This window comes from Streptomyces sp. NPDC002643 (assembly GCF_053592555.1).
The window spans coordinates 57167-172509 of record NZ_JBSFVY010000014.1; the positions used below are offsets into that span (position 1 = coordinate 57167).

96 protein-coding genes, 7 pseudogenes and 1 riboswitch (1 of these 104 cut by a window edge) are annotated in these 115343 nt (G+C 69.7%); of the genes and pseudogenes, 64 read left to right on the top strand and 39 right to left on the bottom strand.

The window, feature by feature from the left end; all coding sequences use genetic code 11:
• Nucleotides 1-329 carry the 3' end of a serine hydrolase domain-containing protein gene (locus tag ACWD4G_RS22050; protein WP_451296225.1) on the top strand. The gene continues 721 nt to the left of window position 1, outside the view, so the window shows 329 of its 1050 coding nt (coding positions 722-1050); its start codon lies beyond the left edge, outside the window; its stop codon occupies nt 327-329.
• 132 nt (nt 330-461) lie between these two features.
• Here ACWD4G_RS22050 and ACWD4G_RS22055 read toward each other — a convergent pair whose 3' ends face one another.
• A complete protein-coding gene (locus tag ACWD4G_RS22055) occupies nt 462-896 on the bottom strand; it encodes an ester cyclase (RefSeq protein WP_451295919.1) in 435 nt (144 codons plus the stop codon).
• 135 nt (nt 897-1031) lie between these two features.
• Here ACWD4G_RS22055 and ACWD4G_RS22060 point away from each other — a divergent pair, with 135 nt between their 5' ends.
• Together ACWD4G_RS22060 and ACWD4G_RS22065 are read left to right on the top strand one after the other, a co-directional pair.
• The gene (locus ACWD4G_RS22060) at nt 1032-1808 is read left to right on the top strand and encodes an SDR family NAD(P)-dependent oxidoreductase (protein WP_451296227.1); all 777 of its coding nucleotides are present in this window, start codon (nt 1032-1034) and stop codon (nt 1806-1808) included.
• The gene (locus tag ACWD4G_RS22065; RefSeq protein ID WP_451295921.1) at nt 1808-1993 is read left to right on the top strand and encodes a hypothetical protein; all 186 of its coding nucleotides are present in this window, start codon (nt 1808-1810) and stop codon (nt 1991-1993) included. The genes ACWD4G_RS22060 and ACWD4G_RS22065 overlap by 1 nt, the downstream gene beginning before the upstream one ends.
• Here the strand turns inward: ACWD4G_RS22065 and ACWD4G_RS22070 are convergent.
• Nucleotides 1977-2837: an AraC family transcriptional regulator gene (locus tag ACWD4G_RS22070; RefSeq protein ID WP_451295923.1), complete on the bottom strand. Its 861-nt coding sequence runs from the start codon at nt 2835-2837 to the stop codon at nt 1977-1979. The two genes, ACWD4G_RS22065 and ACWD4G_RS22070, sit on opposite strands and share 17 nt — an antisense overlap.
• Nucleotides 2838-3136: 299 nt before the next feature.
• Complete coding sequence (locus ACWD4G_RS22075) at nt 3137-4375, bottom strand: glycosyltransferase family 4 protein (protein WP_451296229.1); 1239 nt, start codon at nt 4373-4375, stop codon at nt 3137-3139.
• A 353-nt stretch (nt 4376-4728) separates the two neighbouring features.
• Here ACWD4G_RS22075 and ACWD4G_RS22080 point away from each other — a divergent pair, with 353 nt between their 5' ends.
• The 3 genes from ACWD4G_RS22080 to ACWD4G_RS22090 all read left to right on the top strand — a co-directional run bounded on the left by ACWD4G_RS22080 (nt 4729) and on the right by ACWD4G_RS22090 (nt 8020).
• Nucleotides 4729-5457 carry a response regulator transcription factor gene (locus ACWD4G_RS22080; protein ID WP_451295925.1) on the top strand — a complete coding sequence of 243 codons (729 nt, stop codon included), beginning with the start codon at nt 4729-4731 and terminating at the stop codon, nt 5455-5457.
• 13 nt (nt 5458-5470) lie between these two features.
• Nucleotides 5471-7126, top strand: coding sequence for a HAMP domain-containing sensor histidine kinase (locus ACWD4G_RS22085; RefSeq protein WP_451295926.1), 1656 nt, complete (start codon nt 5471-5473; stop codon nt 7124-7126).
• A gap of 309 nt (nt 7127-7435) precedes the next feature.
• A complete protein-coding gene (locus ACWD4G_RS22090) occupies nt 7436-8020 on the top strand; it encodes an ATP-binding protein (protein ID WP_451295928.1) in 585 nt (194 codons plus the stop codon).
• 32 nt (nt 8021-8052) lie between these two features.
• Here the strand turns inward: ACWD4G_RS22090 and ACWD4G_RS22095 are convergent, their stop codons facing one another.
• The 10 genes from ACWD4G_RS22095 to ACWD4G_RS22140 all read right to left on the bottom strand — a co-directional run bounded on the left by ACWD4G_RS22095 (nt 8053) and on the right by ACWD4G_RS22140 (nt 20622).
• The gene (locus ACWD4G_RS22095) at nt 8053-9240 is read right to left on the bottom strand and encodes a S8 family peptidase (protein ID WP_451295930.1); all 1188 of its coding nucleotides are present in this window, start codon (nt 9238-9240) and stop codon (nt 8053-8055) included.
• On the bottom strand, nt 9237-10247 hold the full coding sequence (locus ACWD4G_RS22100; protein ID WP_451295932.1) for a hypothetical protein: 1011 nt from the start codon (nt 10245-10247) through the stop codon (nt 9237-9239). The genes ACWD4G_RS22095 and ACWD4G_RS22100 overlap by 4 nt, the downstream gene beginning before the upstream one ends.
• 307 nt (nt 10248-10554) lie before the next feature.
• Complete coding sequence (locus tag ACWD4G_RS22105; protein ID WP_451295934.1) at nt 10555-10743, bottom strand: lasso peptide biosynthesis B2 protein; 189 nt, start codon at nt 10741-10743, stop codon at nt 10555-10557.
• A 98-nt stretch (nt 10744-10841) separates the two neighbouring features.
• Nucleotides 10842-11006, bottom strand: coding sequence for a hypothetical protein (locus ACWD4G_RS22110; protein WP_451295936.1), 165 nt, complete (start codon nt 11004-11006; stop codon nt 10842-10844).
• A complete protein-coding gene (locus ACWD4G_RS22115; RefSeq protein WP_451295938.1) occupies nt 11003-11338 on the bottom strand; it encodes a lasso peptide biosynthesis PqqD family chaperone in 336 nt (111 codons plus the stop codon). The genes ACWD4G_RS22110 and ACWD4G_RS22115 overlap by 4 nt, the downstream gene beginning before the upstream one ends.
• Nucleotides 11335-13092, bottom strand: a complete 1758-nt coding sequence (locus tag ACWD4G_RS22120; protein WP_451295940.1) for an asparagine synthase-related protein — start codon at nt 13090-13092, stop codon at nt 11335-11337. The genes ACWD4G_RS22115 and ACWD4G_RS22120 overlap by 4 nt, the downstream gene beginning before the upstream one ends.
• Nucleotides 13093-13702: 610 nt before the next feature.
• Nucleotides 13703-14437, bottom strand: a complete 735-nt coding sequence (locus ACWD4G_RS22125; protein ID WP_451295942.1) for a hypothetical protein — start codon at nt 14435-14437, stop codon at nt 13703-13705.
• On the bottom strand, nt 14437-14754 hold the full coding sequence (locus ACWD4G_RS22130) for a hypothetical protein (protein ID WP_451295944.1): 318 nt from the start codon (nt 14752-14754) through the stop codon (nt 14437-14439). Before ACWD4G_RS22130 ends, ACWD4G_RS22125 begins: the two co-directional genes overlap by 1 nt.
• Complete coding sequence (locus ACWD4G_RS22135; RefSeq protein ID WP_451295946.1) at nt 14747-19870, bottom strand: HD domain-containing protein; 5124 nt, start codon at nt 19868-19870, stop codon at nt 14747-14749. The genes ACWD4G_RS22130 and ACWD4G_RS22135 overlap by 8 nt, the downstream gene beginning before the upstream one ends.
• Nucleotides 19871-20010: 140 nt before the next feature.
• Nucleotides 20011-20622, bottom strand: coding sequence for a hypothetical protein (locus ACWD4G_RS22140; protein WP_451296231.1), 612 nt, complete (start codon nt 20620-20622; stop codon nt 20011-20013).
• Nucleotides 20623-21325: 703 nt separating this feature from the next.
• Between ACWD4G_RS22140 and ACWD4G_RS22145 the strand changes: the two genes are divergently transcribed.
• The 9 genes from ACWD4G_RS22145 to ACWD4G_RS22185 all read left to right on the top strand — a co-directional run bounded on the left by ACWD4G_RS22145 (nt 21326) and on the right by ACWD4G_RS22185 (nt 31010).
• Nucleotides 21326-21520, top strand: coding sequence for a hypothetical protein (locus ACWD4G_RS22145; protein WP_451295948.1), 195 nt, complete (start codon nt 21326-21328; stop codon nt 21518-21520).
• Nucleotides 21521-22310: 790 nt separating this feature from the next.
• Complete coding sequence (gene hemL / locus ACWD4G_RS22150) at nt 22311-23630, top strand: glutamate-1-semialdehyde 2,1-aminomutase (protein WP_451295950.1); 1320 nt, start codon at nt 22311-22313, stop codon at nt 23628-23630.
• Nucleotides 23627-24301, top strand: coding sequence for a histidine phosphatase family protein (locus ACWD4G_RS22155; protein ID WP_451295952.1), 675 nt, complete (start codon nt 23627-23629; stop codon nt 24299-24301). The genes hemL and ACWD4G_RS22155 overlap by 4 nt, the downstream gene beginning before the upstream one ends.
• Before the next feature lie 221 nt (nt 24302-24522).
• On the top strand, nt 24523-25863 hold the full coding sequence (locus ACWD4G_RS22160) for a hypothetical protein (RefSeq protein WP_451295954.1): 1341 nt from the start codon (nt 24523-24525) through the stop codon (nt 25861-25863).
• Between the two features lie 89 nt (nt 25864-25952).
• Nucleotides 25953-26552, top strand: a complete 600-nt coding sequence (locus ACWD4G_RS22165) for a TlpA family protein disulfide reductase (protein WP_451295956.1) — start codon at nt 25953-25955, stop codon at nt 26550-26552.
• Nucleotides 26553-26610: 58 nt separating this feature from the next.
• The gene (locus ACWD4G_RS22170) at nt 26611-27360 is read left to right on the top strand and encodes a cytochrome c biogenesis CcdA family protein (protein ID WP_451296233.1); all 750 of its coding nucleotides are present in this window, start codon (nt 26611-26613) and stop codon (nt 27358-27360) included.
• 3 nt (nt 27361-27363) lie between these two features.
• Nucleotides 27364-29184, top strand: coding sequence for a cytochrome c biogenesis protein ResB (gene resB / locus ACWD4G_RS22175; RefSeq protein ID WP_451295958.1), 1821 nt, complete (start codon nt 27364-27366; stop codon nt 29182-29184).
• Entirely contained in the window at nt 29181-30269 is a 1089-nt protein-coding gene (ccsB, locus tag ACWD4G_RS22180; RefSeq protein ID WP_451295960.1) for a c-type cytochrome biogenesis protein CcsB, read from the top strand. The genes resB and ccsB overlap by 4 nt, the downstream gene beginning before the upstream one ends.
• Nucleotides 30270-30359: 90 nt before the next feature.
• A complete protein-coding gene (locus ACWD4G_RS22185; RefSeq protein WP_451295962.1) occupies nt 30360-31010 on the top strand; it encodes a dihydrofolate reductase family protein in 651 nt (216 codons plus the stop codon).
• Between the two features lie 583 nt (nt 31011-31593).
• On the opposite strand, the gene ACWD4G_RS22190 is transcribed toward ACWD4G_RS22185, so the two are convergent.
• Nucleotides 31594-31728: a DUF397 domain-containing protein gene (locus tag ACWD4G_RS22190; protein ID WP_451296235.1), complete on the bottom strand. Its 135-nt coding sequence runs from the start codon at nt 31726-31728 to the stop codon at nt 31594-31596.
• Complete coding sequence (locus ACWD4G_RS22195) at nt 31664-32584, bottom strand: helix-turn-helix domain-containing protein (RefSeq protein WP_451295964.1); 921 nt, start codon at nt 32582-32584, stop codon at nt 31664-31666. Before ACWD4G_RS22195 ends, ACWD4G_RS22190 begins: the two co-directional genes overlap by 65 nt.
• 372 nt (nt 32585-32956) lie before the next feature.
• Between ACWD4G_RS22195 and ACWD4G_RS22200 the strand changes: the two genes are divergently transcribed.
• Complete coding sequence (locus ACWD4G_RS22200; RefSeq protein ID WP_451295966.1) at nt 32957-33424, top strand: DUF7848 domain-containing protein; 468 nt, start codon at nt 32957-32959, stop codon at nt 33422-33424.
• Between the two features lie 7 nt (nt 33425-33431).
• Here ACWD4G_RS22200 and ACWD4G_RS22205 read toward each other — a convergent pair whose 3' ends face one another.
• The 5 genes and pseudogenes from ACWD4G_RS22205 to ACWD4G_RS22225 all read right to left on the bottom strand — a co-directional run bounded on the left by ACWD4G_RS22205 (nt 33432) and on the right by ACWD4G_RS22225 (nt 37244).
• Nucleotides 33432-33827 (bottom strand): GntR family transcriptional regulator, encoded by a 396-nt coding sequence (locus ACWD4G_RS22205; RefSeq protein ID WP_451295968.1) that lies wholly within the window; start codon nt 33825-33827, stop codon nt 33432-33434.
• Entirely contained in the window at nt 33820-34986 is a 1167-nt protein-coding gene (locus ACWD4G_RS22210) for a hypothetical protein (RefSeq protein ID WP_451295969.1), read from the bottom strand. Before ACWD4G_RS22210 ends, ACWD4G_RS22205 begins: the two co-directional genes overlap by 8 nt.
• Before the next feature lie 148 nt (nt 34987-35134).
• A pseudogene (locus ACWD4G_RS22215) lies at nt 35135-35374 on the bottom strand (isopenicillin N synthase family dioxygenase); the annotation flags it as partial.
• A gap of 143 nt (nt 35375-35517) precedes the next feature.
• A complete protein-coding gene (locus tag ACWD4G_RS22220) occupies nt 35518-36804 on the bottom strand; it encodes an RNA-guided endonuclease InsQ/TnpB family protein (RefSeq protein ID WP_451295971.1) in 1287 nt (428 codons plus the stop codon).
• A gap of 191 nt (nt 36805-36995) precedes the next feature.
• The gene (locus ACWD4G_RS22225; RefSeq protein ID WP_451295973.1) at nt 36996-37244 is read right to left on the bottom strand and encodes a hypothetical protein; all 249 of its coding nucleotides are present in this window, start codon (nt 37242-37244) and stop codon (nt 36996-36998) included.
• Between the two features lie 110 nt (nt 37245-37354).
• Between ACWD4G_RS22225 and ACWD4G_RS22230 the strand changes: the two genes are divergently transcribed.
• Both ACWD4G_RS22230 and ACWD4G_RS22235 read left to right on the top strand, forming a co-directional pair.
• Complete coding sequence (locus tag ACWD4G_RS22230) at nt 37355-38236, top strand: RNA polymerase sigma factor (protein ID WP_451295975.1); 882 nt, start codon at nt 37355-37357, stop codon at nt 38234-38236.
• Nucleotides 38233-39327: a CU044_5270 family protein gene (locus ACWD4G_RS22235; protein WP_451295977.1), complete on the top strand. Its 1095-nt coding sequence runs from the start codon at nt 38233-38235 to the stop codon at nt 39325-39327. The genes ACWD4G_RS22230 and ACWD4G_RS22235 overlap by 4 nt, the downstream gene beginning before the upstream one ends.
• Nucleotides 39328-39475: 148 nt before the next feature.
• On the opposite strand, the gene ACWD4G_RS22240 is transcribed toward ACWD4G_RS22235, so the two are convergent.
• Nucleotides 39476-39865, bottom strand: coding sequence for a PLD nuclease N-terminal domain-containing protein (locus ACWD4G_RS22240; protein WP_451295979.1), 390 nt, complete (start codon nt 39863-39865; stop codon nt 39476-39478).
• An 87-nt stretch (nt 39866-39952) separates the two neighbouring features.
• Here ACWD4G_RS22240 and ACWD4G_RS22245 point away from each other — a divergent pair, with 87 nt between their 5' ends.
• Complete coding sequence (locus ACWD4G_RS22245) at nt 39953-41410, top strand: menaquinone biosynthesis decarboxylase (RefSeq protein WP_451295981.1); 1458 nt, start codon at nt 39953-39955, stop codon at nt 41408-41410.
• Complete coding sequence (mqnP, locus tag ACWD4G_RS22250; RefSeq protein WP_451295983.1) at nt 41407-42309, top strand: menaquinone biosynthesis prenyltransferase MqnP; 903 nt, start codon at nt 41407-41409, stop codon at nt 42307-42309. The genes ACWD4G_RS22245 and mqnP overlap by 4 nt, the downstream gene beginning before the upstream one ends.
• A 37-nt stretch (nt 42310-42346) precedes the next feature.
• Here the strand turns inward: mqnP and ACWD4G_RS22255 are convergent, their stop codons facing one another.
• Nucleotides 42347-42973 (bottom strand): rhomboid family intramembrane serine protease, encoded by a 627-nt coding sequence (locus ACWD4G_RS22255; protein ID WP_451295984.1) that lies wholly within the window; start codon nt 42971-42973, stop codon nt 42347-42349.
• Nucleotides 42974-43068: 95 nt separating this feature from the next.
• Here ACWD4G_RS22255 and ACWD4G_RS22260 point away from each other — a divergent pair, with 95 nt between their 5' ends.
• From ACWD4G_RS22260 to ACWD4G_RS22285, 6 genes are all read left to right on the top strand, one after another.
• Nucleotides 43069-43764: a UbiX family flavin prenyltransferase gene (locus tag ACWD4G_RS22260; protein WP_451295986.1), complete on the top strand. Its 696-nt coding sequence runs from the start codon at nt 43069-43071 to the stop codon at nt 43762-43764.
• A gap of 94 nt (nt 43765-43858) precedes the next feature.
• A complete protein-coding gene (locus ACWD4G_RS22265; RefSeq protein WP_451295988.1) occupies nt 43859-44314 on the top strand; it encodes an Lrp/AsnC family transcriptional regulator in 456 nt (151 codons plus the stop codon).
• 101 nt (nt 44315-44415) lie between these two features.
• Nucleotides 44416-45579 (top strand): aminofutalosine synthase MqnE, encoded by a 1164-nt coding sequence (mqnE, locus tag ACWD4G_RS22270; RefSeq protein ID WP_451295990.1) that lies wholly within the window; start codon nt 44416-44418, stop codon nt 45577-45579.
• 314 nt (nt 45580-45893) lie between these two features.
• The gene (locus tag ACWD4G_RS22275; RefSeq protein ID WP_451295992.1) at nt 45894-46418 is read left to right on the top strand and encodes an N-acetyltransferase family protein; all 525 of its coding nucleotides are present in this window, start codon (nt 45894-45896) and stop codon (nt 46416-46418) included.
• Between the two features lie 121 nt (nt 46419-46539).
• Nucleotides 46540-46950, top strand: coding sequence for a DUF4229 domain-containing protein (locus ACWD4G_RS22280; protein WP_451295993.1), 411 nt, complete (start codon nt 46540-46542; stop codon nt 46948-46950).
• 72 nt (nt 46951-47022) lie between these two features.
• Complete coding sequence (locus tag ACWD4G_RS22285; RefSeq protein WP_451295995.1) at nt 47023-47688, top strand: TetR/AcrR family transcriptional regulator; 666 nt, start codon at nt 47023-47025, stop codon at nt 47686-47688.
• Nucleotides 47689-47735: 47 nt separating this feature from the next.
• Here the strand turns inward: ACWD4G_RS22285 and ACWD4G_RS22290 are convergent, their stop codons facing one another.
• Nucleotides 47736-48785: a MaoC family dehydratase gene (locus ACWD4G_RS22290; protein ID WP_451295997.1), complete on the bottom strand. Its 1050-nt coding sequence runs from the start codon at nt 48783-48785 to the stop codon at nt 47736-47738.
• 296 nt (nt 48786-49081) lie between these two features.
• On the opposite strand from ACWD4G_RS22290, the gene ACWD4G_RS22295 reads away from it, so the two are divergent.
• On the top strand, nt 49082-50998 hold the full coding sequence (locus tag ACWD4G_RS22295; RefSeq protein ID WP_451295999.1) for an AMP-dependent synthetase/ligase: 1917 nt from the start codon (nt 49082-49084) through the stop codon (nt 50996-50998).
• Between the two features lie 21 nt (nt 50999-51019).
• Here ACWD4G_RS22295 and ACWD4G_RS22300 read toward each other — a convergent pair whose 3' ends face one another.
• Nucleotides 51020-52096 (bottom strand): phage baseplate protein, encoded by a 1077-nt coding sequence (locus ACWD4G_RS22300; RefSeq protein WP_451296001.1) that lies wholly within the window; start codon nt 52094-52096, stop codon nt 51020-51022.
• A 331-nt stretch (nt 52097-52427) separates the two neighbouring features.
• Here ACWD4G_RS22300 and ACWD4G_RS22305 point away from each other — a divergent pair, with 331 nt between their 5' ends.
• From ACWD4G_RS22305 to ACWD4G_RS22315, 3 genes are all read left to right on the top strand, one after another.
• Complete coding sequence (locus ACWD4G_RS22305; protein ID WP_451296003.1) at nt 52428-59372, top strand: polymorphic toxin-type HINT domain-containing protein; 6945 nt, start codon at nt 52428-52430, stop codon at nt 59370-59372.
• A gap of 2 nt (nt 59373-59374) precedes the next feature.
• Nucleotides 59375-59620, top strand: coding sequence for a hypothetical protein (locus ACWD4G_RS22310; RefSeq protein ID WP_451296005.1), 246 nt, complete (start codon nt 59375-59377; stop codon nt 59618-59620).
• Between the two features lie 111 nt (nt 59621-59731).
• The gene (locus ACWD4G_RS22315; RefSeq protein ID WP_451296007.1) at nt 59732-60115 is read left to right on the top strand and encodes a VOC family protein; all 384 of its coding nucleotides are present in this window, start codon (nt 59732-59734) and stop codon (nt 60113-60115) included.
• A gap of 276 nt (nt 60116-60391) precedes the next feature.
• Here ACWD4G_RS22315 and ACWD4G_RS22320 read toward each other — a convergent pair whose 3' ends face one another.
• Entirely contained in the window at nt 60392-60589 is a 198-nt protein-coding gene (locus ACWD4G_RS22320; RefSeq protein ID WP_451296009.1) for a hypothetical protein, read from the bottom strand.
• Between ACWD4G_RS22320 and ACWD4G_RS22325 the strand changes: the two genes are divergently transcribed.
• Nucleotides 60573-60734 carry a hypothetical protein gene (locus tag ACWD4G_RS22325; RefSeq protein WP_451296011.1) on the top strand — a complete coding sequence of 54 codons (162 nt, stop codon included), beginning with the start codon at nt 60573-60575 and terminating at the stop codon, nt 60732-60734. The two genes, ACWD4G_RS22320 and ACWD4G_RS22325, sit on opposite strands and share 17 nt — an antisense overlap.
• 14 nt (nt 60735-60748) lie before the next feature.
• Here the strand turns inward: ACWD4G_RS22325 and ACWD4G_RS22330 are convergent.
• Nucleotides 60749-60835: pseudogene (locus ACWD4G_RS22330) on the bottom strand (hypothetical protein); the annotation flags it as partial.
• A 220-nt stretch (nt 60836-61055) separates the two neighbouring features.
• Nucleotides 61056-64073, bottom strand: a complete 3018-nt coding sequence (locus tag ACWD4G_RS22335) for an AAA family ATPase (RefSeq protein WP_451296237.1) — start codon at nt 64071-64073, stop codon at nt 61056-61058.
• Between the two features lie 466 nt (nt 64074-64539).
• Between ACWD4G_RS22335 and ACWD4G_RS22340 the strand changes: the two genes are divergently transcribed.
• On the top strand, nt 64540-65334 hold the full coding sequence (locus ACWD4G_RS22340; protein ID WP_451296013.1) for a hypothetical protein: 795 nt from the start codon (nt 64540-64542) through the stop codon (nt 65332-65334).
• Nucleotides 65335-65477: 143 nt separating this feature from the next.
• Here ACWD4G_RS22340 and ACWD4G_RS22345 read toward each other — a convergent pair whose 3' ends face one another.
• Both ACWD4G_RS22345 and ACWD4G_RS22350 read right to left on the bottom strand, forming a co-directional pair.
• On the bottom strand, nt 65478-65789 hold the full coding sequence (locus ACWD4G_RS22345) for an AzlD domain-containing protein (RefSeq protein ID WP_451296015.1): 312 nt from the start codon (nt 65787-65789) through the stop codon (nt 65478-65480).
• Nucleotides 65786-66529 (bottom strand): AzlC family ABC transporter permease, encoded by a 744-nt coding sequence (locus tag ACWD4G_RS22350; RefSeq protein WP_451296017.1) that lies wholly within the window; start codon nt 66527-66529, stop codon nt 65786-65788. The genes ACWD4G_RS22345 and ACWD4G_RS22350 overlap by 4 nt, the downstream gene beginning before the upstream one ends.
• A 68-nt stretch (nt 66530-66597) precedes the next feature.
• Between ACWD4G_RS22350 and ACWD4G_RS22355 the strand changes: the two genes are divergently transcribed.
• The gene (locus tag ACWD4G_RS22355; protein ID WP_451296019.1) at nt 66598-67221 is read left to right on the top strand and encodes a helix-turn-helix domain-containing protein; all 624 of its coding nucleotides are present in this window, start codon (nt 66598-66600) and stop codon (nt 67219-67221) included.
• 97 nt (nt 67222-67318) lie between these two features.
• On the opposite strand, the gene ACWD4G_RS22360 is transcribed toward ACWD4G_RS22355, so the two are convergent.
• On the bottom strand, nt 67319-67522 hold the full coding sequence (locus ACWD4G_RS22360) for a cold-shock protein (protein ID WP_003992177.1): 204 nt from the start codon (nt 67520-67522) through the stop codon (nt 67319-67321).
• 361 nt (nt 67523-67883) lie between these two features.
• On the opposite strand from ACWD4G_RS22360, the gene ACWD4G_RS22365 reads away from it, so the two are divergent.
• The 5 genes from ACWD4G_RS22365 (at nt 67884) to ACWD4G_RS22385 (ending at nt 73302) form a co-directional block, all read left to right on the top strand.
• Nucleotides 67884-68729 carry a menaquinone biosynthetic enzyme MqnA/MqnD family protein gene (locus ACWD4G_RS22365; RefSeq protein ID WP_451296021.1) on the top strand — a complete coding sequence of 282 codons (846 nt, stop codon included), beginning with the start codon at nt 67884-67886 and terminating at the stop codon, nt 68727-68729.
• Between the two features lie 172 nt (nt 68730-68901).
• On the top strand, nt 68902-70689 hold the full coding sequence (locus tag ACWD4G_RS22370) for a protein kinase domain-containing protein (RefSeq protein ID WP_451296023.1): 1788 nt from the start codon (nt 68902-68904) through the stop codon (nt 70687-70689).
• A 2-nt stretch (nt 70690-70691) separates the two neighbouring features.
• A complete protein-coding gene (locus ACWD4G_RS22375) occupies nt 70692-71447 on the top strand; it encodes a prepilin peptidase (protein ID WP_451296025.1) in 756 nt (251 codons plus the stop codon).
• A gap of 198 nt (nt 71448-71645) precedes the next feature.
• Nucleotides 71646-72845: a cyclic dehypoxanthinyl futalosine synthase gene (mqnC, locus tag ACWD4G_RS22380; protein ID WP_451296027.1), complete on the top strand. Its 1200-nt coding sequence runs from the start codon at nt 71646-71648 to the stop codon at nt 72843-72845.
• A gap of 7 nt (nt 72846-72852) precedes the next feature.
• Nucleotides 72853-73302 (top strand): imidazolonepropionase-like domain-containing protein, encoded by a 450-nt coding sequence (locus tag ACWD4G_RS22385; protein WP_451296029.1) that lies wholly within the window; start codon nt 72853-72855, stop codon nt 73300-73302.
• Between the two features lie 94 nt (nt 73303-73396).
• Here ACWD4G_RS22385 and ACWD4G_RS22390 read toward each other — a convergent pair whose 3' ends face one another.
• Entirely contained in the window at nt 73397-74431 is a 1035-nt protein-coding gene (locus tag ACWD4G_RS22390; RefSeq protein ID WP_451296031.1) for a chitinase, read from the bottom strand.
• Nucleotides 74432-74715: 284 nt separating this feature from the next.
• On the opposite strand from ACWD4G_RS22390, the gene ACWD4G_RS22395 reads away from it, so the two are divergent.
• The 6 genes and pseudogenes from ACWD4G_RS22395 to ACWD4G_RS22420 all read left to right on the top strand — a co-directional run bounded on the left by ACWD4G_RS22395 (nt 74716) and on the right by ACWD4G_RS22420 (nt 81877).
• Nucleotides 74716-75165: a hypothetical protein gene (locus ACWD4G_RS22395; protein ID WP_451296033.1), complete on the top strand. Its 450-nt coding sequence runs from the start codon at nt 74716-74718 to the stop codon at nt 75163-75165.
• 17 nt (nt 75166-75182) lie between these two features.
• Nucleotides 75183-77531: a bifunctional polysaccharide deacetylase/glycosyltransferase family 2 protein gene (locus ACWD4G_RS22400; RefSeq protein WP_451296035.1), complete on the top strand. Its 2349-nt coding sequence runs from the start codon at nt 75183-75185 to the stop codon at nt 77529-77531.
• Entirely contained in the window at nt 77531-78925 is a 1395-nt protein-coding gene (locus ACWD4G_RS22405; protein ID WP_451296037.1) for an acyltransferase family protein, read from the top strand. The genes ACWD4G_RS22400 and ACWD4G_RS22405 overlap by 1 nt, the downstream gene beginning before the upstream one ends.
• Before the next feature lie 95 nt (nt 78926-79020).
• Complete coding sequence (locus tag ACWD4G_RS22410) at nt 79021-79719, top strand: demethylmenaquinone methyltransferase (RefSeq protein ID WP_451296038.1); 699 nt, start codon at nt 79021-79023, stop codon at nt 79717-79719.
• Between the two features lie 139 nt (nt 79720-79858).
• Nucleotides 79859-79927: pseudogene (locus ACWD4G_RS22415) on the top strand (zinc-ribbon domain-containing protein); the annotation flags it as partial.
• Nucleotides 79928-80308: 381 nt separating this feature from the next.
• Nucleotides 80309-81877 carry a zinc ribbon domain-containing protein gene (locus tag ACWD4G_RS22420; RefSeq protein ID WP_451296239.1) on the top strand — a complete coding sequence of 523 codons (1569 nt, stop codon included), beginning with the start codon at nt 80309-80311 and terminating at the stop codon, nt 81875-81877.
• A 49-nt stretch (nt 81878-81926) separates the two neighbouring features.
• Here ACWD4G_RS22420 and ACWD4G_RS22425 read toward each other — a convergent pair whose 3' ends face one another.
• A complete protein-coding gene (locus ACWD4G_RS22425; protein WP_451296040.1) occupies nt 81927-82256 on the bottom strand; it encodes a PASTA domain-containing protein in 330 nt (109 codons plus the stop codon).
• Nucleotides 82257-82420: 164 nt separating this feature from the next.
• Complete coding sequence (locus ACWD4G_RS22430; protein WP_451296042.1) at nt 82421-82927, bottom strand: GNAT family N-acetyltransferase; 507 nt, start codon at nt 82925-82927, stop codon at nt 82421-82423.
• Nucleotides 82928-83088: 161 nt separating this feature from the next.
• Here ACWD4G_RS22430 and ACWD4G_RS22435 point away from each other — a divergent pair, with 161 nt between their 5' ends.
• Nucleotides 83089-84381 (top strand): geranylgeranyl reductase family protein, encoded by a 1293-nt coding sequence (locus tag ACWD4G_RS22435; protein WP_451296044.1) that lies wholly within the window; start codon nt 83089-83091, stop codon nt 84379-84381.
• A gap of 162 nt (nt 84382-84543) precedes the next feature.
• A pseudogene (locus tag ACWD4G_RS22440) lies at nt 84544-86255 on the top strand (hydroxysqualene dehydroxylase).
• 104 nt (nt 86256-86359) lie between these two features.
• Here ACWD4G_RS22440 and ACWD4G_RS22445 read toward each other — a convergent pair.
• On the bottom strand, nt 86360-87196 hold the full coding sequence (locus ACWD4G_RS22445; protein ID WP_451296046.1) for a C40 family peptidase: 837 nt from the start codon (nt 87194-87196) through the stop codon (nt 86360-86362).
• Nucleotides 87197-87900: 704 nt separating this feature from the next.
• On the opposite strand from ACWD4G_RS22445, the gene ACWD4G_RS22450 reads away from it, so the two are divergent.
• The 15 genes from ACWD4G_RS22450 (at nt 87901) to recQ (ending at nt 106339) form a co-directional block, all read left to right on the top strand.
• Nucleotides 87901-88260, top strand: coding sequence for an NADH-quinone oxidoreductase subunit A (locus ACWD4G_RS22450; protein ID WP_009310323.1), 360 nt, complete (start codon nt 87901-87903; stop codon nt 88258-88260).
• A 13-nt stretch (nt 88261-88273) separates the two neighbouring features.
• The gene (locus ACWD4G_RS22455; RefSeq protein ID WP_003998928.1) at nt 88274-88828 is read left to right on the top strand and encodes a NuoB/complex I 20 kDa subunit family protein; all 555 of its coding nucleotides are present in this window, start codon (nt 88274-88276) and stop codon (nt 88826-88828) included.
• On the top strand, nt 88825-89568 hold the full coding sequence (locus ACWD4G_RS22460; RefSeq protein ID WP_451296048.1) for an NADH-quinone oxidoreductase subunit C: 744 nt from the start codon (nt 88825-88827) through the stop codon (nt 89566-89568). The genes ACWD4G_RS22455 and ACWD4G_RS22460 overlap by 4 nt, the downstream gene beginning before the upstream one ends.
• Before the next feature lie 55 nt (nt 89569-89623).
• The gene (locus tag ACWD4G_RS22465) at nt 89624-90940 is read left to right on the top strand and encodes an NADH-quinone oxidoreductase subunit D (RefSeq protein WP_451296050.1); all 1317 of its coding nucleotides are present in this window, start codon (nt 89624-89626) and stop codon (nt 90938-90940) included.
• Between the two features lie 29 nt (nt 90941-90969).
• Complete coding sequence (nuoE, locus tag ACWD4G_RS22470) at nt 90970-91848, top strand: NADH-quinone oxidoreductase subunit NuoE (protein ID WP_451296241.1); 879 nt, start codon at nt 90970-90972, stop codon at nt 91846-91848.
• Nucleotides 91845-93197: an NADH-quinone oxidoreductase subunit NuoF gene (gene nuoF / locus ACWD4G_RS22475; RefSeq protein WP_451296052.1), complete on the top strand. Its 1353-nt coding sequence runs from the start codon at nt 91845-91847 to the stop codon at nt 93195-93197. The genes nuoE and nuoF overlap by 4 nt, the downstream gene beginning before the upstream one ends.
• A complete protein-coding gene (locus tag ACWD4G_RS22480; protein ID WP_451296054.1) occupies nt 93194-95698 on the top strand; it encodes an NADH-quinone oxidoreductase subunit G in 2505 nt (834 codons plus the stop codon). The genes nuoF and ACWD4G_RS22480 overlap by 4 nt, the downstream gene beginning before the upstream one ends.
• Complete coding sequence (gene nuoH, locus ACWD4G_RS22485) at nt 95695-97056, top strand: NADH-quinone oxidoreductase subunit NuoH (RefSeq protein ID WP_451296056.1); 1362 nt, start codon at nt 95695-95697, stop codon at nt 97054-97056. Before ACWD4G_RS22480 ends, nuoH begins: the two co-directional genes overlap by 4 nt.
• Nucleotides 97049-97651 carry an NADH-quinone oxidoreductase subunit NuoI gene (gene nuoI, locus ACWD4G_RS22490; protein WP_451296058.1) on the top strand — a complete coding sequence of 201 codons (603 nt, stop codon included), beginning with the start codon at nt 97049-97051 and terminating at the stop codon, nt 97649-97651. The genes nuoH and nuoI overlap by 8 nt, the downstream gene beginning before the upstream one ends.
• Nucleotides 97648-98508, top strand: a complete 861-nt coding sequence (locus ACWD4G_RS22495; protein WP_451296060.1) for an NADH-quinone oxidoreductase subunit J — start codon at nt 97648-97650, stop codon at nt 98506-98508. Before nuoI ends, ACWD4G_RS22495 begins: the two co-directional genes overlap by 4 nt.
• A complete protein-coding gene (nuoK, locus tag ACWD4G_RS22500; RefSeq protein WP_009310327.1) occupies nt 98505-98804 on the top strand; it encodes an NADH-quinone oxidoreductase subunit NuoK in 300 nt (99 codons plus the stop codon). Before ACWD4G_RS22495 ends, nuoK begins: the two co-directional genes overlap by 4 nt.
• Nucleotides 98805-98819: 15 nt before the next feature.
• Entirely contained in the window at nt 98820-100760 is a 1941-nt protein-coding gene (nuoL, locus tag ACWD4G_RS22505) for an NADH-quinone oxidoreductase subunit L (protein WP_451296062.1), read from the top strand.
• A 5-nt stretch (nt 100761-100765) separates the two neighbouring features.
• Nucleotides 100766-102337 (top strand): NADH-quinone oxidoreductase subunit M, encoded by a 1572-nt coding sequence (locus ACWD4G_RS22510; protein WP_451296064.1) that lies wholly within the window; start codon nt 100766-100768, stop codon nt 102335-102337.
• A complete protein-coding gene (gene nuoN / locus ACWD4G_RS22515) occupies nt 102334-103983 on the top strand; it encodes an NADH-quinone oxidoreductase subunit NuoN (protein ID WP_451296066.1) in 1650 nt (549 codons plus the stop codon). Before ACWD4G_RS22510 ends, nuoN begins: the two co-directional genes overlap by 4 nt.
• A 241-nt stretch (nt 103984-104224) precedes the next feature.
• The gene (recQ, locus tag ACWD4G_RS22520; protein WP_451296068.1) at nt 104225-106339 is read left to right on the top strand and encodes a DNA helicase RecQ; all 2115 of its coding nucleotides are present in this window, start codon (nt 104225-104227) and stop codon (nt 106337-106339) included.
• Nucleotides 106340-106496: 157 nt separating this feature from the next.
• On the opposite strand, the pseudogene ACWD4G_RS22525 reads toward recQ, so the two are convergent.
• The 4 genes and pseudogenes from ACWD4G_RS22525 to fahA all read right to left on the bottom strand — a co-directional run.
• A pseudogene (locus ACWD4G_RS22525) lies at nt 106497-106904 on the bottom strand (HEAT repeat domain-containing protein); the annotation flags it as partial.
• Nucleotides 106905-107037: 133 nt separating this feature from the next.
• Nucleotides 107038-107985 (bottom strand): annotated as a pseudogene (locus ACWD4G_RS22530) (ABC transporter permease).
• Nucleotides 107982-109001: pseudogene (locus ACWD4G_RS22535) on the bottom strand (ABC transporter substrate-binding protein); the annotation flags it as partial. The pseudogenes ACWD4G_RS22535 and ACWD4G_RS22530, both read right to left, overlap by 4 nt.
• A gap of 7 nt (nt 109002-109008) precedes the next feature.
• Nucleotides 109009-110223 carry a fumarylacetoacetase gene (fahA, locus tag ACWD4G_RS22540; protein ID WP_451296243.1) on the bottom strand — a complete coding sequence of 405 codons (1215 nt, stop codon included), beginning with the start codon at nt 110221-110223 and terminating at the stop codon, nt 109009-109011.
• Between the two features lie 231 nt (nt 110224-110454).
• Here fahA and ACWD4G_RS22545 point away from each other — a divergent pair, with 231 nt between their 5' ends.
• From ACWD4G_RS22545 to ACWD4G_RS22555, 3 genes are all read left to right on the top strand, one after another.
• On the top strand, nt 110455-111726 hold the full coding sequence (locus ACWD4G_RS22545; protein ID WP_451296070.1) for a carboxylate--amine ligase: 1272 nt from the start codon (nt 110455-110457) through the stop codon (nt 111724-111726).
• Between the two features lie 117 nt (nt 111727-111843).
• Complete coding sequence (locus ACWD4G_RS22550; protein ID WP_451296072.1) at nt 111844-113046, top strand: NAD(P)-binding domain-containing protein; 1203 nt, start codon at nt 111844-111846, stop codon at nt 113044-113046.
• Between the two features lie 267 nt (nt 113047-113313).
• Nucleotides 113314-114120: an HAD family hydrolase gene (locus ACWD4G_RS22555; protein WP_451296074.1), complete on the top strand. Its 807-nt coding sequence runs from the start codon at nt 113314-113316 to the stop codon at nt 114118-114120.
• 57 nt (nt 114121-114177) lie between these two features.
• Here ACWD4G_RS22555 and ACWD4G_RS22560 read toward each other — a convergent pair whose 3' ends face one another.
• Nucleotides 114178-114975, bottom strand: coding sequence for a transglycosylase SLT domain-containing protein (locus tag ACWD4G_RS22560; RefSeq protein WP_451296075.1), 798 nt, complete (start codon nt 114973-114975; stop codon nt 114178-114180).
• A 4-nt stretch (nt 114976-114979) separates the two neighbouring features.
• Nucleotides 114980-115156: riboswitch (cyclic di-AMP (ydaO/yuaA leader) on the bottom strand.
• Nucleotides 115157-115343: the final 187 nt, after the last annotated feature.

Below are 115343 nucleotides of genomic sequence, written 5' to 3' on the forward strand. Positions count from 1 at the left end.
ACCTGGGCCGCTTCTTGGGGTATGTCCTCTCTCCGGCGGCCGAGGGCCCGTCAGGCCCCGGTTTCGGGATCGAGTGGGTGCGTGCGTCGCTGCGTGTGCACACGGGCATGCTGGAACCCCACTGGGGACTGCTGTGGTTCCCGCCTCTCACCACCTCGCCCGCCGACGACCTCTGGGTGCACTACGGCTTCACCGGTACGGCGATGTGGGTGTCCCCGAAGCGGGGGCAGTGGGCCGTGCTCCTCACCAACAAGGTCTACTTCTCACGGGAGCGGGAACCGCTGATGGCGGTGAGGGACGGGTTCCAGGAGATCGTGTTCGGCTGTTGAGCGGAGCCAAGGTTGCCGAAGCGCAGACGGGAAGAGGCGGTAAACAGTGACTCCACCTGTTGCCGAGAGGGTCTGCGGCGGCAAGGCGTGTTCCGGTCGCGGCACCGGCGGATGCGGCAACCCGTGGGTGGCTTACGTCGGCTCTTCCGGGAGTAGGCCCAGTTGGTCCAGGAAGTCCGCCTGGTCGAAGTACAGGCGGTATTCGACTATGCGGCCGTCTTTCACTGTGGCGAAGTCCACGCCCCTGATCTTGATTTCCTTGTTGGTCGGGGGGAGGGAATCGCCGTTGGGGAGTTGGATGGGGCCCGTGTTCCGGCCGGTGAAGAAGCCCTCGTCTATGGCTGTGTCGCCCACCTCGTAGGCGTGGAGGGGCTCGTACCTTCCCTCGGGGATCGCGTCCGTCATCTGGCGCCAGTAGTCGATGATGGCGTCGCGGCCGTGGAGCTCGCCTCCGTCGGGGGTGATGGCGACCGCGTCCTCCGCGTACAGCGCGGTGAGGGCCTTCAGATCGGGGTGTGTGGTGACCGCGTCCGTGAGTCGGTCCATGAGCTCGCGTGCCTGTCCCATGATCCACCTCCAGTACCAGGGGATCACCCGTCTCATTGTCTCACCGGTCGCCCCGCCTATCCTGGCCGGGAACGTTTCGACAAAGCCGATGTCAGTCGATCTCGGCAGATGACCGCCGATGACCAGGAGCAGAACATGGCCCCCGCCGTACCGTCCGTCGCCTCCCGTATCGCCGTTGTGACGGGGGCGAGCAGCGGGATCGGCGCCGCCACGGCTCGGCGGCTGGCCGCCGCCGGGTACCGGGTGGTGCTGACCGCGCGCCGCAAGGACCGGATCGAGGCGTTGGCCGAGGAGATCGTCGAGGCGGGCGGTCAGGCCGTCGCGTACGCCCTCGATGTGACCGATCGCGCGGCCGTGGACGAGTTCGCGACCGCCTTCAAGACCATCGGGGTGCTCGTCAACAACGCCGGGGGCGCGCTCGGTGCCGATCCCGTCGCCAGCGGTGACCCCGACGACTGGCGGCAGATGTACGAGACGAACGTCATCGGCACCCTCCATGTCACCCAGGCGCTGCTGCCGGCGCTCACCGCGAGCGGGGACGGGACCGTCGTCGTGGTGTCGTCGACCGCCGGGCACGGGACGTACGAGGGGGGTGCCGGCTATGTCGCCGCCAAGCACGGGGCGCATGTGCTTGCCGAGACGCTGCGGCTGGAGATCGTCGGGACGCCGGTGCGGGTGATCGAGATCGCGCCCGGGATGGTGAAGACCGACGAGTTCGCGCTGACCCGCTTCGGGGGCGACGCCGAGAAGGCGGCGAGTGTGTACGAGGGGGTCGCGGAGCCGTTGACCGCCGACGACGTCGCCGACACCATCGCCTGGACGGTGACCCGGCCCAGCCATGTCAACGTCGACCTTCTGGTCCTGCGCCCCCGCGCCCAGGCGTCCAACACCAAGGTCCACCGGGAGGTGTGATGGCGGAATCCGAGGAGCGTGCCGCGAGCGAGCCTGCCGAGTCCGGCGGCCTCACCGCCGAGAAGCGGCGGCTCGCCGAGGAGAAGAAGAACGAGCGGTACATGTGGTGGTACCTGGGGTACTTCCTCTTCGGCATCCACATCGTCGCGTTCGTGATGATCTACGCGGTCACGCACGCGAAGTAGGCGTTCCTCTGAGGGGCGTGGCGGGCGCGGGGGTAAGAGCCTGTGCGTACGCCGTCGGGGGGACCCCCACCGTCGCCGTGAAGTCGCGTACGAGGTGGGCCTGGTCGGCGTAGCCGAGGTCGGCGGCCAGGGCGGACCAGTCGAGGTCGCGGTCGGTCTCGGCCCGTTCCAGGGCCTCGTGGATGCGGTAGCGGAGGATCACCCACTTGGGGCTGACCCCTACGTACGCGGCGAACAGGCGTTGCAGTAGTCGTACGGAGACGCCCTCGGCGCGCGCGAAATCGGTGACCCGGCGGATCGTGCGGTCGGTGTGGACGCGTTCCACGAGGGTCATGGCCAGGTCGGCCTGGGGGTCGGGCCGGTGGTGGTGGTTCAGGAGGAAGGTGTCGAGGGCGGCGATACGGGTCTCCTCGTCGTCCGGGGTGAGGAGGGCGGCCGGGTCCGTGCCGGCGTAGGCCTCGGGGTGGCGGACGCGGCGGTCGGTCCAGTGGGAGACCGGGCGGCCGGGGGCGAAGGGGCGGAAGCCGCCCGGGCGGAACTTGATGCCGCAGACCCGGCCCCTGCCCTCCAGTTTCTGTTCGAAGAGGCCCAGCTGGACGCCGGCGATCTCGACGAACGGGGCCTCGCCGGGGAACCGCTGGAAGACGATGTTGACCGCCGGGTGCGGGACCACGTGTGAGACATACGGCTCGGGGAGGTCCCAGTCGATCAGCCAGTACTGCTCGACGTACGGGCGCAGGGGCTCGGCGGGGGCGCGGCGGCGGAAGTCCACGTGGGCGAAGAGGTCGACGGCGTCGACTATGCCCTGGGTGTCGGTGCGGATGCCGGGGTCACGGGCGGCCATGGGGTGAGCGTATGGGGCGGCACTGACAACGGGGGCCGAGCCGCCATCGGCCGCGGAGGAATGGTCGCCGGGGGCTCCTCGTCGAAGGTTGTTTTGGGCGAGGGCTGAGAATCGCCGTGGGGGGTTCTGGAGTCTTCAGGGTGCGGACCGTCGTGGTTGCTCGCGCCCACGCGGCGGAGCCGCATATCGATACTGCCCCGCGCCCCTTAATGCGCTTCGCGCATTTCGTGGGCGGCGGCGTGATGAGATGCGCCGCGTTCAGAGATAAATGCGCGTGAACGCAACGGGTGCCCGGGGCGCTAAGCCGGGCGTGGGCCGAGTGCTCGTTTCCATGCCGTTGCCCTTTTGCGGAGCCAGCTCCTCGCCCGTGTCGACGTCCTTTGCCAGTTCCTCCTCCGCCTTGTCATGCGGAGTTCCGTGAACAGGGTCTCGTACCTCGTCACGATCGGGGCCGGGTCGTAGCGGTGGGCGTTGGTCAGGGCCGCTTGGCCCAGGCGGTGGCGTTGGGGTGGGTTGGTGGTGAGGTCGAGGATGGCGTCGGCCAGGGCGTCGGGGTCGTTCATCGGGACCAGGCGGCCGTCCGTGCCGTCGGTGATGATCTCGGCGGGGCCCAGGGGGCAGTCCGTGCTGATCACCGGGACTCCGCAGCGCATCGCCTCGACCAGCGTCATGCCGAAGGACTCGGCGTCCGAGGCGCTCACCACGATCGACGCCTGCGCGAACTCCGCCTCGATGGGGGTGCGGGCGCCCATGAGGTGGGCGCGGTCGGTCAGTTCGAGGGTGTCGATGAGGGACTGCAGGCGGTCGTGCTGTTTGCCGCCGCCGTAGATACGGAGGTGCCAGTCGGGTTCCTTCGCCGCGACCTTGGCGAACGCCTCCAGGAGGAGGTCGAAGCGTTTGCCGGGGGCGAGGCGGCCGGCGGCGGCGATCACCGGGGCCGTGCGGGTGGAGGGGGTGACGCCGGTGTCGGGGACGATGTTGGGGACGGAGATCACCCGTACGCCGGGGAGGTTCATCCGTGCGCGGTACACCTCGGCGTCGGCGGCCGTCGTCGTGACGACCGCGTCCAGGGTGCGGTAGTGGCGGGCGAGGACCTTGCGCAGCTGCTTGCTGTGGGCGTCGTGGCGCAGATGCTCCTGGGCGATGCGCAGGGCGCGGCGGGGGGCGAAGCGGGAGACGTAGACGTTGATGCCGGGGCGGGTGCCGATGACGACGTCGGCGGAGCAGGCCGAGAGATAGGCGCGGACGCGTAGATCGGTCAGGCGGCTGTACTGCTGGTGGCGCTTGTCGGCCGTCGGGAAGTCGGTGGCGGGCTGGGCGTGGGCCGGATTGCGCAGGTCGGGGCTGTCGGGGCGGATGTCGACCATGGGGACGAGCGTGACTCTGGGGTCGGCGGTGAAGCGGGGCTCGTCGCGGTGGCGGGACATCGAGGCGATCTCCACGTCGTGGTGGTCCGCGAGCGCCGACGCCAGGTTCAGGGTCGTACGGACGGTGCCGCCGATGGCGTACGCGTTGTGCAGCAGGAACACGATCTTCAGGCGCTTGGCGCGCTGGGGCTTCGCGTGCGGGGTTCCCTCGGCGGGAGCGGCCTCGGTGGGGGCGACGACCTGGGTGGGGGCGGCCTCGGTGGGGGGCATGCGGCGGCTCGTACCTTCCCGGCAGTGGTGAATTGGTGCGATTCAGAAGTCTTTGTACTCCTTATGTGACTTGGGCTCCATTCGCGGGGCCGTGTCCCGCCGCCCCGGGTTCCCGCGCCGGCGGCGGCCACACGGATACACCGTGCTCCGGGGCGGTAAGCCGGGCGCGCGGGCGGGGTGAGAGGGCGGTAAGAAGCGGGGGCCGGGGCTCCGGGGGCCGTCGTGCCGGGGCGGGGGCTTGGCAGACTGGTGGGGTGCCCCAGAATGTGCTGCTCGCCGAGGACGACCGTGCCATCCGTCATGCCCTGGAGCGGGCACTGACCCTGGAGGGGTACGAGGTCACGGCGGTCGCCGACGGTGTGGAGGCGCTCGCCCAGGCGCATCGCCGGCAGCCGGACGTGCTCGTACTCGATGTGATGATGCCCGGCATAGACGGTCTCCAGGTCTGCCGGGTGCTGCGCGCCGAGGGCGACCGTACGCCGATCCTGATGCTGACCGCGCTGGTGGAGACCGCCGACCGGATCGCCGGACTCGACGCCGGGGCGGACGACTACGTCGTCAAGCCGTTCGACGTGGAGGAGGTCTTCGCCCGGCTGCGCGCGCTGCTGCGCCGGACCGGCGGCGCCGGGGACGCTCCGGTGAAGCCCGCCGCCTCGGGTGCGGCCGGGGCGACCGAGGCCGGGGGACTGCTCATGGCCGCCGGGGTGCGGATGGACGTACAGGCGCGGCGGGCCTGGCGCGGGGCGCGGGAGCTGGAGCTGACCCGGACCGAGTTCGACCTGCTCGAACTGCTGGTGCGCAACGCCGGGATCGTCCTCGACCACGCCACCATCTACGACCGTATCTGGGGCTACGACTTCGGGCCCGGCTCCAAGAACCTCGCCGTCTACGTCGGCTATCTGCGGCGCAAGCTGGACGAGCCGGGGGCGCCCGCGCTGATCCACACCGTGCGCGGTGTCGGATACGCGCTGCGGGAAGACTGAGGGGCGGCGCGCGATGCCGTCGTCCCGTCCGCTGCGGGTGCTGTCCCGGGTGCTCGCCCGGCTCCGACTCGGGCCCTCGCTGCGGGCGACGTTCACGATGTCGTTCGTGGCCGTGGCCTGTGTCGTCACCGTGCTCGTGGGGATTCTCAGCTACAGCGCGGCGGCGCGGCTGGTGCGGGTGGACCAGCAGACCGTGTTCGCCGAGGTCGTCCGGGATCTGCGGGAGCTGGTCGAGCAGGACGCGCTCACGCCCGAGGACTTCGCGCCGTCGGGCAGCGGCGGTCCGCGTGACGATCTGATCCGTTCCGGTCGTACGGATGTCCAGGTGCTGGGCCCCGACGGTGAGATCCTCGACGAGGGCGCTCCCGGGCTGCCCGTGCGCCCCGGTGACCGCCGGGTGGCTGGCGCGACCCGTGCCGGGGCGATGGTCGAGCACGGTGAGGTCGAGGTCGGCGCCGGGCGCTATCGCGTGGCCACGGTCGCGCTCGGCGGCGGGCGCGGTGCCGTACAGGTCGCCCAGGAGTTCAGCGACACGGAGGATCTGCTGCGGGAACTCCAGCAGCGGACCCTGCTGTTCGTGTCCGGGGTCGTGCTCTCGGCAGGGCTCTTCGGGTGGTGGCTGGCCTGGCGGCAGACCCGGCGGCTGGTGCAGCTGACGGCCGCCGCCGAGGATGTGGCCCGCACCGGGCAGCTCGGCATCCAGGTGCCGGTCGCGGGACGCGACGAGGTGGGCCGGCTCGGGCGCTCGTTCGACCGGATGCTCGTCCGCCTCGCCCAGTCCGAGGAGGACCAGCGGCGCCTCGTCCAGGACGCCGGCCACGAACTGCGCACCCCGCTGACCTCGCTGCGCACCAACATCTCCCTGCTCCGCCGCATCGACGAACTCCCGCCCGGGATACGGGAGGAGCTGGTGGACGACCTGGCCCAGGAGGCCCGTGAACTGACCGACCTGGTCAATGAGTTGGTCGACCTCGCCGCCGGGCACTCCAGCACCGAGCCCGTACGGCGGGTGCAACTGGCCGACATCGCCGAGGAGGTCGCGGCGACCGCCCGCCGCCGTACGGGGCGGGACGTCGTCGTACGGGTGTGGGGCGATACGACCGTGGAGGGCCGGGCGGGGGCGCTGCAGCGGGCCGTGTCCAACCTTGTCGAGAACGCGGCGAAGTTCGACCGCGACGGCACCGGCGCGATCGAGGTCGTGGTCGCGCGGGGTGGCGCGGGGGCGGACGGGGAGATGGGGGAGGACGGCGACTCGCCGGGTTCCCCGGTGTCCACGGGGGCCGGTGGCTATATGGGGCTGTCGGGCTCGAAGGGAGCGGGCGGTCTCAAGGGAGCGGGGGGGCCCAAGGGGGCAGGGGGCTCGAAGGGCGCGGGCGGCTCGTCGGGAGGCCTGGTCGGGGAGCTTGGTGAGGGCGACGAAGGGGGCGAGGGCTCGGACTTCGTACGGGTCGAGGTGCTGGACCGGGGGCCCGGGGTGGCCGACTGCGATCTCGACCGTATCTTCGACCGCTTCTACCGCGCGCCGGACGCCCGCAGCCTGCCCGGCTCCGGGCTCGGGCTGTCGATCGTCCGCGCCGTGGCCGCGTCCCACGGAGGCACACCGTTCGCGAGGCGACGCGAGGGCGGGGGACTGGTGACCGGGTTCACGGTGCGCGGGAGTCAGGGCTGAGCGGGGTCGCCGTCGGTCCGCCCGGGTGCGCGGACGTGGGGGGCGTCGGCGTCGGGTGGGGTGTGCCGGTGGGGCGGGGCTTTCGTAGTACTTCCACCGAGTCCATTGCGGCGGTGCGAATATGCAGACTACGGTCATTCCTGCGCTCACGTAGAGTGCTCAGCTGATTACTCATAGCCATGTTGTGTGTAACGCACCCCTGCCTGCTGCCAGTTGAAAGTGCGCCCCGGGTCGAGATACCCGAGGGGGAGCCGCCGACGCGGTGGGGACCCCGGTAATCCCCGCTCGTCGCTATGGAGTTGATCACCCGTGCCCGAAACCGCCCGCAACTTCCCCGCCCCCACACCCTGGTTCTCGCCCACCGCGACGACCTACACACTCTTCTGCCCGCCGCTCGACACCTCACCGCACATCGCCCGCGACTTCGTCTCCACGGTGCTGCGGACCCTGGGCCTCGACAGCCTCGTGGACGCCGCCGCGCTGTGCACGTCCGAGCTGGTGACGAACGCGTGTGTGCACGCCAAAGGTGGAGGATCGGTTCTCTGGGTGGCGGTGGAGGGGTGGCGGGTCCGGGTGATGGTCTACGACGGTGACGAGAACCCGCCGGTCATGCGGGAGTTGACACCGGACGGCTGGGAGGAGGGCGGCCGGGGCCTCCATCTCGTCGACGCCCTCACCGAGGGCCACTGGGGGACGGCCGCCGCCCTTCCCCATGCCGCCGGCTGCCTCGCCCACCCCGACGGCAAGGCGGTGTGGTTCGACCTGACGGTCCGGGCGGCGATGGCGGTTCCGCCGTCCTCACATGCGGTGGCCTCCTCGGTGGCCCCGTCCGTGGCCCCGTCCGTGGCCCCGTCGGTGGTCCCGGCCCCCTCGGCGGTCGCGGCGCCGGCGTGAGGGCGGGGACCACCACGACCCCCGGTGATCGTTCAGGCGGCGGCCCGGGAGGCACGGCGGTAGGCGGCCCGGGCCAGGAAGACGGCGCCGATGAGCAGGGCGAGGCCGATGCCCGCCGCGACGCCACCGATCGTGACCAGCTCCGTCTCCAGCTCCGGGTGCTTGGTCTTGGGGGTGCCGTCCGGGGTGAACGGATGTTCCTCGCCCTTGTAGGCGACCGGGGCCGTGCGATCGGCGGGAGGCTTCGCGGAGGCCTGGACCGCCGCGTTCGCGTCGATCAGACCGTAGCCGTCGAGAGGGCTGGGGCCCGTGGACGCGTGCTGGGCCGTGGAGGTGAGGATGGAACGCACCTGGGCCGGGGTCAGATCCTTGTTCCTCGACTTCATCAGGGCGACCACACCGGAGGTGAGGGCCGTCGCGGGGGACGTGCCGTCGACAGGCGCGTAACCGCCGGTGTTCCTGGCGCTCATCACGGACACCCCGGGCGCGGCCACCGAGTTGTACGTCCGCACCGTCGAGAAGGGCGCCCTCGTGCCACCCGGCTGCAGCGCCGCCACCGCGATCACCCCCGGGTAACCCGCCGGGTACTGCGCCTCGTTGAAACCGTCGCCGTTGTTGCCCGCCGACGCCAGCACCGGGATGCCGGCCTGCGCGGCGCGGCCCAGCGCGTCGGCCTCCTCCTCGTCGTAGGTGTCGCCGAGGAGTTCCCCGCCGATCGACATGGAGATGACGTCGGCGCCGTGCTCGATCGCGTAGTCGATGCCACGGGCGATCACACTGGTGCCCCGGTAGAAGGACTCCTCGTCGCCGTTGGTGACCCGGATCGAGAGGATCTTCGCCTCCGGCGCCACCTTGAGGACGTCCGACGCCATCGCCGTACCGTGGTCGCCCCACTTCGGATCGCCCGACTTCAGACCGTCGTCGACATAGTCGGGGCCCGTGGTCACCCTGCCCGCGAGCGCCGGATGACTGGCCACCACACCGGAGTCCAGCACCGCGACGGTCACCCCCTCGCCGCGCGCCTTCTGCTGCGCCCCGGCCAGGTTCAGCGCCCCGTACTCCCAACTCCGCGGCACGGACTCGGCGATGCGGGGCGCCGCGAGCGCCGTTCCGGAGGGGCCGAAGGGGGAGAGGGGGGAGAGCGCGAGGAGGAGGGAGGAGAGGGCGAGACCGAGGGAGGAGCGGGTGAGGGAGGAGCGGGTGGGGCCGGTCACGGTCATGCGGTCTCCGACAGGAGTTGGGACAGGTGGGCGTTCAGGTCGTCGCAGAGGGACTTCGCGGCGCCTCGCCAGGGGGCGCGGTCGTCGCCCGCCGACCAGCTGTGGCTGCCCCACTCGCCGGGGAGCCGGCCCGCCTTGCGGCCGTCCACCGAGCCCGTCGAGGCGATGAGGACGTACGGGAGGGTGGCGTCGCCGATGACGAGGCCGGCGCCGCCGTTGCTGCGGGCGCCGTTCCACTTGGCGGCCAGGGTGTCGGGGACGGCGTACGGCTTCGCGCCGACCTCGGGGTCGAGTTTGTCGGCGTCCTTCTCCAGGAACTCGGTCATCCGCCGCTGGCCCCCCGGCAGTACGGCCAGGGCGACCGTGCCCAGGGTGTTGCCGGTCGGGTCCACGTACGTCGCCCGCAGGACCGCCTCGCAGTCGAGGTCCTTCACGGCGGCGGCGGTGACCTTGTTCAGACCGGCCGCGCAGTCGGTGTCCTCGGATATGCCGAGCCGGTGCCAGGTCGCCCGCTCCGGGTCGGCCTCGTCGGATGTCGGGCTCTTGGTCGGCGCCAGTACGTCGGGGAACAACTCGTCCACCGGCTCGTTCCGCCACATCGTCGGGCCGTACGCCGTGCGGTTCGGGATGACCTGGCTGTGGTTCGAGTAGGCGTGGTTGACGAGGAAACCGCCGCCTGCCAGGGCGAGGGCGCCGAAGACGCCGAGCACTCCGGCGAGACAGCCGAAGCCGGTGCCCTTGCTCCGGGGAGGGGCCGGGCGCATGGGGGCCGGGGCGTGCGGGGGCGCGAGGTGGGGAGGGGCGGGGGGACCGCCGTACGGGGGGTGGGCGGGGTACTGCTGGGCCGACGGGTACTGCTGGGCCGCGTTCGGTGGGGCGGCGTTCGGCGAGGCGGGGGCGGCCGGGTACTGCTGGGCGGGGAACTGTCCCTGTCCCGGTGGTGCCGGGTAGGGGCCCTGGCCCGGTGGCCAGGGGCCCTGGTGCGGCTGGTGGTGGGGATGGGACATGGCCCCTGTCTCCCTCGTTCGTCGACGGTGTCCGATTCGCGGGCGCGACGTACGGAGGCAGAGGGGACCGCAAGGCAGCACTGAGCACCGTGCCGTCCCATCGCCACATGCCCCCGCACATGCGAACGCCGATCATATAAAGCCACCGTGACCGGTTGTCATCTCGTGTTCGGTGGGTGATACGACCGCTGCACGGGACCCTGACGGGACGACCACCAGGGCGTGTTCGAGGAGGACCGGGCGGGGTCAGGCCCCACCACTCGGGGCAGCCCCGTTGGTCGGCTGCCAACGCCCGTAGACCTGAGACCTACCCCTGCTTGCGGGGCGGAATGGTGATCAGCGGGGGAATGCCCGGTGTGAGCGGGAGGCCGTCCACGGGGCGGCCCTCCGCTTCTACCCAGGCGTGGGCGATCACCGGGATCGTGCGCGTTCCTGTGCGCCAGGTCGGCCAGGTGCCTCGGGCGCGGCAGAGGAGGGTGGTCGCGATCTCCCCCACGCTCGGCTTCGCTCGCGCGGGAGGTACCCCCATCGCCCCGCTCACCGGCAGTATCAACGCGCCGCAGCCCGAAGCCGGCGTGATCCAAACGACAGGCCCTAGGTCGCCGGGCGGGCTCCCCGCGCACAGGCCGTCAGGATCTGCCGGATGCGCGACGGGGACAGCCGGCCGATGAGATGCGCGGCGCCCACCGCCAGCAGCGGCAGCGGCCGGCGGTGCAGAGGCAGCCGCGGGCGTTCGTGGAAGCCGGACGGGACGCTCATACGACCACCAGCCCCTTGCCCGTCAACTCTGCGGTCAGTACGGCGACATCGGCCATGGCCCGCTCCTCGGAGACCTCGTACCGCTGTGCGAGCGACCGTGCCGCATCGGCCGGCGAGAGTCCGTCGAGCAGCGCGCGCAGGATCAGGGCTCCGCTGCGGTTCAGCTTGAAGCAGCGGCCTCTGCGTTCGTCGAGGAGGACCATGCCGTCCTCCACGTCGGAGGCGGATACGTGGCGCCGCAGCCGCGCACCCGAAACGAGCGTTCGTTTTGCGACGCCGCGAGCCACCTCACCGCCGCGCCTGCCCTCACCGTTCGTACCGGCGTCGCTCATGCCGCCGCCTCGCTTCCCAGGGTCGTCGTGGAGGTGGTCGGGCCGGTGTGGGCGCGTAGCCAGGTCTCGGTGACCAAGGTGGCCTCCAGGGTCACGGGGGAGAGCCGGGGCGGGAACACGCCGAGGCAAGCGTGGCGCAGCGCGTCGGCGTCGACCAGGCCGAGGGTGGCGAGCAGCGGCTGGTCGAGGAGTTCGGCGAGTTCGGCGCGGCGCAGCCGCAGCCCGGTCCGCGTCTCGGCGCTGTACTCGCCCTTGGTGGAGCGGCCGCCCAGCAGTTCGGCGGGCACCGTCTGCCGCATCGCCTGCGCCAGGAGCGGTTGGTGGGCGAAGGGCGTGGTGCGCTCGTGCAGCCGTACGGACAGGGCGGCCTCGATGACGCGGTCGTCGTAGTACGGGTGGTGCGTGGGCAGTCCGGCCCGGCTGGTGACGCGGGTGAGCCGGCGGGCGAGCCGGGTGCCGTTGTGGATCGACCACAGGACCTCGTGCTGGCCCCGGGTGGCGGCGAGCGGTTCGGCCTCGATGGCGGTCTGCCAGAGGAGTTCGCGTACGGCGGCGGCCGCGTCCGGGCTCGCCCAGGGCGGGAGTTGGGGGCGCGAGGGTTGCCAGCCGAGGGCGGGGGAGCCGTCGAGGGCGAGTACGGGGGAGAGGTCGCGGGCGGAGTCGGCGAGCCAGCGGCCGTACGCGCGGTTGTCGGCCAGGGCTTTCAAGGTCGGGAGCAGGCGCCAGCGTTGGGCGGAGACCGTGGCGCGGAGGTGGGTGAGGGCGGTACGGGGGTGGGTGCGGACGGTGGTGTGGAGGTACGGCGGGCGGGCGGTCATGATCTGGTCGGCGCCCTCGCCGGAGATGTGGAGCCGGGAGCCGTGGTTCGCCAGGCGGCGCGCGGTCTCGGCGAACGCGGCGTGGACCCGGCAGCCGAGGGCCGGTTCGTCGACGTCCTCACCGGCCCGTAGGACCCCGGTGTAGTGGGGCGGGAGGTCGTCCGTGGCGAGGGTGAGGTGCGTCGCGCCGCCCGGCAGCCGGGCCGCCGCGCGCCGGGCCCGGGCGAGGTCGTCGTGGGCGGGGTCGGCGCCGGTGAGGGTGAGGGCCAGCAGCCGGGCGGAGCCCTGGGCGGCGAGGAAGCCGAGGGAGGTGGAGTCCAGGCCGCCGGAGAGGTCGGAGCTGATCAGGCCGCCCCCGGCGGTGCGTACGGCGACGGCGTCGGCCAGGGCTCCGGCCAGGCGTTCGGCGCCCTCGTCGAGGGGGAGTTCGGGCTCGGGGGGCTGCCACCAGCGGCGGGTGCGGGTGTTGCCCGAGTGGTCGGTGAGCAGCGCCGTACCGGCCCGGACCGCCGAGACGCCCCGCCACAGGGGGCGTTCGGCGAGAGGGTGCGGGATCAGCGGGTCCATCAGCCGGAGGGCGACGAGGCGTTCGTCGATGCCCGCGTCGAGGGCGGCGGCCAGCACGTCCGAGCGGTCGCAGGCGACGACGACCCCGGCCAGCCGGGCCGAGAACAGCCGTCGCAGCCCCGACGCCGTGCCCTGTGAACGCAGTCGGCCGCCCTCCGAGGCCAGCAGATGGCAGCTGCCGGTCGGGCCGAGGCCGATCCGGTCCAGCGAGCCGAGCGCGTCCCCCTCCCGGACGAAGGCGGCGAGACGGGCCTCGGCCGGCGCGGTCGGGCCCACGGCCGCCACCCTCGCCCCGCCGACCGTGGCGACCACGACCTCGCCGTCCGCCCACCGCCCCACCAGCCACGGCCGCCCCGACGCGTGCTCCACGATCCGCGTCGCCTCCGCCCCCAGAACCGTGGCGGCCCCCCGCGCCGCCTCACAGTCCGGAAGCACCGCGAACCAACCAATTCCCGCCGCCGAACTCTCCGGCATCACGCTGACGACCCCCTTGTTCTCCGCTACGCGTTTCCGACCCTGATGGCTTCTTCTCGATGTCGACTCCATGTCGACTCGATGCCGAAGCGATCCCGGTACTGAAAGGCATTTCTCCTTCCGGGGCGAGGAAAATTCCGGATACAGGTTGCGATGTCGGAAGTACGGCGTACAAGGGGCGGTTTCCGCCGTAGTGAAAACCGTTCCGGGAACTCGAAGGTCGAGTGGATATTCGAGTTTGGGGTTCGGTTCATCCGGGCGGCGGAGGGCGGTCGGCCGGCGCTCGCGCGGGCGATGATGGGACCTCGGGGCGACCGCCGTCCAGCCCGGCCCGTTCAAACCCTCCGTGCCGGTGAATCGGCGTGCATCGGCGATTCTTCTCCCGGTAATCCGACAATGGCCGAAACCACTGTCCGGTGGAGAAAAGGTGTGCGTGCGGTCAGGCGTGGGCCTCTGTTCCGCGTGGTCCTTGTTCCGCGTGGACCGTTGTTCCGCGTGGATCGTCTCAGCAGCCGGGCGTGGGGCTCGCGCTCACGGCCTGGGACCCCCAGGCCAATCTGCGCAGAGTGTCCTTGGCGGCCTTGTCCTGGGAGTCCTTGGCGGCGGCACCGCCGGACTTCACCTGCAAGGTGACTCCCTCGCCGTCGAGTTCGACCAGCGTCCCGCATACGACACCGTCCCGGGTGTGCACGGTGACCGAGGCGGCGGGCTCCTTCTCGGCGGCAGGTGCCACCCAGGTGACCATCACGCCGGCGGCCGTCGCCAGTACCCCCGCCACGGCCAGCCATCGCGCGCGATTGATCAGCCTCCCGATGCGATCGCTCTCCGCCGCCTCCCACTTCAGCAGCTGGGCACCATCGGCGTGCTTCAGCTTGCGGCCGGGCCTGCCGTGGGCGGCGGAGGCCGCCGCGAAGGCGGACGTCAGCAGCGCCAGCAGCCCGACCGCGATGGCCACAACGACGCCCGTCCGGTAACCGGTGGTCAGCTCGGCCACGTTCTCGCGGCCCTTGAGCACCAGCACCGCCGCGAGGAGCGCGGTGGCCGTGGCCAGGAAGTTGCGCCATCCCTCCGCCTGATGACGGTCGCTCTCCAACTGCGACTGCAACATGACGTACAGCCGTTCCTGCGCCTCGAACCGCAGCGAACGCGCCGAACGGCGCTTGGGCGTACCGGGCGTGGCGGATGCGCCGGACGAGCCGGGCGTGGCGGGCGTGCCTGGTGCGGCGGGCGTGGCGGTCATCAGGTGGTCTCCTCGGACGGAAGCGGTACGGGCCACCACGCGCCGCAGCCGGCGTACTCGTCGACGTTCTCCGGATGCGTGAACGGGCAGTCGCACTCCATGTGCCGTTCCTCGTCCGCCTCGGCCTTCTTCGCCCATGGCCACCCCTTGGGAACCGTGCCGGGGTTGACGTCGAACAGGGGGTACTCGTTCCGGCCGTGGCAGACGGGGCAGGTCCCCGTGAACACGAGAAAACCGGCCGCGTCCACATGGGAGGCGAGGTCCTGCGGCGCCCCCACCTTCTGGCTCTTGTACGGGACATCCGCGTGTTCAGGCATGAGCGCTCCCCTCCTCCGGGACCTGGGCGTCCCTCGGTGTCGGCAGTCGGAATCCGAACAGCGGCGCGTAGTGGACGAGTCGTTCCCGCACCTCGTCGACCGACAGATCGGTCTCCTCCGACGCCAACTGGATGTGGTCCTCCGTCACTTCACCCGACAGCGCGGGCTCCGCGCCGGTGAGCGACGGGGTGAGGATGATGACGTCCCGCCAGTCGGGAGCGGGGTCGTCGTCCTCGGGCTCGGGACACTCGATGGCGATCCCGCAGTCCGTGTACGAGGCGAGCGCCGCGAACGTCGAACGCAGGCCGAGGTCCATGCGAACGGCGGTCACGGTCAGGGTGAGGGGGGTTACGGTCCCTTGGAGCAAGGGTTCGTACTGCAGCAGGTTTTCGAGGGCGAGGGCTGTCTTCCGGTCCGGCTTGTCCCACTGTCCGCTGGGGGCGGGTAGCGCGGAGGGCAGCCGGGGTGCGCCGAGGGGCTCGTACTTGCGCAGTTCCGCGATCGCGTCGGCCAGGCCGAGGCCGAAGCCATGGGCGAACGGGACGATGTCGCTGTAGGTGATCTCGGTCTTCCATCGCGGACCTTCGTCGATCAGCGCGTCTATCAGCGAATTGTCCGGTCGTAGTCGGCACGACTCCGCTGGGACTTCGACGACCTCGATGCCATAGGGCTCGGCCTGCGCGCGCATCTCTTCGGCCGCATCGGCAAGGGTGTCGTGTCGTTCGGCCGCGAGTTCCAGGAGATACGGGATGTCGACGTGGTCCGGCCTCTCATGGTGCCTACCGTTGAACGACCACCACCGGAACTCGGCCTTCCGCCCGTCCCGCATGAGGAGATACGGCCGTCGCTCCTGTGGTGTTTCGAGCCACGTGCGGACCGCGTCGCAGGCGGCCGGGTCCACCAAGCCCGCGGTGGCGAGGTTTTCGACAGACCGGACGATGTCCTCTGGTGGCTCGCCCCGAGGCATGTCGGCCAGGACGTGCAGGACCGTCCAGGTGTTGAAAGGCTGATGGTCCCGTTCCTGGTTCAACGGGAGGTCGGCCCACCACGCTGGAGCCCTGACCGCTGCGAGGGGTCCGGGCGAGATCTCGCCCATGCCCAGTCGTTCGGCGAATCCACGGACGTACTCGGCGGTTTCACCGACATCGGCATCGCCGCGCTCGGCGGAGAGTCGGACCAGTCTGAACAGGCTGAAGGGCTTGTCGAGGAGGCTCGGCTCACGGAAAGGATCGTCGAGGTCCGGAAGCGGAGCGTCCGATGCGTGGCTGGTGCCGACATGGTCGGTGATGTGGAATCCGAACCGTTCATAGCGGCGCACGATGTCCAGAACGTCATCGAAGCGGACGCCCTCACGCGTCGCCACATAGGCGGCGACGGCCGGGGTCACAGCGGCGGGGAGATTCAGTCCGTCGTCGCCGACCAGAACGGCCAGGTCGTGCTGGTCGGGGATGCGACCCGCGAGTTCGCCCAGATGCGGAGGCTCTGGGATGCGAGGTTCGAAAGCCCGGAGCCGACGGACAAGATCGGCGATCTCTCCGAGTGATCTGTTGTAGCGACGAGCGGCCTGAAGAAGGGGAAAGTGAACGGAGGGTTCGACATCTGCCGGGGCAGACGCGTCCTTCTTGAAGGGGGTGTATGAGTTGTACAGGTCGACGAGCAAAGGGTCGGCCATCATGGCGTCGAGGGCTCGCACATCGTCCACTCCGGGCAAGATGATGCCAACGACCGCGTACCGCCGAAGCCCGCGAAACGTCGTTCGCAGGCTGTGCTCACCACTCCAGGACGCTTGGAGCGCTGCGGTCAGAGGCCAGACCAGACCGGAATGCTCCCGGAACAGCAGCGCGTCAAGGGCGGAGGGCTTCGGGAACCCCTGGGGTCGTCCTATGGTCTTTTGCGCTCCCTCTGATCGTCTGATTTCGGTCCTTACGAGTTGCGCCCGCCACGAACGAAAGTACTGGTGTCCGGGACCAGCGGACCTCTCACCGGTCGCGTTCGCCGTACTTGGGTTGTCATAAAGAAGACAACCGATGGCCTTCAGGGGAAGCCTCACAGGCGACCTCACGCGGGTGTTGTGCCAGTCGGTCACGGACACCGTGATCTCGGCGGCCAACAGGCGTTCAAGGACGGATTCGCCCAAACGAACATCGTCGATGAGCAGTTCCCAGAGCCATGAGAGCGGAACCGGCTCCCAGCGCGTCAACACGTCGCCGGTGGCGGCCGCCAGTTCTCGATACGCCAGCTCACTGTCGAACTCCTGCAGCCGATTACGGTTGGCGCTGAGTCTGGGCGCGTGTCGGCGCCGCAGGTTGATGACATACCCGTGGGGACGCTCGTCCTCGCCCACGAAGATCCCGTCCACCAGGCGCGCGCCCTCACCTCGCACCCACCAGGGACCGTCCGGCGTCTCCGCCTGCGGTACGGCGAGGGTGACGTCCGCCTTCAGCACGTTCGGTGTCCAGGGCTCCTCACGAGGGTTGTCCGGGTCCAGGCACTCCCTGACCCGCAGCTGAACAGGGGTGTGCCAGACCTGCTCCTGGAGGAACTTGATCAGGGACGGGGGATTCGCGCAGTCCTCGGGGCGCAGATACAGCCGGATCGTGGTGCCCGCGTCCGTGCGCTCGTCCTTCGTGATGTGCATCAGGCCGGAGTCCGCGACGACGTCGACGCGGTGGGCGGGGCCGTCGGCGGCCCGTCCGGTCTCGCTGGCGGGGCGGGTGATGACGGTGATCCGCTCGGCGAGCATGAAGTAGCTGAACACACCGATGCCGAAACGGCTGTTCAGCTCGGGGTCGATGTCCTCGCGGCGCCAGCGGCGCAGTTCCCGTACGCGGGTGGGGGACTGTTCGTAGCGGCGGCCGGCGCGGGCGAAGAGGTCGCGCAGTTCCTCCTCGGTCATACCGATGCCGTGGTCGACGCATTCGATGTAGATCCGCTGGTCGTCCGAATCCCGTCCGAGCTTGAACTCGACCCTGTACTCGGCCAGTTCCTTGACGCGCTGGGCGCCGCTGCCGCTGCGGGCCGTCTGCTGGGCGTACTTCTGACGGGCCCAGCGGCGGCGGCACGCGTCGAGGGCGTTCTGGTACAGCTCGCGTACGGCCAGCATGCGGTCGCCGTAGAGCTGGGTGCCCATGATGAGGGGCTTGACGCCGTCCTCGGCGAGCTGGAAGCGCGGGGGCGGTGCCTCGTAGCCGCGGTTCGTGTCGGCCAGCAGGGCATCTGTGTTGACGTGCTTCGGAAGGGCGTCGAGCAGATCCTCGTTCGGTATGGCCTTGTACAGGTTGCGGGCGGCGGTCGCGGCGGCTTCGGCCTGGCGTTCCAACGCGACGTGCAAGGGGGCGCTGTCGCAGTCGGACTGCAGGGTCCAGTCGACGCGCTGGCCCGGTGCGGGCGAGGGCGCGTGGTCCACGGGGTGGAACTCGCTTCCGCGGATCTGTGCGACGACGTCCTCCGGACTTACCCTGAGGTGCCGTTCGCCGAGATGGTCCACGACGATGCCGTCCAGCGAGCGGGGATCGACGGCCAGGAGTTCGGCGATGTGCAGCAGTCCCGCCAGTTCACGGGGACGCCACCGCTTTCTGCGGTCCAGGCCCAGTTGCGTGGCGAGCTCCCGCTGCCACTCCTTGCCGTTCGGTGCGTTGACAGCCGGAGGCGTACGCATCTGTGAGACCAGTTGGAGCAGGGCCGAGCGCAGATTGTCATGGCTCCTGGCCGGTGGCCTCGATCCCAGCCCGGCGGCGAACTCGGCGGCCTTCAGGAGGATTTCCATGACCTCCCGCAAGCTGTCGAGGGCACCGATGGTTGCCGCCCCCGAGCCGTCGGCCGTGACCCACAGCTGGTCCCAGTCGGCCAGCAGACGGTGTTGGAGCCAGCTTTCGACCGCAGTCGCCGCGGAGTCGGACCGGTCGGCCAGGAGTCTTCGACGCTTGGTGTCGATCTGGTCGTATGCCTTGCGGACGTCTGCCAAGTCCTGTCGGAGGAGTTGTCTGATGCCGGCTTCCCGGCCCGCGGAAGGTTTCCGGGCCGCCTTGTCGTTCTCACCGGGCTCCTGCGCCGCGCACTCCGCGAGCGCCCGGCGACCGCACGCCACGGCCGCCTCCCGGACGAACGGAGTCGCCAGCAGCGCGACGGCTTCAAGGGGACTCAACCGGCCGCCCTCGGGCGCGGGCGGGATCAGCCGGTCGAGGCGTTGCAGTACGCGCTGGGGGAACTGGACATCGTCCCAAGGATCGGGGCCGGCCTTCGTCGGCAGCTCGGCGTTCTGCCGGATGGCGAGGACCTTGGTGATCAGAGGACTGAGGAGGTCCTTCAACTTCCCCTTGTCCACACCGGGTTCGGTGACCCTGTCCCACAGACCCGAGTCGTGGACGACCCTGCCCCAGTCCTCGGTGCCCGGCCCGTTCTCGCAGATCTCCCGCTCGGCGTGCCGGGCGGGGGCACTTGCCACGTCAGCGCCGCCGAGCCAACGGTCCTCCACACGGTGGTGGCGGGAGGCGCCGTTGTCCTTGGCGATCTGATTGGTGCGCCTTCGTACGTAGGTGATGACCTCTCTGACGTTCTTCGGAGGCGAATGGGGGCTGAGGGCGTCCGCGAGCGCCCGGCTCATGAAGCTGCCGGACTCCGTGCCGTAGGCCTGCTCTCCCGCAGCGCAGGCGTGGACGACGAAGACGTTCTCGCGTGAGCGTGAGGACGCCGGGAAGGTCGCTGGGGGCTTGAACTCCCCCTCCGCGTCGTCACGGCACGCGTCGAGGCACATCATCACGGTGGCCTGTGAGACGAGGTGCCTGAACAGCACATCGGGCACGACCTCGATGAGGCTCATTTCCTCCGCGTCACGGTTCGCGTTGGCCGGTTTCAGAAACTCTCGGTCACCGATGCGCACGCCGTGCCCGGAGAAGTGGACGAGGGCGAAATCGTCGTCCTCGCACTGTTCGAAGAATGCCTTGAAGGCGGCGTAGATGTCGTCCCGCGTCGTGCGTTCCAGGGTGTCCAGCACCGTCACGTCCGACGCGGCCCAACCGGACTGGAGCAGCGCCTTCTTGATCTGCTTCGTGTCCTCGCGGACGAACTCCAGACCCTGCACCGGTACGGCGATCAGAAGCGCCCGTAACACGCCCATCGCGGCGGTTCCCCCAAGTTCTCCCGGTCCGTCGGCAGAGGGGGATTATGGCAGACAGGGGGCGCGACTCCCCCTGTGCGCATGCCATATCACGGCTGGGGCGGGCCTCCCGCCGGCTGGGGCGGGTCTGCATACAGGCCCTAGGGCCAGACCAGGCAGTACGGCTGGTGCCCCGCCTCATGCAACCGGTGGCTGAAGTCCTGCCACTCGTGGAGGAGTTGGTAGACGTTGAAGGCGTCCCGGGGGCCGCCCCGGTCGGGGACCGTGGACCAGATGAAGGCCGCGGCGCCCACCGCCTCCTCGCCGATGCCCCGCAGCGGGTCCACCACCGTCATGGGGAGCCTGACCACCGCGTAGTCGGGGTGGAGGACCACCAGTTCCAGCGGGGGCACCTTGTGGAGGGGGACGCCTTCGATGCCGGTCAGCACCATCGCGGCCATCGTCTCCGGCTTGATCTTGGTGAACATGCCGTTCATCCCGAGCTCGTCACCGCCGAGTTCCTCGGGGCGCATCGAGATCGGCACCCGGGCCGCGGTCGCGCCGTCGGGCGCGCCGAAGTATTTGTACGTCACCCCCACTCGACCACCATTCCTGCTCTCGGCAGCCGTATGCAGCCGGTTGACGACCTGTTCGAGACGGTCCGCGCGGCGTCGGCGCTCCGCGCGGCCTCCGCGACCCACGCGGTCGGAACGGTCCGTCCGGCCCGCTCCGTCCGCCCGGTCCGCCAGGCCCGACCGGTCCGTCTGATCCATCCCGCCCACACGATCAGCACGTTCGGCGCGACCGGCACCTTCGGCACGATTGACACGATCCACATGATCGGCGTGATCCATACGGTCCATACCGTCCATACGGCTCCGCCGCCCGATCCGCTCAGTACCGCCGCCGGTGATTCGACCGGCGTCACCGGCCGAGCCGCCCGACAGGGGGCCGGTACCCGTACCGACATCGCCGTTCTCCTGGCGATCGGGACCGTCCGACGGCTGCTCGACGCCGGGCGCGATCCGGTCCGTACCGGGCGCGATCTGGTCACTGCCGGGTACGACTCGGTCGCCGCCGGGGGCGAGCCGGTCCACGCCGGGCAGGGAGCGGTCCGGGTCCGGCGCCTCGCTCCGCGTACCGCGCCGGCGGCGGGAGAAACGCCGCCCCTCCTCCGGCTGCTGGTCACGCGAGGCGTGCCGGCCGGGGCCGGGTGCGTCGCCGAGGGGGGTGTCGGAGGAGTCGTCCCGGAGGTTCTGCGCAGGGGGGATGTTCTGGGTGTCGTATGTGCCGTGTGCACCCTGCGGACCGTACACGTCCTCATGTCCCTGCGGGACGTACGGGGGTTGTGACCCTGGCGACGTCCGGGGCACAGGGGGGTGCGGCCCGGGTGCGGTCCGGGGCGCCGGCGGGGGCGACCCCGCTGACGTCCGGGGCGCCGGTGACGGATCGGGGTCCGACCAGTTCTCCGGCCCGTTGAAGCCACGTCGAGGACCGCCGGGGCCCGACGGAACGGACGACCCGGACGACCCGGACGGCGAGGGCGACTCGGACGGCGAGGATGAACCGGACGGCAAGGATGAGCCGGACGGCAAGGGCGACCCCGCTGCCCCCGGCGACCCCGTCCGTCCCGAATGGTCCCGAGCCCCCGCCCGACCCGACCCCGCCTGACCCGCCTGACCCCTCTGGCCCGGCCGCCCCGACTGCCCCGACTGCTCCGCAGCGCGGCTCGGCCGACCCGACCGCCCCGGCTGTTCCGCTTGGCCGGACCGCTGCTCCGGCGTCTGCTCGGACCGGCCCGACTGCGCTTGCCCCGACTGCCCTTGCCCCGACTGTGCCTGTCCCGACTGTGCCGCCTTCGCCCGCGCCCTCAGCGCCTCGAAGGAAGCCCCGAGTGTCGATCCCAGAGACCCCAGCGGACCCAGCCCCCGCGAAGCCCCCGTCGAACCGCTCTGCCCGGACTCGCCGTCACCGGACCCACTCGCCCCGGACCCACTCGCCCCAGGCCCAGTAGCCCCGGACCCACTGGCCCCAGGACCGGTCACCGGCACACCCCGGCGACCAACACCCTGCGCCCCCGGCCCCCCGGGACCGCCCGAACCTCCCGGCTCCCCGTGAACCCCTGGGCCCCCGGGACCGCCGAGCCCCTCGGAACCGCCGATCCCCCCGGTCGTACCGGAGTCGGCGCGCTCCTGCGGTGATTGCCGCGATTGCCGCGATGTCTCCGCCGTGTCCTCCGCCTCGCGCCGGTGCCTGCCCCGCCGGGCACGACGAGGACCGAGGTCACCGGTCCCCTCGCCCAGTCCGCCACCGCGATGCATATCTCCACCCGAACGCATTTCTGGGCCGCGAGGGTCCCCGCCGCGCAACCCGATCATCGTGTCAGTGACCTCCCCCGCGACCGTCCGCCGAAACGTGCGTTGAAACACCAGTCGGCAGGATCTTCGGAGCCTCTGACACCATGGCCTGTGTGAGCTATCCGTACGAAGCCCCAGTTTCGCAGACTCTTTTCGAGCGCGCGGCGGCCGTCACGCCCGGCGGCGTGAACTCTCCCGTGCGCGCCTTCCGCGCCGTGGGCGGTACGCCCCGGTTCATGGTGTCCGGTAACGGTCCCTACCTCACCGACGCCGATGGCCGTGAGTATGTAGATCTTGTGTGTTCGTGGGGGCCCATGATCCTCGGGCACTCCCGTCCCGAGGTCATCGCCGCCGTCCAGGAGGCCGTCTCGCGCGGCACCTCCTTCGGTACGCCCGGCGAGGGCGAGGTCGCGCTCGCCGAGGAGATGGTCGACCGGATCGCCCCCCTCGACCAGGTACGGCTCGTCTCCAGCGGGACCGAGGCCACCATGTCGGCGATCCGGCTCGCCCGCGGCTTCACCGGCCGCGCCAAGGTGATCAAGTTCGCCGGGTGCTACCACGGCCACGTCGACTCGCTGCTCGCCGCCGCCGGGTCCGGGGTGGCGACCTTCGCGCTCCCCGACACCCCGGGTGTCACCGGCGCCCAGGCCGGCGACACCATCGTCGTCCCCTACAACGACCTCGACGCCGTACGCGCCGCCTTCGCCGCCCACCCCGGTGAGATCGCCTGCGTCATCACCGAGGCGTCCCCGGGCAACATGGGCGTCGTACCGCCGCTGCCCGGTTTCAACCAGGGGCTGAAGGACGCGTGTGCCGAGAACGGCGCGCTCTATATCTCCGACGAGGTCATGACCGGGTTCCGGACCAGCCGCGCCGGGTGGTTCGGCGTCGACGGTGTCGTCCCGGACCTGATGACCTTCGGGAAGGTCATGGGAGGTGGCTTCCCCGCCGCCGCCTTCGGTGGCCGCGCCGATGTGATGGCTCATCTCGCGCCCGCCGGGCCGGTGTACCAGGCCGGGACCCTCTCCGGGAACCCCGTCGCCACCGCCGCCGGGCTCGCGCAGCTGCGGCTGCTGGACGAGGCCGCCTACAGCACGCTCACCGACGTGTCGGTGCGTATCCAGGGGCTCGTCAGCGAGGCGCTCGGCAAGGAGGGCGTCGCGCACACCGTGCAGTCGGCCTCCAACATGTTCTCGGTGTTCTTCACGGACCGGCCCGTGCGGAACTACGAGGACGCCAAGGCGCAGGAGTCGTACCGCTTCAACGCCTTCTTCCACTCGATGCTCTCGCAGGGCGTGTACTTGCCGCCGTCGTCCTTCGAGTCCTGGTTCGTGTCGACGGCACACGACGAGCAGGCGGTACAGCGGATCGCCGACGCCCTTCCGGCGGCGGCACGGGCAGCGGCGGAGGCCACAGCGGCATGAGTGACATCACGGTCGTCCATCTGATGCGGCACGGCGAGGTCGCCAACCCGGAGGGAATCCTCTACGGGCGGCTCGCCGGCTATCACCTCTCCGACCTCGGGCGGCGCATGGCCGACCGGGTCGCCGAGCACCTCGCCGTCCGCGATGTGACGCACGTCTGCGCCTCCCCGCTGGAGCGGGCGCAGGAGACGGCGACGCCCATCGCCAAGGCGCACGGCCTGGACCTCGCGACCGACGCGCGGCTCATCGAGGCCGACAACGTCTTCCAGGGCAAGACCTTCGGCGTCGGCGACGGCGCGCTGAAACGGCCCGAGAACTGGAAGCACCTGGTCAACCCCTTCCGGCCGTCGTGGGGCGAGCCGTATGTCGACCAGGTCGTCCGGATGCTGGGGGCGCTCGACGCCGCGAAGGACGCGGCGCGGGGGCACGAGGCCGTGCTCGTCAGCCATCAGCTGCCGATCTGGATCGTGCGGTCGTACGTCGAGAAGCGGCGGCTCTGGCACGACCCCCGGCGGCGGCAGTGCACGCTCGCCTCGCTGACGACGTTCACGTACCAGGGCGACAAGATCGTGTCCGTGGGCTACACCGAGCCCGCGCGGGATCTCGTACCGCCGCATCTGCTGGCTGGCGCCAAGCCTGTTAAGGGGAAGGACAAGGCATTCGGCGCCTGAGGCTTGAACCGGAGCAACCCCCGGGGCCGTACGTCTCTCTTGTAGACGTACGGCCCTTTCCTTTATCCCGGTGACTCAGTGACCCGGTGACCCGGTGTCCGGGGCTATTCGGTCAAATGATCTTAAACAGGTGTCGGTGGCCTGGAACCACGGCTGGTTCATAGCCCTCTAAATCGGTGTCCTCCTCATAAGGGGTGAGGGATCTGACCAAGGGGGAAGTAATGCGCCACATTTCACGAAGGGGAATGCTGGGACTCGGTGCGGGTGTGGGTGCCACGGCCGCGTTGGGGCTCACCGGGTGCGGTACGGGACTCGGGGGCAAGCCCGGTGAAGCCGGTGGCAAGGGTGGCTCCGGTGGCGGCAAGCGCTCAGGTGGCGGCAAGGGCCCGGGGGACAAGAAGACCTCCGTGAAGCCGCTGGGTGACGGGTCCACCGCGAACACCGGGGCCCAGCCCCACCAGCCGGAGAAGCCGCGCGCGCTGGAAGCCGGCCAGACCCCGCCGCAGTTCGTGGTGTTCTCCTGGGACGGTGCCGGTGATGTCGGCAACGGGCTCTTCGAGCGGTTTCTGGAGGCGGGCAAGGAGCACGGCGCCCATATGACGTTCTTTCTCTCGGGGATCTATCTCCTCCCCGAGTCGAAAAAGCGGACGTATCTGCCGCCGAACAACGCTCCCGGCGCCTCCGACATCGGTTATCTGACGGACGAACACATCAAATCCACGCTCGGTCATCTGCGGACCGCCTGGCTCGACGGCCACGAAATAGGCACGCACTTCAACGGCCACTTCTGCGGCGGCCACGGCTCCGTCGCCAACTGGACGCCCAAGCAGTGGCGCAGCGAGATAGACCAGGCGAAGGCCTTCGTGAAGGAGTGGAAGACCAACAGCGGCTGGACCGACCTCGACCCGCTGCCCTTCGACTACGACAAGGAACTGGTCGGCGGGCGCACGCCCTGTCTGCTGGGGCAGGAGAACCTGCTGCCGACCGCGCGCGAGCTGGGCTGGCGCTACGACTCCTCCTCGCCGGGCGGGCTCCAGGTGTGGCCCAGGAAGAAGAGCGGGGTGTGGGATCTGCCACTGCAGTCCATACCGTTCCCCGGGCGGCAGTTCGAGGTCCTCTCGATGGACTACAACATCATGTACAACCAGTCCCAGAACTCCACCCAGGCCCCACCCGCCAACTACCCCTCCTACCGCACCCAGGCCACCGAGGCCTACATAGCCGGCTTCCAGCGGGCCTACGAGACCAACCGGGCGCCCCTCTTCATAGGCAACCACTTCGAGGAATGGAACGGCGGGGTCTACATGGACGCCGTCGAGGGTGCCCTGAAGCACATCGGCCGGGCGAAGGAGAAGGCCCCGGAGGGGGACATCCGGATCGTGTCCTTCCGGCAGTACGTGGACTGGATGGACGCCCAGAAGCCGGACGTCCTCGCCAAGCTCCAGACCCTCGGCGTCGGCCAGGCGCCGACGGGCGGCTGGAAGGAGTTCCTGGGCGCCGGGTCGGGTGCCGGTTCGGATGCCGGTACGACGGCTGGACCGGAGACCGGATCGGGCGCCTGAGCAGCCGTCCGACCAGCCGCCTGACCGGGGCGAACGCCCGCTTTCGACCCCGCCGTAGGGCCGCGAATCGGGCATGCGAAACTTTTCACATGAGTGTCCGTACGAGCCGCAGTCGTGCCGCTTTGCTCACCGCCGGGGCCGCGGCCCTCACCCTCGTGCTCACCGCCTGCTCGGGCGGAGGCGTCCAGGGCGGCGGTGGCGGTACGGGGTTCGTCGCCGGCTCCGACGGGATCGCGACCGTCAAGAAGGGCGACCGGGCCACCGCGCCCGAGCTGTCCGGGAAGACCATCGACGGCGACACTCTGGACGTCTCCCAGTACAAGGGCAAGATCGTCGTCCTGAACGTCTGGGGCTCCTGGTGCCCGCCGTGCCGGGCCGAGGCGCCCAACTTCGTCAAGGTCTCCACGGACCTCGCGGGCCAGGGCGTGCAGTTCGTCGGCATCAACACCCGCGACACCAGCACCCGCCCCGCCCGCGCCTTCGAGGACGAGTACAAGGTCACGTACCCGAGCCTCTACGACCCCACCGGGAAGCTGCTGCTGCGCTTCGAGAAGGGCGCGCTCAACCCGCAGATGATCCCCTCCACCCTCGTCGTGGACCGGGACGGCAAGCTCGCCGCACGCGCCCAGAAGCCGCTCACCGAGGAACTGCTGCGCAAGATGCTCAAGCCGATCCTCGCGGAGAAGTGACGTGTCCGGTACGACGACGACCGTGACCTCGACCGTGCACACCTCAGACGCCCTGACTATGGCCGCCGATCTCACGGGGACGGTGAACAGCGGGGCCCTCCTCCTCGCGCTGCCGATCGCGATGCTCGGCGGACTCGTCTCCTTCTTCTCCCCCTGCGTACTGCCCCTCGTGCCCGGCTATCTGTCGTACGTCACCGGCGTCGGCGGCACCGATCTGGCCGATGCCCGGAGGGGGCGGATGGTCGCGGGGGCCGGGCTGTTCGTGCTCGGGTTCACCGCCGTGTTCGTCTCCAGCGGGGCGCTCTTCGGGTACTTCGGGACGACGCTGCTGGAGCACCAGACCGTGCTGACCAGGGTGCTCGGTGCGCTCATGATCGGCATGGGGCTGTTCTTCATGGGGCTGATGCCCTGGCTGACCCAGCGGGAGTTCCGCTTCCACACCAGGCCCGCCACCGGTCTGGTGGGCGCCCCCGTGCTGGGCGCGCTCTTCGCGATCGGCTGGGTGCCCTGTATCGGCCCCACCCTCGCCACGGTCAACGCCCTCGCCCTCCAGGAAGCGAGCGCCGTACGCGGGGCCGTCCTGATGGTGGCGTACTGTCTGGGGCTGGGCCTGCCCTTCGTGCTCGCCGCGGTGGCCTTCCGCAAGGCGCTCGGCGCCTTCGCCTGGATCAAGCGGCACTACACATGGGTGTTGCGCATCGGCGGCGGCATGATGATCGCGATCGGAGTGCTCATGCTGACCGGCGCCTGGGACCGCATCGTGCAGGAGATGCAGGTCTGGTCCACCGGCTTCACCGTGGGGATCTGATCGATGAGTACGACTGACACCGACAGCGGTACTGACAACGGTACTGACAGCAGTGAGGACACCGGAGCCGCCGGGGCACGGATGAGCACCGCTCCGCAGGAGGACACGGCGCCCAACCTGCCCTCGCTGGGTGTGATCGGCTGGGCCCGTTGGTTCTGGCGGCAGTTGACCTCCATGCGGGTCGCGCTGCTGCTGCTGTTCATGCTGTCGCTCGCCGCGATCCCCGGCTCGCTGATCCCGCAGTCGGGGCAGGACGAGACCAAGGTCGCCGACTTCATGGACCGGCACGACACGCTCGGGCCGATCTACGAGAAGCTCCAGCTCTTCAACGTCTACAGCTCGGTGTGGTTCTCGGCGATCTACATCCTTCTCTTCGTCTCGCTCATCGGCTGCATCGTGCCCCGCACCTGGCAGTTCGTGGGCCAGTTGCGCGGACGCCCGCCGGGCGCCCCCAAGCGGCTGACCCGGCTGCCCGCGTACGCGACCTGGCGCACCGAGGCCACGCCGGAGCAGGTGCGCGAGGTCGCCCTCAAGGCCCTGGGGCGCCGCCGGTTCCGCGCCCACGTAACCGGGGACGCCGTCGCCGCCGAGAAGGGCTACCTGCGGGAGGCCGGCAACCTCGCCTTCCACCTCGCCCTGATCGTGATGCTCATCGCCTTCGCCTGGGGCCAGCTCTACCGCTCCGAGGGCAACAAACTGATCGTCGAGGGCGACGGCTTCGCCAACACCCTCACCCAGTACGACGACTTCAAGTCCGGCAACCTCTTCACCGCCGACGACCTCAACCCGTTCAGCTTCGACCTCAAGAGCTTCCGGGGCACCTACGAGGCCACCGGGCCCAACAAGGGGACCCCGAGGATCTACGAGGCGACCGTCACCTACGCCGTCGGCGCCGACGGCAAGGAGAAGACGACCAAGATCGAGGTCAACAAGCCGCTGGAGATCGACGACTCCAAGGTGTACCTCGTCAGCCATGGTTACGCGCCCGTCGTCACCATCCGGGACGGCAAGGGCAAGGTCGTCTACAGCGATGCCGTGCCGTTGCTGCCGCTGGACGCCAATGTCACCTCCACCGGTGCGATCAAGGTCATGGACGGCTATCGCAACGCCAAGGGCGTACGGGAGCAGCTCGGCTTCCAGGCGTTCTTCCTGCCGAGTTACGGCGGGGCCGGTACCGCGGTCGTCTCGCAGTTCCCGGCGCTGCTCAATCCCGTGCTCAACCTTGAGCCCTATCACGGGGATCTCGGGGTGGACGCGGGGGTTCCGCAGAGTGTGTACCAGCTGGAGAAGCGGAAGCTGAAGGCGTATGAGAACGCCGAGGGTGAGCAGGTGCGGGAGAACCTGAAGCCGGGGGAGACCATGACCCTGCCGGGGGGCAATGGGACGGTCACCTTCGAGGGGGTCAAGGAGTGGGCCGGGTTCCAGGTCACCCAGCAGCCCGGGAGTGGGTGGGCGTTGGGTGGGGCGCTCGCGGCGATCGCCGGGCTTGCCGGGTCGCTGTTCATCCAGCGGCGCAGGGTGTGGGTGCGGGCCACCGCCGGGGCCGATGGGGTCACCGTGGTCGAGATGGCGGGGCTTGGGCGCAGTGAGTCCGCGAAGGTGGCGGAGGAGCTGGGCGACTTGGCTGCCGTGATCCACGACGAGGCGCCGACCCTTGCCGAGGCCGAGTCCGGTACCGAACCGGCGGCTGGGGCTGGGGCTGAGGTTGAGGGCGATGGCGCTGACCGGCGCTTGCCGGGTGCCGCTCTCTTTGGGATGGGTGCCGCCCCAGCGGCACGATTGCCCGCAGCTATGTCTGATTCCGAAGGGGCTGAGGAGAAGTGATGCTCGCCGCCGCAACCAACGAGAACCTGGCGAATATCAGTAACACGCTGATCTACTCCGCCATGGCCGTGTACACCCTGGCCTTCTTCGCGTATATCGCCGAGTGGCTGTTCGGGAGTCGGAGCAAGGTGGGGCGTACGGCTGCCGCGTTGACCGGCGACGACGGGGACGTGAAGGTGGACGCCCCGGCCGTGACCGTGAAGAACGCCGCCGGGGGCACCTCCGTGTTGGAGCGGCCCAAGGTGGTCGTGCGGGCCGTCGCCGGGGCGCGGGACGTGCCGGACGGGCCCGGGGCGCACGGCGGGGACGAGCAGGGCGATCTCTACGGACGGATCGCCGTGTCCCTCACCGCGCTGGCGTGGGCCGTCGAGTTCGGCGGTGTGCTCGCTCGGGCGCTCTCGGTGCGGCGGGCGCCGTGGGGCAACATGTACGAGTTCAACATCACCTTCTCCACCGTGGCCGTCGGCGTGTTCCTCGTGCTGCTCGCGCTGAGGAAGAATGTGCGCTGGCTCGGGCTCCCCCTCATCACGACCGTCCTGCTCGACCTCGGCCTCGCCGTCACGGTCCTGTACACCGCCAGTGACCAGCTCGTTCCCGCCCTGCACTCGTACTGGCTGTACATCCACGTCTCGACGGCGATCCTCTGCGGCGCGGTCTTCTACGTGGGCGCGGTCGGCACGATCCTGTACCTGTTCAAGGACTCGTACGAGAGCAAGCTCGCGGGCGGCGGCAGGCCCGGCCGGTTCGCGACCTCCGTCATGGAGCGGCTGCCCGCCTCGGCCTCCCTCGACAAGTTCTCGTACCGCGTCAACGCCGCCGTCTTCCCGCTGTGGACGTTCACGATCATCGCGGGCGCGATCTGGGCGGGCGACGCGTGGGGCCGTTACTGGGGCTGGGACCCCAAGGAGACCTGGTCGTTCATCACCTGGGTCGCCTACGCCTGCTATCTGCACGCCCGCGCCACCGCCGGCTGGAAGGGCCGCAAGGCCGCGTACATCGCGCTCGCCGCCTTCGCCTGCTGGCTGTTCAACTACTACGGCGTCAACATCTTCGTCAGCGGCAAGCACTCGTACGCCGGGGTCTGACGGCCCCGCCGGACGGGCCACCACCGCGTGGTCCGGCGGGGCGTTGTCAGTGGGCGCGGCTACGTTGGGCGGTGACCTGAGGAGGGCGTCATGGCTCAGCAGCTGCTGCGTGTGCAGAACTTCGGTGTGTCCAGCGATGGGATCGCCGCCGGGGAGGACCAGAGTCTGGAGAATCCGTTCGGGCTGGATGTCGATCCCGGGAAGCTGTTCGCCTGGGCGGGGGCGACGGCCAGCTGGCCGAACCGCGTCGCTCCCGGGGGAAGCAGAGGACTCGACGACTACTTCACCCGCGACTTCGCCAACAACATCGGCGCCGAGATCATGGGCCGCAACAAGTTCGGGCCGCAGCGGGGGCCCTGGGAGAACGAGGAGTGGCGGGGCTGGTGGGGCGACGAACCGCCGTTCCACACCCCGGTGTTCGTACTGACCCACCACCCGCGCCCCTCGTTCACGCTCTCCGACACCACGTTCCACTTCGTCGACGGCGATCCGGCGACGGTCCTGGAGCGGGCCAAGGAGGCGGCGGGCGGCAAGGACGTACGGCTCGGCGGCGGCGTCACCACGATCCGGGAGTTCCTGGACGCCGACCTCGTCGACACCCTCCACATCGCCGTCTCACCGATCAAGCTCGGTTCCGGGCTGCGGCTCTGGGACTCCCCGGACGAGCTGCGCGACCGCTTCCACCTGGACGTCGTGCCCAGCCCCAGCGGGGTGACCCATCACCTGTTCTGGCGGAAGTAGCGAGCCGTGGTCGGTCAGGTCCGCCAGCAGGGCCCGTAGGAGGTGGCGTTCGGCGTGCGTGCGGGTGTCTGGCGACGCCCTGAAGTGGTGGGAGAGGAGGATCAGGCCGAGTTTCGGGTTGCCGTCCGCGTTCGGGTAGTCGCGGTACCAGACGGCGCCCCTGCGCAGACGTCTGTACGGCGCCGACATGCCCTCGCTGTACGCCTCCAACGACGCCTCCACGACCGCCTCCACCACCACCGGCCCCGACACCGGCAGCGACGACACCAGCCGTGCGACGAGCTTGCCGCACCACCGGCGGCCTTTCGACCCCGCCGGTCGGCTGCGCGTCTCGCTCAGCAGCAGGATGCGGCGCGTCTCGTCGCGGATGTACGGCAGCTCGTGGCCGCTCCAGCCGCCGGACGCGACGGCGAGGAGGCCGCACGCCAGGCGCGGGAACGGTATCCGTCCACCGCCGGGCACCGGCTCCGCGAGCCGCTCCGCGGTCGCCAGCAGGGTTTCGTGGGCCATAGCTGTTGTGGGTATCAACAGCAGGGCGGCGAGGGGCAGTTGCTTCGGAGTGGGGTGCGGATTGGCCGTTCGGTTACGGCAGTGATCGGATGCCGGTGACGAAGGAGGCCCAGGTGGTTCGGTTTACGACCAGGACAGGTCCGTCAGGATTCTTGCTGTCGCGGATGGGGACGACGCCGGGGACGGGGGTATCGGGGGCGATTTCGATGCATTCCCCGCCGTTGCCGTGGCTGTAGCTGCTCTTGACCCAGACCGCCGCGCTCAGATCCAGACTGCTCATGGTGCTCATACCTTCCCATCAAGTCGCTGATCAGAGCGGCTGATTCGCGGGGCGACAGAGCGTCTGCCCTGAGCACATCATAGGTTCGCTGGTGTCGAGCGAGGACGGCTGGATCGTCGCTGAAGTGACCGAGGTCCAGGGATTCGGAGTACACCCACCGGTGTCCGTCGGGCAGCGTGAGCAGGCTCAAGTTTGCTGCGGGGCGGGTAATTTCAGGGTTGTCGAAGGGGGCGACCTGGATACGGATGTTGGGGCGTCGGCCTACCTCCAGCAGATGGGCCAACTGGTTCCGCATGATGCGGGGGCCTCCCACCACGGTGCGCAGAGAACTCTCGTCCATCACGGCGACGTAGAGCGGTCCGTCAGAGGCCAGGAAGCGCTGTTGGCGACTGAGCCGCGCTCTGACGCGTTCCTCCACCGGCATGGTGTCCTCCTTGAAACGAGCGAACACCTCGTGCATGTAGTCCTCGGTTTGCATCAGGCCCGACACGATGCTGGCCGTGTACTGCATGACAGAGGTGGCCTCGGTGTCCATCTGCGCCCGGCGCTCGAACCAGTCCGGATGCACAACCGCCGGATACCAGTCGACCTTGCCCCACAGCTTGAGCAACACCCCACCCGTACCCAGCAGTTCATCGCACTTCTTGGCGAAGTCATCGGACGGCACCCTCGTGCCCGCCTCGACTCTCGCGACATGCGACCGGTCGCAGGGGATCTGCCTCGCAAGCGCTTCCTGCGTCAGCAGTGCCGCCTCGCGGAAGTGACGTAGCACCTCGCCGAACATCTCGGCGTTCCCGGCGCCGGTCCCGCCGTCTGCGTTCCGTCGCGTCACAACGGCCCCCAAATTGCTCTGTGTCAATAGCCAGTCGCACGCGTCCGGCGTTGAAGACGACGCTTCCCCTCGGCAACCCTGATTACACCCAGAGTTACAAAAGGGCTGTGGAGTGCACGTGGAACCAGATGGACAGCTCGTCTATGACCCCGGTACGCGGCGGGTCGGCGAGTATCGGGGCCGGGTCGGGCCTTACGCGATGCTGCGTCCCGTTGGGGGCGGCCGGGAGTGGGAGGCCGATCCGGCGAGCCTCAGACCCGCGACACAGGCGGAGCGGATCGGGGCAGAACTGAAAGCGGCGAACCGCCGTGCGAAGAGGAGGATGTGACGTTGCGTCAACCTGACCCCCTGGACCGTCCACCCGTTCCGGTACCGGGTTGTAAAACGTGCGAGGAGCTGTCCGTAAGGCGTAACGAGGCGCGCGCCCGTTACGACTTCAGCGCCGAGACCGACGCCAACGTCCTGCTCCGCCGCCACCGGCGGCGCGAGCACGAAGGGGCGGCCACCGCCAGGGAAACGGCTCTCCCCGCTCTTCCGACCCGTACACGTCGGATCTTCCGGTACGTGCCGTACGTCATCGCGCAGGACCAGTCGGCCGAGCCGGAGTACGAGGCGACGTGTGTGTCCGGGGACGAGGTGGAGTGCGGGGCCACGTCCGGGGTGCATCACGACCCGGCGGGCGTGGAGGAGTGGCAGCGCAAACACACGCAGGAGACGCGGCACCTCCGTTACCGGCGGAGCTTCGGCGACTACGCGGTGCTGGAGCCGTTGGAGGAGGTACCGCTTCGGTGAACCAGCCCTAGATGGAGTCCTCGCCCTTCGTCTTCAGGGCCTCGTGTACGGCGTTGAGGATGGTGTCGGTGTCCGCGCCGAGCGCTCGGGCCGCCGAGGTGAAGTCGCGGGCGAGGGTGGCCAGTTGGTCGGGGTCGTGGTCGAGGGGGCCCTCGGGGAGGGCCGCCACCCGGCTGCCCGCGCCGCGCCGGGTGCGGATCAGTTCGGCCGCCTCCAGCTCGCGGTAGGCGCGGGCGACGGTGCCGGGGGCGAGGCCGAGGTCGGCGGCGAGCTGCCGTACGGTCGGGAGGCGGTCGCCCTCGATCAGCCGGCCGGTGACGATCAGGGCGCCCAACTGGGCCCGGATCTGTTCGTACGGCGGCACCTGACTGGTGGTGTCGACATGAACGGCGGCTTCATTCATCGTCGTCGCCCTGCCTGGCCTTCTTGCCTTCGCCTGGTTCGTCGCTGGGGGCGGGGGTCTTCGTGTCGGCCGACGTTTCCGCGACAGCGGGGGTTTCCGTGTCCGCAGGGGTTTTCGTGGCGGCGGGCTCGTCCTCTTCGGTCGGCTCGTCCTCGGCGACCGGCTCGTCCCCTGCGACCGGCTCGCTCTCGTCGGTCGGCTTGTCCTCGTCCGCCGTCTCGTCCTCATCGACCGAGGGCTCGTCCCCGTCGACCGAGGACTCGTCCCCGTCGACCGAGGGCTCGTCCCCCGTGACCGGCTCGTCCTCGTCGGTCGGGTCATCGCCGGTGGCCGGCTCGTCGGCGACCGCTCGGGGGACCACCACCGTGGCCAGCGACCAGGCTGCCGTGAACAGGCTGAGGAAGCCCAGGGGGTAGATCACCAGGACGGTGAGGGGGCTGAGGGGCGCGGCGCAGGGCGCCTCCATCAGCATGGTGGCGATCATCAGCACGACCAGCACCAGCTGGCCCGACACCATCAGACCCCACGCCCCGGTGATCGCCCACGCGCGGTCATGGCGCTGCTGGTCGTCGCCGGGGCCGTGGGCCACACGGCGCAGCGCCCAGACGCACGCGGGCGTTCCGACGGCGAGGGCGGCGAGCATCGGGACGCTGTAGAACAGGCCGGGCCAGGGGCCGACGACCGTGTGGATGCCGTCGCAGGTGAGCGCGAGGGCCCGGTCCGGTCGGCCCTGTTTGTCCTCCGTGGCCGTGGCGGCGCCTATCGCCAGCAGGACGACGAGGAACGCCGACTGCGCGACGAGCAACGGGGCCATCCGGGGCGGCACATGGTCTCTGATCCGGCGTGGGGTGAGACTCGCGGTGCGTACCGCGTCCCGGGGGCGCGGGGTGAGCGCGTCACCGAGCAGCACCCCCGCCACCGCGCACAGCCCGAACGCCGCCGTCCCCCAGGTGATCGGCTCCGCGATGTCCTCGTTGCCCATCGTGAGGAACTGCCACCCGACCACGAACCCCACGACCAGCCCGGACCAACGGGCCCAGCGATGCGCCTCGGCACCGAACCGGGGCTGGGGTTCGGGCAGGTCGGTCAGACGGGCGGGGTCGGCCGGTTCCGTGGCGTGAGCGGTGTCGGCGTCGGTGTTGGTGTTGGTGTTGAGCATGTGGTCCCCCCCCGGCGAGCGGTCGCTTGTATCAAGTGGTCAGTACAAGGTGTCGTACAAGATGCCGGGTGTGGGGAACTTGTGTCAAACCCTCGATACAAGTGAGGCGTTGGGGATCATCCGGGATCACCGGGGATCAACCGATGGCTCATTCCATGGTGATCGAGTCCAGTTGGGCGCGGAGATGGACGTGGGAGTCGATCGGGGGGTACGTCACGCGGCCGACCGGGGGCGGGACCGATTCCACGATCGTGCCGGGGGTGCACTCGCCGAAGTAGACGAGGGACATCAGTTCCTCGGTGGGTTCGTCGGCCGGGGGCGGCAGGACGCGATGGCGGCCGGAGCGCCAGCGGTCGCCCGTCCAACGGGCCATCAGATCACCTGCCGGTGGTGTCGGCGGTGTCGGTGGTGCGGGGCTGGGGGCGGGGGTGCGGCTGATTCATGCCTCTACTCTTCCCGCGAGAAAAGGTAGGTGTGCAGATGGGCCGCGCCTTCGAGCATTGCCCTAGTGCGGTTGACATCCTCCCCCTCTTAAAAGAGGGGGATTCCAACCCAGTTGGGTTGAGGTTCACGGACGTTCGACCGCTTGGTGGGCGGTGTCGTCCCTCCGGCACCGGCTGTGCGCCGGGGGCGGGGAATCCCGCCCTGTCCTGCCGCGACGTTGATACTCGCGTTGGTGTCCGCGTTGCAGGTGAAGCCGCAGGAGGAACAGACGAACTCGGCTTGGCTCTTGCGCGAGTTCTTGTCGATCCATCCGCAGGCGCTGCATCGCAGACTGGTGTAGGGGGCGGGTACGTCCTCGACCCGGCCGGGGGCCTTGTGCTCGGTGCGTTGCCGGAGCAGGCCCCAGCCCTGGGCGAGGATCGCCCGGTTCAGGCCGGACTTCTGGGCGACGTTCTTGCCAGGCTGCTCGACGGTTCCCTTCGCGGAGCGGGTCATGTTCCGGATGTTCAGCTTCTCGAACCGGATCAGGCCGTAGGAGCGGGCGAGCATGGTGCTGGTCTTCTCGCACCAGTCCTTGCGCCGGTTCACCTCCCGCGCCTTGAGCTTGGCGACTTTGGCGTACTCGGCCGCCTTCTCGGGACTGCCCTTCTTCGCCCGTGCCGCACGCCGCTGGTGCTTGCGGATCTGGGCGCGTTCCCTGACGGTGAGCTGCGGGCAGTTCAGGGTGCGGCCGTCCGACAGCGCGGCGGTGACGGTCACGCCCCGGTCGATACCGATGACCTTGCCGGTGCCGGGCGCGGGGGTCGGCTCGGGGATGACCGCGAAGGCGATGTGCCACTGCCCGTTGCGGAAGGTGACGCGGAACGTCTTCGCGTCGGGCAGCTTCGCGCCCTTGCCTCTGCGGCTGAGGCGGAAGCGGACCCAGCCGCAGCCGGGCACCCTGACCTGCGCCCACCTGCGGTTCAGCCTCTGCACGACGACGGAGCGGCCCATGACCTGCCTGCCGGTCTTCGCGTTCAGCCTCGGCGACCCGTCCGCGTCGTACTCGGGTACACGGTCGGTGCCGATGACCCGGAAACCCTCATGACGGAACTTCCTGCGCCAGGTCGGCTCACCGAACCCCGACGCGAAGCGGGCCTTCTTGGCCTTGGCGAAGTCCTTGAGAGCCTGCTGCTGCACATCCGCGTTCCCGGCACCCAGCCACTCGTTCTCCCGCCGCGCCTCGGTGAGCTGACGACACTGCTCCGCGAAACCGGGAGCGGCCCTGCGCCACCCACGCCAGTGCGCATGCTGCTCAACGGCTAGATTCCACACGTACCGGGCATGCGCACAGTGCGTGAGCATCTGCTCCGCCTGCGCGGGCGTCGGGTACATCCGGAAACGAGACACACCGCGAACCTAGCCACCCCGTTCCCCACCCGCGCACCCCTTCGACCACCATCACCCGCACGAGTGACCAGCACACCCCACAGCCCCGAACACCCCCGCAACTCACCGCCACCACCTGCTCGACGCCGCCCTGGACGTCGTGAAGGGGACGCCGAATCGCCCTGGCGGCGATTCGGCTACCTCTGCCCGCTACGCGGGAGCGGGCATTCACCCCGGCCCTGAAGGACCAGGCACCCCGCCCGAAAGCAACGGTGGCGGTAGCCGGTGCCGGGTTCGCGGCGCGGGGACAGCAGGCCCGCGGCCTCCCACACGCGCTGGGTGGAGACACCGGAGAGCCGGGCCAGGTCCACCGGGCGGAGACGGGTGGGGGCGCCGGTGATGGTGGGAGGGGGCTGGGGAGTGGGGGCGGGCGATCGTTCGGGCATCGGAGCGAAGACTATGGCCTGGGGTGTGGGGTGGGACGGCCGTCGTCATGGGTTCCCGTGCTGTGACGGGGGTCATAGGGACGGTGGCCAGGGAACGGACAGGGAGGGACGTGGAACTTTCTCTACGCGCCCGGATACGGGCCGGCGATCCGGAGGCGTTCGCCCAGCTCTTCCGTGCGCACGCGTCGGTGGTCTACAGCCATGCCGCACGGCTGACGGCCGACCGGGCGGCGGCGGAGGACGTGGTGTCGCTGACCTTCCTGGAGGCGTGGCGGTTGCGGGAGCGGCTGCTGTCGGACGCGGAGGTGGCCGACCTCGATGGCGGCACCGACTGGGATGGGGACGGCGACGAGCCTGGCGGGGACGGCCACTTCGGCGGCGGCCTTGGCCATGACCCCGGTGGTGTCCGCAGCCTGCGGCCCTGGCTGTTCGGCATCGCCACCAATGTCCTGCGCAACACCCGGCGGGCCGCCCGGCGGCACAGCGCCGCGCTCGCCCGGCTGCCGGAACGCCGGGCCGAGCGCGAGACGGTGCCCGACTTCGCCGATGAACTGGTCGGCCGTATGGAGGACGCCGACCGTCTCGCCGCCGCCCGCGTCGCCCTCGGCAAGCTCCGCAAACGCGAGCGGGAGGTCTTCGCGCTCTGCGTCTGGTCCGGCCTGAGCTACGCCGCGGCCGCCGAGGCCCTCGACGTCCCCACCAGCACCGTACGGTCACGACTCGCCCGCGCCCGGCAACGCCTGAGAGGCCTGGCGGAGGCCGAACTGGCCCGGCAGGAGCGGAAACCGGGGGGACGGCCGGAGCCGGCGACACCGTCGACGCCGCCGAGACCTCCGGAACCGTCTACGCCGCCGAGACCGCCAGAACGGTCGACGCCGCCGAGACCGCCGGAAGTGCGGTCGGGGGCGAGACGGGGTTTCGGCAGCGGACAGGTACCGGGTGGCCGCACGGACGCGGCCAGGTCGACACAGGCACAGGAGAGAAACCGATGAACCCCGCGGAACGCGAAGAACTGGCCCGGCTGCTGCCGAGCCCGGGTGACCCGGTCCTGCCCGGCGACCGTCTGCTCCGACTGGAGGGTCACCTGATGCGAGAGATCACCGGCGACGAATCCGCCCTGCGGACCGACTTCGTGACGGAGTACACGGAGGACACGGAGGACACGGAGGACATGAAGACGGGGGCGGAAGAGCCGGACCTGGTTGATCAGTCGATCGAGATCGGGGGGTGGCCCGGTGCCGAGGGGCGGCGGCGTCCGGGGTGGACGCGTCGGCGGTGGGCGCTGGTCGCCGTCCCGCTGACCGCTGCGGCCGCCGTCGTCGCCACCACGGTCGTCATGGTCGCGGGGCCGGAACGGGCGAGCACCGATGCGGAGGCCGTGCGGCTGCTGGAGCGCATCGCCGCCGCGTCGACGGCGCAGGCCACCGCCGCCATCGAGGTACGCGACGACCAGTTCATCTACACCCGCGTCCAGGGCCGGGTGCGGGAATCCGACGGGGACTACCTCTACACCGAGACCCGTTGGATGTCCGTCAACGGCAAGCGGAACGGGCTCGCCAAGACCGACTGGCTCATGGGGCAGCCGAGGCCCGACGGGATGTCGAAGGAGGACTTCGAGAAGTGGTCGAAGGTCCCCAACAAGGACATGGTGATCTACCCCGACTCGAACACCACCACGTTCCGCGAACTGGAGGCCCTGCCGACCGACCCCGAGGCCCTGTACGAGAAGGCGTGGGCCGCGACGGAGGGCCAGGGCCCGACCCACGAGGACGCCGTCCTGGAGTACTTCGGCACGATGCTCGAAGAAGCGACCCTGCTGCCCGAGCTGAACCGTGCGATCTGGCTCTCCATCGCCAAGATCCCCGGAGTGAGCGTCGTCGACAAGGCGCGGGACATCTCCGGCCGCGAGGGCATCGGCCTGACCTTCGGCGAGGGGGACGACCGCGCCGTATGGATCTTCGACCGCAAGAGCCTCAAGTACTTGGGCACGGAGGACACGGCCCTGAACGCCGTCAGGGTCGTGGACAAGGTCGGAGAAACCCCGAAGGGCCTGGAGGAAGGCCAGTGGCCTGAGGAGGATTAGGAGAATCAGGGGAGCCAGGGGGCGAGGGGGTGCCGCGGATTGAGGGCCGAAGGCCCGAACTCTTCAGGGGCGCGGGGAACTGCGCGAGCAACCACAACGAACCCGCACTCGCCGACGATCCACAACCCCCCACGGCGAAAAGGCGCCCCTACTCCTTCTCCCCCTCCCCTTCTTCTTCCTTCCGCTTCAACTCCTCCTCCCGCCGCCGAAGATCAGCCTCCCAACTCTTCAGCAGGGACTCGTCCTTCTTGTTCTCCTCGGCGAGCGACTTGAGGAACTCGGGATTGTCGTCCGGAGCCACGTACTCCGTCCGGTGATTGCGATGCCACTCGGAGGGCGTGCGCCCGTTCACGGGCGGATTCCGCAGCTTCCCGGCCGCCAGCCAGGCAATCGGCCCGACGATCCAGAAAAGCAGAATGATGAAGACCCATGCGATCTTCGGCAGATGCTTCGCCTCGTCCTCGGGGGTGTTGAGACAGTCGATGAACGCGTAGATCGTCAGTGCCAGCGGCACCAGATACATCAACACCCGGAACATGGAACAGCCCCCTGAAAGCCGTGGCGGGCCCGCGCATACCGGGCCCCGTGACGGGGTCAGGGTAGCCCCTCGGGGATACTTGGCCCCATGGCATACGACGATCTTCGCTCCCTGCTCCGCGCACTGGAACGCGAGGGCGATCTCAAGCGCGTCAAGGCCGAGGTCGACCCGTATCTGGAGGTCGGGGAGATCGTCGACCGGGTCAACAAGGCCGGCGGCCCCGCCCTGCTCTTCGAGAACGTACGCGGCTCCAGCATGCCCCTCGCGATGAACGTCTTCGGGACGGACCGCCGGCTGCTGAAGGCCCTGGGGCTGAAGTCGTACGAGGACATCAGCGGCAAGATCGGCGGGCTGCTCAAGCCCGAACTGCCCCACGGCTTCGTGGGCGTGCGCGAGGCCTTCGGGAAGCTCGGCGCCATGACCCACGTACCGCCGAAGAAGGTCAAGACGGAGAACGCGCCCGTGCAGGAGGTCGTCCTCCAGGGCGAGGACGTGGACCTCGATCGGCTGCCGGCGCTGTTCACCTGGCCCAAGGACGGCGGCTCCTTCTTCAACCTGGGGCTCACCCACACCAAGGACCCGGAGAGCGGCGTACGGAATCTGGGTCTGTACCGCCTCCAGCGCCATGACAAGCGCACCATCGGGATGCACTGGCAGATCCACAAGGACAGCCGGAACCACTACCAGGTGGCGGCGCGCAGGGGTGAGCGGCTGCCCGTCGCGATCGCCTTCGGGTGCCCGCCGGCCGTGACGTACGCGTCCACCGCCCCGCTTCCCGGTGACATCGACGAGTACCTGTTCGCCGGGTTCGTGGCGGGCAAGCGGATCGAGATGGTCGACTGCAAGACGGTGCCGTTGCAGGTGCCCGCGCAGGCGGAGGTGGTGTTGGAGGGCTGGCTTGAGCCGGGCGAGATGCTGCCGGAGGGGCCCTTCGGCGACCACACCGGGTTCTACACCCCGCAGGAGCCCTTCCCCGCCCTCAAGATCGACTGTGTGACGATGCGGAAGCGGCCGTTGCTGCAGTCCATCGTGGTGGGGCGGCCGCCGACGGAGGACGGGCCGCTGGGGCGGGCGACGGAGAGGTTCTTCCTGCCGCTGCTGAAGATCATCGTGCCGGACATCGTGGACTACCACCTCCCCGAGTCGGGCGGCTTCCACAACTGCGCGATCGTCTCGATCGAGAAGAAGTACCCGAAGCACGCGCAGAAGGTCATGTCCGCGATCTGGGGCGCCCACATGATGTCCCTGACCAAGCTGATCGTGGTCGTGGACGCCGACTGCGACGTCCACGATCTGCACGAGGTGTCCTGGCGGGCCCTGGGCAACACGGACTACTCCCGCGACCTGACCGTGGTGGAGGGCCCGGTGGACCACCTCGACCACGCCTCCTACCAGCAGTTCTGGGGCGGCAAGGCGGGCATCGACGCGACGAGGAAGTGGCCCGAGGAGGGTTATACGAGGGACGGTGGCTGGCCGGACATGGTCGAGTCGGACCCGGATACGGCGGCGCTGGTGGACCGCCGCTGGAAGGAGTACGGACTGTGACCAGCGCTTCAGCCGCGCTTCCTCAGCCGGGGCGCACCAGGGCGTTCCTCCGCCTGGTCATGATCGAACACTCGATCTTCGCGCTGCCCTTCGCGTACATCGCCTCCCTGACGGCCATGTTCCAGCTGGACGGCAACATCCACTGGGGCCGGCTGCTGCTGGTCACCATCTGCATGGTGGGTCTGCGGACGTTCGCCATGGCGGTGAACCGGATCATCGACCGCGAGATCGACGCCCGCAATCCGCGTACGGCGCACCGCGAGCTGGTCACGGGCGCGATGTCCGTCCGCCACGCGTGGACGGGCGCCCTGATCGCCGTCGTGGTCTTCCTGGGCTCGGCGGCCCTGCTGAACCCCCTCTGCCTCGCCCTCGCCCCCGTCGCCGTGATCCCGATGGTGGTCTACCCCTACGGCAAACGCTTCACGAACTACCCCCAGGCCATCCTCGGCCTCGCCCAGGCCATGGGGCCGGTCGGCGGCTGGCTGGCGATCACCGGGGAGTGGTCCTGGGAGGCGGTGATCCTCGGCCTCGCCGTCGGTATCTGGATCGGCGGCTTCGACCTCATCTACGCCTGCCAGGACGTCGACTCCGACCGGGAGTCGGGGGTGCTCTCCGTCCCGGCCCGCTTCGGCATCCCGGCGGCGATCCGGTCCGCGAGGGTCTGCCACATCCTCACGACCGCCCTGTTCGTCTGGTACGCGCTGGTGACGGACGCGGGCACGTTCTTCTGGCTGGGCCTGGCCGTCGTGGCGGCCGCCTTCACCTACGAACACACCATCGTCCGCCCGCACGACCTCTCCCGCCTCAACCGGGCGTTCTTCTCCGTCAACGGCTTCATCGGCATCGCGCTGTTCGCGTGCGCGCTGCTGGATCTGCTGATGCGGGGGTTGACTGTGTGAGTTGACTGTCCGAGGGGGCGCCTTACGGACGTACGAGCTACGCGGTGAGCGCCGAGCGGCCCGGTTCGCGGCGGCGGAACAGGAACGCCGCCGCCACTCCCGCCACCAGGCCCATGAGATGGCCCTGCCAGCTGATGCCGGACTCGGTGGGGGCGAGGCCCGCGAGTATGGAGCCGCCCCAGATGGCGGCGACTACGATGCCCACGGCCACACCGGCGAGACGGCGCTCCACGAAGCCGCTGACCAGCAGGAAGCCGAAGAGGCCGAAGATCACGCCCGAGGCGCCCGCCGTGTTGGTGTAGTCCGGCGATATCAGCCAGACGCCCAGGCCGTCGGCGACGATGATCAGGGCGCAGACGGCGGCGAAGCGACGCAGCCCGCCGAGCGCCGCGAGGAAGCCCAGCACCAGCAGCGGGACGCTGTTCGCCGCGACATGGCCGAAGCCGAAGTGGATGAAGGCGGACGGCACCACATCCACCAGCTCGGGCACCGAGCGCGGCATGATCCCGAAGTCGTCCAGCCTGTGACCGCTCGCCACGTCGATCACTTCGAGCAGCCAGAGCAGCGCCACCCAGGCCACCATCAGCTTGGCGGCGGCCTTCGCCCGGTCCCCCCGCGACCACACCCGCCTGCCGCCCGGCGCACCACGCACTTCACCCGACATGTCAACCCCCGACTCGACCGCACCCGTCCTCTCAGTGAAACGGCCGTGCCCCCTTGGCCGGTTCCCGTCCCGCGGCGCCGGATAGGCTCGGGGTCGTGAACCCAGTCAAGCCAGGAGAGACGCGGCGTCCGCCTTGGATCGTAGGGGTCTCCGGCGCCTCCGGCACCCCATACGCCGCCGCGGTGCTGCGCGCGCTCCTCGCCGCCGGTGAGAGCGTCGACCTCGTGGTGTCCCGGGCGTCGCGGCTGACCCTGCTGGACGAGACGGGGATCTCCTTCCGAGACGCGCACTGGCGTGACGACCTGCGGGAATGGTTGTCGCGTGGCGCGGACGGCAAGCCCGGCACCTTCTCCGTGGACCTCGAAGGCGACCGCGTACGGCACTGGAGCGCGGGTGACCTGGCCGCCGGACCGTCCTCCGGCTCGTACCCGGTCAAGGGCATGCTCATCGTCCCCGCGTCCACGGCGTGCGTCGCGGGTGTCGCCCTGGGCCTGAGCAAGGACCTGCTCCAGCGGGCGGCGAGCGTGACCCTCAAGGAACGCCGCCCGCTGATCGTCGCCGTACGCGAAACGCCTCTGGGCGGCCAGACCCTGCGGCATCTGGTGACGCTGGACGACGCGGGCGCGACCGTCCTGCCCGCCTCCCCGGCCTTCTACGCGGGGGCCACCCACATCCAGGACCTGGTGGACTTCGTCGCCGGACGGGCGCTGGACGCGGCGGGCGTCCCGCACGGCCTGTACCGGCGCTGGGAGGGCGATGTGGGAGGGGCACGCGCTTCCCGTATCACTTGATTGTTCGAGTTACTTGATTACTTGATTGTTCGAGCAGTGAGTGCTCGCACGACTCTTCAACCGTTCAACTCTTCAGCGGAAGGCAACCGATCGCATGGACGCGGTGGACAGGCAGCTCATCCAGGCCCTGAGGGAGAACGGCCGGGCCTCCTACGCGGAGCTGGGACGCCTCGTCGGACTGTCGGGACCCAGTGTCACCGACCGCATCAACCGGCTGGAGGCGGCCGGAGTCATCACCGGTTATCGCGCCACCGTGAACGCGGCCTCGCTCGGCCTCGGGGTGACCGCGCTCATCGGTATCTCCCTCTCCGACGCCGCCGACCACGAGGACGTGGCGAACCGGCTGCGGGACCTGGGCGAGATCGAGGACTGCTGGTTCATCGCGGGCGACGACTCGTTCATGCTCAAGGTGCGCGCCTCCGACGTCGACGGTCTGGAGAAGACCATCCGCCGGCTCTCCGGCACCAAGGGCGTCTCCCGGACCCGTACGACGATCGTGCTCTCCACGAAGTGGGAGAACCGGGTGGGGGAATTGCCTGAGGAGCGGTAGGCCCGTTCAGGGCCGTATGGGGGCACCGCCCGCCCGAAGGGTGGGGGAGTACGGTTGAGCGGGTTTGTCAGGCAGGTAGGTCGTCGGTGAAAGGCGGAGGCATGGATCTCGGGCTCAAGCGCGAGCTGGAGGAGAAGGTTCGCTCCGGTGAGCGGCTGACCCGTGAGGACGGCATCGCGCTGTACGCGTCGGACGACCTGGCGTGGCTGGGCGGGCTGGCGCACGAGGTGCGGACGCGGAAGAACGGCGACGTCGTCCACTTCAACGTCAACCGTCACCTCAACATGACCAACGTGTGCACGGCCTCCTGCGCGTACTGCTCCTTCCAGCGCAAGCCGGGGGAGAAGGACGCGTACACGATGCGCATCGAGGAGGCCGTCAAGCTCGCCAAGGAGATGGAGAGCGAGAACCTCACCGAGCTGCACATCGTCAACGGGCTGCACCCCAATCTGCCGTGGCGGTACTACCCGCGTTCGCTGCGCGAGCTGAAGGCGGCCCTGCCGGACGTGTCGTTGAAGGCGTTCACGGCCACGGAGATCCACCACTTCGAGACGATCAGCGGGCTCTCGGCCTCCGAGATCCTCGACGAACTGATCGACGCGGGGCTGGAGTCGCTGACCGGCGGTGGCGCCGAGATCTTCGACTGGGAGGTACGGCAGCACATCGTCGACCACCGCACCCACTGGGAGGACTGGTCGCGTATCCACCGCCTGGCGCACGAGAAGGGGCTGAAGACCCCGTGCACCATGCTGTACGGGCATATCGAGGAGCCTCGGCACCGGGTCGACCACGTTCTGCGGCTGCGTGAACTGCAGGACGAGACCGGCGGCTTCCAGGTCTTCATCCCCCTGCGCTACCAGCACGACTTCGTGGACATGAAGGACGGCAAGGTACGCAACCGGCTGCAGGCCCGCACTCAGATGGCGACCGGGGCGGAGGCGTTGAAGACGTTCGCGGTGTCCCGTCTCCTGTTCGACAACGTGCCGCACGTCAAGGTCTTCTGGGTCATGCACGGGGTGCAGACGGCCCAACTGGCGTTGCAGCACGGGGCCGACGACATGGACGGCTCGGTGGTGGAGTACAAGATCACGCATGACGCGGACTCTTTTGGTACGCCGAACAAGCTGACCCGGGAGGACTTGCTGGACCTCATCCGGGATGCCGGTTTCCGCCCGGTGGAGCGGAACACTCGGTACGAGGTGATCCGGGAGTACGAGGGCGCTGACGCGGGGCGGCGGGAATCACCCCAGCCGATGCGAGTCTGAACGGTTTTTTGCCCGCCCACCCACCCGACTCGCCATCGTGAGTAGGCGCCCTCGCGGCGCGTGCGGGAGGGTTTGGGTTCGTTGGCGGGTGCGGGTGGGCGGGGGCTGGTCGCGCAGTTCCCCGCGCCCCTGAAAAGCAGGGGCTGCGCCCCGCTTTTCATCGGCCCGCACCCCCGTGTGCTTTTCGGCCCGCAGGGGCCGTGTCTTTTAGGGGCGCGGGGAACTGCGCGAGCAACCACATCCCACCCGCACCCGCCAACGAACCCATCCCCCTACCCCGTGGGCGCCCCAAACGTAACAGGTACCCTTCTCCTATGCCCCTTACCTTTCGGCTCGACCCGCCCCTCACCCCCTCCCTCCGGGACGACATCCTCGCCCTCTGGGCGGATGTGTCCAACGCGGGCGGTGCCGTCGGGTTCGTGCCGCCGGTGTCGCCGGAGGCGATACGGCCCGAGCTGGTGAAGCATCTGGTGGCGATGGCCGAGGGCCGGCATCGGCTCCTCGTAGGGTTCGACGAGGCCGGCACGCCGGCCGCCACGGCGTTCTTCAGCTTCAACACCCACCGGCTGATGACCCACTGGGTCTGGCTCTACACGGTGATGGTCCACCCCTCCCACCAGGGCAAGGGCTACGGCCGTGACCTCCTGGCGGCGGCCGAGGACGCGGCCCGCGGCTTCGACGGCATAGAGGCCATCCGCCTCACCTGCCGCGGCGGCCTCGGCCTGGAGCACTTCTACGCCTCCTGCGGCTACAAGGAGGTCGGCCGCGTCCCGGGCGCCATCCGGGTGGCCCCCGACGACCACCGCGACGACATCATGATGCTGCTGCCGCTGCACTGATGTTCGTCCACCGGGCGGCTCCGCACCCCCTTACAAGATCGTGCTCCGACCGTGCTTCACTGGACGGTGCCCTTGTGGCGACGCTTCATCGGATCGGTCCGGAACGGAAGAGTGGATTGAGATGCTCCGCTACACACTGATGCGCCTCGGGATCTTCGTGGGCTGCTTCGTGGTCGTCTGGGGCCTCGTCTACACCGGTATCGCCCCGCGCGGCCTCGGCGCGTCCAACGGCATGTGGATCATCCTGCTGTCGCTGGTGATCTCCGCGCCGATCAGCTTCGTGGCCCTGCGCAAGGAGCGGGACCGGGCCTCCGCCCGAATCGCCCCCCACCTCGACCAGCGCATCAACCGCGTCAAGTCCAACCTCGCCGCCAACCGCAGCCAGGAGGACGAGGCAGACGACGAGGCCCGCGACCGGACGGAGACGTCCGAGGCCGTCACCGAGCACGCTGAGGCCGTCGCCGAGCACGCGGAGGCCGTCGCCGAGCACGCGGAGGCCGCCGAGAGCACCGCATCGGGCAAGGCCTCGTAGCCCGTAGCCCGTAATCCCTCCCCGGGCGTTCACCCGGATCTTTCGCGGCGTTCGAAACGTACGCTTGCTCGTATGGGTGCAGTGAAGAGCAAACGGATGCCTCGTGCGGTGCGGGAACAGCAGATGCTGGACGCGGCCGTGCGGACCTTCGGGCAGCGGGGGTACCGGGCCGCCTCCATGGACGAGATCGCCGAACTGGCGGGCGTGTCCAAGCCGTTGGTGTATCTGTACCTCAACTCCAAGGAAGACCTCTTCACCGCCTGCATCCGCCGTGAGGCGAAGGCCCTCACCACCGCCGTACGCGCCGGTGTGAACCCCCGGTTGCCCGCCGACCGGCAACTGTGGGAAGGGCTGCGGGCGTTCTTCACGCACACCGCGCGCAACCCGGACGCCTGGGCCGTACTGCATCTGCAGGCCCGTACGCACGGCGAACCGTTCGCCGCCGAGGTGGCCGCGATGCGGGAGGAGATGGTCGCGTTCGTGACGGGGCTGATACTGGCCGGCGCCCGTGAGGCCCGCCGTGACCCGTCCCTGCCCGAGCGCGAGGTCGCCGGTCTCGCCGAGGCCCTGGTCGGCGCCGCCGAAGCCCTCGCCGCCTGGGCCAACGCCACCCCCGGCCTCACCGCCCGCCAGGCCGCGGCCACCCTGATGAACTTCGCCTGGTCGGGCCTCGGCGACCTGATGGAGGGCCGCCCGTGGAGTCCGCCGGCGGACACCGCTTTGGCCGAGGAGTCCTGAGCCTCGGCAACCACCGCATCCGCATCTACGGCCGTCCGTCCGGGCGTTCAGCAGATCAGCGGGTACACACTGCCCAGTACATGCACGCGACCACCTTCACCTCGGCCACCTTCACCTCGGCCTCCTTCGGACCGGTCGCCCTCGGCCTGGCCCCCTTCGGCCCGGCCGCCGCCGCTCCGCAGTTCGAAGTCGCCCCCGGCCCGCCCCTCCGCCGCGTACGTCACCGTGCTCGGCAGCGGGACCGGTGCCTTGAACTCGGCGCGGACCAGGGTCGCCGGGGGTGTTCCGTGCTGTGCGAGGCAGCGGGCCACCGTCCACATGCCGTGGGCGATGGCGCGGGGGAAGCCGAAGAGACGGGCGGTGAGGGCGTGGAGATGGATCGGGTTCCGGTCGCCGGAGACCGCCCCGTACCGTCGGCCGACATCCCCGGCCAGCCGCCACTCGGCCACCGCGGGCAACGGGCTGGACCCGCGCGTCCTCTCCTTCACCGCCGCGTCGCCGACCCGGTGCCGCGCGAGATACGTACTCCGCGACTCCCAGCCGACCTCTTCAGGGTCCTCCCTGCCGTCCCTCAGCTCGGTCACCACCACCGCCTCGGTCCCTCGTCGATGGGGTCGCAATTCCGCCACGTACACGGACAGTTCGTACTCCCCGGTGGCGGGGAGGGGCCGCCGCCGGGTGATCTCGATCGAGGTGTGGACCAGGCCGAGGAGGGGGAGGGGGAAGGCCCGGTCGGACATCAGGCGCATCGCGAGCGGGAAGCCGAGGACGTGCGGGTAGGTGAGCGGCACGGCGTCCTCGCCGGTGGGGAAGCCGCAGACCCGCTCGTAGGCGGCCAGCCGAGCGAGATCGATCCGGACGCCGGGGAGTACGAGCCGGGGCAACTCCGGTAGCCCCGGCGACGCCTTCGATGCCCCCAAACTCTCTGAGGCCCCTGAGGCCCCTGAGGCCCCCGAGGCCTCCGAAGGCTCCGACATCGCCCCCGCCCCCGCCCCCGTCCTCCCGGACAGCCTCCTGCCCTTGCCCGGTGATCGCAGCGCGCCCCGGGCGAGGAGTGGGCCCAGGGAGGGTGAGTCGGTGAGGGTGAGGGTGTGCATGGCCGGTTTCCCCTTCCTCGTACCGGACGAACCGGTTCCTCGTACCGGACTCCTTTTCTTACTCCGAAGTAAGGTTACCCGAGGTAAGTGTCATTCGTGGAGGTCGGAACGCCCGTCGCGGGCCCAGGAGCTGAGCGACCCTCAGGTAACTTGACACCCCTTTGACCTGCGAGGGAGCGGTCGGCCACACTGCACATCCCTGGCCCCGGACCATCCCTGGACCACCGCCGCACTCACACAAACCTCACACAACAGGCCCGTACGATCCGGACACACCGAACGCCCAGGAGCCGCCCGTGTCCAGCCTCGACCGCACCGAACCCGTGCTCGTGGAACCCGAGTTGAAGCGGCTGGACGGCGTCGTGCGGGAGGCGTACGTGCCCGCGCTGGCCACACCGGTGACGTACGGCTCGCTCGCCGACATCCCGTTCGACAACCGCGACCACGCCCCCGAGGCCGTGGTCCTCAACCGCAAGGCCGACACCGCCGACGGCCCGGACGGGGAGATCCGGTGGCGGGATGTGACGGCCGCCGAGTTCGCGGCGGAGGTGCTCGCCGTGGCGAAGGGGCTCGTCGCCGAGGGGCTGATGCCGGGCGACCGGATCGCCATCATGGCGCGTACGACGTACGAGTGGACGCTGCTGGACTTCGCGGCGTGGGCGGCGGGGCTGGTGACGGTTCCCATCTACCCGACCTCGTCCGCCTTCCAGACTCGCTGGATTCTCCAGGACTCGGGCGCGGTGGCGCTCGCCGTGGAGTCGTCGGCGCAGGCCGCCGCCCTCGGCCCCGAGCACGACCGTATCCCCGATCTGCGTCATATGTGGGTCTTCGAGAAGGGCCACATGGACCGGCTCGCCGAGCTGGGCCGCGATGTCTCGGACCAGGAAGTGGCCGTACGGCGAGGGGTGTTGGGGCCCGACACCCTGGCGACCCTGATCTACACCTCGGGTACCACGGGCCGCCCCAAGGGCTGTGCCCTCACCCACGGCAACTTCTTCGCGGAGATCGACAACGCCATCGACCTCCTCTATCCGATCTTCCGCGCGAGGACGGACGAGGAGGCGTCCACGCTGCTGTTCCTGCCGCTCGCCCATGTCTTCGGGCGCATGGTGGCGATCGCCTGTATGCGGGCGCGCATCCGCGTGGGCCACTCGCCGAGCTTTCGCACGGAGGATCTGCTGGCGGACCTGAAGTCCTTCCGGCCGACGTTCCTGCTGCTCATCCCGTATGTCCTGGAGAAGGTGTTCAACACCGCCCGCGCCTCCGCCGAACGCATGGGCCGCACCTCGTCGTTCGACCGCGCCGCCGCCGTCGCCCGCCGTTACGGCGAGGCCCTGGAGGCCGAACAGCATGACACCGGGCCCGGCCCCAGCACCTTCCTGAAGGCGGCCCGCACCTTCTACGACCCCCTCGTCTACCGCCGTATCCGCAACGCGCTGGGCGGCAGGGTCCGTTACGTCATCTGCGGCGGCTCCCCGCTGGGCCGTCGGCTCGCCGCCTTCTACGCGGGCGCCGGCATCGACGTCTTCGAGGGCTACGGCCTGACGGAGACGACCGCGGCCGTCACGGTCACCCCACCCGTCCGTCCCCGCCTGGGCACGGTCGGCCGGCCGCTCCCGGGCACACGCGTCCGCATAGCCGCCGACGGCGAAGTCCTGCTGCACGGCGGCCAGATCTTCCGCGGCTACTGGGACACCCAGGCGGGCGGAGTGGTCCCGGCGGGCCCGGACGGCTGGTTCGCCACCGGCGACATCGGCGAGTTGGACGACGAGGGCTATCTGACGATCACCGGCCGCAAGAAGGAGATCCTGGTCACCGACAGCGGCAAGAACGTGGCCCCGGCCCCCCTGGAGAACTGGCTCCGCTCGCACCCGCTGATCGCCCAGGCGATGGTGGTGGGCGACCGCCGGCCGTACGTCACCGCGCTGTTGACCCTGGACCCCGAAGGCATCACCCACTGGCGGCACATGAACGCCAAGCACGCCGTCCCGCCCGAACTCCTCTCCGACGACGTGGAGTTGCGCGCGGTCCTCCAGCGAGCCATCGACGAGGCCAACCGTCTGGTCTCCCGCCCCGAGTCCATCCGCCGCTTCACCGTCGTCCCCGGCGGCTTCACGGAGGAGGCGGGCCATCTGACCCCCTCGATGAAACTCCGCAGGGAGGTCATCGAGGAGGCGTTCGCTGAGGAGATCGAGGGGTTGTACGAGAAGTAGGCGGGCGCGCCGGGGCTGGGGTCAGACGAGAAGGTCCTTGAAGTAGAAGCTGGCCATCTTGTCGGTCTGGGTGAGGGATTCCTCGGAGCCGAGGCCGATGTGGAGGCGGGCGGCGGTGGGGTTGGTGGTGTCGGGGATCTGGATGGCCAGGCCCTCCGGCTCACGGTAGAAGAGGCTTTCGCCGGCTTTGCTGAGGCTGCGCTGGACCACGGTGCCGGTGTTCCAGTCGATGGATGTCAGGTAGGTGTTGCTGTCGCTGGTGCGGTTGCCGGAGGTGTCGTAGGTGTAGGCGGTGCCGTCGAGGGTGTAGAGGTACTGGCCGAATGTGGTGTAGCCCTGGAAGGTGACGCCGGTGAGTACGGAGGGCTGGGTGATGGTGGCCAGTGGGGTGAAGGTGCCGGATCTGAAGGTGGCGAGGTCGTAGAGGTTGATCTTCCAGGTTCCGCCGATGCGATGACGGACCGCCAGGCGGCTGTTGGCGGGGTCGACGGCGATGGTGTTGTGGTCGGAGCCGGGTACGGGGTCGTAGGCGGTCACGCGGTGGGAGTCGGGGGTGAGGACGGCTCCGTTGGTGAATTTGAAGCGGGCGATCTTCGTGCCGTAGCCGACGTTGTTGCCGTCGGGGACGGCGGCCGTCTCGGTCCACAGGTAGGCGCTGTTGCCGGAGGGTTCGGCGGCGATGGAGACGCCGTGGCCGAAGCCCTTGAGATACATCCGGCCGATGATGTAGCCCTGCCAGTCGAGCCGGGTGATGCACAGGTCGCCGTTGGTCTCGCGCTGGGTGCCGGTGTACGTCTGTGTCTCGCCCGGGAGCTGTCGTCCGGCCTGCACCAACTGCGCCGTGTAGAGGTGCTTGTTGGTGTTGTCGAAGGAGAACGACTGCAGGATGCGTACGTCCTGCAGCCAGATCTCGCGGAACCACTCGGTGGAGGAGTCGGTCAGATCGAAGCGCTTGGAGGTGGCCACGGCCGCCGCCGCGGTGCCGGCACCGGCCAGGACGGCGGAGCCCAGGAGGGTGGCGCCGGTGAGGCCGGCGGCGCGCTTGAGGATCTGTCGTCGGCTTGGTCCGTGGCTGGATCTGCCCCTGTCGGCGTTCATTCGCTGGAAGCCTCCCCCTTGGTTGCGTGCAAACAGCCGCTGGATTCAACCATCTCCACGCCAGACCGCACCAGACCCATATGCGCAGGTCAGGCATGGGATCGCGACCTGGTTCCCATTCGTGAGATAAGTCACACCTGTAAAGAGGCTGTGAAGTAGCGATTTGTGTTGTTCGCCCGAGGATGTGGGGCTACCTCGGTCGGCGGGTGACCGTTTAGCGTCCCTCGATGGCCTGATCATTGCCTTGGGTGAATGCTGTGTTCGTCCCGGTGACAGGTCGTGTTCGTGGACGTGCCGGGGTGCCCCGGCCGGGGCAACTGGGGGATGGTCCGTGCGACTGACGCGCAGACGTGGCAGTGGGCGTGGCATACGGGTGCTGCCCGGCAGACATGGCGTTCGGGGTTCGTGGGCGCTGGTCGCGGCGCTGACCGCGTCGCTGCTGACGGCGCCGACCGTGCAGGGTGTGGCGTCGGCCGCCGAGAGCGCGAAGGCCGATCGTAAGCAGCCGGTGAACGTTGCGGCCCGGTCCGCCGGAGGGGTGCCGCGTGACCGTGCGGAGGCCACCCCCACGAAGCCCGCCCGTACGGTCTGGCCGAAGTCGGCGCGGGCGCGGGTGTCGTTGACCGGGCTGAAGTCGGGCAGGAAGGTCCCGGTCGTCCCGGCCGTCACGGGCAGCACGGCTGAGGCGCCCAAGGCGGCGGTCTCGGTGGGCCCGGCCCCGGCGAAGGCCCGTTTCCGTGCCCAGTCCTCGAAGACCACCGTCCCCGGCAAGGTGGACGTGAAGGTCCTGGACCACAAGAAGCTGTCGCCGGTGGGTGGTATCGGCCTCGGTGTGCAGGTGACCCGGCGGGACGGCACCGCGACCGCCGGTCCGGTGCAGGTCACCCTCGACTACTCCGGCTTCAAGTACGCCTACGGCGGTAATTTCGCTTCCCGGCTGCGGCTGGTGTCGCTGCCCGCGTGCGCGTTGACGACCCCGAAGGCGAAGGGCTGTTCTCCGGGCAAGGCGAAGCCTGTCGCTGTCTCCAACGACACGGTGAAGGGCACGCTGACCGCGACGGTTCAGGCGGACGGTGACCCGACCGCCGAGCCACCCGCCCTCCAGGAGGGCTCGGACCTCTCCCGGTCCACCATGGCGGCCACCACGTCATCGGCGACGGTGTACGCCGTGGCCGCGGGCTCGTCGTCGGACGCCGGTGACTACCGGGCCTCGTCGCTGAAGCCGTCCGGTTCGTGGAACGTCTCGACGGGCTCGGGCGCCTTCACCTACAACCTGCCGATGCAGGCGCCGAAGCCGCCCACGGGCAACGCGCCCTCGCTGTCGCTGTCGTACAACTCCCAGTCGGTCGACAGCATGACCTCCGCCCAGAACACCCAGGCCAACTGGGCGGGCCTCGGCTGGGACCTGAGCGGTATCGGCTTCATCGAGCGGCGTTATCGGGGCTGCCAGGACGACGGCACCGGCTCGGGCTGGGTCGGGGACCTGTGCTGGGACTCGCCGAACACGGCGAACGAGCCCGACGGCGCGATGTACGTCCTCAACTTCAACGGGGTCAGCTCGATCCTCGTCCAGGACGGCAACGGCACCGGTTCGTACCACGTCAAGGACGACCCGGGCTGGCGGGTGCAGCACCTGACTGGCGGTCACGGGTCGGATGACGAGTACTGGGTGGTGTCCACTCAGGACGGTATGCGCTACTACTTCGGCTGGGGCCGCTCCGAGCGCACCAACGGCGCCACCGACTCGGTCCTGACCGTCCCCGTCTTCGGTAACGACGCGGGTGAGCCCGGCTACAGCGGCGGTATCGGGGTGACCAAGCAGGCTTACCGCTGGGGTCTGGACCGCGTGGTCGACCAGAGTGAGGTCGAGACCGCGTACTTCTATGAGAAGGAGCAGAACCACTACCGGTCCGTGCTGCTGACCGACCAGGCCCGTTCCTACGACTCCGCCGCCTACCCGGTGCGCATCGAGTACGGCTGGGCCTCCCAGATCTCCGGAGCGCAGTTGCCGGCCAAGGTGGACCTGCGTTACGTCGGCCGCTGTGTGGAGCGGATGGCGGACAAGGACCCGCTGGCCAGTGAACCGGCGGCCTGCCCGGCCATCTCCTCCAACGCCAGTTCGTATCCGGATGTCCCCACGGACCTGATGTGTGACGGCACGGCCGCCGACGACGGCTGCAAGACGATCACCGGTGAGACGTACTCGCCGACGTTCTTCGCCACGAAGATGCTGTGGGACGTCAAGACCTTCGTCCGGGACAACGACTCCTCTCCGTGGGACCCGGCGATGCAGTACCAGATGAAGTACGGGCTGCCGAACCCCGAGGGCACGGTCGACAACACGCTGTGGCTGGACTATGTGCAGCGCAAGGGCTACGGCGACGGCGACGACATCACCCTGCCCACCATCAACATCAACGGTGAGTGGCGGGACAACCAGCTCGGCGGTGGTGTCCTGAACTTCCGGCGGGTTACGCAGATCCACGGCGACCTCGGTTCGTTCGTCAATGTCACGTACCGCAACTACGACGACCAGGACGCCTGCGACATCGACAGCCTGCCCACGGAGTCCAACAACACGCAGGCGTGTTTCAAGCAGCGCTGGGTGCCCGAGGGCTCAACGGACGAGAAGACGGGCTGGTTCAAGAAGTACGTGGTCTCCAAGGTGAGCGTCGACCCGGGCCCCGGCGCGGGCTCCGGCAACGACGGCGACCCGACCATGACCACCACATACGACTACGTGGGCAAGCCGGCCTGGGCGTTCCCCAACGATCCGCTGACCAAGGACGAGGACGAGTCCTGGACGGAGTGGCGGGGCTATCAGCAGGTCGAGGTCCACACCGGCACCAAGTCCAACGCGGCCTCCACGTACTTCTGGCTGTACCGGGGTATGGACGGCGACCGCACGTCCAAGACCGACCCCTCGGCCACCCGCAGTGTCACGGTCGACGACGGCGACAGTGGCCGTCCGGCGGTCACCGACTCGGCCTGGCTGAACGGCAAGATCCTGGAGACCAGCAACCGCGACGGCTCCGGACAGTCCCACAAGCGGGTCTGGCACGAGTACTGGGTGTACAACACCGCCCAGTACGACGGCCTGCCCGACGCCCGCTTCGTCCGCGAGTCCAAGACCACCACGCACGACAAGACCTCGACCGGCTGGCGTGAGCACATCGTCAAGGACGAGTTCGACACCGCTGAGGCGGCCAGCACCAAGTACGGCCTGCCTCTGCGCACCAACGACTGGGGCCTGTCCGACACCGACGACAACCGGTGCACCACCTACGGCCGCGCCTACAACACCGACTACTTCCCCGACTCCCAGGTCCAGCGCTGGATGGTCCTGCCCGACGAGACCCGCCACTACGCCGCCGACTGCGCGGCGAGGTCGTCGGCCAACCAGGACGCCTACACGGTGACCCTGTACGACGGCGCGACCTCGGTCGCCACCAACAAGCCGGCCGACGGTCTGCCCACCACCGTTCGCGCGTACACCGACGGCACCAACTACCGCGAGACGAAGGCGACGTACGACCAGGCCGGTCGGCAGCTCACCGCGACGGACGGCAAGCAGAAGACCACCACGACCACGTACTCCCCGGCGACGTCCTGGCCGGTGAACGGCGTCAAGGTCACCACACCCGACCCGGACGGCACCACCGCCGGGGCCGGACCGCAGACGACCACGACGTGGTTCTCCCGGCTGTGGGCGACCCCGTACCGCATCGAGGACGCCAACGGCGAGACCACGCGCCTCGTGCACGACTCCGTGGGCCGTGTCGCCCAGGTGTTCAAGCCGTCGCGGATCTCGGCGTACCCCGACGGCACGCCGTCCGTGCAGTACACGTACACGATCACCATGGCGGACAACAGCGAGGGCGTGCCCGACCTGGTCTCCTCGGTTCCGCCGAGGATCACCACCAAGACGCTGCTGGAATCGGGCGGGAAGACCGCGACCTCGTACGAGTACCTCGACGGACTGGGCCGCACCCGTGAGACGCAGACCCCGGCGCCCACTGGCACTGGCCGGACGGTCGTCTCCACCCGCTACGACACCTCCGGCAATGTCACCGGCACCAGCGCCGCCTTCTACAACGCGGACGCCGCCGGCTCGGGCATGGTCCTGCCGACCGTGGAGGACCTGCCCTCCTACACCGATCTGCTGATCGACTTCGCGGGCCGCTCCACGCAGTCCCTGATCCTGGTGAACGGTGACGCCCAGACCCAGGGTCAGACACGCGTCAACTTCCACGGCGACTACACGACCACGATGCCGCCGGTGGGCGAGCGCACGAACACGTATACCGATGTGTTCGGCCAGGTCAGCAAGGTCGTGGAGTTCGGTCCGTCGACGTACACGACGTCGTACGACTACACCCGTAGCGGCAAGTTGTCGAAGATCACCGACTCCAAGGGCAACGTCACCACCTACACCTACAACTGGCTCGGCGAGCGCACCGGCGGCATCGACCCCGACAGCGACCCGAACGGCGTCGGCGCCACGACCTACGACGGCAACGGCAATGTCGAGACGGTCACGGACGGCAACGGCACCGTCCTGACGCACACCTACGACGCCCTGAACCGACCGCTGACCGTGCAGAACGGCTCGACGGTGCTGACGCGCAACACCTACGACACGGCCACGAATGGCATCGGTGAACTCGCCACCTCCACCTCCTACGTGGGCGGCAACGCGTACACCGGCACCGTCAACGCCTACGACGTCGACGGCCATGTCACCGAGTCGCAGACGACGATCCCCGCCGACGGAAGCGGACTGCAGGGCACCTACAAGACGGCCTCCACCTACAACGCGGGCGGTCAGCAGACCAGCGTGACCTACCCGGCAGTCGGGGACCTGCCGCAGGAGACCGTCACCACGCAGTTCGACGCCCTCGGCAACCCGGAGAAGGTCACCAGCGACCTCGACAACACGGTCTACGTCGACGCGACCGGCTTCGACAGCCTGGGCCGCCTGACCGACCGCACTTACGGGACCACGGCCACGACCGGTACCACGGCCCGCCGTTCGTACGCCTACGACGACGCCAATGGCACCGGCTGGCTGAAGAACATCACCACGACCACCAGCACCAAGGGCACCGTCCAGAACGACGACTACCTGCGCGACAACGCGGGCCAGACCACCGACCTCGCCGACCGGATCACCGGCCGGCACCAGTGCTACACCTTCGACGAGCTGAACCGTCTCTCCCGCGCCTGGACCTCGGCGGCGACCACCGGCTGCGCCGGCCCCTTCTCCACCGACCTGGCCACCGGCCAGGACCCCTACCAGCTCGACTACACCTACGACGGCATCGGCAACCTGCAGAAGGTCACCAACACCACCGCCACCGGCGCCGAAGTCAACGACTACGTCTACCCCGGCTACTCCGCCGACCAGTCGACCTACACCGCCGGCGCCGCCCGCCCGCACGCCGTCTCCACCGTCAAGACACCGACCGGAACCGACAGCTACACCTACGACGACGCCGGCCAGCTGGAGAGCCGTACCGTGGACGGGGCCACGACCGACCTCGCCTGGAACGCCCTGGGCCAGGTCACCGCGACCAGCGGGGCCACCACCACCGGCTATGTCTACGACGCCGGCGGCAGCCTGCTGCTGCGCAGCTCACCGAACGAGAACGTCCTGTACCTGGACGGCCAGGAGGTCCACAAGGCACCCGGCGCCGACGCGAAGGCCACGCGCCACTACAGCGACGGCAGCGGTGTCGTCGCCTCACGCACGGCGGTGGACCCGACCACCAGCAAGCTGAGCTGGGTCATGTCCGACACCCAGGCGTCGACCCAGCTGACCGTCGACACCGCCACGGGCACCCCGACGCGCCGCCGCTACCTGCCCTTCGGCGCCCAGAACGGCGACACCGACCTGCCCGCCGGAACGGACCGCGGCTTCCTGGGCAAGACCGAGGACGACACCACGGGCCTGTCCATCCTCGGCGCCCGCATGTACGACGCCACGCTGGGCCGCTTCCTCAGCCCGGACCCGCTGGTCACGCCGTACGCACCGCAGAACCTCAACGCGTACTCGTACTCGATCAACAATCCGATCAGCTTCATGGACCCCGACGGTCTCAAGCCGGTCACCATGTGCGACAGGGGCTGCAAGGACGGCGACGACACCTACCGGGACTGGATGACCCCGAACGGTGACGGAACCTGGACCTACCACTACGAGAACACCCACTACAACTACCGTGCCGACGGCGAACTCCACAGCATCTACAAGACGGGCAGCGACCTGCCGACCCTCGGCAAGAAGATCGATTTCAAGCCGTACGACAACGCGGTCACGGTGGCTGTCTTCAAGACCGTCGCCTCGCTCGTCCTGCCCGACCCCACCGCATGGAAGGACTGCCTCTCCGGCTCCGGAGCGAAGAGCTGCCTCGTGGCGGGCACGGACCTTCCCTTCGCCAAGGCGCTGAAGCTGGTGCCCGAATCGGTGCTCAAGAAGGGCGCCGACGCCGTCGGGGACTGGCTCGGGAAGTTCGGCAAGCGCTGCAAGTGCTTCCTCGCCGGTACCGATGTCCTGATGGCCGACGGCAAGACCAAGGACATCGAGGACGTCAAGGTCGGCGACGAGGTCCTCGCCACCGACCCGAGAACCGGTGAGACCGGCCCCCGAAAGGTCACCCGCCTCATCGTCACCGAGGACGACAGGCACTTCAACGAGCTGTCCCTCGCCACCGAGAACGGCACAGAAAACCTCACCGCGACCCACGAGCACCCCTTCTGGTCCCCGTCACAACGGGACTGGGTCCAGGCGGGCCATCTCCGCCCGGGCATGACCTTGCGCACGGACGACGGCGACACGGTCGTCGTCACCGCCAACCGGAACTTCACGAAGAAGGCCCGCACATACAACCTGACCGTCGACGGCCTGCACACCTACTACGTGCTGGCGGGCGAGACACCGGTGCTGGTGCACAACGCGTCGTGTGACGTTCCCAGCATGGAGGTGCTCGACGCCACGTGGGCCCGGATGGGATTCGAATCACGCCCGGCCTTCGGTGACGTGGCGTGGGGCGGGCGAAGCCTCGCGGACGCCAGCAAGCTGAAGACTCCGGAGCAGGTGGCGAAAATGAAGTCGATCGGGATGACTCGACAGGACGCCGAGCACTGGCGGAACTTCTACCAGGACATCCACAACAAGTCGGCGGCGAAGTTCCCCAACAACCCGGAGAAGATCAACCCGAGCGCCCAATCAAGGGCGGACCTCTTCCAGTACTACATGGACAATCTCGGAGATTAGCTATGCGTTTCGTCATCCGTGCGGATCGAGAGGTCGTGCTGGCTTTCGAGCCGACAGCGGCGGAGTACGCGCTCGAACCGGGCAGGCCTGTCGTTGTCGAGTGGTTCGGCCAGGGCGACGACGGCATGGTCTCCTTGGAATCGGGAGACCTTGTCGTGGCTGCGCCGAGCGGTGGATACACGAGGGCGTGGGATTCCGACGGCGCGGAGATCTATATCGGTCCCGAATCAGGGCCGGACGCCGGCTGAGTGCGGCAGCACACACGACTGGGCGGACAGCGGCGCATGGCCAACCGTGCCAGGAAGGAATCCAGGCGCCTTCGCAACTGTCCGCGACAGTCCTGCCCTTACTGTGCTGGCATGCACAGAAGCCGTGTCTACGCAGTCCTCCTCGACACCCCGAAGGACGAGGCCGACCGGGCGGCCGCCTTCTGGGCGGAAGCCCTCGGCGCCCCCGCCCAACCCGTCCCCACCGAGCCCCAGTTCACCGTCCTGCACGACGCCCTGCCCGGCCTGACCACCGTCGTCCAGGCCGTCGACGACGCGCCCCGCGTCCATCTCGACATCGAGACGGACGACGTGGAGGCCGAGACGGCGCGACTGCTCGCCCTCGGTGCCGAGCAGATCGCCCAGTGGCTGGAGTGCAGGGTCCTGCGGGCGCCCGGAGGGCATCTGGTGTGTGTGGTGCCGGTGCACAGCGCGCCGGAGGTGTTCGAGGCGCACGCGAGAAGCTGGCGGACGTAGGACCCGGGCAGCGCCGCTCCGCCGCGTACGGTGCGGGTGGGCCCCATGGGTCTCGTTGGCGAAGCCGGGGAACGTCTGGTCGAAGGTCTCCAGCACGTGCCAGTCGGCCTGAGGAGCGAGCTTCCAGCAGTCGGCCTTCTTCTGCAGGAGTTCGAGCGGCGCCTGGTGGAAGGGGTACCGCACCCCGGTGTCGGGATCGGTCACCTCGTCGGGCTGCCAGGCCCCGAAGAACCAGTGCGGCCGTGCGGTCCTCACCGAGACGGCGCCCCAGCCGGATCAACGCCTGCCGGGTGACTCCTTCACATGGATCATGGCCGCCTGGGACAGCGCCGCCGGCAGTTTGTGCGTTGACTGGCTCGCGAACACGGTCGGGCGGTGGCCGCCGCTGAGCAGGTCCGCCACCCGTACGGCGTCGTAACACAGGCCGTCGTAGGTCGAGTTGGTGACGATGGCGAGGGTGGGTTCCTGGCTCACGGCGTACGAGATGGACGGGCCGGCCCAGGGACAGGGTGATGCCGTGGTCGACCGCCTTGTGGCAGTTGCGGTCGACCGGCACGATCTCGTCGTGGCCGACCGTGCCGGGGAGATGTCGCTGCGCAGCAGCTGCTCCCCGAAGTAGTCGTGGTACGCCCGCCCCACCGGGGACTTGAGGAAGGCCACACCACCGTGGTGCGCGGGCGTGTGCCAGGAGCACTCGTGGGTGTCGTCGAACGTGCGCAGCTCCCGGAAGAACGACGGATGACACCGACCCGACGGGCCGACGGGCTCGGGGGCGGCGTCGCGCCGGTGAGTACCCCCTCAGGATCGGCAGGGCCTCCGGGAGGCATCGGCTCACACGCCGGCATCCGCGGTACGTCATCCGGATGCCGAGAACGCGCGCCTCCGCCCTGGGACCCGCACCGGCACGCCCACGCCCGGCGGCACCCCGCACGCGGCACGCTCAGTCCACCAGGTCCGCCGCCGTCAGCAACCGCGTCAGGTCCGTCCTCGACCGGACGTGTAACTTCCGGTAGATCCGGGTGAGATGGGCCTCCACCGTCTTGCGGGACACGAACAGCGACGCCGCCGCCTCCGTGTTGTTGAGGCCGCGCGCGATCGCCCTCGACACCTGGAACTCCTGCGGCGTCAACTGGTCCAGTACGCCGCCCATACGGCCGCCGGCCCGCGCCGGACCCCCGCCCGTGGCACCGGCCGCCGTGGCGCCCCCGGCCGTGCCCACCGTCCCCCCGGCGGCGGCCAGTTCGCTCGCCGCCCGCCGCGCCCACGGCACCGCGCCCAGCCGTTCGAAGCAGGCCAGGGCCGAGGACAGGGGGGAGCGCGCGGCCCCCGGACGGCGATGGCGGCGCAACACCTCCGCCTCGCACAACAGCGTGCGCGCCTCGTCGAAGGGCCCCGTCGTCCGCTGATGCGCCTTGAGCGCCGCCGCGAAGTACGCCTCCGCCTCCTCCGGCGTCCCTGCCAGCAGCCCCCGCACCCGCGCCGCCGACGCCTCGGCCGACGCCAGCCCCGTCTCCCGCGCCCGCTCCTCCAGCCAGGTCACCACCTCACCCGCCCGCGCCGCGTTCCCCGCCCGAACATGCGCCTCGGCCAGATCCGCGGCGAACGGGACCACCTCCGGGTTCCCGATCCCCTGCTCGATCGCCAGCGCGAGCGTCTGCTCCAACTGGTCGGCCGCCGCGTCGTGATCCCCGTAGGCGAGGGCCGACAGCCCGAGCACCGCCGTCATATGGAACTCCTGGCAGCCGATCCCGTACGCCCCGCACTCCCGCCGCGCCCGCGCCACATGCTCCTCGCACTCGACCCGGTCACCGCGCAGCGCCTCCAGCCGGGCCAGGCAGTAGAGGGCGTAACTCACACAGGTCAGCTGGCCCAGCTCCTCCGCCCAGCGCAGCGCCTCCGTCAAGTCGCCGCGCGCGGAGGCCCATTGGCCGATACGGGTCTCCAGCTCACCCCGTACGGCGAGGGTGAAGCCCAGGACGCCCACCGCGCTGTGCTGCCGCGCCGACTCGACCGCCGTGTTGAGGAGTCGGCGGCCCCGGGTGAACTCCTCCATACGGCTCCACGCCTGCCCGGCGATCGCGTAGACCTGCTGGTCGCGGACGGGATCGCCGCCGGTGCCGTGGTGGTCGGCGGCCTCCAGCATGGCGCGGCCCTCGGCCGTACGGCCCGCCATGGCGAGGGCGCCGCCGAGGAGGGTGTAGCTGTACCAGCGTTCGGGCCCGGTCTCGGTGGCGAGGGCGAGCGATTCCTCGGCGACCCGTACGGCCGCCGGGACATGGCCGTCGAGACGCGCGGCGGCCGTCGCCTCCGCGAGGAGCAGACAGGCCCGGAAGGGATCGGTGCCGCGCACGGCGTCGGCGGCGTTCATCAGCAGGCCGTACGCCTGCGCCGTCTCGCCCTTCCAGGTGTACATCCGGCCGAGCAGACCCTGGATGACCGCGCGCATCGCCGGATCGGGCGTGGTCCGCAACGCCTCCTCGCACCACTGCGGGCCCGCCGGGGAGCCGCTGAGCAGCGCGTCGGAGGCGGCGTTGTGGAGACGGCCGGCGCGGGGCGCCGGGTCGGGGGTCAGCTCGGCGGCCCGTCGCCAGGCGAGCGCCGCCTCACCGAAGGCGCTGCGCCTACGGGCCTCCTGCGCGGCCTCCGCCAGCGCCGCCGCGGCCTCCTCGTCGGGGCCGGGGGTCGCCGACGCCCGGTACCAGGCGTGCAGCGGGCCCGTGCTCACCTCGGCGAGCGCGTGGAACGCCGCGAAACGGTGGGCCAGCGGCGCCCGGCCCAACACCAGCGCGCGCAGCACCGGGTGGTGGAAGTCCAGCCCGTCGGCGGCGGCCGTGATCAGGCCGTCCTCCTCCGCCGGGGAGAGGGCGTCGAGCGAGAGTCCGGCCGCTTCCAGGGCCTTGCGGAGGGGGCCCGCCGCCGTGGAGCGACTGGCCGCGAGGACCACCAGGGCTCTGCGGGCCGGGTCGGGCAGACCGTCGATCCGGGTCGCCCAGGCGCGCTCCAGATGGCTGCCGAGGGAGGGCGGGTCCAGCAACGGCCGCTCGCCCCGCGCCTGTTCGTCCGTCAGCCCGCTCGCGATCTCCCGCAGGGCGAGGGGGTTCCCACCGCTGATGCGGACGAGTTCGGCGAGGACACCGGGGGCGACCGTGCGATGGCCGGTGGTGGTGGGGGTGGGGTGGCCGTGCTCGTCGCCGGTCCGGGTGCCGGTGGCGGTGCCGGTGGCGTGGCTTGCGACCCCGCTGCCACGACCGGCGCCGATGTCCTCTGTACTTCCTTGGCCGTTGCCGTTGCCGTATCCGTTGAGGAGTTCCGCGCACTCCTCCGGTGCCAGTCCCCCCACCTGCACGGTCGGAATGCTCCGCCGGGGCCCCGCCTCGCCGTGGTCCTCGCGGGACCCGAGCGCGAGCGCGACCCGCTCACTCGACAACCGGCGGGCGATGAACAGCAGCACCCGCTGGGAGGAGGGGTCGACCCAGTGGAGGTCGTCGACGAGGACGACGACGGGGCGTTCGTCACCGAGCGAGGCGAGGACGTTCAGGGCGCCCATACAGGCGGCGTACGGGTTGCCGGGCGGGACGGCGGTGTCACCGCCGAGGGCGAGGCAGGACTCCAGGGCGGAACGCTGGGCCCCGGGGAGTTCCCTGAAAAGGGACGAATGGGGCATGAGAAGGTCGCCGAGGGTGGCGAAGGGGAGGACGGTCTCGGTCTCGATGCCCCGGGCGCGCAGCACGGTCGCGGGAGCCGCGCCCGGCGTCCCCGTCGCCGCCCGCTGCGCCGCGTAGTCGAGCAGGGCCGTCTTCCCGATGCCGGGCTCGCCCCAGAGCAGCAACGCCGCCCCGCCCGCCCCACCCGCCACGAGCAGGTCGTCCATCAGCCGGCGTTCCCGCTCCCGGCCGACGAGTGCCCGTAACAATGCGCCACCCCCTGGTGCCCGTCTGTGCCCGCCCCGCCCGTCCATGATGCCCCGAGGAGGGCGGGCCAAGAAGGTTGAATGCCGGGCGAGTTGTGGGGAGATCTCGGAGGCGGCGCCGGGGGACGCCGGGCGGTCTCGGAAGTGATGCCGGGGGCGATGTAGGGGGACGTCGGGGTCGATACCCGGGGCGATATAGGGACTTCCCGGAAGCGGGCGGGGGCCGTCCGGGCCTTCAATGGTCTCGCGGAACCTTCGCGGGACTTCACGGAGCGGAACGCGGAACCTCGCGAAGCGCGACAGGGGAACAGAGAAACAGGGGAACGGGGAAAACGGGGGAACCAGGGGAAACGGAACAGAGCACCACCACGGGGGAACGACACCGCAGAACCCGGAAGGCGGGCCGACGGCACGGCTGAGCGGCCTCACCCGGCGGCCCGCCTTCCGGCAGAAAACAGAGAAAACAGAGGAACACGGGGAAATGAACCAGGTCGCGGAACTAGGGGGACGGCTCATGCCGGCATCCGCTGGACGCGGGGATCTCACCTCCGGATCGGACCGGCTCGACTCGGTCGAGATCAGGGTGACGTTCTCGGGTGCGGGCGCAGCCGCCGCGACCCGGGCGCTGGCGCCGGACACCGGGGGAGCCCGGCGCCGCGTCTACTTCTGTGAGGCCCTCGCCCGCTCCACGGCGCCGGGACAACTGCCGCTTCTGGACGCGGGGCTGATCCTGCGCCTCCGGGCGGGGAGCGGGCGGGGAGGGGCCGCGACCGCGGAATTGCGGCCCTGCCGCCGGTCCCGGCTCTCGGAACGATGGCTGCGCTTCCGTGAGCAGGGACCGGACTCCCTGGGGCTGTCCGACGTCTGGGCCGGCGACCGCCGGGTCCTCTCGGCCACCCTGACCTCCGCCTGTGACCGCACGGCCGTCGAAGCCGCCGTCACGGGCGGCAAGCCCCTCACCTCGGTATTCTCCGCCCACCAACAGGACTTCCTCACCGACTGCGCCGATACGGCGGTGCCCTTCGACTCCCTCACGGTCCTCGGCCCCGTCCACAGCACCCGCTGGCTCACGGCCCGGCTGGACCACCACGAAGTCACCCTGGAGCACTGCGGATTGGCCGCCGCCGGCCACGAGGACGACCACCCCCTCCAATGGCTGGAGGTCTCCAAGCGGGTGTCCCCCGAGGGCGCCGAGGTGGTCCGAGCCTCCCTACTCGCCCTCCTGAAGGCCAAGGACCTCGACCCCGACCTGGACTCCGGCATACGACTCAGACGAGTACTGGAGGAACTGGCCGCCGAGCGCCCCTGAAAGGGGCGCGGGGAACTGCGCGACCAGCCACGACGGCGCCGCAGCCGACCGACGGGACGGTACACCTCGCCGCGCGGCGGAGCCGCATTCCGGCACAACCAGCGGAGCCTCGGCGCGGCGGAGCCGCACAAGGCTGACCGGGGTCAACCCACCCCCACCGCCCGCAGCGCGGCCGTGGTCGCCGCACCCAGGACGACCACCGCGAACGGTGCCCTTCGCCAGGCCAGCACCCCGCCCATCAGCACCCCGGCGGGCCGCGCCCACCCGGCGAAGCCGCCGCCCTCGGTCAGGGCGCCGGTGCCGAGCAGCGCCACGAGGAGGACGACGGCCGCGCCCGTCAGCGACTCCCGCACCCGTACGGGGATCTCGACCCGCCCGTGCAGTACGGGACCGGTGAGCCGGAGGGCGTAAGTGCCCACGGCCAGCAGGAGCATCGCGGTGACGACCGGACTCATGACCGGCCCCCGACCCTAGGCGCCCGCCACACGACCAGCCCGGCCAGGGCCAGCAGTACGGGAACTCCCGCCGGTGTCACCGGAGTCGTCGCCAGCGCGATCGCCGCTCCCAGCAGCGCGGCCCGGCGTACGGGCGGCTGCTCGCGCAGGGCGGGCAGGACCAGGGCCGCCAGCACGGCGGGGAAGGCGGCGTCCAGGCCGTAGGCCGCGGTGTCACCCAGCGCGGACCCGGCGAGGGCACCGGCCAGGACCCCCACGTTCCAGACGGTGAACAGCCCCAGACCCGAGATCCAGAACGCCGCCCGGCGACGGGCGGGGTCGGGCTCGGCCAGGGCGAAGGCGACCGTCTCGTCGGTGACCAGATGGGCGCCGACGAAGCGTGCGACCCGGCCCCGGCCCAGTACGTCCGCGACCGCCAGACTGAAGGCCGCCGTACGGGTGTTGAGCAGCAGACCGGTGGCCGCCGCGGCGAGCGGACCGCCCCCGGCCGCCAGGATTCCGACCGTGCTGAACTGCGCCGAACCCGCGTACACCACCAGCGACATCACCACCGGCACCCACACCGGAAGCCCCCCGGCGACGGAGATCGCACCGAAGGAGACGCCCACGACACCGCCGGCCACCCAGACGAGGGACGCGTCCCGGACCAGATCGGGGTGCCGTACGAGACCGCGCCGTACGAAGCGGTGCCGTACGAAGCGGTTCCGCACACAACGGGATGTTCGCTCTGCCGTACGCATGTTCTCTACAGTGGACAGAAGAGGCGCTGTTCGTCAAGCCGAACGAATGTACCGATGGAGCGAACGACATGTCCGATGCCGCCACCCCCGACGCCGACGCCACCCCTCAGGCCGACGCCGCACCCGAAGCCGGGAGGCCCCCCACCCGCCTCCCCCTCGACTGGATCGCCGCCTCGCTGCGCCGTGAACGCACCCGTGTAGGGCTGTCGCTGTCGGAGCTGGCCAAGCGGGCCGGGATCGCGAAGTCGACGCTGTCGCAGCTGGAGGCGGGGAACGGGAACCCGAGCGTGGAGACGTTGTGGGCGCTCGGGGTGGTGCTGGGTGTGCCGTTCAGCGTGCTGGTGGAGCCGCCGGCGCCGTCCGTGCGGGTCGTCCGGGCGGGGCAGGGCCCGACCGTGGCGTCGGAGAAGGCCGCGTACGCGGCCACGCTGCTGTCCGCCAGCCCGCCCGGCGTACGGCGGGACATCTACCACCTACGGAGCGAACCGGGCTCCGCGCGGGAGTCGGAGCCGCACATTCCGGGAACGGTGGAGCATCTGATCGTCGCCACGGGGAGGCTGAAGGCCGGACCGGCGGGGGAGACGGTGGAACTGGCCCCCGGTGACTACATCACCTATCGCGGCGATGTGCCCCACTCCTACGAGGCCCTCGAACCGGGGACGGCCTTCGTGCTGATCATGCAGCACGTGTAGGGAAACACATGGAGGAAAAGGCAGGAGCCCCACCGCCTTGCGGCGGCGGGGCTCCTTGGGTACTGCTCTCAGGTCCGGATCAGAGACGGGGTTCGCCTCAGACGGGGGTGACGTTCTCCGCCTGCGGACCCTTCGGGCCCTGGGTCACGTCGAAGGAGACCTGCTGGTTCTCCTCCAGCGAACGGAAGCCGCTCGCGTTGATCGCGGAGTAGTGAACGAAGACGTCGGGGCCGCCGCCTTCCTGGGCGATGAAACCAAAGCCCTTTTCGGCGTTGAACCACTTAACGGTTCCGGTAGCCATAAGCCCTCCTTGGGCCCAAAGGGTCGCCCTGCTCCAGAACCTGCAAGTGTGAAACATTGCCGCACAACTGCATACGTCTGAAAACGACTAGAGCCCGCGGTTACATGCTCCGCAGGCTCTGTACTGCAAGGGAAACCAAACTGCAACTTGCGGCGAGCCTAGCACGGGGGCAGCCGAAAGCAATAGAGGTCAAGATCACGTCACCCGGATGTTTGAGTGATCGTTGCGCCGGATTGACGACCGTCCCCCGAGCGCCTCATCGGGCCGCCCCGCGACGCTCGTCGGGACGTCCCACGACCGGTGGGTCCGGCCGGGGGACCCCGGGCCCCGGACCGTGCTCCATGAGGTCTAGTCTCGCGATGTGGACAATTCTCGCACTCGGCCGCGCGTAGGCCACATCCAGTTCCTGAACTGCCTGCCCCTGTACTGGGGGCTCGCGAGAACGGGCACGCTCCTCGACTTCGAGCTGACCAAGGACACCCCGGAGAAGCTCAGCGAGCAGCTGGTCCGCGGTGACCTCGACATCGGCCCCATCACCCTCGTCGAGTTCCTGCGACACGCCGACGAACTGGTCGCCTTCCCCGATATCGCGGTCGGCTGCGACGGGCCGGTGATGTCCTGCGTCCTCGTGTCCCAGGTGCCCCTCGAACGCCTGGACGGCGCACGCGTCGCCCTGGGCTCCACCTCCCGCACCTCCGTGCGCCTCGCCCAACTGCTGCTGGCCGACAGCATCGGCGTACAGCCGTCGTACTACACCTGCCCGCCCGATCTGGCGCTGATGATGCAGGAGGCCGAGGCCGCCGTCCTGATCGGGGACGCCGCGCTGCGGGCCAACCTGGTCGACGGGCCCAAGCACGGCCTGGAGGTGCACGACCTCGGTGCCATGTGGAAGGCGTGGACGGGGCTGCCGTTCGTCTTCGCGGTGTGGGCGGCCCGCCGGGACTACCTGGCCCGCGAGCCCGAGTTGACCCGCGGTGTCCACGAGGCGTTCCTCGCCTCCCGGGACCTCTCGCTCACCGAGGTCGACAAGGTGGTCGAGCAGGCGGCCCGCTGGGAGGCGTACGACGAACGGGTTCTGGAGCGGTACTTCACCACCCTCGACTTCCGGTTCGGCGACGCCCAGCTCGCCGCGGTCACCGAGTTCGCGCGCCGGGTGGGGCCGACCACCGGATTTCCGGCGGACGTGAAGGTCGACCTCCTTTCCTGAACATTTCTTCCGTGAGTCCTCCTGCGACTCCCGAAGACTCCCCGAGATTTCATTTGACCAATTCCGGGTTCTGTGGGAAGAGCGGCGGCCGCCGTTCACATTCTCATTCGGGCATACGGCACTACGCTGCTGGGGAAGCGTGGAGAGGACGTACGGGGGAGGGGTGGGCGTCATGCAACCGCTGGACGTCGGCGAGCCCACGGTCGTGGGGCCCTACCGGCTGCTCGGCCGGCTCGGGTCCGGGGGGATGGGCCGGGTCTATCTGGGGCGCAGCGCGGGCGGCCGTACCGTCGCGGTGAAGGTCGTCCATCCGCACTTCGCCCTTGACGAGGAGTTCCGGGCCCGTTTCCGGCGGGAGGTGGCGGCGGCCCGGCGGGTCGGCGGCGCCTGGACCGCGCCCGTCCTCGACGCGGACCCGGAGGCGTCCGTTCCGTGGGTGGCGACCGCGTACGCGGCCGGACCCTCCCTCGCGGCGGCCGTCTCGGACGGCGGTCCGCTTCCCCCGCACTCCGTACGGGTGTTGGGCGCGGGCCTCGCTGAGGCGCTTGCCGCCGTGCACGCGCTGGGACTGGTCCACCGCGATGTGAAACCGTCGAACGTCCTGCTGACCGTCGACGGCCCCCTCCTCATCGACTTCGGTATCGCCCGCGCCACGGACGGCACCGCCTCCATCACCTCCACCGGCGTCTCCATCGGTTCACCCGGCTACATGTCCCCCGAGCAGATCCTCGGCAAGGGCGTCACGGGCGCGGCGGACCTCTTCTCCCTGGGCGCGGTCCTGGCGTACGCGGCGACCGGCAAGTCCCCCTTCCCGGGCGACTCCTCCGCCGCCCTCCTCTACAAGGTGGTCCACGAGGAGCCCCGACTCGACGGGCTGGAGGGCGACCTCCGCGCACTCGTCGAGCGCTGCCTGAGCAAGGAGGCCGCCGGCCGTCCGACCCCGGACGAGGCCGCCCGGGCCCTGGCACCCGAGGGCGCGGCCCGGCTGGTCGCGGCCGGGTGGCTGCCCGGACCGCTGGTGGAGCAGGTGGGGCGCAGCGCCGTTCACCTGCTGAATCTGGAGGCGGTGGAGGCGGGCGGGGAGGTACCGGCTTCCGGGCCGGTCGAGTTCAGCAGTCCTTCGGTGGGGGCTCCGGGCACATCGGGCAAGGGCGAGGCAACCGAAGGGCCGGAGGCGCCCGAGGCACCCGAAGTGCACGAGGCACCGGAAGTACCCGCCGTGAGCGGGGCGTTCGGGCCGCCGCCCGTCATGTCGCCGGGGCAGCCCGGTATGCCGCCGAAGCCGTCGGTCATGCCGGTGGAGCAGCCGGTCCTGTCGGCCGAGCAGCCCGTCACCCATGTGCCGTCCCCACCGGGCAAGCTGTCGCTGAGCGTGGCCGCCACGTCCACCACCGCGACGAACGGGCGTGGCCGGAGGGTGAGTTGCACGGTCGCTTTGGCGGTCGCGGGGGCGTTCGCGGCGGTGGGGGTGGGGGCGCCATGGCTGTTCGGGATGATGCAGGGCGAGAGCAACGATTCCGCTTCCAAGGACTCCGGGGGCATGGCCACGGCGAGCGCGAGCCCGACGTCCGACGATCCCATGGGCAGTGAGCCGACGGGCAAGGGCCAGGTACCCGAGAAGTTCCTCGGCACCTGGGAGGGCGACGGCTACGCGCTCGGCGGCCAGCTCCCCGCCGGGACCTTCACGATCACCCTGGAACAGGCCGGCGTGGGAGAGGAGTTGGGCAGCTTCCGCTCGGTCGATCTGCTCGGCGGCACCTGCGACGACAAACTGGTGCTCAAGGAGGCCAGCGCCGAGCTGATCGTCGCCACGAGCATCCCCGACAAGGAGAACAACCCCGGTACGTGCGTCAAGAACACGCATGAGATCCAGCTCAGCCCGGTCGGCGAGGAGTTGGAGTACACCTCCGAGAATCCGGACGCGGGCGACCCGACGGCGCGGCTGGCGAAGGTGGACTAGCAGTGGATCTCGACCTCTGGTTGATCGGGTCGGCCGTGGCCGCCGCGCTGTGGGGCGCGGCGGCGGGTGCGCTGCTGCCGAGGCCCGCGTACCGTTTCGCGGTCGACGAGGAGGAGCCCTGGCAGGACGAGTGCCCCGCCGGGCATCGGATCACCGGGGTCGCGGGCGGCTGGCTCGGGCGGGCACGCTGCGCGGAATCCACTCCCACGTGCGCGTACGGGCCGAGCACCCCCATGGTCGTACTGGTGACCGGTCTCGTCTGCGCCACTCTCGCGCTCACCACCGGCACCCGTCCCGAACTGGCGGTCTGGCTGCTCCTCGCCCCCCTCGGCGTACTGCTCACCCTCGTGGACATCAAGGCGCAACGGCTCCCGGACCCGCTGACCCTGCCGTTCGCGGGCCTGGCCCTCGTCCTGCTGGGCGCGGTGGCGTACGTACCGGAGCACGCGGGTCAGTGGCGCACATCGGCCCTAGGCGCACTGATCCTCGGCGGCGCGTACTTCCTCCTCTTCCTGCTCCGCCCCCTCGCCCTCGGCTTCGGCGATGTGAAGCTCGCGATCGGCCTCGGCGCGGTCCTCGGCTGGTACGGCTGGGGCGCGCTGTACGTCGGCACGTTCGCCGGCGCGCTGATCGGCAGCGTCTACACGTTGGTCCTGGCCGCGAGGGGGCGCGCGAAGCGCGGACAGCTGGTCGCACTCGGCCCGTTCATGATCGGCGGGGCGTACGCGGGACTGCTGCTGGAGGCGTTCGCGGCCTGAGGCCGCGGGGAGCCGGGCGGGGCCGTACGCGGCTGCGGCCGATCGGCGTCCGGACGGAGTTGTCCACAGGCGGGCCGGGCGGGTTATCCACAGGCGGGCGGGCTGAGGTCGGGTGGTCCGGGCCCCTGGCGTAGGCTGGAGCGGTCCGTTCAACCCTTACGTCCGCCCTGACGAACGCCTATGAAAGGGACGCCGCCGGTGACCGAGAAGGCCGATCTCACGTCTGTTCTCGACCGTGCCGCCGAGGGTGGGCGGATCTCGCCGGAGGAGGCACTCGACCTCTACCGCTCCGCGCCGCTGCACGCGCTCGGCGCCGCCGCCGACGCCGTACGCCGCAGGCGCTACGCGGGCACGGAGCACATCGCGACGTACATCATCGAGCGGAACATCAACTACACGAACGTCTGCGTCACGGCGTGCAAGTTCTGCGCGTTCTACGCCCCGCCGAAGGCCAAGGACAAGGGCTGGACGCGCGATCTCGACGACATCCTGCGCCGCTGCGCGGAGACCGTCGAGCTGGGCGGTACGCAGATCATGTTCCAGGGCGGGCACCACCCGGACTACGGCGTGGAGTACTACGAGAAGCACTTCGCCGCGATCAAGAAAGAGTTTCCGCAGCTGGTCATCCACTCCCTCGGCGCGTCCGAGGTCGAGCACATGGCCCGGATCTCCAAGGTGAGCGTCGAGGAGGCCATCCAGCGCATCCACGCCGCCGGTCTCGACTCCTTCGCCGGCGCCGGCGCGGAGCTGCTTCCCGAGCGCCCCCGCAAGGCCATCGCGCCCCTCAAGGAGTCCGGTGAGCGCTGGCTGGAGATCATGGAGACCGCGCACAACCTGGGTGTGGAGTCGACGTCCACGATGCTGATGGGCACGGGCGAGACGAACGCCGAGCGCATCGAACACCTCCGGATGATCCGTGACGTCCAGGACCGCACGGGCGGCTTCCGCGCCTTCATCCCGTACACGTACCAGCCGGAGAACAACCACCTCAAGGGCCGTACGCAGGCCACCCTCTTCGAGTACCTGCGCATGATCGCCATCGCACGGCTCTTCATGGACAACATCGCCCACATCCAGGGCTCCTGGCTCACCACCGGCAAGGAGATCGGCCAACTCTCCCTGCACTACGGCGCGGACGACCTCGGCTCCATCATGCTGGAGGAGAACGTCGTCTCCTCGGCCGGCGCCAAGCACCGCTCCAACCGCCAGGAGATCATCGACCTCATCCGCAAGGCGGACCGCGTTCCCGCCCAGCGCACCACGACGTACGAGCACATCGTGGTCCACGACGACCCGGCCGACGACCCCGTCGACGAGCGCGTGATGTCCCATATCTCGTCCACGGCCATCGAGGGCGGCACGGCCCACCCCGAGTTGAAGCTGCTGAGCGCCAACTAGGTCCGCCGTGCTGACGATCCACGCCGCCGACGAGGTGCGCCACACCTGGGACGACCCCGAGCCGGTCAAGAACGGCGCCGTGGCGGTGGAGGGCAGCCGGGTCCGGGCGGTGGGCCCACTGACGGAGCTTCAGGACCGCTTCCCGGCCGCCCGAGTACGCCACTGGCCCGGCACCCTGGGCCCCGCCCACATCCACGAGGGCCCACTCCCGCCCGCCCCGACACCCCGAGAACGCATCCACGCGGTACTGAAGTCGGGGGCGGTGGGGGTGCTGGAGGAGCACGCGGGTACCGCGGAACTGCGGGCGGCGGCGGAGCGCAATGACGTGGTGGTACTGGTGAGTGCCCGGCCCACGGAGATCGCCGAGGCGGGCCGAGCCGATTTGGCGGTCTTCGACGAGTCGGACGTTTGTATAGCCACGGTGTGCGCCGGGCGCCTAGTCCACCGCCGGCTTTAAAGGGGCGCGGGGCTGTATCGATTTGCGGCTCCGCCGCGTGGGCGCGACCAGCCACACACAACCCGCAGCCCGCAACTCTCAGAACCTCCCGAGCTCAACCCGAAAACGCTTCTCCAAACGCACCGTCCTCCTGATCCACCCCACTACAGTCCGTCAACTCATCACTCGCCCCATCCCCACACGCCTGATCCCGGAACGTCGCCCACATCGACACCCACGCAACCCCCTTCCCCTCCGCGAACTCCCGCACCTGCGAGGCGTCCTCGACGGTGAACGTCTCGTTCTCCACGTCGTTGACGCCGAGCATCGAGGTCAACGCCATCGCCCCCCACGCAGTGGAATCACTCGTGCCGAACACATCCATCAGCTGCGTGTGCGCCGCCTCGGCGGACTGTTCCGCGTAGTCGCCCATGTCACCGTCGTAGCTGCTGGCGTAGTTCATGGTCATGATGTTGACCGTGGAGACCTGCACGGACGCGTTGTTGGCGGAGTCGAGCAGGGCGATGCTGTCGTCGTCGAGGCCGTCCGGCATGACGGGGAGGGTGAAGGAGACGGACAGGTCGGGGCGGTCCTTCTGCAGGAGGGCTATCGCCTCGGAGCGCAGTTCGACGGAGGCGGAGTCCTTCAGGGCGTCACCCTCGACGTCGAAGTCGGCGGCGGTGGCGCCGGCCGCGTCGAGCGCCGCCCCATACGCCTCGGCGAGCGCGTCCGCGCTGTCGCAGACCTCGGCCAGCTCCGGCCCCGACGCCCCGCCGAACGACACCCGCACCGAGGCGCCCGACTCGGTGAGCGCGGAGATCCGGGACTTGGTCGCCGAGTCGTCGATCGCGGTGCTGCCGTTCCACGCGGGCGTGCACGCGTCGCCCTCCGCGATCACGAACGCCAGGTTGTAGGCGGCGGCCGACCCGGCGGTGTCGAGGTCGGACGCGTCGGTGGCGCTCACATAGGGCGCGTAGGCCGTGGTCGTGGACGACTGTGCCGGTGACTCCTCGGCGGTCGCCGAGGAACTGGCGCTGCTCGCTGGAGGGTTGGGCGCGGACGCGGACGTATCGGTGTCCGAGGTGCAGCCCGCGCAGGTCAGGGCCACGAGACAGAGAAGTCCGGCGACCGGTTTCAGGGAATTCCTCACGGTACTCACAGACGGAAATCAATCACAGTCGGCTGTGGTTCATGTGTGCTTCTTCAAGATTGCAGATCTGAAGGATGATCACGGAACGGCATCCGTCAAACAGGGTGCAAGTCGGGCAAACATGCATCTTAGGGTGGGGTGTATCGCCCCAAAAGCAAACCGCCACGGCTTCGCAGTCGTTCATAGATTCTCTAAGGAAACAGACAGATTAAGGAGTTTCTCATGGGAGTCTCACAAGCGAAGCTTGGAATTGGCCAAATAAAGGCCGCCTAATATCCGGGGATATGCAATCCGAGTCCGCCAATGAAAACTTCTCCCCCGAGCCGGTGTACGAGATCACCTCGACACCGGCTCGCGGCAGCCGCCGCAAGAAGAGCGGCAAGCAGAGCACAGGGTCCCCGGAGGAGGGGCCCGTGTTCGTCGACAACTCCGGGCGCCGGGCCAGACTGCTGCGCCGCTGCGGCATGCTCCTGGGCGTCGTCTGCCTCGGTTACGCCGTCGTACTCGGCTTGGCGTTCATGGGCTGGGGCATCTCCGCGTCCCCGTCCGAACTGTTCCCCTTCGGCGGAGGCGGCGGCCAGCCCGGCGTCGCGCCCGGCGGCAACGGCCCGCAGCCCCAGGGCGGCGTAGCCCCCTCGGGCATCCCGACCGGCGCCCCCGACGGAGCCCCCGGCGGCACCCCGCCCTCCGGTGCGCCCACCGCCGTACCGTCCCCGTCCGCATCCTCCAACTGACGGGAGCGCAGCACCCCATGACCACCACGACACCCGCCACACCCCCCGCGCGCCGCGGACGCCGACGCGCCCCCTCCAAGCTTCAACGCGCCACCGGCAAGGCCGCCGCCCTGCAGAAACCCCGGGTGATCCTCGCCATGCTGCTTCTGCTCGGGCTGACCTGCGTGATGCTGCTGGACGGCTATCTGCGCGCCGAGGTCGGCGGCGACCAGCGGGTCCGCACCGGCGCCAGCTCCAGCGACGTACCCGACGACATCCTCGACGGCGGGCCGATCCTCACCTTCCGCGGCGGCCAGGCGCAGACCCAGTCCATCCCGGACAAGACCATCGCGCTCACCTTCGACGACGGCCCCAACCCGACCTGGACCCCGCAGATCCTGAAGGTCCTCAAGGAGTACGACGTCCCCGCGACGTTCTTCGTGGTCGGCTCGATGGTGTCCCGCTACCCGTCGATCGCCCGGGACATGGTCGAGCAGGGCCATGAGATCGGCATCCACACCTTCACCCACGTCGACCTGTCGTACCAGAGCGACGCACGCATCACCCGTGAGATGACCCAGACGCAGCTCGCCCTCGCGGGCGCGGCCGGCATCACCACGACCCTCTTCCGCGCCCCGTACTCCTCCGAGACGGACGCCATCGACAACTACAGCTGGCCCGTCTACCAGAAGCTCGGCGAAGAGGGTTACACCAGCGTCTTCGTCGACACCGACAGCGACGACTGGAAGAAGCCCGGCGTCAAGAAGATCATCAAGTGGGCCACGCCGGAGGACGGCACCGGCGCCTCGGTCCTCATGCACGACGCCGGCGGCGACCGCTCCCAGACGGTGAAGGCGCTCGGTACGTACATCGAGAAGATGAAGGCCAAGGGCTACACCTTCACCACCGTCAGCGGCGCCCTCCAGAAGGACGAGAGCGGGAGCGGCGACGGAGCCGATGCGGCCGCCGGCGCCGGCGCCGCGAACGGGCAGCAGAGCGGGGCCCCGGGCACAGCCCCCGGCGCCGACGGCCAGCAGGGCGCCGCCGCGGGCGGACAGGGCACCCCGGGCACGTCGGACCCGCAGGCCGCGCACCGCACCGCCACCGGCACCACCCTCTACGAGGGCAAGGCGCTGATCGCGGCCGTCTTCGTCGCCGAGTACGCCGTACCGACGCTGTCCGTCGGGCTGATGGTGGTCGGCGTCGCCGTCATGGGCCGCTTCGGCATGATGCTGATCCTCGCCCGCCGCCACTACCGCCAGCGCAACAAGAAGCGGTTCAGCTGGGGAGCGCCGGTCACCGGCCCGGTGAGCGTGATCGTCCCGGCGTACAACGAGAAGGAGTGCATCGCCAACACCCTCGAATCGCTGTCGAAGAGCACCCATCCGATAGAGATCATCGTCGTCGACGACGGTTCCACGGACGGCACCTCCGAGATCGCGCGCGCCGCCGCCGAACAACTCGGCATGTACAACGTCCGCGTCATCCGCCAGGAGAACGCCGGCAAGCCCGCCGCCCTCAACAACGGGGTGCGCAGCGCCAGTTACGACATCGTCATCATGATGGACGGCGACACCGTCTTCGAGCCCGACACCGTGGGCAAGCTGGTGCAGCCCTTCGCCGACCCGAGCGTCGGCGCGGTCGCCGGCAACGCCAAGGTCGGCAACCGCAACACCATGATCGGCGCCTGGCAGCACATCGAGTACGTGATGGGCTTCAACCTCGACCGCCGTATGTACGACCTGCTGCGCTGCATGCCGACGATCCCGGGCGCGATCGGCGCGTTCCGCCGCGACGCGGTGCTGGAGGTCGGCGGGATGAGCGAGGACACCCTCGCCGAGGACACCGACATCACCATCGCCATGCACCGCGCGGGCTGGCGCGTCGTCTACCAGGAGCACGCCCGCGCCTGGACCGAGGCCCCCGGCTCGCTCAAGCAGCTGTGGTCCCAGCGTTACCGCTGGTCGTACGGCACCATGCAGGCCCTCTGGAAGCACCGCAAGTCCCTGACGGACAAGGGCCCCTCGGGCCGCTTCGGCCGCGTCGGTATGCCCCTCGTCGTCATCTTCCAGATCATCACCCCGGTCTTCGCGCCCCTCATCGACGTCTTCACCGTCTACGCCATGATCTTCGTCGACTTTCAGGCGTCCCTGCTGGCCTGGTTCGCCGTCCTCGGTGTCCAACTGGTCTGCGCGGCCTACGCCTTCAAGCTGGACAAGGAGAAGTACCGGTACCTGCTGATGCTCCCGCTCCAACAACTCGCCTACCGCCAGATGATGTACCTCGTCCTCATCCACTCCTGCATCACCGCGCTCACGGGCGGCCGCCTCAGGTGGCAGAAACTCAAGCGCACGGGCGAGGTAGGCACCCCGGCCGGAGCGAACTGATGAGCTGGGGCGAGGGCCAGTACGAGCCTTATGGCCAGGGGTACGACCAGGCGTATGGCTACGGGTATGGGGAGCAGCAGCAGTACTACCAGGGGCAGCAGCAGTATCCGTACGTACAGCAGCAGTACGTGGAGGCGGAGTACGCGCAGGAGGCCGTGGAGGAACCCGTTGCCGCTACCCCTGCCGCCGCAACCGCTACCACTGTGGGCAGTCGTTCCGCAGGGCGACGGGGGTCCCCCCGCTCGAACGAAGTTGAGAGTGGGGGAGGGTGGGCACAGCCGAAAGCGCCGGGCACCGACGCAACCGAGGCTCAGGTGCAGCAGACCCCCGAGGCCCACCCCGACCCCGCTCCACCTAAACCCACCGGACGAGACCGCTACTTCGACACGCTGCGCGCCCTCGCCCTCATCCGCGTAGTCACCTACCACACCTTCGGCTGGGCCTGGGCCGGCATGGTGTTCCCCTCGATGGGCATCATGTTCGCCCTGGCCGGCACCCTCATGGCGAAGTCCCTGGAACGCCCCCCGCTCAAGGTGATCAGGAGCCGCGTCCGCAGACTCCTGCCCCCCTTCTGGTTCTGGGGCTTCTTCGTGGTCGTCGCGATGCTGATCCACGACTGGATGCCGGGCTGGCAGATCGTCTTCTGGATCGTCCCGCTGGGCGACCCCCCGGGCAACGCCTGGGGCCAGCAGGCCTGGGAGATCCTCTGGTACCTGCGCACCTACCTGTGGTTCGTCCTGCTCTCCCCGTTGCTGCTGAGGCTGTTCCGACTGGCCCCGGTCCCGGTCCTGCTCGGCTCCCTCGCCCCCATCGTGGTCCTGCACCTCCTCTGGGAACCCCCGGACGACCGCTTCGGCAGCGCCCTCACCGACCTGGCGACCTTCCTCTTCTGCTGGATGCTGGGCTTCGCGCACCGGGAGGGCGTCCTGGCGAGGCTCAAGCCGCTCGCCGTGACGGCCTTCTCCCTCGCCGCCCTCGGCTTCGGCGCCTGGTACGCCTTCACCCACCAGGAGGAGACCGGCTCGTACGACCTCGACGACATCCCGCTCGCCCAGGCGTTCTTCTCGGCCGGCTTCGTGACGCTGCTGCTGTACGCGAAGACGTACTTCAAGGTCGACTTCGCGGGCCTGACGCGGTACCCCCGTCTCGACCGCGTCGTCACGGTCTTCAACTCGCGCGCGGTGACGATCTATCTCTGGCACGAGATCGCCCTGATCCTCGCCGTCCCGCTGATCGATCAGTTCTGGAACGTGCCCGCGTTCGAGAAGTACCTGCCGCTGGAGAGCCAGTGGTTCATGTTCGGCATCGGCTGGGTGCTGATCGCGGCCTTCGTGCTGCTGTGCGGCTGGGTCGAGGACGTGGCCGCGAAGAAGAAGGCGCGGCTGTTGCCGTAGGTCGAGGGGTGGGGTGGAGGCCGGTCGGCGGCGGAGCCGGGTGCTTCGGTGCGCCCGGCCCCTGCCGCCGCGACCCGTACTGCCACAATGGGCCCGTGACCCGCGCATCCCTGGACAAGCAGCCGCACGAAGTCGCCTCGATGTTCGACCGAGTGGCGAAACGGTACGACCTGACCAACGACGTGCTGTCTCTCGGGCAGGACCGGCGCTGGCGCAAGGAGGTCGCCGGGGCGGTGGACGCCCGCCCCGCGCAGAAGGTCCTGGACCTCGCGGCCGGTACGGGCACGTCCTCGCTGCCGTTCGCCGAGACCGGTGCGTACGTCGTGCCGTGCGACTTCTCCCTCGGCATGCTCCGGGTCGGCAAGGAGCGCACGTCCTGGCTGCCGTTCACGGCGGGCGACGCGACGCGGCTGCCGTTCAAGGACGACACGTTCGACGCGGTGACGATCTCCTTCGGACTGCGCAATGTGCAGGACACGGACGCGGCGCTGCGTGAGATGTACCGGGTGACGAAGCCGGGCGGGCGGGTCGTGATCTGCGAGTTCTCCCACCCGACCTGGACGCCCTTCCGGACCGTCTACACCGAGTACCTGATGCGCGCACTGCCGCCGGTCGCCCGCGCGGTCTCCTCCAACCCCGACGCGTACGTCTATCTCGCCGAGTCCATCCGCGCGTGGCCCGACCAGGCGGGGCTGGCCGAGCGGTTGCGGAAGGCCGGGTGGGGCCGCGTCGCGTGGCGGAACCTCACGGGTGGGGTCGTCGCACTGCACCGGGGCTTCAAGGTTCACCCGTAAGGGGTATGTCTCAAAAGGCGCCCGATTGACGGGAACCGGTCAACAGAAAACACCGTCCGTTGATTACGTCGGAGCTCCCGCGCCGACCTCTGACCACGTGACATCACGGCACGAGTTTTCTGGATGACGGAGCGTTCCCATGACATCCAACTGCCCCCACTGCGGCACCCCCGCCCCGACCGAGGCCCGCTTCTGCATGCAGTGCGGCAGGCAACGGGGGTCGGCTGAAGCCGTCGGGGCTGAGGGTGAGGCGGTCGGGGGCAGTGGGACCCAGGTGGTGGGCGAGGCCACCGGGGCTGCCGGACCCCCGTCGGCCCCGCCCGTCGTACCACCCCAGATCCCCACGGGAACTCCGTCGCCGCCCCAGCCTCCGGCCCCTCCCGCGCCGTACCCCGGAGCGGCACAACCGTCGGCTCCGCCCGCGTACCCCACGGCCTCACCCGCAGTTCCTCCACAGGGAACGGCCCCGCAGGCAATGGCCCCACAGGGAATGACCCCACCCGGAATGGCGCCCGGAGGCATGGCGCCTGGAACGGCACCGGGAATGGCCCCACCCGGAGCGCCCCCTCTCGGCCCGCCGCCCCCTCCCGTGTACGCACCCGTCCCCGCGCAGCCCTCACCGCTCGGCGCCTTCCTCGGCCGGGCCTTCCGGGGCGACTGGGGCGGGTCGGCGTTGGCGGCGCTCTGGCCCGTGGGGCTGTTGCTCGGGGTCGCCATCGCGCTGGCCATCCCCGACTACGGCCAGGACGAGGAAGATCTCGTCGGCTTCGGTGACCGGATCGGCATCGCTCTCGCCGCCCTGCTCCAAGGCCTCGGCGGCGGGTTCGAGGTCTCCGAGATCAGCCGGGCCTACTCCGAGGACCTGGAGGGCATCGAGGGAGCCTTCACTCTGACCCTGGTCCCCCTCACCGTGACCCTCCTCTTCATCGGCGCCCTGTTCCTCGGCGTACGACAGCTCCGTACCCGCCTGGCGATGCGCGCCGCATACGGCGCACCCGGCACCGGCAGCCGTACCGCCGGTCTCGAAGCCGCCGTACGCGTCGCCCTGCTCGTCACCCTCTCCGTCCTCCTCCTCAGCCTGTTCGCGCAGCCCACGGTCGCGCTGGCCGAGGTCTCTACGTCACCGTGGCTCGCGGCGCTCGGCGCGCTCGTGCTCGCGGCCGCCGTCTCGGGTGCCGTACTGCAACGCGACGACCTGGCCGCCTGGCTGGCCGTCCGCCCCGGCCCTCAGGCCCTGTTCCGCGCGACCGGCACGGCCGTACGCGCCATGGCCGTCGTGCTCGCCCTCTGCTCGCTCGTCGCCTTCGTCATCCTCGCGTCGAACGGTGAGTGGAAGGAGGACTGGGAGGAGGACGCCAACCCGCTCGTGATCGCCCTGCTGCTCCTGCCGAACATCGCCGTCACCTTCCTCGGCTTCTCCTGGGGCGCGTCGGTGGAGGGCGAGGCCGGCCGTTCCCGGTACGGCGACGACAGCTCGTACGGCACCGACTCGTACGGCGACTACGGCCTCGTCGAGTCCTCCCCGTACGGCGACGGCTACGAGCGCGAGGCGTTCGGGCTCTCCGACCTGGGCGACGCGGTCAACTCCTGGGCGGTCGTGGGCGCGTTGGCGCTCGGTCTGGTGTGCGCCCTGATCCTGGGTGTCCTCGCCGCCCGCCGCTCCTCGGGCCGGGGCGAGCAACTCCTCGCCGCCGGTGTCTTCTTCGGCCTCTTCCTGCTCCTCGCCGCCGTCAGCGGCGTCGGCCTGGAGATCACCGGCGCCGGTACGACCGACTTCGGCAGCGAACTCACCGCCGCCGGGCAGGTGGACGTGGGCCTCAACATCCCCGAAGCCATGCTCTTCGGCCTCGTCTGGATCTTCGCGGCGGCGTTCGTGTCCCCGTATCTGGTCCAGATGGTGGGTGCGCGCACGGGGGTGATCCCGCCCCCGATCCCGGCGATGCCGAACGCTCCGGCCGGCCACGCCGGGCACCCCGCCCCGTCGATTCCCGCGCCCTCGGCGTCGTACGAGGTCCCGGTCGTCGAACTGGGCCATCAGCTACCGGCCACCCCAACTCCCAAGCCCCGCAACCGAGCCGTGGTGTGGACCCTCACGATCGCGGCGGCGGTCGTGGTGGGCGGTGGGGGAGCGGCGGCGGTACTGCTCCTGCAGAAGTAGCCCGTGGCGGGAGTCGGCCCGCGCGGAGACGGAGGGCCACTCGGCGGCCCTACCCATGAACCGCGAACGGATACCCCGGCTCCCGCAACTCCCTGCGCGACCCGGGCGGAGGCCCACCCCGGCGCGGCTCCCGGACGCCGCCGCCCCCACCGTCGTCGCCCATCTCGAACCACACGGTGACCACGGCCCCGCGCGGCACCTCGACCCCCGGCGGCGGATACTGCCGTACGACGTAATCCACGACGGCGAGCTCGAAATCGGCCCGATCGCCGGAGGCGAGCCGCACCCCACCGGCCTCGGCCCTCTCCCGCGCGTCCACGGCCATCAGCCCCACGAACCGTGGCACACGCACCTCGAATGACTTGGGTGTCAAGCGCACAGGTGTTCACCCCCAGCGGTACCGGCAGCGTAACCGCCGGGGACACCATTCCGGAAGCGCTGAGTAGCAATTCACGCGAAATGACTACCCTGGGTTACGAATTGGGAGTGTGGGCCACCGGACCCGGTCCGCATCGGCCGGTGCCGGAGGCCGACGCGGGGGTGCTAGAGGCTCAGCCGGTAGCAGTGCCCCAACCGCTGCGAGAGCGGCGTCGTGTACGTTTCGGCCAGCTCCATGCCGAGTCTTCGTGTCACGGCTATCGACCGCTCGTTGCGGGCGTCGACCATGGCGACGACGGTGTTGATCCCGGCCGCCCGCACCCGCTCCAGGGTCATCAGCGCGGCCGCCGTCACATACCCCTTGCCCCAGTGCTCGCGGCCGAGCCGCCAGCCGATCTCGATCTCGCCGGTCGGACCCCATTCCCGGGGCCACGGCTGGGCCCCGGTGAACCCGATGGGCCGGCCCTCCTCATCGAGCATGGTCCACAGACAGAACCCGTACTCGGCGTCGTGACGGCGCTGGCGCGCGGTGAGCTCCTCGTAGACGGACAGCTCGGCCGACCGGCCGCCGTGGAACTCCATGACGTCGGGATCGTCGAAGATCCGGTGCCAGGCGATCGCGTCCTCGTCGATGGGGACGCGCAGCCGTACGTCGGGCAGAGCTCGTTTCACAGGGGCAGCCCTTCAGCCGGTGATCGGTACCGCTGAATAGACTGCCCATGTCCGGCGCCTGTCGGCACATGTTTTCTGGTCTTCCGGTTTCCGGGTCGCCCGGTTCCGGTCTTCCGGCGAACTTCCGCTTCGTTCCGTCTACTTCTTGGGGAGAACCCGTCGTGACCGAGCCCCAGCCCCTTACCGAACACACCGCCGATGTGATCGTCGTCGGGGCCGGACCAGCCGGTTCCACCACCGCGTACTACCTGGCCAAGGCCGGTCTGGACGTGCTGCTCCTGGAGAAGACCAGCTTCCCGAGGGAGAAGGTGTGCGGCGACGGCCTCACACCGCGCGCCACCAAGCAGCTGGTGTCGATGGGCATCGACATCTCGGAGGAGGCCGGCTGGCTCCGCAACAAGGGGCTGCGCATCATCGGCGGCGGTGTACGACTCCAGCTCGACTGGCCGGATCTCGCCTCCTACCCGGACTACGGACTCGTCCGCAAGCGCGACGACTTCGACGAACAACTCGCCCGCCAGGCCCAGAAGGCCGGCGCCCGCCTCCACGAGCGCTGCAATGTGGGCGCCCCGATCATCGACGACCGCACGGGCCGTATCACCGGCGTCCACGCCAAACTCGGCGACGAGAAGCGGGAGGTCACCTTCCATGCCCCGCTCGTGGTCGCCGCCGACGGCAACTCCACCCGTCTCTCCCTCGCGATGGGCCTGCACCGCCGCGAGGACCGCCCGATGGGTGTCGCCGTCCGTACGTACTTCACCTCCCCGCGCCACGAGGACGACTACCTGGAGTCCTGGCTGGAGCTCTGGGACAAGCGCGGCCCCGGCGAGGACCGCCTCCTGCCCGGCTACGGCTGGATCTTCGGCATGGGGGACGGCACCTCCAACGTCGGCCTCGGCGTCCTCAACACCTCCGACTCCTTCAAGGAACTGGACTGGCGCGAGGTCCTGAAGGCATGGTGCGCCTCCATGCCGGAGGAGTGGGGCTACACCCCCGAGAACATGACCGGCCCCATCCGCGGCGCCGCCCTCCCCATGGCCTTCAACCGCCAGCCCCACTACACCAAGGGGCTTCTGCTCGTCGGCGACGCCGGTGGCCTGGTGAACCCCTTCAACGGCGAGGGCATCGCCTACGCCATGGAGTCCGGCCAGATCGCCGCCGACGTCATCGTCCAGGCCCACGCCCGCGCCACCCCCGGCCAGCGCGAACTCGCCCTCCAGCGCTATCCGCAGATCCTCAAGGACACCTACGGCGGCTACTACACGCTGGGCCGCGCCTTCGTGAAGCTCATCGGCAACCCCAAGGTCATGAAGCTCGCGACCCAGCGGGGCCTCACCCACCCCCTGCTGATGAAGTTCACCCTCAAACTCCTCGCCAACCTCACCGACCCCACCGGCGGCGACGCCATGGACCGCATCATCAACGGCCTCTCCAAGGCCGCCCCCCGGGCATAGCCCTCCGGGGGAACGCCGCCCCTCGCCCGCCGGTGACGGGAAACACCGAGGGGCACTTCCCGGTACGGGAACGGCGAGGTCGTACGGGCATTGTCAGGATGCTGTGAGTGAGCGGGCCGTCACCTACCGTCCCGCCACCTGCCTCCTTACCCTGCCGTACCCATGACAACAGAACCGGTACCGGGCCCGGAACGGCCACCGGAGCACACCGCTCCCTCCCCTCCCACCCGCCGCCGCGTCCTCGCGGGCGCCGGCGCCACGACCGCCGTCGCCGCCACCTCCGCCATCGGCTCCCTCGTCTTAGGCGCCGCCCCCCGCTGCCGCCGCCCCGTCGGCCCCCGGCAAGCGCGTAGCCGTCCTCGGCGGCGGGGTCTCCGGGCTCAGTGCCGCGCATGAACTCGCCGAACGCGGCTACGCGGTGACCGTCCACGAGTACTACGACGTCCTCGGCGGCGAGGCCCGCTCCATGGATGTGCCCGGCACGGGGGAGGGCGGGCGCGGACCTCTCCCCGTTGAGCATGGCTTCCGGTTCTTCCCCGGCTTCTACCGGAATCTCCCGGACACCATGCGCCGCATCCCCTTCCCCGGCAACGCCGACGGCGTCCGGGGCAACCTCCGGGGCGGCACCGAGGCCCTGTTCGCCCGCGCGGCCGGCCGCCCCGACCTGCACTTCCCGCTCCGCCGAGCCACCACCCCACCCGCCCTCGGCGACATCACGCCCTCCTGGCTCCGCGACCAGATCCTCTCGGTCCTCGACCTCGGCACCCGCCTCCCCGCCCACGAGGCCACCTACTTCGCGGGCCGTCTCCTCGTCCATCCGACCAGCTGCGACGCCCGCCGCGACGACCAGTGGGAGAAGACCAGTTGGTGGGAGTTCATCCGGGCCGGACAGATGAGCGAGGAGTACCGCGCGGTCCTCGGCATCGTGGGATGCGTCATCATCGAGGCCCTCCTCCTGTGGGGCCTGCTCGGCCGTGGCATGGACGGCCCCGACGCCGACGTCGACCGCGTCCTCAACGCCCCCACCAGCGAGGCCTGGATCGACCCCTGGGTCACCCCTCTCCGCTCACTGGGCGTGGAGTTCGTCACCGGCACCGAGGTACGCGAGGTTGTGTACGACTCCGGCCGCGTCACCGGCGTACGTGTCTCCGACCGCGACGGCGGCACCCGCCCGCACCATCACCGCCGACCACTACGTCTCCGCCCTGCCCGTCGAACACGCCCACACCACGTGGGGGCCGGCCCTGCGCGCCGCCGACCCGCAGCTCGCCCGGTGCGACGCGCTGGAGACGGACTGGATGGTCGGCATCATGTTCTATCTGCGCACCCCGACCCCCGTGATGCACGGCCACATCAACTGCCTCGACTCTCCCTGGTCGGTCACCGCCATCCGCCAGGCACAGTTCTGGGACGGACGCGACTTCCCGGCCGACTACGGCGACGGCCGCGCCCGCGACTGTCTCTCCAGGGACGCGCTCAACGACTCCGGGAAGACCACCCTCACCGACAACGACCGCCTCGGCTTGTTCATGGACCCGGCGGTCACCGGCCTCGGCGGCCCCGACCCGCGGAACCGCGAACAGCTCCTCATCCATCCCACGGGCACGCTCTACAACCGCCCCACGGCCCGCACCGCCGTCCCGAACTTCTTCCTCGCCGGCGACTACGTCCGCACCGACGTCGACCTCGCGACGATGGAAGGCGCCCAACGAATCCGCCCGCCTCGCCGTGAACGACCTCCTCGACGCGGACAATTCGGAAGCCGAGCGCGGTGAGATCAAGGACTCTTCCGGCCGCCGGAGCCGGAACCCCTCAAGCGCGTCGACGAGACCCGCGACCGCCTCGGTCTGCCCAACACCTTCGGCCTCGGCTGAACGGCCCTCCTGGGGCGCCTGAGGGCTGTTCGAGGGCACACCGGAGGGCCGCCGGCCCGTCCTGGGCGGCGGCCCTCCCGAAAGCGAGCCGTGACGGCCGTGCCTCAGAGCACGCGCACCGCACCCGACGCCGGGTAGCCGGAGAGGTCCTGGATGACGACGCCCTTGGACGGGTTCGCCGCGTCCAGGTACTTGCCGCCGCCGAGGTAGACACCCACGTGGTACGCGGAACCCTTGCCGCCCCAGTACAGGATGTCCCCACGCTGGATCTGGGAGAGCGGGATGTCGGTGCCCTGCATCGACTGGTCCTGCGAGACCCGGGGAAGGTCCACGCCGACCTGCTTGAACGCCGCCTGCACCAGCGAGGAGCAGTCCCACGCGTTCGGACCGGCCGCGCCCAGGACGTAGGCGTCGCCCAGCTGCGCCTCCAGGAAGGCGATGACCGTCTCGACGCTGCCGCTGGCGGGCGCGGACGCCGAGGTGGAGTCCGACGAGCTGGACGTGGTGAGGGTGGAACGCTCACTGTCCCGCGCGGCACGCTCGGCGTCGGCCTTGCGCTGGGCCTCCTCGGCGGCCTTCTTGCGGGCCTCTTCCTTCTTGGCCTTCGCGAGGTCCTTCTCGGCCTGCTTCGCCGCGTTCTCTGCTGCCGTGTCACGCTCGGCCTGCAGCTGGTAGTCGGCCGCCATCTGCTGCGTGGCGTCCGCGGACTGCGCCGCCTGCGTGGCCAGGTCGGCCGTCAGGGTGGGCAGTTCGAGCGTCTGGGTCACGGGCTCCGCGGCGAACGCCGTGGAGGCACCGGCCGCTGCCACGGTGCTGAGAACGCCACCGGCGACACCGGCGCGCATCACGATCGATGACGACGCGTTGCGGCGCGGCTTCCGGTGGCTGCGTATGTGAGCGGTGTGGGACATGGGTACAAGCGGTACCAGGGGCTCCTCCATACCTTCAAGAAACGTGTCCTGCGCCACAGTTGTTCAACGCGCGGCCCAAATTTCTTCGGCGTCACCCTTTATTGACGCCGTAACGGGCATAGCGGACACGGCCGCTCAAGCCCGTGATCACGCACTTTCATGATTACGTCCGAATTGCCCTGCGCTTACCACCGAACACAACGAGTGGCCAAGCCCGGTTGATTTGATCTCGCTTCGGTGTGGCGCAGGTCACGGTACGGTCACCGCTCCGTCGCTGCCTCGCGCATGATCACCGCTCGTGAACGCGTGCACGCGTCCACATCCGTCCTCGCGACCCCTCTGATGTGTGAATGCCGCCCACTATCAAGTGACCCCTTCCGGGACCAATTTGCATGCAGAGGAACTCTCTTGATATAGAGACGCCCCTCGTGACCAGCGGCGATGACTGAAAATGTCACTTCTGGTGATCACTCTGACGCTTCGTGTGCGAAGATCGCCGCTCATCCGACTTCATGATCCTTCGTCAGGTGGTGGAGATCACAAACTCGGTGCCGCACCCCGTGTCGCAGATCACAGACCCTCGGGCATAAGATGCACGGCAGTTGGGCTTGTGACCTGCTTCACATGTTCGCGATCTTCGCCGGGACGAGCGGGACTCGTGGGACGGGTGGGACAGGAGTGCCGGTCCACGCAATCCGCCAGCAGTCAGTGCCGACTGAGAGGAGCGAGGAGCGGTGAACGCGTATGCGCCCATCCTCGTACTGGGAGCCCTCGGGGCAGGCTTTGCGATCTTCTCCGTGATCATGGCCACGCTGATCGGCCCGAAGCGCTACAACCGGGCGAAGCTAGAGGCCTACGAATGCGGAATCGAGCCCACCCCCACGCCGGCCGGCGGCGGGCGCTTCCCCATCAAGTACTACCTGACGGCGATGCTCTTCATCGTCTTCGACATCGAGATCGTCTTCCTCTACCCCTGGGCCGTCACCTTCGACGCCCTGGGTGTTTTCGGGCTCGTGGAGATGCTGCTCTTCGTGCTCACCGTCTTCGTCGCCTACGCGTACGTCTGGCGGCGCGGCGGCCTGGAATGGGACTGAGGGGCCTTTGACCATGGGACTCGAAGAAAAGCTGCCGAGCGGTTTCCTGCTGACCACCGTCGAGCAGGCCGCGGGCTGGGTGCGCAAGGCGTCCGTCTTCCCCGCCACATTCGGCCTCGCCTGCTGCGCCATCGAGATGATGACCACCGGTGCCGGCCGCTACGACCTGGCGCGCTTCGGCATGGAGGTCTTCCGCGGTTCGCCCCGCCAGGCGGACCTGATGATCGTCGCGGGCCGGGTCAGCCAGAAGATGGCGCCGGTGCTCCGGCAGGTCTACGACCAGATGCCGAACCCGAAGTGGGTGATCTCCATGGGCGTGTGCGCGTCCTCGGGCGGCATGTTCAACAACTACGCGATCGTCCAGGGCGTCGACCACATCGTCCCCGTCGACATCTACCTCCCCGGCTGTCCGCCGCGGCCCGAGATGCTCATGGACGCGATCCTCAAGCTCCACCAAAAGATCCAGACGTCCAAGCTCGGCGTGAACGCGGAGGAAGCGGCCCGCGAGGCCGAGGAAGCCGCGCTCAAGGCGCTCCCCACCATCGAGATGAAGGGGCTGCTGCGATGAGCGACGCCAACGGCGCCAACGGGCCCAACCCCGAGAAGGACCTCTCCGCCTCCAACCTCCCCGGCCAGCGCGGCGAGGGCGGTGAGGAGATCCGCGTCCAGCGCGGCATGTTCGGCGCCAACAACGGCGGCGACACCTCCGGCTACGGCGGCCTGGTCCGCTCCATCCGGCTCCCCGGCGCGGCCGCCCGCCCCTACGGCGGCTGGTTCGACGAGGTCGCCGACGAACTGGAGGGCGCCCTGGAGGAACAGGGTCTCGTCCCCGAGAACGTCATCGACAAGACGGTCATCGACCGCGGCGAACTCACCTTCCACATCGAGCGCGCCCATCTGCCCACCGTCGCCAGGACCCTCCGCGACGACCCGGCCCTCCGCTTCGAGCTGTGCACCGGCGTCTCCGGCGTCCACTACCCCGGCGACAAGGGCCGCGAGCTGCACGCCATCTACCACCTGCGCTCGATCACCCACAACCGGCTGATCCGCCTGGAGGTCTCCGCCCCCGACGCCGACCCGCACATCCCGTCGCTCGTCCCCGTCTACCCGACCAACGACTGGCACGAGCGCGAGACGTACGACTTCTTCGGCATCGTCTTCGACGGCCACCCCGCGCTGACGCGGATCATGATGCCGGACGACTGGCAGGGCTTCCCGCAGCGCAAGGACTACCCCCTCGGCGGCATCCCCGTCGAGTACAAGGGCGCCCAGATCCCGGCTCCGGACCAGCGGAGGTCGTACTCATGAGCGCCCACCCGTCGCCCGACCACCGCCCCTCAACGACTCCCTTCGGGAGGCTGTGATGACTACCGCATCCGCGCGGGAAACCACCGAAGGCACCGTCTACACGGTCACCGGCGGCGACTGGGACGAGGTCGCCGAGACCGCGGCGCGCTCCGACGACGAGCGCATCATCGTCAACATGGGCCCCCAGCACCCGTCCACACACGGTGTGCTCCGGCTCATCCTGGAGATCGACGGCGAGACCGTCACCGAGGCCCGCTGCGGCATCGGCTACCTCCACACCGGCATCGAGAAGAACCTCGAATTCCGCACGTGGACCCAGGGCACCACCTTCGTGACGCGCATGGACTACCTCACGCCGTTCTTCAACGAGACGGCGTACTGCCTCGCCGTGGAGAAACTCCTCGGCATCGAGGACCAGATCCCCGACCGCGCCACGATCATCCGCGTGCTCCTCATGGAGCTGAACCGGCTCTCCTCCCACCTGGTGTGCATCGCCACCGGCGGTATGGAACTGGGCGCCACCACGATCATGATCTACGGGTTCCGTGATCGTGAACTCATTCTCGACATCTACGAGCTGATCACCGGCCTGCGCATGAACCACGCGTACATCAGGCCCGGCGGACTCGCCCAGGACCTGCCACCCGGCGCGGTGGACCAGATCCGCGAGTTCGTGAAGAAGATGAAGAAGAACCTTCCCGAGTACGACAAACTCGCCACCGGGAACCCCATCTTCAAGGCCCGTATGCAGGACGTCGGCTATCTCGACCTGTCCGGCTGCATGGCCCTCGGCGCCACCGGCCCCATCCTCCGCTCCGCGGGCCTCCCGCACGACCTGCGCAAGGCCCAGCCGTACTGCGGCTACGAGACCTACGACTTCGACGTCCCGACCGCCGACACCTGCGACTCCTACGGGCGCTTCCTGATCCGCCTGGAGGAGATGCGCCAGTCCCTGAGGATCGTCGAGCAGTGCCTGGACCGGCTGCAGCCCGGCCCGGTCATGGTCGCCGACAAGAAGATCGCCTGGCCCGCCCAGCTGGCCCTGGGACCGGACGGACTGGGCAACTCCCTGGACCACATCAAGAAGATCATGGGCACCTCCATGGAGGCCCTGATCCACCACTTCAAGCTGGTGACGGAGGGCTTCCGCGTCCCGCCGGGACAGGCGTACGCGGCGGTCGAGTCACCCAAGGGCGAACTCGGGGTGCACGTCGTCTCCGACGGAGGCACCCGCCCCTTCCGGGTCCACTTCCGCGACCCGTCCTTCACCAATCTGCAGACCATGGCGGCGATGTGCGAGGGCGGCCAGGTCGCCGACGTCATCGTCGCCGTCGCGTCCATCGACCCCGTGATGGGAGGCGTCGACCGGTGACCACCACCCCCGAGGGCGTCAGCCTGGGCATGCCCCAACTGCCCGCGCCCGACTACCCGGACGACGTTCGAGCCCGGCTGGAGCGGGACGCGGCCGAGGTCGTCGCCCGCTACCCCGACTCCCGCTCCGCCCTGCTGCCGTTGCTGCATCTCGTGCAGTCGGAGGAGGGCCATGTCACCCGCACCGGCATGCGGTTCTGCGCCGAGGTGCTCGGACTGACCACGGCCGAGGTCACCGCGGTCGCCACCTTCTACACCATGTACCGCCGCAAGCCGTCCGGTGACTACCAGGTGGGTGTCTGCACCAACACCCTGTGCGCGGTCATGGGCGGCGACGCGATCTTCGAGGCGCTACAGGACCACCTCGGTGTGGGCAACGGCGGGACCACCGAAGACGGCAAGGTCACCCTGGAGCACATCGAGTGCAACGCGGCCTGCGACTTCGCGCCGGTGGTGATGGTCAACTGGGAGTTCTTCGACAACCAGACCGTGGACAGCGCCAAGCGGCTCGTGGACGACCTGCGGGCCGGCGCTCAGGTCGAGCCCACGCGCGGGGCGCCGCTGTGCACCTTCAAGGAGACCGCGCGGATTCTCGCCGGCTTCCCCGACGAGCGGCCAGGGGCCGTCGAGGCAAGCGGCGGTGCGGGACCCGCCTCGCTGGTCGGCCTCCGCCTGGCAAGGGGAGAGACCGGACCCGCGCGCGTGGTCCATCCACGGGACGGCGGCCCACACGACGGGCCGCAGGACAAGGTGCACGAGCCGTCGCCCGCCGAGCACCTGAGCTCGCACGACGCGCCACAGGAGACATCGGCCTCCGACCCGGCCCACCCGTCGCCCACCACCCGTGATGGAGGGGCTTCGCCCCGCGGCCTGGATGCGGCAGGGCCTACCGCCGAGGAGGGGGAGTGATGACGTTGGCACCCGAGATCAAGGGCACCAGCCCCGAGAAGCTGCTCGCACCCGTGCTGTCGGCCTTCTGGGACGAGGACAGGTCATGGACGCTGGACGTCTACCGAAGGCACGAGGGATACGAGGGACTTCGCAAGGCGCTCGCGATGTCACCGGACGACCTCATCGCGTACGTCAAGGACTCCGGGTTGCGTGGGCGCGGTGGCGCCGGCTTCCCCACCGGAATGAAATGGCAGTTCATTCCCCAGGGTGATGGAAAACCACACTATCTAGTTGTCAACGCCGACGAGTCGGAGCCCGGAACGTGCAAGGACATTCCGCTCCTCTTCGCGAACCCGCATAGCCTCATCGAGGGCATTGTCATCGCGTGTTATGCCATCAGGTCTTCGCATGCCTTCATCTATCTGCGTGGTGAAGTCGTCCCCGTATTGCGGCGGTTGCACGAGGCCGTGCGTGAGGCCTACGCGGCGGGCTTCCTGGGCGAGAACATCCTGGGCAGCGGACTCGACCTCGAACTCACCGTGCACGCGGGCGCGGGCGCGTACATCTGTGGTGAGGAGACCGCACTGCTGGACTCGCTCGAAGGCCGCCGTGGTCAACCGCGGCTCCGTCCCCCCTTCCCTGCTGTGGAAGGCCTCTACGCCTGTCCGACTGTGGTGAATAACGTCGAGTCGATCGCGTCAGTTCCCGCCATCCTGCAAAAAGGCAAGGAATGGTTCAGGTCGATGGGCAGCGAGAAGTCTCCCGGCTTCACGCTCTACTCGCTCAGCGGCCATGTCGCCAATCCCGGCCAGTTCGAGGCCCCGCTCGGCATCACGCTCCGCCAGCTGCTGGAGATGAGCGGCGGCATGCGACCCGGGCATCGCCTCAAGTTCTGGACGCCGGGCGGCTCCTCGACCCCGATGTTCACCGACGAGCACCTCGACGTCCCTCTTGATTACGAAGGAGTGGGTGCCGCGGGTTCCATGCTCGGCACGAAAGCCCTCCAGTGCTTCGACGAGACGACCTGCGTCGTCCGCGCCGTGACCCGCTGGACCGAGTTCTACGCCCACGAGTCCTGCGGCAAGTGCACACCCTGCCGCGAAGGCACGTACTGGCTCGTGCAGTTGCTGCGCGACATCGAGGCCGGCAAGGGCGTCATGAGCGACCTCGACAAGCTGAACGACATCGCCGACAACATCAACGGCAAGTCCTTCTGCGCCCTCGGCGACGGCGCCGCCTCGCCGATCTTCTCCTCACTGAAGTACTTCCGCGAGGAGTACGAGGACCACATCACGGGCCGGGGCTGCCCCTTCGACCCGGCCAAGTCGACGGCCTGGGCCGACGACCGCACGGAGGTGAACGCATGACTGTGACCACGAGCGCTCCCTCCGGAGGGGGAGAGGCGGCGGTCCCGCCGGAGGATCTCGTCTCGTTGACGATCGACGGCGCCGAGATCAGCGTGCCCAAGGGCACCCTGGTCATCCGCGCCGCCGAACAACTCGGCATCGAGATCCCCCGGTTCTGCGACCACCCCCTGCTCGACCCCGCCGGTGCGTGCCGCCAGTGCATCGTCGAGGTCGAGGGCCAGCGCAAACCCATGGCGTCCTGCACGATCACCTGTACGGACGGGATGGTCGTCAAGACTCATCTCACCTCGCAGGTCGCGGAGAAGGCCCAGAAGGGTGTGATGGAGCTTCTGCTCATCAACCACCCCCTGGACTGCCCGGTCTGCGACAAGGGCGGCGAGTGTCCACTGCAGAACCAGGCCATGTCGCACGGCCACGCCGAGTCCCGCTTCGAGGGCAGGAAGCGCACCTACGAGAAGCCCGTACCGATCTCCACACAGGTGCTCCTCGACCGTGAGCGGTGCGTGCTGTGCGCCCGCTGCACCCGCTTCTCCAACCAGGTCGCCGGCGACCCGATGATCGACCTGATCGAGCGGGGCGCGCTCCAGCAGGTCGGCACCGGCGAGGGCGACCCCTTCGAGTCGTACTTCTCCGGCAACACCATCCAGATCTGCCCCGTGGGCGCCCTCACCTCCGCGGCATATCGTTTCCGCTCCCGCCCGTTCGACCTGATCTCGTCGCCGTCCGTGTGCGAGCACTGCTCCGGCGGCTGCGCCACCCGCACCGACCACCGGCGCGGCAAGGTCATGCGGCGGCTCGCCGCTGACGACCCCCAGGTCAACGAGGAGTGGATCTGCGACAAGGGCCGCTTCGCGTTCCGCTACGCGCAGCGCCCCGACCGGCTGACGACGCCGCTGGTACGGGACGAGTCGGGTGAACTCCGGCCCGCGTCCTGGCCGGAGGCCCTGGACGCCGCCGCCCGGGGGCTCCTCGCCGCACGCGGCCGGGCCGGTGTGCTCACCGGCGGTCGGCTCACCGTCGAGGACGCCTACGCGTACAGCAAGTTCGCGCGCGTGGCACTCGACACCAACGACATCGACTTCCGCGCGCGCGTGCACAGCGGCGAGGAGGCCGACTTCCTGGTCGCCCGCGTCGCCGGACGCGGAGCCGACCTCGACGGAACGGGCGTCACCTACGCCGCCCTGGAGAAGGCACCCGCGGTCGTGCTGGTCGGGTTCGAGGCCGAGGAGGAGGCGCCCGGCGTCTTCCTGAGGCTCCGCAAGGCCTGGCGCAAGCACAAGCAGCAGGTCTTCTCCCTGGCCACCCACGCCACCCGGGGCCTTGAGAAGGCCGGCGGCACGCTGCTGCCCGCCGCGCCCGGCACCGAGACCGAGTGGCTGGACGCCCTGGCCAGCGGTTTCGGCCTGGAGGAGGACGGCGTCAGGGCGGCCGAGGCGCTGCGCACCGAGGGCGCGGTGATCGTCGTCGGGGAGCGCCTCGCCGGTGTGGCGGGCGGGTACACCGCCGCCGTACGGGCCGCGGGCATGACCGGCGCACAACTGGTGTGGATTCCGCGCCGGGCCGGGGAGCGCGCCGCCATCGAGGCGGGCGCCCTGCCGTCGGCGCTGCCGGGCGGACGCCCGGCCACCGACCCACGCGCGCGTGAGGAGGTCGCCGCCGCCTGGGGGGTCGCCGAACTCCCGGCGCGCTATGGCCGCGACACGGGGCAGATCGTCGAGGCCGCCACCACCGGAGAGCTCGGGGCCCTGGTGGTGGCCGGCGTGGAGGTCGCCGATCTGCCCGATCCGGCACGCGCGCGTGAGGCACTCTCCGCGGTGGGCTTCCTGGTGTCGCTCGAACTGCGGCCCAGCGAGGTCACCGCACACGCCGACGTCGTCCTCCCGGTCGCCGCCGTAGCCGAGAAGGCGGGCACCTTCCTCAACTGGGAAGGTCGCGTACGGATGTTCGAGGCCGCGTTGAAGCCCGACCAGATGACCCGGCGCCTCGCCCCCACCGACGGGCGTGTGCTCCAGATGCTGGCCGACGCCATGGACGTCCACCTCGGACTGCCCGATCTGCGCACCACGCGCGCGGAGCTGGACCGGCTCGGCGCCTGGGGCGGGACACGGGCCTCCGAGCCCGTCGAGATCGCGGCGCAACTGCCGCGGCCCGCCGCCGGGGAGGCCGTACTGGCCGGGCACCGGCTGCTGCTCGACCAGGGGCGGCTCCAGGACGGCGACGAGGCGCTCGCCGGGACCCGGCACGCCGCACGCGCGCGTGTGTCCGCCGCGACGGCCGCCGAGGCGGGCGTCAAGGACGGCGACGTCCTCGCGGTCAGCGGCCCCTGCGGCGTCGTCGAACTCCCGCTGCAGATCACCGAGATGCCCGACCGTGTGGTCTGGCTCCCGCTGAACTCCACGGGCTCGGGCGTCGCCTCCGACACCGGGGCGCTGCCCGGCGCACTCGTCCGCATCGGCCCCGCGACGCTCGCCGCCGAGGCCCCCGAGGAGGTGGAGGCATGAGCCCTTTCCTCGCCGCTGAAGACCTCTCGATGTTCGGCCGCGACCCCTGGTGGCTGGTTGTCGTCAAGGCGGTCTTCTGCTTCGCCTTCCTGATGGTGACCGTGCTGTTCTCCATCGTGTGGGAGCGCAAGGTCGTCGCCTGGATGCAGCTGCGCATCGGCCCCAACCGGCACGGCCCCTGGGGCATGCTCCAGTCGCTCGCCGACGGCATCAAGCTGATGCTCAAGGAAGACGTCGTCGTCAAACGCGCCGACAAGGTCGTCTACGTCCTGGCGCCGATCGTCGCGGCCATCCCGGCCTTCATGGCGATCGCGGTGATCCCCTTCGGCCCGGCCGGCAACGAGATCTCGATCTTCGGCCAGCGCACCACGATGCAGCTCACCGACCTGCCGATCGCGATGCTCTACATCCTGGCGGTCGCCTCGGTGGGCATCTACGGGATCGTGCTGGCGGGCTGGAGTTCCGGTTCCACCTACCCGCTGCTCGGCGGCCTGCGTTCCTGCGCGCAGATGATCTCCTACGAGATCGCCATGGGCGCCGCGTTCGCCTCGGTGTTCCTCTACTCCGGGTCGATGTCGACCTCGGCGATCGTCGAGGCCCAGCAGGACCGCTGGTACATCGTGCTGCTGCCGGTGTCGTTCGTGATCTACATCGTGACCATGGTCGGTGAGACCAACCGCGCCCCCTTCGACATGCCGGAGTCCGAGGGCGACCTGGTGGGCGGCTTCAACACCGAGTACTCGTCCATCAAGTTCGCGATGTTCATGCTCGCCGAGTACGTCAACATGGTGACCGTCTCGGCCGTGTCCGTGACCCTCTTCCTCGGCGGCTGGCGGGCCCCGTATCCCGTCAGCACCTTCTGGGAGGGCGCCAACCACGGCTGGTGGCCGATGCTCTGGTTCGTGGTGAAGGTGCAGCTGCTGCTGTTCTTCTTCATCTGGCTGCGCGGCACACTCCCGCGCGTCCGCTACGACCAGTTGATGAAGCTCGGCTGGAAGGTCCTCATCCCGGTCTCCGTGGTCTGGCTGATGCTCGTCGCGACCGTACGGACCCTCAGGAACGAGAACTACGACTTCGCCGAGATCGCCCTGTACGTCGGCGGAGCGGTGCTCGTGCTGTTCCTGCTCTCGGTCGTCGCGGACATGCTCCGTGACCGGCGCGAGGCCCAGGAACAGCCCGCAGAACCGGCCGGCTTCGACCCGATGGCCGGCGGATTCCCCGTACCGCCCCTGCCCGGACAGAGCCTCCCACCGGTGCCGCGCAGGCGTCCGCGCCGGGAGCGGGAGCTGATTGTCAGTGGTGGGTCCGATACTGACAGTGACGGATCTTCGAATGGGAGGGAGGCGTCCGATGGCTGATGAGCCCAAGGAGACCAAGCCGGGTTTCCAGAACCCCGTCGCCGGCTTCGGCGTGACCTTCAAGGCCATGTTCAAGAAGCGGCTGACCGAGCAGTATCCGGAGCAGCAGAAGACCACAGCCCCGCGCTTCCACGGCCGGCACCAGCTCAACCGCCATCCGGACGGACTGGAGAAGTGCGTCGGCTGCGAGCTGTGCGCCTGGGCCTGCCCCGCCGACGCCATCTATGTGGAGGGCGCCGACAACACCGACGAGGAGCGCTACTCGCCGGGCGAGCGGTACGGCCGCGTCTACCAGATCAACTACGCCCGCTGCATCCTGTGCGGCCTGTGCATCGAGGCGTGCCCCACGCGCGCGCTCACGATGACCAACGAGTTCGAGCTGGCCGACTCCAGCCGCGCCAACCTCATCTACACCAAGGAACAACTGCTCGCCGGGCTCGAAGAGGGCATGGTCGACACGCCCCACGCGATCTACCCCGGCACGGACGAGCAGGACTACTACCGGGGGCTCGTCACCGAGGCCGCGCCGGGGACGGTCCAGCAGGTCGCCACCTCCAAGGGTGAGAAGCCGGAAGAAGAGGAGGTGGACGCATGAGCGCGCAGCTCGCCGCCGCAGCCACTCTCTCCGCCGGCACCTCCACAGGTGAGGCATTCCAGTTCTGGGTGCTCGGCACCATCGCCGTGATCGGCGCGCTGTGCACCGTCTTCATGAAGAAGGCCGTGCACAGCGCCCTCTGCCTCGCTGGCACCATGATCGTCCTGGCGGTGTTCTACCTCGCCAACGGCGCCTACTTCCTGGGGATCGTGCAGATCGTCGTCTACACGGGCGCGATCATGATGCTGTTCCTGTTCGTGGTGATGCTGGTCGGCGTCACCGCGGCGGACTCCCTGAAGGAGACCATCAAGGGCCAGCGCTGGCTGGCCCTCCTTTGCGGCCTCGGCTTCGGCATCCTGCTGATCGCGGGCATCGGCAACGCGGCGATCACGGAGTTCAACGGCCTCGGCCAGGCCAACGCGGGCGGCAATGTGGAGGGCCTCGCGGCCCTGATCTTCACCGACTACGTGTTCGCCTTCGAGCTCACCGGCGCGCTGCTGATCACCGCCGCCGTCGGCGCCATGGTGCTCACCCACCGCGAGCGCACCGAGCGCGCCAAGACCCAGCGGGAGCTGGCCGAGCAGCGCGTACGCGAGGGCAAGCACCTCCCGCCGCTGCCCGCCCCCGGTGTCTACGCCCGGCACAACGCGGTCGACATCGCGGGTCTGCTGCCCGACGGCACCCCGGCCGAACTGACCGTCAACAAGACGCTGCGGGACCGAGGCCAGATCCGCGATGTGTCCGCCCAGGCGATCAACGACCTCAAGGCCCTGGAACAGCGCGCCGAGGACCGCCTGGAGCGCACCAACAGCGGCAACGGCGGCAACGGCGGCAAGAACGGGGAGGCATCGAAGTGAATCCCGTCAACTATCTGTATCTGGCCGCCCTGTTGTTCACGATCGGCGCCACGGGCGTACTGATCCGGCGGAACGCGATCGTGGTGTTCATGTGCGTCGAGCTGATGCTCAACGCCTGCAACCTCGCCCTCGTCGCCTTCTCCCGGATGCACGGCAATCTCGACGGCCAGATCATCGCCTTCTTCACGATGGTCGTCGCCGCCGCGGAGGTCGTGGTCGGACTCGCGATCATCGTGTCGCTGTTCCGTTCCCGCCACTCGGCCTCGGTCGACGACGCCAGCCTGATGAAGCTGTAAGGGGTCGGAAGAATCGTGGAGAACCTGATTGCGCTGCTGGTGGCGGCGCCCCTGCTCGGAGCGGCCGTCCTGCTGTGCGGCGGCCGGCGCCTCGACGCCGTCGGCCACTGGATCGGCACGGCCCTCGCCGCCGCCTCCTTCGTCATCGGCGTCGTCCTCTTCGCCGACATGCTCGGCAAGGACCCCGAACACCGGGAGATCGGCCAGCATCTGTTCAGCTGGATTCCCGTCGAGGGCTTCCAGGCGGACATCGCCTTCCAGCTCGACCAGCTGTCGATGACGTTCGTCCTGCTGATCACCGGAGTCGGCTCGCTCATCCATGTGTACTCGATCGGGTACATGGAGCACGACGAGCGCCGACGCCGCTTCTTCGGCTATCTGAACCTGTTCCTCGCGGCGATGCTGCTGCTCGTCCTCGCCGACAACTACCTGCTGCTGTACGTCGGCTGGGAGGGCGTGGGCCTCGCCTCGTACCTGCTGATCGGCTTCTGGCAGCACAAGCCCAGCGCCGCCACCGCCGCGAAGAAGGCCTTCCTGGTCAACCGCGTCGGCGACATGGGCCTGTCCATCGCCATCATGCTGATGTTCACCACCTTCGGGACCTTCGCCTTCGGCCCGGTCCTGGAGGCCACCGGTGAGACCAGTGAGGGCAAGCTGACGGCCATCGCGCTGATGCTGCTGCTCGCCGCCTGCGGAAAGTCCGCCCAGGTGCCGCTGCAGTCCTGGCTCGGGGACGCGATGGAGGGCCCGACCCCGGTCTCGGCCCTCATCCACGCCGCGACCATGGTCACCGCCGGTGTCTATCTGATCGTCCGCTCCGCCGACATCTTCAACGCCGCCCCCGACGCACAGCTGGTCACCACCGTCGTCGGCGCGGTCACGCTCCTCTTCGGTGCGATCGTCGGTTGCGCGAAGGACGACATCAAGAAGGCCCTCGCCGGATCGACCATGTCGCAGATCGGCTACATGGTCCTCGCCGCGGGTCTCGGCCCCATCGGCTATGTCTTCGCGATCATGCACCTGGTGACGCACGGCTTCTTCAAGGCCGGGCTGTTCCTCGGCGCCGGCTCCGTCATGCACGGCATGAACGACGAGGTCGACATGCGCAAGTACGGCGGCCTGCGCAAGTACATGCCGGTCACCTTCGTGACGTTCGGACTCGGCTACCTCGCGATCATCGGCTTCCCCGGACTGTCCGGCTTCTTCTCCAAGGACAAGATCATCGAGGCGGCGTTCGCCAAGGGCGGCACCGAGGGCTGGATTCTCGGCGGCGTGGCCCTGCTGGGCGCGGCCATCACCGCGTACTACATGACGCGCGTGATGCTGATGACGTTCTTCGGAGAGGAGCGCTGGCAGCCGGCTCCCGACCCGGACAAGGCGCCGAGTGTCGAGCCCGGCATCGAGGTGCACCCCGGCGAGATGCCGCACCCGCACGAGTCGCCCAAGGTCATGACGATCCCCATGATCGTGCTGGCCGTCGGCTCGGTCTTCGGCGGCGCGTTCTTCAGCATCGGCGACCGGTTCGTCCACTGGCTGGAGCCCGTCACCGAGCACGCGCACGGACACCCGCCGATCAGCGCGGCGGCGGTCACCGCGTCCACGGTCGCCGTGATGGTGATCGGCGTCGGCCTCGCCTGGCTCCAGTACGGGCGCCGGCCCGTGCCGGTCGTTGCCCCGCGCGGGTCGCTGCTCACCCGGGCCGCCCGCCGCGACCTCCTCCAGGACGACTTCAACCACGTCGTCCTCGTACGCGGCGGAGAGCACCTCACCCGCTCCCTGGTCTACGTCGACCACACCCTGGTCGACGGGGTCGTCAACGGCACGGCCGCCGGTATGGGCGGCCTCTCCGGGCGGCTGCGCCGCATCCAGAACGGCTATGCCCGGTCGTACGCGGTCTCGATGTTCGGCGGCGCTGCGATCCTCATCGCCGCGACCCTGCTGATGAGGGCGGTCTGATACCGATGTCCTTTCCTCTGCTGACAGCGACGGCGGCGCTCCCGGCCCTCGGGGCGATCGCCACGGCCGCCGTACCGGCCGCCCGGCGCGACGCCGCGAAATGGCTGGCGCTGCTGGTCTCCCTGGGCACCCTCGTGCTCGCCGCGATCGTCCTGTTCCGCTTCGACCCGGACGGCGACCGCTACCAACTCACCGAATCGCACGCCTGGATCAAGGACTTCGGGGTCCGCTACGAACTGGGTGTGGACGGCATCGCGGTGGCGCTGATCGCGCTGACCGCCCTGCTGATCCCGTTCATCATCCTCGCGGGCTGGCACGACGCCGACCCGCTGGAGACCGGCCACAAGAGGTGGCGGCCCACCCAGGGCTTCTTCGCCCTGATCCTGGCCGTCGAGGCGATGGTGATCATCTCCTTCGAGGCCACCGACGTCTTCCTCTTCTACATCTTCTTCGAAGCCATGCTCATCCCGATGTACTTCCTCATCGGCGGCTTCGGGGACCGTGCCCACGAGCACGGCGAGGAGACGGCGTCCACACAACGCTCGTACGCCGCCGTGAAGTTCCTCCTCTACAACCTGGTCGGCGGTCTGATCATGCTGGCCGCGGTCATCGGCCTGTATGTGGTCGCCGGGAACTTCAGCCTCCAGGAGATCGCCGAGGCCCGCGCCAACGGCTCGCTGGAGATGGCGACGACCACCGAACGCTGGCTGTTCCTCGGCTTCTTCTTCGCCTTCGCGGTGAAGGCGCCGCTGTGGCCGCTGCACACCTGGCTGCCCAACGCCATGCAGGAGTCCACCGCCCCGGTCGCCGTACTCATCACAGCCGTCGTCGACAAGGTCGGCACCTTCGCGATGCTCCGCTTCTGCCTCCAGCTCTTCCCGGAGGCCAGCAAGTGGGCGACGCCCGCGATCCTCGTCCTGGCGCTGATCAGCATCATCTACGGGGCGCTGCTCGCGGTCGGCCAGCGCGACATCAAGCGGCTGGTGGCGTACGCGTCGATCTCGCACTTCGGGTTCATCATCCTGGGCATCTTCGCGATGACCAGCCAGGGCCAGTCCGGCGCCACGCTCTACATGGTCAACCACGGCATCTCGACCGCGGCCCTGATGCTGGTCGCGGGCTTCCTGATCTCGCGGCGCGGGTCGCGGCTCATCGCCGACTACGGCGGGGTCCAGAAGGTCGCCCCGGTGCTCGCCGGCACCTTCCTGATCGGCGGCCTCGCGACCCTGTCGCTGCCGGGCCTCGCACCCTTCGTGAGTGAGTTCCTGGTCCTGGTCGGCACATTCGCGCGCTACCCGGTGATCGGGATCATCGCCACCTTCGGCATCGTCCTCGCCGCGCTCTACACCCTCGTCCTCTACCAGCGGACGATGACGGGCCCGGTGAAGGCCGAGGTCGAGGGCATGTCCGATCTGAGGGTGCGGGAACTCGTGGTGGTCGCCCCCCTGGTCGTGCTGCTGATCTTCCTGGGCGTCTACCCGAAGCCGGTCACCGACATCGTCAACCCGGCGGTCGAGCAGACCCTGTCCGATGTACAGAAGAAGGACCCCCAGCCCGAGGTGGAGGCGGCCAAGTGAGCGCATCAGCCGTCCACAGCCTGTGGACAACGGCGGCCGAGCCGATCGACAAGATCGGTGCGCCGGACATCGAATACGGGCAATTGTCGCCCACCTTGATCGTCATCGGGGCGGCGATCATCGGGATTCTGATCGAGGCCTTCGTGCCGCGAAAGATCCGCTACTACGCCCAGGTGTTCACCTCCGTCGTCGCGCTCACCGCCGCCTTCGCCGCGGTCGTCGCGCTCGCGGCCAGGGGATACGGCACCACCAAGGCGGGCATCGCGGCCATGGGCGCGATCGCCGTCGACGGACCGGCCCTGTTCCTCCAGGGCACGATCCTCCTGGCCGGCATCCTCGGCGTCTTCACCTTCGCCGAACGCCGCCTCGACCCGGCCGCCCACGGCAACAGGGTCGACTCCTTCGCCGCGCAGGCCGCCTCCGTGCCCGGCAGTGACAGCGAGAAGGCCGCCGTCAAGGCCGGGTTCACCACCACCGAGGTGTTCCCGCTGCTGCTCTTCGCGATCGGCGGCATGCTGATCTTCCCGGCGGCCAACGACCTGCTGACCCTGTTCATCGCCCTGGAGGTCCTCTCCCTCCCGCTCTACCTGCTGTGCGCCGTGGCCCGCCGCAAGCGACTGGTGTCGCAGGAGGCGGCGGTCAAGTACTTCCTCCTCGGCGCCTTCGCCTCCGCGTTCACCCTCTTCGGCATCGCCCTGCTGTACGGGTACGCGGGCTCGGTGAAGTACGCGACGATCGCCCAGGTCGTCGACGGCACCATCGGCGACATCAACCCCGCCCTCGCCGACACCATGGGCAACGACGCGTTGCTGCTCATCGGCGCCGCCATGCTCGTCATGGGCCTGCTGTTCAAGGTCGGCGCGGTGCCGTTCCACATGTGGACCCCGGACGTCTACCAGGGCGCCCCGACGCCGGTCACCGGCTTCATGGCGGCGGCCACGAAGGTCGCGGCGTTCGGAGCGCTGCTCAGGCTCCTGTACGTCGTCCTGCCGGGCCTGCGCTGGGACTGGCGGCCGGTGATGTGGGCCGTCGCCATCGTCACCATGCTGGGCGGCGCGATCATCGCCATCACCCAGACCGACATCAAGCGACTCCTCGCCTACTCGTCCATCGCGCACGCCGGCTTCATCCTCGCCGGTGTCATCGCGGCCACACCCGACGGCGTCTCGTCCGTGCTCTTCTACCTGGGCGCGTACTCCTTCGTGACGATCGGCGCGTTCGCCGTGGTGACCCTGGTGCGGGACGCCGGCGGCGAGGCCACGCATCTGTCCAAGTGGGCCGGGCTCGGACGCAGATCGCCGTTGGTGGCGGCCGTGTTCGCGGTCTTCCTGCTGGCCTTCGCGGGCATTCCGCTGACCTCCGGGTTCGCCGGGAAGTTCGCCGTGTTCAAGGCGGCGGCGGAAGGAGGCGCTGGCGCGATCGTCGTGGTCGGTGTGATCTCGTCGGCCATCGCCGCGTTCTTCTACATCCGCGTGATCGTGCTGATGTTCTTCAGCGAGCCGCGCCCCGAGGGGCCGACGGTCGCCGTGCCGTCACCGCTGACCATGACGGCGATCGGGGTGGGCGTCGCGGCCACGCTGGTGCTCGGTGTGGCCCCGCAGTACTTCCTGGATCTGGCCGCGCAGGCGGGGGTGTTCGTACGGTGACGCTCCGCTCGGTGCGCTGACGTTCCGCGAGGGACGTGCGATATGGCGGGACCCGGTCTCCTGGAGGGGCCGGGTCCCGTTGTCCGTGCCGGAGCAGACCCGGCGTGCTGAACACACGTGCGACGCACTTCCGTGGGTGGAGCCTGTGGATAACTCTGAGGCTGTCGGTGCGGGCGCCTATCGTGGCAAGGGCTGGAGGAAGACACAGGCGGAGCAGTACCTACGACACGGGGGACGGGCGATGATCGGGACGGGCGGGACGGTTGTGATGGTGGACGACGGCAGGACGGCCGAGCTGGGTGCGGGCGGTACGGGCCCGGACCCCGGGGCGGGAGGCGGAGGCCCGGGTGCGGGGCGCCCGGTGGACAGCGAGGCGCTGGCCGTGCTCCATCGGGTCTTCGGGTACGACGCCTTCCGGGGTGAGCAGGCGGCGATCATCGAGCATGTGGTCACGGGCGGTGACGCGGTCGTCCTGATGCCGACCGGCGGCGGCAAGTCCCTCTGCTACCAGATCCCGGCCCTGGTCAGGCCCGGTACGGGCATCGTGGTCTCCCCGCTGATCGCGCTGATGCAGGACCAGGTGGACGCGCTCAGGGCCCTGGGTGTCCGCGCCGGGTTCATCAACTCCACGCAGGACTTCGACGAGCGGCGCCTGGTGGAGGCGGAGTTCGTCGCGGGGGAGCTGGACCTGCTCTATCTCGCGCCGGAGCGGCTGCGGCTGGACACCACGCTGGACCTGCTGTCCCGCGGCAAGATCTCGGTGTTCGCGATCGACGAGGCGCACTGTGTGTCCCAGTGGGGCCACGACTTCCGGCCCGACTATCTGTCCCTGTCCCTGCTGGGCGAGCGCTGGCCGGATGTGCCGCGCATCGCGCTCACGGCCACCGCCACACGGGCCACGCACCGGGAGATCACCGAGCGGCTCGTCATGCCACGGGCCCGGCACTTCGAGGCCAGCTTCGACCGGCCCAACATCCAGTACCGGATCGTCCCCAAGGCCGACCCCAAGAAGCAGTTGCTGTCCTTCCTGCGCCAGGAGCACGCCGGCGACGCGGGCATCGTCTACTGCCTGTCCCGCAACTCGGTGGAGCGGACAGCGGAGTTCCTCAGCAAGAACGGCATCGAGGCGGTGCCGTACCACGCGGGCCTCGACGCGGGTACGCGCGCGGCGCACCAGGCGCGTTTCCTGCGCGAGGAAGGGCTCGTGGTGGTCGCCACGATCGCCTTCGGCATGGGCATCGACAAGCCGGACGTACGCTTCGTTGCCCACCTCGACCTGCCGAAGTCCGTCGAGGGCTACTACCAGGAGACAGGCCGCGCCGGCCGTGACGGGCTGCCCTCCACGGCATGGATGGCGTACGGGCTGAACGACGTCATACAGCAGCGCAAGCTCATTCAGGGCTCAGAGGGCGACGAGGCGTTCCGCCGCCGGGCGGCAGCGCATCTGGACGCCATGCTGGCCCTGTGCGAGACGGCCCAGTGCCGAAGGGGTCAACTGCTGTGCTACTTCGGCCAGGAGCCCCAGCCCGGCGGCTGCGGCAACTGCGACACATGTGTCGAACCCCCGGAGACCTGGGACGGCACGGTCGCGGCGCAGAAGGTGCTGTCGACGGTGGTGCGGCTGCAGCGGGAGCGGGGCCAGAAGTTCGGGGCCGTCCAGATCGTCGACATCCTGCTGGGCAAGCGGACCGCGAAGGTCATCCAGTTCGACCACGACCAGCTGTCCGTGTTCGGCATCGGAGAGGAACTGGCCGAGGGCGAATGGCGGGGCGTCGTAAGACAGTTGCTCGCGCAGGGGCTGCTCGCGGTCGAGGGCGAGTACGGCACGCTGGTGCTCACCGAGGCGAGCGGGGCGGTGCTGCGGCGGGAGCGGGAGGTGCCGCTGCGCAAGGAGGCGAAGCCGCCGGTGACCTCGCGGTCGGCGTCGGGAGGCTCGGGTTCGTCGGGCGCCTCCGGCTCCGGTCGGGGCGAGCGCAAGGCCAAGGCGGCCGCGGCCGAGCTTCCCGCCGAGTTGCTCCCCGTCTTCGAGGCCCTGCGCGCCTGGCGAGCCGAACAGGCCCGTGAGCAGGGCGTCCCGGCCTATGTCATCTTCCACGATGCCACCCTCCGGGAGATCGCCACCATCGCCCCCACCTCGGTCGCCGAACTGGGCACCATCAGCGGCATCGGCGAGAAGAAACTCGCGACCTACGGCGAAGGGGTGCTGAGCGTGCTCGCCTCGCTGGGCGGGGCTTCCGATGGCTCGTCGCCGTCGGGGAACAGCGGTGCCCCGACGGCGACGGAGACGGTCGGCGAAGCCGACGGATTCGACTGGCCCGACGCGGAGCCGGAGCCCGAGCATGACGACTGGGCTTAGAACTCCTGGCCGCACGGGGGCGTACGCGCTGCCGGTCATCCCCACGACCCGCAGTTCGCTGCTCCACGACCCACCGCTTGCTTCCTCGGGCCCGAGCGGTGCCGGTGCTGTGGCGTGACGGATCGTTGGGCGGTGGCCGTATGGGGCTGCGGGCTCGTCAGGGGTGTGCCGTGCTTCCGCCGGTTGGCTGCTCGGGGGCCAGGGCGCGGGAGGCATAGGCCCTGACGTCGGCGTCGGGGTCCTTGGTGGCGGTGGTGAGGGCCGTGTGGGCCTCCGGGGTGGTGGTGTGGTGGGTGAGGGAGAGCACGGCGGCCTTGCGGACGTCGGCGTTAGGGTCGTTGAGGGCCTGGGCGAGGGCGGGGACGGCCAGTTCGGAGCGGACTGTGGCCAGGGCAGTGGCGGCGCCCGATCGGACCTGCCGGGCGGGGTCGGTGAGGGCGGCGATGGCCTGGGGAGCGAGAGGCGGGGGGGAGCCGACCGTGCCCAGTGCGGCGTAGGCGGCGGCTCGGACCAGGGCGTCGGGGTCGTCGGTGAGGGAGGTGAGCGCGGTGTGGATGACGGTGGGGTCGGCGAGATCTGCGCTGGGGCTGGCGCAGGGCTGTTTCCTGTGGTCGTCCCGCTGCTGGTCTCGGGCTCGGTCGCGGTCTCATCGCGGCCTCAGCCTCGGACGAGGTGCTCACCACGTACCTCCTCGGCATTCAAATCGGAACCCTCGGACACCGGCGCTCCGGACCCCGTCCCCCCCCGGCCACAACCAGCCCAGGCCCCGGCACACGCCCCGGCCCCGGCATCGGCGCCCGGGAACCCCTCGATCGCCCCGCACGTTCATAGGAGGTCGTCGGCAGCCAGCGCGTGAGCCGACGCCCAGCGACTCCACGGCCGTAGAGGTCAGCCACCCCGGGAGGCCGATCGTGGTCATGCCGACGAAGACGCCGGGGTAGTCGACGACCGTGTAGTCCTGCCAGGTGCGGTAGCCGACGCCGTACTGACCGGAGATCATCTCGGCGGAGATCACACAGATCCACGACACCCCGATCCCCACCGACAGCCCGCCGAAGATCCCGGGCAGCGCCCCCGGCAGCACGACCGCCCAGCACCTGCCACCGTCCGCCGCCCATCGTGCGGACCGCCTCCTCCCAGACCGGCGTCAGCGCCCGTACCGCGTGCCGGGTGGAGACCAGTACGGGGAAGAACGCGGCGGTGAAGGTGATGAAGACGATGCCCTGTTCGTTGGAAAGGAACAGCAGGATCGCCACGGGCACCAGCGCGATCGCCGGAATCGGCCGCACCACCTCCAGCACGGGCCCGACCAGATCCTCGGCCCATCGCGAACGGGCGACGAGTACCCCCACCGCGACACCCAGCACCGCCGCCAGCAGGAACCCGGTGAGGATGTGTGTGAGGCTGTCGGTGAGGTCGGTCCAGTAGTCGGGCCCGGACACCCGCTCACCGAAGGTGCGGGCCACGTCCACGACCGTCGGGAACTGCGAGAACCGCAGCCACAGATCGACGTTCAGACTGGTCAGCGCCTGCCAGAGCCCGAGCACCACGACCAGGGAGCCGACGCGGACGAGATACCGGGTCGCCCGGTACGAGTACGAGTACGAATGCGGATACGAGTACGAGTGGGAACCCCGAGCCGTCATGACGCCCGCTCCAGCGCGTCGGCGTACGAGACGACCCGCGCGCCCTCATGCCCGGAGACATACGACGCGGCGGTGGCGGGAGCGACGAACGGCAGCAACCGCTCCCCATCGACCACCCAGACCGCCTTGTCCGCGAACCACTGCGTCCCGGTCGTGGTGTCCGGCACATAGGCGGTACGCACGTCGCCCTTGTGCCCGGCGACATGGGCGAGCAGTTCGGCGGGCGTCTCGTGGGTACGGGTTTCCGCCGCGCCCTTGACCCAGACCTCGCTCCGGGCCGCCGCGGGAGTGGCGTTGAGCCGCTTGTCGTACGAGGACGTCCCGAGCGCCTTGCGTACGTACTGATCGTCGACGAAGGCGTCCACATCCACGTCACCGGTCAGCTCGGCCGCCTTGAGGATCGGTACGTCCTGCTTGAGGGCCGAGATCAACTCAGGTTTCAGGGACGGGTCGAACGTGGCGATGCCATGGGCGCCGTTGTAGAGGTAGACGACCTCGGCGGGCAGCCCGGTGGCGTCGGCGACCTTCTCGGCGGCGGCCACGGGATGGTCGTTCAGATAGTCCGTGGCCTCTGCCCGCGCCTTCAGGAACGCTTCCAGCACGGCGGGCCGCCGCTTGGCGAAGTCCTCGCGCGCGGTGACGCCGTGGAAGGTCGGAAGGTCCGACTCCGCCCCGTCGTAGAGGGCTTTCGCCTTCCCCTGGTACGCCAGCAGCCCCGGCCAGGCCACGAACCGCGAGAGTGCGTCCGCACTCCCGGCCGAGAGGGCGGAAGCCCCCACGGCCGGCTGCTGGTTGAGCTTCTCGATGTCCTTCTCGGGATCGAGCCCGGCGCCCCGCAGAGCCCGTACGAGGGTGCCGTCCGCGGCGGAACCGACGCTCGTGGACACCTTCTTGCCCTTGAGGTCGTCGAGGGAGGTCAGAGGGGAGCCGGGGCCGGTGACGATGGTGTTGAGCCCACCACGCAGGTTGTAGCTGGTGGCGTAGTCCTGCCAGTTCACCTTGTAGGTGGTGCGCCCCCGCCCCCTACACCGCCGGAGCGATCCGCCCCCTCACCTCACCCAACCCGACCCGCACGTCCCCCGGCCCCGGCGCCCACGCCGTGAGCGTCACCTCGTCGCCGTCCTCCAGGAACGTCCGCTTGCCCGTCGGAAGGTCCAGAGGGTCACGGCCGTTCCAGGTCAGCTCCAGAAGGGAGCCCCGTTCGCCGGGAGTCGGGCCGCTCACCGTGCCGGAGCCGTAGAGGTCGCCCGTACGCAGGGACGCCCCGTTGACCGTCATATGGGCCAGCTGCTGGGCGGCCGTCCAGTACATGGTCGAGAACGGCGGCTCCGAGACCACATGCCCATTGACGGCCACCGAGATCCGCAGGTCGTAACCGCCGGGCTCCTCCGCCGAGTCGTCCAGATACGGAAGCGGCGCGTGCGTACGCTCCGGCGGGCTCACCCGTGCCTCCTCCAGCGCGTCCAGCGGTGTGATCCACGCCGACACCGATGTCGCGAACGACTTGCCGAGGAAGGGCCCGAGCGGCACGTACTCCCATGCCTGGAGATCACGGGCCGACCAGTCGTTGAGGAGGCAGGCGCCGAAGACATGGTCCCGGAACGCCCCGAGCCCCACCGGCCGCCCCATCCCCGACGGCACGCCCACCACGAAGCCGACTTCCGCTTCGATGTCCAGCCGCGTCGACGGCCCGAACACCGGTACGGGTTCCGTCGGAGGTTTCCGCTGGCCGGAGGGCCGTACCACCTCCGTGCCCGACACGACAACGGTGCCTGATCGGCCGTGGTAACCGATGGGCAGATGCTTCCAGTTGGGGGTCAGCGGGTCGGGAGCGTCGGGGCGGAAGATCTGCCCCACGTTCCGCGCGTGGTTCTCGGAGGAGTAGAAGTCGACGTAGTCGGCGACCTCGAACGGCAGATGGAGGGTCACCGAGGGCAGCGCGTGGAAGTGCGGCGCGATCGTCTCGCGGTGGGACGGGACCGTCACCCATCCCGTCAGCGCCCGCCGGATGTCCGACCAGGTGGTGCGCCCCGCCGCGAGCAGCGGGTTGAGGGTGGGGTGGGCGAGGAGGGAAGCGTAGGGGGAGCCGAGCGCCCGGGCCGCCGCGGCCGCGTCCAGGACATGGTCGCCGAGGCGGACACCCACCGTGCGGTCCTCGGAACCGGAGGGCGAGAACACACCGTAGGGGAGGTTGTGCGACCCGAAGGGATGGCCCTCCGGCGGGTCGAAGGGGGACATGGAGGACAAGGGGGGCATGGGGTGCTGCCTCGCTCTCGTGCCGTCGTTCCACTGGACTTCCAACCGGTCGCCGCACAGGTTACGGGGGTGTGAAGAGGATGGGGAGTGTCTAAAGAGTTCGCAATGTCCTGATAGGTGAGGGTCGGAGGGGGATATTCCGGCTTAGCGTCCTCTGGGGGAACGCGGACGGGGTGGGTCCGCGTCCGGTAGGGGGGACACGTGGGGGGACCCGTGGCCAGGGGTGACAGGTGTGCGCCGATTCAGGCGGATCGAGGCGTTCCGGCGCTCGTCGTCAAGTTCGGTGACTATCCGCTGCACCACGGCGGGGTCGGAGCCATCCGCAGCCTGGGCCGGCTCGGCATACCCGTCTACGCGATCACGGAGGACCGTTGGACCCCGGCCGCGACCTCGCGCTATCTGCGGCGCGCGTTCGTCTGGCCCACCACCGGCACCGAGAAGCCAGAGCGGCTGGTGGCGGGACTGCTGCGGATCGGGGCGGAGATCGACGGGGAGTGCGGCCGGTCCGCCGTGCTCGTCCCCACCGACGAGGAGGCCGCCGTCCTCATCGCCGAGCACCAGGGTGAACTGGGCGGGCGTTTCCTCTTCCCGCGCGTCGACCCCGAACTGCCCCGCCGCCTCGCCAGCAAGCAGGGCCTGCACGAACTCTGCGTCGAACACGGCATCCCCAGCCCCGCCGCGGCCTTCCCTCAGTCGTACGAGGAGGTCGAGCGCTTCGCCGAACGGGCCCGCTTCCCGGTGGTCGCCAAGAACCGCGAGGCGTTCGAACGACGCCGGCGGCCCGCCGTGAACGGCACCACCCGCATCGACGACCGCGCGGGGCTGCTGCGGCTCGCCCGGCGCTGGGGCGAGCGGCCCGGGGTCATCCTTCAGGAGTACCTCCCCCGTGAGGACGCCGAGGACTGGATCGTGCACGCGTACTTCGACGCGGACTCGGCCCCGCTCGCGCTGTTCACCGGGGTGAAGGTGCGCTCGTGGCCACCGCACGCGGGGATGACCGCGAACGCGTACATCGTCGACAATCCGGAACTCGCCGATCTCGCCGGGCGTTTCATCAAGCAGATCGGGTTCACCGGAGTCATCGACCTCGATCTGCGGTTCGACCGGCGCGACGGGCGGTACAAGCTGCTCGACTTCAATCCGCGGATGGGCGCGCAGTTCCGCCTGTTCGAGAGCGAGGCGGGCATCGACGTCGTCCGCGCCATGCATCTAGATCTGACCGGGCGTCCGGTGCCGGAGGGGGAGCAGCTCACCGGGCGTCGTTACGTCGTGGAGAACATCGATCCGCCCGCCCTGCTCGCCTACCGCCGCAGCGGCTACACCACACCGCACGCACCCGCGCGCCCGAGCGGTACGGAGCTGGCGTGGTTCGCGGGCGACGACCCGCGGCCGTTGCTCATGATGCTCGCGCGCTCCGTGCGACCGGGCGTGAAGCATCTCCATCAGTTCTGGAGGGCCGGCCGGGCCGGCCGCAAACACCAGTAGGGCTCCACCAGTAGGACCGCCAGTAGGACTCGTAGGACTCACACGAAGCAGGCACATCGCGTAGGTACATCGCGTAGGTACATCGCGTAGGCACGTCGCGTCCTGGGGAGGGACTTCGTGATTCAACCGGTAGCGATCATCGGCGCCGGGCCGTTCGGACTGTCCACCGCCGCCCATCTACGAGCGCACGGCATACCCGTACGGGTGTTCGGCGACCCCATGGTGAGCTGGCGGGACAACATGCCCGCCGGGATGCTCCTGAAGTCGACCCCGGTCGCCTCGAACATCGACGCCCCGCAGCGCGGCCACACCCTGCGCGACTACTGCGACGCGGCCGGCATCAGGCGGCTGGTCACCGACGAGGACATCATCCCCGTGGAGACGTTCATCGCGTACGGGGAGTGGTTCCAGCAGCGGCTCGTGCCCGAACTGGAGCGGGTGCGGGTCGTCTCCGTGGACCGGAGCAAGGGGGGCGGTTTCGAACTGAAGCTGGACTCCGGGGAGTTGTTCGCGGCGCGGGCCGTGGTCGTGGCGAGCGGGCTGTTCGGGCTGGCCCATCTGCCCGCCGAACTGCTGGGGGCGGCCCCGGACGGGCCCACCTCCACGGGGCCCGTCTCGCACAGCTCCCAGCACCATGACCTCCGGCGGTTCGCCGACAAGGACCTGATCGTGGTGGGCGCCGGTCAATCCGCCCTGGAGACGGCGGTGTTGGCCGCCGAGGCGGGGGCGCGCGTACGGGTGGTCGCGCGCGGGCGCGGGGCCGTGGCGTTCGGAGCGCCGCCGTGGAAGCAGCCGAGGCTGCGCCCCGAGTCGCCGTTCGGACGGGCCTGGTCGCTGTGGGCGCTCAGCCACTACCCGCATCCGTACCGGTATCTGCCGGCCGGTATCCGTCACTACCTGGTCCGCCGGGTGCTGGGACCGCTGGGCGCGTGGTGGTTGCGCGAGCGGTTCGAGGGGCGGGTTGAAGTGCGGGAGGTCGCGCGCATCGTGCGCGCGGGCGCTGTTGACGGGCGGCCGCTGCTGGCCCTGCGGGGCTTTGACGGGCGGATCGCGGAGGTGGGCGCCGATCATGTCATCGCGGCTACCGGGTATCGCGTCGATCTCGGGGCGATGGGGTTTCTCGGGCATGAGGTGCGGACGGAGTTGGCGGTGAGTCGGGGGGCGCCGGTGCTCGGGGCCGGGTTCCGGTCGTCGATTCCCGGGCTGTACTTCACGGGGGTGCCGGCTGCGGCCTCGTACGGGCCGGTCATGCGGTTTGTCTGTGGGACGGAGTTCGCTTCGCCTTGGTTGGGGAGGCATTTGGCTGCGGCCCATGGGTGAGTGGGGGTTGGGGGGGCCTAATAGCTCGGGAGGAGTTGTGATTCGGCGGATGCGGGAGCGTCGTGGCTGATCGCGCCCACGCGGCGGAGCCGCAAGTAAGCAGAGCCCCGCGCCCCTTCTGGTGTGGGCCTCAGTTGCCAAAGGCTCCCCCTGAACTTCCGTTCGGCAATCGGGAGTTGACGGGGCGGGCCCCAAGTGCCGTTGGGATGCCGGACCTCGGCCGGTTCGGGTCGAACCGATGGGGTCCGGCATCCGTATTCTCTGATCATGGCCGCTCCCACCGCATATTCACTCATCGCCACTGACCTGGACGGAACGCTCCTGCGCAGTGACGACACGCTCTCCGACCGGTCCCTCGCCGCGCTGGCGCGGGCCACGGGGGCCGGTGCTCAGCACCTCGTGGTGACGGGACGGCCCGCACCGAGAGTCCGACCGCTCCTCGACGACCTCGGCAACAGGGGGCTCGCGGTGTGCGGACAGGGCGCGCAGTTGTACGACACCGGCGCGGACCGGCTGCTCTGGTCCGTCACCCTCGACCGTGAACTCGCCGAGACCGCGCTCGGCAAGATCGAGGCCGAGGTCGGACAGGTGTACGCGGCCGTCGATCAGGACGGGGTCGATGGCCTCACCCTCATCGAGCCCGGCTATCTCATGCCGCACCCCACGCTCCCCGCCGTACGCGTACCGCGCCGGGACGACCTGTGGTGCGAGCCCATCAGCAAGGTGCTTCTGCGCCATCCTTATCTGTCCGACGACGAGTTGGCGTCGGCGGCGCGTATGGCGGTCGGTTCGCTGGCGACGGTCACGATGTCGGGGCCCGGCACCGTGGAGCTCCAGCCCTGCGGCATCACCAAGGCGACTGGCCTGGCCCTCGCCGCCGACCATCTCGGACTGACGCCGGACCAGACCATCGCCTTCGGTGACATGCCCAACGACATCCCCATGTTCGACTGGGCCGCCCACGGGGTCGCCATGGCCAACGCCCACCCCGAACTCAAGGCCGTCGCCGACGAGGTGACCCTCTCCAACGAGGACGACGGCATCGCGGTGGTCCTGGAGCGGCTGTTCCCCTGAGCGCCGGGCTCAGGGGAACGGGGGCACAAGGGAACGGAGGTACAGGAGGCCGGAGGCCTAGTAGGCGCCGAACACGTTGTCGATCGAGCCGTACCTCGCGGCGGCGTAGTTGCACGCCGCCGTGATGTTCGCGACCGGGTCGAAGGGGTCGTACGCCGTGCCCGGCACGTGGTAGGCGGCGAACGTCGGGTCGATCACCTGGAGCAGGCCCTTCGAGGGCGTTCCCGCGGCGGCGTTGGAGTCCCAGTTGTTGATGGCCTGCGGGTTGCCGGACGACTCCCGCATGATGTTGCGGTAAATGCCGTCGTATGTTCCTGGAATTCCGTTTTGCGCCATGATGTCCAGCGCCTCGCGAATCCAGCCGTCGAGGTCGTTGGTGTAGGTCTTCACGGACGCCTGGGTGGCCTCGGCCGTGGAGCCGGAACCGGAACCGGAGCCGTTGCTCGCCGAGGCCGTGGACGCGGTCGACGCCGCCGACTTCTTCGGCTTCTTCGTGGCGTTCAGCTTCAGCTTCAGGCCCGGGTGGATCAGACGCGGGTCGCCGCCGATGGTCTTGCGGTTGTCCTGGTAGATCCGCTGCCAGCCGCCGCTGACCCCGTGCTTGCGCGCGATCGAGGAGAGCGTGTCGCCCGAGACGACCTTGTACGTCAGGGACTTGGGCTGGGCGACGGTCGGCGCCGCCGACTTCGGGGCGGCCTGTACGGAGGTCACCGCGGCCTGGGGCGGCGGGGCGGCGTGGGCGGTGGTGGCGGCCGTGAGCGGCAGGGCGAGCGCGACCCCGCCGGTGCCGGCGGCAATGACGCCACGGGTGAGCGGGTTGGTTCTGGCGCGACGGTGTTTGCCTCGTCCGGGCATGGCGGATTCCTCTCCGGCGCCTGCGAGGTGAGCTGTCGGGTTCGGGCGGGAGATGCCCGGCCGCGCGCGTCGTGTGTGACGTGCGTGGCTTCACCCCTAGCCGGTCCGTTGGGGGAAGAACGGACCGGCGGCTTACCTGGGTCCCCCGCTCCTGCCGCGCGTGGATGAGTGGTCGTGGTGGGGAGTCCGGTCGGCGGCAGGATTCGGCGGTCCGTCCGGACGGGGTGTGAACGTATGCGACAGCACATCTTGTGAACAAGCCCCGGCTTGTCGGGTTGGCGTAGTTGACCTTGAGTTCGGTGGGTATGGGGGGTGATGATGGGTGGAATGTGGAGTTCAACTTGCCTTTTGCAAATGGGGAGTCGAGG

Coding starts and splice junctions, on each gene's coding strand:
- ACWD4G_RS22055 (WP_451295919.1), bottom strand. CDS start 896: ATGGGACAGGCACGCGAGCTCATGGACCGACTCACGGACGCGGTCACC.
- ACWD4G_RS22060 (WP_451296227.1), top strand. CDS start 1,032: ATGGCCCCCGCCGTACCGTCCGTCGCCTCCCGTATCGCCGTTGTGACG.
- ACWD4G_RS22065 (WP_451295921.1), top strand. CDS start 1,808: ATGGCGGAATCCGAGGAGCGTGCCGCGAGCGAGCCTGCCGAGTCCGGC.
- ACWD4G_RS22070 (WP_451295923.1), bottom strand. CDS start 2,837: ATGGCCGCCCGTGACCCCGGCATCCGCACCGACACCCAGGGCATAGTC.
- ACWD4G_RS22085 (WP_451295926.1), top strand. CDS start 5,471: ATGCCGTCGTCCCGTCCGCTGCGGGTGCTGTCCCGGGTGCTCGCCCGG.
- ACWD4G_RS22095 (WP_451295930.1), bottom strand. CDS start 9,240: ATGACCGTGACCGGCCCCACCCGCTCCTCCCTCACCCGCTCCTCCCTC.
- ACWD4G_RS22100 (WP_451295932.1), bottom strand. CDS start 10,247: ATGTCCCATCCCCACCACCAGCCGCACCAGGGCCCCTGGCCACCGGGC.
- ACWD4G_RS22110 (WP_451295936.1), bottom strand. CDS start 11,006: ATGAGCGTCCCGTCCGGCTTCCACGAACGCCCGCGGCTGCCTCTGCAC.
- ACWD4G_RS22115 (WP_451295938.1), bottom strand. CDS start 11,338: ATGAGCGACGCCGGTACGAACGGTGAGGGCAGGCGCGGCGGTGAGGTG.
- ACWD4G_RS22125 (WP_451295942.1), bottom strand. CDS start 14,437: ATGACCGCCACGCCCGCCGCACCAGGCACGCCCGCCACGCCCGGCTCG.
- ACWD4G_RS22130 (WP_451295944.1), bottom strand. CDS start 14,754: ATGCCTGAACACGCGGATGTCCCGTACAAGAGCCAGAAGGTGGGGGCG.
- ACWD4G_RS22135 (WP_451295946.1), bottom strand. CDS start 19,870: ATGGGCGTGTTACGGGCGCTTCTGATCGCCGTACCGGTGCAGGGTCTG.
- ACWD4G_RS22140 (WP_451296231.1), bottom strand. CDS start 20,622: ATGGATCAGACGGACCGGTCGGGCCTGGCGGACCGGGCGGACGGAGCG.
- hemL (WP_451295950.1), top strand. CDS start 22,311: ATGGCCTGTGTGAGCTATCCGTACGAAGCCCCAGTTTCGCAGACTCTT.
- ACWD4G_RS22155 (WP_451295952.1), top strand. CDS start 23,627: ATGAGTGACATCACGGTCGTCCATCTGATGCGGCACGGCGAGGTCGCC.
- ACWD4G_RS22160 (WP_451295954.1), top strand. CDS start 24,523: ATGCGCCACATTTCACGAAGGGGAATGCTGGGACTCGGTGCGGGTGTG.
- ACWD4G_RS22165 (WP_451295956.1), top strand. CDS start 25,953: ATGAGTGTCCGTACGAGCCGCAGTCGTGCCGCTTTGCTCACCGCCGGG.
- ACWD4G_RS22170 (WP_451296233.1), top strand. CDS start 26,611: ATGGCCGCCGATCTCACGGGGACGGTGAACAGCGGGGCCCTCCTCCTC.
- resB (WP_451295958.1), top strand. CDS start 27,364: ATGAGTACGACTGACACCGACAGCGGTACTGACAACGGTACTGACAGC.
- ACWD4G_RS22185 (WP_451295962.1), top strand. CDS start 30,360: ATGGCTCAGCAGCTGCTGCGTGTGCAGAACTTCGGTGTGTCCAGCGAT.
- ACWD4G_RS22195 (WP_451295964.1), bottom strand. CDS start 32,584: ATGTTCGGCGAGGTGCTACGTCACTTCCGCGAGGCGGCACTGCTGACG.
- ACWD4G_RS22205 (WP_451295968.1), bottom strand. CDS start 33,827: ATGAATGAAGCCGCCGTTCATGTCGACACCACCAGTCAGGTGCCGCCG.
- ACWD4G_RS22210 (WP_451295969.1), bottom strand. CDS start 34,986: ATGCTCAACACCAACACCAACACCGACGCCGACACCGCTCACGCCACG.
- ACWD4G_RS22220 (WP_451295971.1), bottom strand. CDS start 36,804: ATGTACCCGACGCCCGCGCAGGCGGAGCAGATGCTCACGCACTGTGCG.
- ACWD4G_RS22225 (WP_451295973.1), bottom strand. CDS start 37,244: ATGCCCGAACGATCGCCCGCCCCCACTCCCCAGCCCCCTCCCACCATC.
- ACWD4G_RS22235 (WP_451295977.1), top strand. CDS start 38,233: ATGAACCCCGCGGAACGCGAAGAACTGGCCCGGCTGCTGCCGAGCCCG.
- ACWD4G_RS22240 (WP_451295979.1), bottom strand. CDS start 39,865: ATGTTCCGGGTGTTGATGTATCTGGTGCCGCTGGCACTGACGATCTAC.
- ACWD4G_RS22245 (WP_451295981.1), top strand. CDS start 39,953: ATGGCATACGACGATCTTCGCTCCCTGCTCCGCGCACTGGAACGCGAG.
- ACWD4G_RS22255 (WP_451295984.1), bottom strand. CDS start 42,973: ATGTCGGGTGAAGTGCGTGGTGCGCCGGGCGGCAGGCGGGTGTGGTCG.
- ACWD4G_RS22265 (WP_451295988.1), top strand. CDS start 43,859: ATGGACGCGGTGGACAGGCAGCTCATCCAGGCCCTGAGGGAGAACGGC.
- mqnE (WP_451295990.1), top strand. CDS start 44,416: ATGGATCTCGGGCTCAAGCGCGAGCTGGAGGAGAAGGTTCGCTCCGGT.
- ACWD4G_RS22275 (WP_451295992.1), top strand. CDS start 45,894: ATGCCCCTTACCTTTCGGCTCGACCCGCCCCTCACCCCCTCCCTCCGG.
- ACWD4G_RS22280 (WP_451295993.1), top strand. CDS start 46,540: ATGCTCCGCTACACACTGATGCGCCTCGGGATCTTCGTGGGCTGCTTC.
- ACWD4G_RS22285 (WP_451295995.1), top strand. CDS start 47,023: ATGGGTGCAGTGAAGAGCAAACGGATGCCTCGTGCGGTGCGGGAACAG.
- ACWD4G_RS22290 (WP_451295997.1), bottom strand. CDS start 48,785: ATGCACACCCTCACCCTCACCGACTCACCCTCCCTGGGCCCACTCCTC.
- ACWD4G_RS22300 (WP_451296001.1), bottom strand. CDS start 52,096: ATGAACGCCGACAGGGGCAGATCCAGCCACGGACCAAGCCGACGACAG.
- ACWD4G_RS22310 (WP_451296005.1), top strand. CDS start 59,375: ATGCGTTTCGTCATCCGTGCGGATCGAGAGGTCGTGCTGGCTTTCGAG.
- ACWD4G_RS22315 (WP_451296007.1), top strand. CDS start 59,732: ATGCACAGAAGCCGTGTCTACGCAGTCCTCCTCGACACCCCGAAGGAC.
- ACWD4G_RS22335 (WP_451296237.1), bottom strand. CDS start 64,073: ATGGACGGGCGGGGCGGGCACAGACGGGCACCAGGGGGTGGCGCATTG.
- ACWD4G_RS22340 (WP_451296013.1), top strand. CDS start 64,540: ATGCCGGCATCCGCTGGACGCGGGGATCTCACCTCCGGATCGGACCGG.
- ACWD4G_RS22345 (WP_451296015.1), bottom strand. CDS start 65,789: ATGAGTCCGGTCGTCACCGCGATGCTCCTGCTGGCCGTGGGCACTTAC.
- ACWD4G_RS22350 (WP_451296017.1), bottom strand. CDS start 66,529: ATGCGTACGGCAGAGCGAACATCCCGTTGTGTGCGGAACCGCTTCGTA.
- ACWD4G_RS22355 (WP_451296019.1), top strand. CDS start 66,598: ATGTCCGATGCCGCCACCCCCGACGCCGACGCCACCCCTCAGGCCGAC.
- ACWD4G_RS22360 (WP_003992177.1), bottom strand. CDS start 67,522: ATGGCTACCGGAACCGTTAAGTGGTTCAACGCCGAAAAGGGCTTTGGT.
- ACWD4G_RS22370 (WP_451296023.1), top strand. CDS start 68,902: ATGCAACCGCTGGACGTCGGCGAGCCCACGGTCGTGGGGCCCTACCGG.
- ACWD4G_RS22395 (WP_451296033.1), top strand. CDS start 74,716: ATGCAATCCGAGTCCGCCAATGAAAACTTCTCCCCCGAGCCGGTGTAC.
- ACWD4G_RS22400 (WP_451296035.1), top strand. CDS start 75,183: ATGACCACCACGACACCCGCCACACCCCCCGCGCGCCGCGGACGCCGA.
- ACWD4G_RS22405 (WP_451296037.1), top strand. CDS start 77,531: ATGAGCTGGGGCGAGGGCCAGTACGAGCCTTATGGCCAGGGGTACGAC.
- ACWD4G_RS22445 (WP_451296046.1), bottom strand. CDS start 87,196: ATGGAGGAGCCCCTGGTACCGCTTGTACCCATGTCCCACACCGCTCAC.
- ACWD4G_RS22455 (WP_003998928.1), top strand. CDS start 88,274: ATGGGACTCGAAGAAAAGCTGCCGAGCGGTTTCCTGCTGACCACCGTC.
- ACWD4G_RS22460 (WP_451296048.1), top strand. CDS start 88,825: ATGAGCGACGCCAACGGCGCCAACGGGCCCAACCCCGAGAAGGACCTC.
- ACWD4G_RS22465 (WP_451296050.1), top strand. CDS start 89,624: ATGACTACCGCATCCGCGCGGGAAACCACCGAAGGCACCGTCTACACG.
- nuoE (WP_451296241.1), top strand. CDS start 90,970: ATGCCCCAACTGCCCGCGCCCGACTACCCGGACGACGTTCGAGCCCGG.
- ACWD4G_RS22480 (WP_451296054.1), top strand. CDS start 93,194: ATGACTGTGACCACGAGCGCTCCCTCCGGAGGGGGAGAGGCGGCGGTC.
- nuoH (WP_451296056.1), top strand. CDS start 95,695: ATGAGCCCTTTCCTCGCCGCTGAAGACCTCTCGATGTTCGGCCGCGAC.
- nuoI (WP_451296058.1), top strand. CDS start 97,049: ATGGCTGATGAGCCCAAGGAGACCAAGCCGGGTTTCCAGAACCCCGTC.
- ACWD4G_RS22495 (WP_451296060.1), top strand. CDS start 97,648: ATGAGCGCGCAGCTCGCCGCCGCAGCCACTCTCTCCGCCGGCACCTCC.
- ACWD4G_RS22510 (WP_451296064.1), top strand. CDS start 100,766: ATGTCCTTTCCTCTGCTGACAGCGACGGCGGCGCTCCCGGCCCTCGGG.
- recQ (WP_451296068.1), top strand. CDS start 104,225: ATGATCGGGACGGGCGGGACGGTTGTGATGGTGGACGACGGCAGGACG.
- fahA (WP_451296243.1), bottom strand. CDS start 110,223: ATGTCCCCCTTCGACCCGCCGGAGGGCCATCCCTTCGGGTCGCACAAC.
- ACWD4G_RS22555 (WP_451296074.1), top strand. CDS start 113,314: ATGGCCGCTCCCACCGCATATTCACTCATCGCCACTGACCTGGACGGA.
- ACWD4G_RS22560 (WP_451296075.1), bottom strand. CDS start 114,975: ATGCCCGGACGAGGCAAACACCGTCGCGCCAGAACCAACCCGCTCACC.